We start from the raw sequence: 115,343 nt of genomic DNA, 5'->3' as shown, positions 1-115,343 counted from the left end.
AAAATACTGGCTTAAACCTTATTGCCTTAATAACAAAATTAAAAATGTCAGATGCAAAAGATTATCTTATAAATACTAACTTATCAATAGAAAAAATATCTGAATATGTAGGTTATAATTCTGTGGATCATTTTTCTAGAACCTTTAAAAAGCACTATCAATCATCCCCTCAACAATACAGAAAACTTTATTAACGTTATAACAAATTTTCATTCAATTAAAAAGACAATAGGTTATTGAATCACCTATTGTCTTTTTAATATTTTTAATTCAAACATATCATCACATCTAAACTCAGATCACTAAAAATACCACATTATTTAATAATTTCAGTAATCTCTACTGTAGATAAATCCTTAAACTTATAGTTAGCTGTTTCATTGTTTGAAGCATATCCAACAGCTAAAACTTTCATATTTCCAGCTAGGGCTGCTTCAACTCCTGCATCTGCATCTTCAACTACTAAACATTCTTCTGGTACTACTTTTACTTTTTTTGCTGCAAGCAAGAATACTTCTGGATCTGGCTTACTATTTTCTATTTCATTTCCATCTGCTACTCCATCAAAGTAATTGCTTAAACCTATTTTTTCAAGGATAAATGGAGTGTTTTTACTTGATGAACCTATTGCTATTTTTATATTATTTGCTTTTAACTCCTCCAATGCCTTCATTACTCCTGGTAATATATCATCTGGAGTAAGTTCATTTAATAATTCTCTATATAAATTATTCTTTTTTTCTGCCATACTATTTTTTTCTTCATTAGTGTACTCTTTGTTAGCTTTTTCTAAGATTATTTCTAAACTTTCCATTCTGCTAACTCCACGAAGTCTTTCATTTATAGTTCTGTCAAAATATATACCTTTCTCATCAGCCATTGCTTTCCAAGCTCTGTAGTGGTAGTCATCAGTTGAAACTATAACTCCATCCAAATCAAAAATCACTGCTTTTATACTCATTGTAACTTCACCTCTAAATTAAACTAAAACAAATTTTTCTTGGGTCCGTTCTTATATAAATAATTCCTATGTGCTATCTACAATATTGTTTATAAATTAAAATCTTGCTCCCCAAACATTGCAGAATGGATCTACAGGGCTAATTCCTTTAAACTCTGATTTACCAGTAATCTTATCAATTACTGCATCTACTACATATTCATTTGATGAATACGCATTTATAAATGTTTTTATCATCGGTACATCTAATAAATGATATGGATTTGCTACTGATATAAACATTGTTGGTATATCTTTTACAAACCATGGTGCATTTGCCGCCATTAGATGTATCCAATCTACTCTTACAGTTGTTTGATTACTTGCAGTTTCTATATTTGCAACATATATAATCAAATCATATTTAGACTTTAACTCTTCAATTCCACCTTCAAAGACTTCCCTAAAATCCAACTTTTTGTTATCAAAAACATCTACTTCAAACCCCTCTGCTTCTAACTTTTGTTTTACCTTATCACTTGCTTGTTCTCCTTCTTTAAATCCACCATCTTCACTATCTCCCAATACATAAAGTCTAACTCTCTTGTATTTTTCAGAAGTTATAGGTAAAAGATTTTGAGTATCTTTCACTAAAGTAACAGACTTATCTGCACATTCTCTCGCCCAAGTTTCATGTTCTTCACATTTTAAAACTTTTAATGCTTCTTCATCTAAAACTAAAGTATCTTCTGCTTTTTGTTTATGTAATCCTAAGGATGCTTTAGTTGCCAAAATCCTTGTTACTGCTTCATCTACTCTTTCAATAGTTAAAATTCCATTTTTTATTCCCTTTAACATGAAGTTAAAGTCCTCTTCAATATTCTTATTAAATAAAAACATATCGCATCCACAAGCTATTGATTTTGGTACTGAAATTTCTCTTCTTTCAGCAACATTAAATCCAATCATTGCTGTTGCATCTGTAACAATAAGACCGTTAAAGCCTAATTTTTCTCTTAATAAACCATTTAATATCTCTTCTGATAAAGTTGCTGGCATTATTTCTTCATCTTTTAAATCAGGATTTAACTTTTTACTATAGTTTGGCAATAAAATATGTCCTGCCATTACTGTTTGAGCACCATCTTCTATGAGCCCTTTATAAATCATTCCATAAGTCTTGTCCCATTCTTCTACTGATAAAGAATTCACTGAGCTTAAAAGATGCTGATCTCTTTCATCCACACCATCTCCAGGAAAGTGCTTTATAGATACAGCCAACCCTGATTCAGTCATTCCCTTCATGCATTGCCTTGCCATTCTAAGTACTCTTTTAGGGTCACTTCCATAAGTTCTTACATTAGTGATTGGATTTCTGAAGTTCATATCAATATCTACGATTGGAGCAAAGGCCCAATTACAACCTGCAACTCTCCCTTCTCTTCCTGAAACTAACCCCAATTTATATGCCATATCTTCATCATCTGTAGCTGCAACTTGCATTTGCTTACCAAAATATGTTCCATCTATAGCAGTTCCATTTCCACCTGCTTCAAGGTTTGCTGCAAGTAGTAAAGGAATCTTTGAATTATCTTGAAGTAATTTATGAGTTCTTCTTATATCTTCACCTTTCCCAGGTCTGTACATCATTCCACCAGGTTTTATTTTTGATAAAAAGCCTTTCAATTGCTCTTCATCATCTGTAACTCCTACTGGACAAAATAGTTGTCCTACTTTTTCAATTAAATCCATTCCTTTAATTGTTTCTTCTACCCATTTAATATCCTCATCCTTTAAATAAAATGGTTTTGCTTTTAAATCTATCATAAATCTTACTTCCTCTCCCATTTAATTCAGTCCATTTTTGCATTCTCAACCAACTTGTGCGAGCTTAGAGATATTTCATTTAAAGTTTTAGAAACATCTTCAATACTTTCTGCTTGATTAGTCGCTACATCTCCTAATAGACCTATTGAATTATTTATTACTTCTATGCTATCTCTCATCTCTTGCAAGTATGAAAATATCTCCTTAGCAGATTCTTGACTTACTAAAGATAATTTTCTTATTTCACTAGCTACTATTGAAAAACCTTTACCTTGTTCACCTGCTCTAGCTGCCTCAATTGAGGCATTTAAACCTAACATATTTAATTGTTTTGAAATATTACTTATCAAATCAATTACTCCACTACTTTCATTTATTGATTTTGAAGTTTTTTCTATTCTATCGATAATTATATTCAAATTATCAGAAAGCTTGGTAGCATCGTCTTCAATGACATTTACCTTATTATTTGTTTCTTTAATTGAGTCCATCAACTTTTCTGAAATGTTAGCCACTGAATTTTCTCTTTGTGTATTTCTCATCAAACAAAAGGTTCCTATATAATTATTATTTAAATCTTTAATTGGAACATGGGTAAGCTTAAGATCTACTCCATGCTGCTCCTTTGTAAGAGTGGTGAATGTAGTTTTTTTATTTGCTTTTAATTTATCTTTTGCAATATTATCCTCTACTTTATCCCCTGCTTTATTTGGTGGTTTTATTGTTTCACCCTCTGATACAAGCAATATTTTTTCTTTATCCTCAATAACAATTGCAGTATCTTCTTTAAACAATTCTTTAATTACCAAAGCTGAGTCTATTAATGAATTAAAAATATCTTCCATGCGCTCCTCCTTAAAATCAAATAAATTGTTTATTTATATTACATGTCTTAAGTTTATCAAGAAACCCTTTACTTATAGACCTATATATAAATAAACTCAGTATCATATTCTTTTTTATTAACCAACCTGTTTAATCCACATTAAAATATAAGACTTTTATTCATTAATTAATATTTATATTGAGACTTATCTTCTTTCTTCTTGATTTCAAATCCATATTTTTATCAAGTTCAACTAAGATTCAGGTGGGGTGTATCCCCATCTGAATCTTAGTTGAACTTACACCCTCAAGGGGTACCTCGTCCAGGAGCGTGCAGCCGTTATCTCCAACTTAACCGATTCACACTAAATCTATGATTTAGTGTGAATCGGTTAAGCAGACATCTCAAATCTATGATTTGATGATGGTCGCTTACTCTGTGAGTACTCATCTGACTTTAGGAAGAGGAGTTTCATATAAGGTTGGAGTGTTACGGATGCTAGCTATCGGATAAATATCACTATATGTACAGGGACAAACCTACGTTAACATTGCAAGTTTGCCCCTAATTTTATTAAATATTTTTTAAATATTCCATTATCATTTCTTTATTTACTATTTTCTGATTGACCGATTTCAGGTATTGGTAAAACTACTAAAGCTGAAAGTATTGAGAAACCTGCAAGCATTAAGAAGAAGAAGGTATATCCATCATCTCCCATTAGCTTTGTGCCTAATGCTATAAGCATTGGAGCTATAAATTGAACTATTGCTGATGATAAGTTTACTGTTGTGTTCATTATTGCAATATCTTTACCTGCGTTCTCTTTAGATGGTAATATTCTGTTAACCAATGCATTATCTACGGCTGTGTACATACCAAATCCAAAGTTAAAGAAGAAGTTTCCTACTATTACAAAAGTAACACTACCTGAGAATGCAAATGCAATCATACAAACTCCTGTTATTAATGCTGCTAGCATTACAAAAGGTTTCTGTCTTCTTATCTTATCTGATACAAAGCCTCCGAATATTCCTGATAAAACCATTAACATTATTGCTGGTGATTGATATGCCATAACTCTCATGATATCGCCTTCACCAAGATGGAATCTCATTATATAGAAAAGAGTTAACATACTTAATCCTGCATTTGTAACATTTATAAATAACTTAGTAAGAAGTGCCCAAGTATACTCTGGATATTTCTTTATGCTTGGATAGAAATTCTTTAACCCTTCACCAAAGCTTTTCTTCTTTTCTACAGTTCCTGTAAATTGAGTATCTTTAATAAGAACTGCTGCTGATAATCCGCCTATAACCTGAATAATTATAATTGCTAAAAGCTTTTGTTGAACAGGTACATCTGCATATATTCCAAGTATGGCTTGCCCAATCATAACGCAGATTGGAGCTGCTGCACCAAACAATCCAGATACTCTACCAAATCTCTCTGGATCAACTTGTTCTGGTACTACTGCATAACAAGATAAAGTAACCATTCCATAGAAGAAGTTTGCTAAGCAATAACCTATTATAAGTACTGGTACTGAATTAGCATAAGTAAATGTCAACATTGACAATGCTCCACCTATACTCCCTGTAACCATCCAAAATCTTCTTCTTCCCATCTTAACTCTTGTTTTATCTGCTATAGCTCCACCTAATGGAGATGTTATAACTAAAAATATTCCTGTTATTCCTCCTACCATACCATATACAGCTGTTGCATTTTGAACCCCTACTATTCTTATAATATTAAAGGTTGCTAACCCAAATCCTAATAATACTAAAGGTGCTATTGATGTTCCTAGTCCAAGTACTGCACCTATTAAAAGTCTTGCAAAAGGTGTCTTCTGAAATTGTTGATTTCCCATAATGAATAATACCTCCTATGTTTTGAATTTATCATTTATCTACTCTATGTGTAAATGATATCAAGAAAACCTTTTCTTATAGGACTATAAATCAATGTAAATGGTATCAAATTTCTTTTTATTTTATGCTTTCATTTTTACAGTTTAAAATTAAGGACTATATTTTGCAGCATAAAATGATATAATAAGACTAATATAGACTATTTATTTATTTTATAGTTTATATGGCTATTTTATTTTAATTTTTAAGTTTTAAAGTACCATATATAAGTCCTTGGCATATTTTGCAGTACACATGGAGGAAAAAATGAATTTCAAATTGATAAACCATACAAATGATTTACCTTTTACTGTTTCCATTCTTCCCTTAAAAAGTGAAGAATATCATTATCACAAAGAGATGGAATTAATATTTGTATTAAAAGGAAGTGTATCTTACTTTATTGGTGGTGAAAAGCATAAGCTATCTGAACATGATTTATTTTGGGTGAATAGCTTAGATATGCATTCTGCCTTTTCTGAATCTGAAGAAACTATTCTTTTAGTTCTTCACTTAGATAAAATCTTTTTTGATAAATACTATGATAATTTCTCTGATTTTTATTACAAGTACACTGACTCAGTAAATGATAGAAACAATCCCCTTTATGATTTAATAAGTTCAAACTTAGCACAACTAATGCTCCATATGATTAAATTAGAATCTGACTATAAATTGAAATCTCTCAATAATATTATTGAGATTATCCTAATATTATTGAATAACTTTAAAGAAGAAAACCCTAAAAATATAAATACAGTTTTATATAAGCAAACTAGATTATATGATATATTAAAATTTATCGAAAAGAATTATAACAGCGAACTTACCCTTAACTCACTTTCTGAGGAAATGCATATTAGTCCACAGTATATTTCAAAATTCTTTAAAGATAATTTAGGGATTGGTTTCGTTGATTATATTAACAAGCTACGTATAACAAAATCATTACACGATTTGCTTGAAACCAATAAAACTATACTTGATATTTCAATTGAACATGGCTTTAATGATCACAAAGCTTATAATCGTGCCTTTAAAAAAGAGTTTAATATGACAGCTACAGAGTATAAAAAACAGCTTACTTTAACTCAACTAAATAGTGATACTTCTAATTTTGATTACCTTGATAATAATTCAAGAGGTTACTTTAAATATTTATTTGATTTCATTGATAAAGAAAAAAGCATTAATACCCCCGCACTAAGTTCATCAGTAAAAACTAATATTAATCTGGATTTAACTTCATACAATAATACGACTTTCACAAAATATTGGAACAAAGTTACCTCAATAGGAAGAGCTTCTTTGTGCTTAAGACACGAAATTAGGCGTCAAATTGAAATTGCACAAACAGATATTGGTTATGAATTTATAAGATTTCATGGAATTTTTTCTGATGATATGATGGTCTATAAAGAGGATAATGACGGTAATCCTATTTACAATTGGACATATATAGATGAAATCTTTGATTTCTTTTATAGAGTAAATTTAAAGCCCTTTATTGAAATAGGTTTTATGCCTGAAGCCTTAGCCTCAAAAAAACAGTTTATTTTTCTTTGGAAAGCTAACGTTAGCCAGCCTAAATCGCTAAAGAAATGGACTGATTTAGTATCAGCTTTTATTAATCATTGTGTTGATCGCTATGGAGAAGACGAAGTTAAAAAGTGGTACTTTCAAATTTGGAACGCTCCTGATTTACCCGAAGTATTTTGGTCTGAAAGCAAAGAAAAGTTCTTTCAATTTTTTAAAGCTACCTATAATTCTATAAAAACTATGTTTAAGGATATTAAAGTAGGTTCTCCAGGACTCTTACCTCTAAATGATTTTCAATGGTTGAACGATTTCTTAAACTTCTGTGAAAAAAATCATATAGAGCTGAGTTTTATTGCTTGCAATATTTATGCATATACTGATCCTAAAAATAATGCACTTCCTGCTCAGTTATATTCAAAACATGATGATATTCTATTTTTAAATGAAGAAAATTATCTAAAAGAATCAATAAGCAAGGTGAAAAGCATACTAAAAAAACATTCATTGCATACGCCTATTTTTATAACTGAATGGAATTTAAGTCCTTTTACAAATGATTATAATAGAGATACTTGTTTCTTAAGTTCATACATTACATATAATCTAATAAATAATATAGAAAATATCGATGTGCTTTCATTTTGGTCTTTAAGTGACATTATAGAAGAAGGACTAACTGAAAATAAACTTTACCATGGAGGTCTTGGACTTCTAACATACAACAGATTAAAAAAGCCTTCATATAATGCTTTTGCTCTTTTAGGTAAATTAGGTGATAAACTTATAAAAAGAGGTGATGATTATATAATTACTGCCCAAAACAATAGTTATCAAATACTTATCTTTAACTTTATATATTTTGATGAATTATTTATGAGTGGAGACAAATCTTTATTGGACTATCATAACAGATACAACATATTTAAAAACTCAAATCTTAATAAAGACATAAATTTAATTCTTTCTATGCCTAGAGGACAATACAGAATTAAACGTTGGTATTTGAATAGAAATTCAGGTTCCACCTATGATGCATGGCAGAGTATGGGGGCTCCTGAACAAATTCAAAACGATGTATATAATTATTTAAAAGCAAAAGAGATTCCTGAAATAAGTATTAATTCTCAAGAAGTACAAAACGAACTGTTAATTTCTGATTCTGTGCCTCCTCATGGAATATTGCTGATTGAAATAGATAAAATTAATTAATCTCAATATATATTTCTTATATTTCCCTCGATAATTGATAACCATTTTCATTTACATCCAAACATTATCATGATATATTATTTTTAAATATAGATTTCATAAAAATTTATCAAATTAAATTTTTTAAAAAGGACTGATTAAATGGTAGAAAATTTTGATATATATCATGATATTATTGAAAGCTTAGCTGCTGCGTTAGATGCTAAAGATATGTATACTTCTGGACACTCAACTAGAGTTGGTAATATGGCATATGATTTAGGAAAGTGTCTAAATCTTAATGAAAATGATTTAGAAATGATTCATATAGCTGGTCATTTACATGACATAGGAAAAATAGGAGTACCTGACATCATACTAAACAAGCCAGATAAATTGACCGAGGAAGAATGGACATATATGAAAAGCCACCCTCAAATTGGATGCAACATACTAAATAAAGCAAAAAGTTTAAAGGAAATTTCTCATATAGTTTTACACCATCATGAAAGATGGGATGGAAAAGGCTATCCAGCCGGACTATCTAAACATACAATTCCAATTGGATCTAGAATTATTGCTATATGTGATTCTATTGATGCTATGAGAAGCAATAGACCCTATAGAAAATTAATATCAAATGAAGAATGCTATAATGAAATTTCAAATAATAATGGTACAATGTATGATCCTATTATCGCTAATTGCATTTTAAAAAACTGGAACGAAATTGTATTGCATCACTACCCTAACTAGAAATTAACTTAGAAATTTTAAGAACTATTTTTAAAATTTCTAAGTTAATATTTTTTTATATATACTTAATATACTTTTTATTTAGAAATTACTCCAAAAAATTTATATATGAAAAGTTGTTGACAAAAATGGATAGTTATATTATCATCTAATTGAGAATGATTTTCATAATTAATTAGATGTAAAAATCAAAAAATATAAAGGAGTTGTTTTATTATGCAAATAGTCTATTGGTCAAGCACAGGCAATACTGAAAAGATAGCAGAATTAATCAAAAAAGGAGTTATAGAATCAGGTAAAGAGGCTAATACTATAACTGTTTCAGATGTAAATATAGATGAATTTCTAAAAGAAGATATTTTAGTTTTAGGATGTTCAGCTATGGGAGATGAAACATTAGAGGAATCAGAATTTGAACCATTCATAGAACAAATTTCAAATAAGATATCTGGTAAAAAAGTTGCTTTATTTGGCTCATATGGATGGGGCGACGGTCAATGGATGAGAGATTTTGAAGAAAGAATACTTGGATATGGGTGTACATTAATTGATACTCCGCTAATAGTTCAAAATACTCCTGACGATGACGATCAACAATGTATAGATTTAGGCAAAAAAATTGCATTAACATAAGATAAATTGGATGGTGATATATATGGAATATCTAGATTTTCACTCTAAATTAGACTCAATGCACAATAAAGATTATATCGAAAACTTTTTAGTATATAATTCATCTTTAGTGATTGCAGGAGTAAAACCAGGTGTTACTGTTACAATAAATAAATATAATGATAAATTATATGAATCATGGAATGACTATGGAGCAAAATTCATATCTAGCATAAATTTAAAATTTATAAGTTTGAGAAGCAATTCTACCTCACTAATAATTTTGATTTATGACGAACTTCTATTAAAAAATGAACTTTTTAGTAACGCTCATAGGAATTTCTTAATTAATTTAGGGTATCCTGATACTAGATACATTGATGACTATATTTATACTTTAAAATCTAGATATGAACTATATAATTGCCCTCATGAATTAGGATTATTTCTTGGAATACCTTTCGAAGATGTAAAAGACTTTATAGATTGTACTACTAAGAAATGTCTCTTATGTAGATATTGGAAGGTTTATAATGATACAGAAAAAGCAAAATTAATTTTTAATAAGTATGACACAGTAAAGGAATTTACAATAAAAAATATTCTTGCTGGAAATTCATCGCGTGATCTAGCATTAAGTATTAAAAATTCCTTTAACACAGAAATACATTACATTTGACTCCTCTTACACATATAAATTTAAAATAATTTTATTAATTTAAAAGAGCTCAATTGAAGAACTATTTCTATCAATTGAACTCTTTTAAATTTTCTCTCTTAATTATATTTAATATGCTTTATATGCATCAGAACTTCACTTTCCTCATAACAATTTCATTCTAAAATACATCTTTTCATGCTCCTTATAATTGCCTTTTCATCCGTATGAATTTTCAAGGATTCAGTAATTTTTTGTAATGATTTATTATAAGTAAAATCATCCAAAGAGTTATTCTTTAAATATTTCATAGTCTTTTCTGGAAACTGCACATAACACATAGATACGGCCCAAGCCACAGCCATCTTTGCATAATAACCAGGGTGCTTAATCTCATCTAACAAGTTAAACACCTTATCCAAGTATTCATTTTTTATATAAAAATTTAGCAACATAACAACACCAAATCTGACCTCATATTCCTGTGTTGAAAACAAATATGATTGTATAAAAAACCATACTCTATCCATATTATCCTTAGTAAACTTTAATCCAACACAAAAACTATCACATACAGACCAATTATTTATTTTAGGAACAAAATCAGTAACATACTGAATAATTTCCTCTATATCTGTTTTAACATACCCAAGTACCATGCCTTGAAGCATTACCTCTTCAAAATACTCACAACTGTATTCCTTCTCAAATTCTCGCCAATCTTCTCTGGCAATTTGTTTAGCTATCTTTCTAAGCTTAGGTAATCTAACCCCTAAAACATTATCTATATTAGGTATTAGTGCTGAGGAAAATTTCTTATAGTCCTCTTCTGCTAATTGAAAAAGTTGTTTTCTAATTACTCGATTCATATTTCTTATTTCCTTACTGTGCTTATTAATTTAATTGTTACTTTATAGCAACGTATTTACAGAACTACTCTCTATATAAGCTCCTTAATAACTTTATTTCTTCTCCATAACCAGCGAGTTCGTTTGGAGTCTCAAGAAAGAAAGGAATCCCTTTAAGCTTAGGATGATTAATTATTTTTGAAAAGGTCTCTACTCCCAGAGAACCTTCTCCTATTTTTTCATGACGATCTTTATGACTATTATAAGGATTTTTGCTATCATTTAAATGAATTGCATAAAGTTTATTAAGACCAATCACTCTATCAAATTCATCAAGAACTCCATCTAAATCATTTACGATATCATACCCTGCATCGTAAATATGACAAGTATCTATACAAACACCAAGTTTATCTGAAAGAGTAACTTTGTCTAATATCATTTTCAACTCTTCAAAATTACGTCCTACTTCAGTACCCTTTCCAGCCATTGTTTCTAGAAGAACAGTAGTAGTTTGATCTGGCTTTAAAATAGTATTTAACATATTTGAAATATAATTAATCCCCACATCTAATCCCTGATTTACATGAGAGCCTGGATGAAAATTATAAAGGTTATTAGGAATATACTCCATTCTTTCTAAATCATCTGCCATCATTTCCAACGCAAATTTCCTTATCTTCTCGTCTGCAGAACAAGCATTTAATGTGTATGGAGCATGAGCTAAAATTTTTGAAAAATTATTTTCCTTAGCTAATTTTAAAAATGCACATACATCCTCTTTATCTATTTCTTTCGCTTTTCCACCTCTAGGATTACGGCTAAAAAATTGAAAAGTATTTGCGTTTATACTAATTGCCTCCTTGCCCATGTTTTCAAATCCCTTTGATGTAGATAGATGACACCCTATATTAAACATATGTACTCCTCCTAAAATTAAATTCACACTATTTTCTCTTATAATTCTATTGTTGCTAATATACTAAAAAATATTTTTTTCTAAGTTAAGAAGTTTTTCTTTTATATCTAATCCACCAGCGTAACCTACTAACTTTCCGTTTGAGCCTATTACCCTGTGACATGGAATTATAATCATAATTGGATTTTTATTGTTTGCCATGCCAACTGCTCTTGCTGCTTTCTCATTCCCTATTTTTTTAGCTATTTCTCCATAACTTCTTGTTTCTCCAAAAGGAATTTCTTTAAGAGCATTCCAAACCTTTTTTTGAAATTCTGTTCCCTCGGGTTCTAAAGGCAAATCAAAGAAATTACGACTACCTGAAAAGTATTCATTTAATTGTTTGATTGCTTGCATTAAAAGTTCTGTTTCTTGTCTCTTCACTAATAAATCATCTATATCTTCATTCGCTAAATATATCTTTGTAATAGCTTTCCCATTTTCCTCTATAACAATAGTACCAATATCAGTACCATAACTAAATGCACTTTTCATTATTTTCTCCTTTTTAAGTACAGTTTCTATTATCTCTTATGTATCTATTATACTACAATAGTTCTACTGCATTGTGAACTACCAACCTTTAGAATTGCGAATTTCTCTTTGCAATGAATAATTTTTTTTAAAATCTAAGACAATAATATAGGGAGTGATTCATATGAAAATAAATATCAAACATTTTAACATATTTATTATTATACATTTAGTGTTAGTAATAATTTTAATATATCCATTAAACACTATTGCACAAGCACCTTCTAATCTTCCTAAAAGTAGATTAGACGCAATAAGAGAAAAAGGAGTACTAACAGTTGTATCATCAAATGATGTGCCTTTTGCTTATATAGACCCTTTGACAAAAGAATTTTCTGGCTTAGATGCTGACATCATCAGAGAAATTGCTAAACGATTAGGGATAAATAAAGTTGAAATGACTACCCCAACACCATTTAATGATTTAATAACAGCATTAAATTCAAATGAAAACATAGATTTGATTACAGATGGAATGTATGTTACAGATGAACGAAAAAAAGAAGTTCAATTTACAAATACATGGTATAACGAATCCGAAGCAATTGTTACCCCTCAAATATCAAAAATAGTTTTTAAAGATGACTTAAAAACTGCAGTAGTAGGTGCCTTAAGAGGAACAGCCTTTTTAGACTTGGCACAAAAGTGGAAAAAGGAAGGCTCAGTAAAAGATGTTATAATATTCGATAATGAAAATGACTTACTTAATGCAGTGAATACAAACAAAATAGATGCAGCAATAACAGATTCAATTGTAGCAACTTATTTAATTTCTCAAAATACTAACTACTATTTAAAAATATTAGATTCTAAAACGTACATACCAGAAGCACCCGGAAAAATTGCTGCTGCCGCAAAAAAAGGTGACACAACATTGGTGGAAGCAATTAATAAAGTACTAGATGATATGAAAGCTGATAGAACTCTTATGAAAATCCTTAAGAAATACGGTTTAAATGAAAATTACTTTGTTGCTATTAAAGAAGGACATTTATCAAATCTCTAGATTAGTTGTATAATTTCTTTTTTTATTCTTTTACCATACGAAACCTAATCAAATAACCTCTTTTAGTAAGTTATCTATAAATTAAATTTTATTATAATATCCTAAAGAATAAAAAATACTGCAACCTATAATCATTATAAGTTGCAGTTATATTTATGCTATGCTTATTACATTGCTCTACCAGGTAATATAGCATCTAAAACTCCAATAACTAAGGCAGCAAGAATTGCTCCTATTATTGATACACTCATACCTGGGACTAGAAATTGTGTTGCATATATTATTATAGCCGCTATTACAAAACCCTTTAACCCTTTTCCCATAGGTGATGCATCAACACCCATGAATGATTCAACTAAACTATCTATTATTGTTATTACTACAGCTGCAAGTACAGTTGACCATAATCCGTAAATTGTAAACCCTGGGGTTAAAAATGATGTGATAGCTAGGATGATTGTAATTAAAACTAATCTTCCTATCCATCTTCCAATACTATTACCATTACTATGTCTAACTTCGTGTTCTCTATGCGCCATTGTTTATTCCTCCTTTGTAAAAATAATTATTTATTTATACATTCGTAGTATGCTCATTTATTTAAAATATATGTTTATATTATTTTCCAAGTTCCTTTTCTATATATGAGTATACTTCCTGTAGTGCCGCATTTGCTTGATTTGTTATCTTATCCATGGTAATAAACCCATGAGTTACACCTTTAAATTGTTTTAAATTTACTTTTACTCCAGCTTCCCTTAGCTTACCACCATATTTTTCCGCTTCATCTCTCAACGGATCAATTTCTGCTGTTATTATAAGCGTATCTGGCAATCCCTTAAAATCTTTTGTCAAAAGCGGAGATGCATATGGATTTTTTCTTTCTTCTTTTTTAGGTACATAATAAGAAATATATTGTTCCATTTCTTCACTTGAAATATTAAGCCGATTTTGAAAATCCCCCCACGACTTAGTATTCAGTTCTGCTATATTTGTAGATGGATATATTAAGACTTGACATTTAATATCAGGACCCTTCTTATTTCTTGCCATTGTAGATACTGCAGCACTTATATTGGCTCCAGCACTATCTCCAGCAAGAGAAATTCTTTTATTATCACCATTAATTTGCTCGGCATTTTTGTATGACCATTGCAACACACTATAAACATCCTCAATTGCTGCTGGAAATGGCTTTTCTGGTGCGAGACTATATTCTGATGAAATTACTATTGCTCCTGTATTCTTAGAAATCTTTCTACAAATATTATCCGCAGTCTCTATGCTACCTTCAAACCAACTACCACCATGAGAATAAATAATTATTGGTAAGTTTTTATCTTTTCTAGGAGTGTATATTCTTATTGGCACCTTTCGCGAATTTATTTCTGCTACTTCATTTTTTATATCAGAAAACTCTATAGGTTTTTCTGTCCACTTTGAGATGAGCCCATTAGAATATTTTCTAACTTCTTTTAAATCATTTTTATTAAAATTTTTAGGATTCAAAATTTTATTCAATTGTAAATTTGCTGCTAAATATGTATTAATTGTTCCACCACTTGTGTGAGTTATATTATTAATAATTAAAAATCCTACAGTAAATATTGCTATTATAATTAACACTATAGTTGTAATAATTTTCTTCATCTTTATAATTCCTCTCTTTTAACATAGGTTATGTCTGTTCTCTGAAAATTTTAAAGGAAGGGTATCTTTAGAATCAGATACCCTTTAAATTAGTGAATTATGACAATACCACTTCTTTCTCTCTTCTTGGTGACTCAAATGATGGAGGTGTTGGATTTGGTGCCTGATGATCAGGACCAGGGGTTGATAAATCAAAATAAATCTTGGAATCTTTAGTTACCCCAAAATCTTTATTAGATCCACTGTTCTGTACTTTGTTTAATGCCTCTCTAAATAATGCATTATGTGCTTCTTCTCTATTAAGCAAGAAGTCAATTGTAGCTCTAACTTCCTTGTCTTCTATTTGCCTATATAAATATTCGTATACAACCTTGGCTCTTTGCTCAGATGCTATATTTGATAATAAATCAGCCACTAAATCACCAGTGACAGTTACATAGTTAGCTGTCCAAGGTTCTCCTGATGAATTAATTAATACAGGCGAAAGTCCACATTGTACATGAGTTTGAATTTCGCCACTAGTAACCTTCGCATTATCTACTGTATGCCCATTCAATAAGTTAATTGTTTGTGCAACCATCTCCATATGACTAAGTTCTTCTGCACCAATATCCAAAAATAAATCCTTTATTTCTGGATCCTTTATTCTAAAACTTTGAGATATATATTGCATAGCTGCTTTCAGTTCTCCATTACCACCACCTAGTTGCTCTTGCATCAAAACTGCATATTGTGGATTTGGCCTTTCTACTTTCACCATATTTAACAACTGTTTTTTATGCTCAAACATAATTAACACCTCCACTTATTTTATACTTTTTATTATTTGTTCAATTATTTTAAATATTCTTAGTTAATGCATAACTTGTATTCCACCTTTATCCATTTATTTATAATAAAAAAGATGTATTAAAAAAAATACATCTTTTTCATACCATTCATTATTTATTTTAGTAATAAAATGATCTATTAGCTTTGCTTTTTGCTAACAATTGAGATGTTCCATTAGCTTCCCACTCTTCCACTAAATCAATAGCTTCTTGAGGGGTTCTTCCCATTCCCACAAGTACACCAGCCAAAATAAATTCCTGATACAAGTGTCTTGGATTAATTCCTTGATCAGCTTCTGCTAAAGCACGATTAACTAAAGGAACAATATAATATACCCAATCATCTGGATTAAAGTTAGTTGTACTAGGAGTTGAACCTGTAGTACCAGTAGTAACTCCTCCTGTTGTTGAAGTTGTTCCTTGGCCCATCATTCCACCACCCATGTTCATTCCTCCAGTGGTGCTTCCTCCAAACATCCCTCCTGTTGTTGAGGTTGTTCCTTGGCCCATCATTCCACCACCCATGTTCATTCCTCCAGTGGTGCTTCCTCCAAACATCCCTCCTGTTGTTGAGGTTGTTCCTTGGTCCATCATTCCACCACCCATGTTCATTCCTCCAGTGGTGCTTCCTCCAAACATCCCTCCTGTTGTTGAGGTTGTTCCTTGGCCCATCATTCCACCACCCATGTTCATTCCTCCAGTGGTGCTTTCTCCAAACATCCCTCCTGTTGTTGAGGTTGTTCCTTGGTCCATCATTCCACCACCAGCATTCATTCCTCCAGTGGTGCTTCCTCCAAACATCCCTCCTGTTGTTGAGGTTGTTCCTTGGCCCATCATTCCACCACCCATGTTCATTCCTCCAGTGGTGCTTTCTCCAAACATCCCTCCTGTTGTTGAGGTTGTTCCTTGGCCCATCATTCCACCACCAGCATTCATTCCTCCAGTGGTGCTTCCTCCAAACATCCCTCCTGTTGTTGAGGTTGTTCCTTGGCCCATCATTCCACCACCCATGTTCATTCCTCCAGTGGTGCTTCCTCCAAACATCCCTCCGGTAGTCATTCCTCCTGCTTGTGTAGTTCCCATTCCAGTACTTCCACTAAGTACTCCCACCTTTGGCAGACTGTTAAGAATTTGAATCAACCCATGGCAAGAATTAAATTCCTCTGTTAAATCCTTACCTGGTAAAAGTCCAAAATGCTTACCAACTTTCCAAGGTTCTGAATTACTAACATCATAAACAACTCCACTAATAGCAACATATGATGGATTTCCGTTAGTTCCATCATACTTTGCTAATTCTTCTATTGTAAATTCCTTATCTGCTCTAAAAAAATTATCTCCTATAAGATCACTAATTGCTCTTGCGTCAAAATATATAGACATAAATTCCTCTCAAAATATTTCTATCCCTAAAGTATATGAATAAAGTATTTTAAGTGTTAATATTTTTATATCTTATATTTTTCTAAGTCATTTTTAAATGCCTCAGTAATTCCCTTAAAATCATGTATATTATCTATAAGCTTCTTAATCTCATTTGTATAATTTATTACATTGGCACTTACTTCTTCTGAAGATGCTGAATTTTCTTGAGCTATAGCAGCTAAAGATTCTATACTATCATAAACACTAGAAATAGAATCCGCCTCTGTATTAAGTTTATCTATAGTATCTATCATAGAAGATGCTACACTTTTCACTGATTGATTAGCTTCAAAACTTATGTTTCTAACCATTCCTAAACTATCTGTTTCTTTTTCCAACACAACATATTGACTTTCTATATTAACTACTAGAGATTTAATTTCTTCAACAAATTGTTCTAAATTTGTGTTAATCTCTTCAACAGCCTCCTTAGATTGTTCTGCTAACTTTCTTATTGATTCGGCAACAACAGAAAATCCTCTTCCCTGTTCTCCTGCTCTAGCAGCCTCTATGGATGCATTTAAAGCTAATAGATTAGTTTGTTCTGATATCCCTGAAACTATAGAAACAATATTAGTTATATCTTTTGCCTTAACTTCAAGCTTTGAACCCTGTGTCTTTACTTCATTGAATTTTTCTAAAGAACTTAAAATATTCCTACTTGCACTATCTACATTTTCGTAGCTATTATTTATTTTATTCACAGCTGCTTCAAGTTCAGTTTTATTTGAGTTTTCATTTTTAACTATATTTCTTAATGCTGTAATATTTCCATTAAGTGCTTGCACTGCTATATCCGTATTTTCTGCTTGCATAACTGCTCCATTAGCAACTTGTTCAACAACTCCTCCAATTTCATCTGAAGTATGTTTCATTGTATCTGATATATTATTAATTGTATCTACAAATGTATTCATTTCATCTGTAACACCCTTAAACCCAACAAAATCTGCTTGAATAACTTTCTTATGATTTTTTAATGCTTCAAATATTTCTTCAAAAAAATCATTAGTAATAATTTTACCATCAATATTATATTGATTATTAATTACTCTTTGTATCTCTTCATTTATTATATTTTTAGGTCCCATCATTAGTGAAACCACAGCAAAAGCTGCTATACCAGATATACCACTTCCAATTAGTGCTTTGACTATATTATTTAAACCTAACATTGGTACCATAACAATAGCTGATATTATAAAAGTAAATAAACCTGCTTTTACTCCAAAGCTCTTAATAAATCCTAAAGAAAATAATCTATTAAAAAAATATTTTTTACTATAATAAATATCTTTATCAAATATAAGCTTTAACTTTAACTCACTATCTGTTTTTGATATTTCTTCTATCTGTACCTTCTCATTAAAATATTCACAAGATCCTTCTAGCATACCCTTGAAATAATCAAACATTCCTCTTGATGAATTGTAACTAAATACTGCTTCTCTCCTCGATATAGGTTCTATTAGTACTAAAGGAGGTTTAGCCCCTGTAAATTTTTTTGTCATTACCACATGCACATCATACATAGATTTTAGAAATGAATATACATTATCATGTTTGAAAAACGCAGGATAATCTTGACTGAAAGATTTTATATTATCTTGTCCAATTTTTCTCCACAATACTCCTACTTCCATATTCTCTTTTTGAGCTATATGAGCTATTAATTTTTTAACTTCATCATCTTTGATATTTTCAATTGGAGAAAATATCTTATCACTTCCCCAACCAATAAAATTCAAAGACTCATTTACTACTGAGTCTCCAAACAACTTCCTATTCGTTTTTATCCAAGTTGATACAACTGTACCCTTCAAAATTCATTCCCCCTATTTATATCCTCATTTTGTCGAAACAAAATATTATGTAATATTTATTATTATTTATTACTATTAATTTGATTATATAGTTATTTTTTTATTTTTGCAATGCACCTGAAAGAATTTTCGACTTATATTTAGTTATTTTAATACTCCTACCTGGCTGAGAAAAATGCTCTTAACTTTCATTAATCAAAAAAAGCAGAACAAAAAGTTTTATATCTTCGTTCTGCTTATATAAATTAAAGCTTATAATTATTTACTTTTTCAATAGATTATCACTTTCACAGAAGTACAACTAAATATCCTCAAAAATACAATAACCATCTTTACCATTTTTCTTAGAATAATATACAGCCTTATCTGCACTAATAAAAAGTTTCTCATATGAATTTCCATGCAAAGGATAAAAAGCTATTCCTATACTACCTGATACCTTAATCCCCCAGCCTTCTTCAATATTTATTTTTCTAAACCCTTCAACTAATTCATCTGCTTTATTTTGGATAAATTCCTTAGAAGATACATCTTTTAAAAACACTATGAATTCATCTCCACCAATTCTTCCAATGATAGAATTTTCTTTAAAGGTTTGTGACAGCATTGCAGAAATTCTATTTAGTACATAATCCCCAGCTAAATGGCCTAAAGTATCATTAACTAGCTTAAAATTATCTACATCTATTACAAATAAAGCCCCTTTAGAACTTTGTTCTGCATTCCTCATGTATTTCTCAACTAGCCTTTGAGAAGTTCCTTTATTATATAAACCCGTAGCACTGTCTCTTTCTGCCATAAACAAAAGATTTTCTGTTTCCTTTTTCTGTTTATCAATATCTATTATTGCTCCTATGGCTCTTACTATATCACCATTTTCATCAAATATTGAGGTTATCCTCATTTTACACCAAGTATAACTATCACTATCTTTCTTAATTCTAACTTCAGTTTCTCCATATCTTTCTCCACAAACAATATTGTTAATTAAATTACTAAATTTACGAATATCATCTTTATAAATAAAATCATTATTCACTAATTTCTTACTAATTTCAGTTATATTCAGTTCAACGTTAAACCTATCTTTTAAATTTTTAGAGTACTGAATACTATCCCTTTTGACATCCCACTCAAAAATTATATCTTCTGTTTGAGACATTATTATACGATAACGTTCCTCACTTACTCTGAGCTTTTCTTCTGCAATTTTTGCATCAGTTATATTCAACACTACGCTATAACTATACATTTTTCCATCTCTATCTTTAACTATTCTTCCATTATCAATTAGCCATATTATACTTCCATCTTTACGTTTAATTCTAAATTCTACTGTATATTTATCGAACATTCTTATTTGGTCGATAATTTCTTGTTGTACTCTTTGGCGATCCTTTTCATATACCAAATCAAATATACTTTTGCCATAGAACTGATGAAATTCCTCAGGTTTATATCCTAAAATATTTAAACATCCGTAACTTAAATAATCTATCAAATATTCACCATTTTCTATTCTATTACGATGAACACCTCCAGGTATATTAGAGGTTAAAGATTCTAAATCTCTATTTTTATCTTCTATTTGTTTCCTCTTTTTTTCTATTCTTTCAATTAGGTCATTAAATGCTCTAGATATTTCTCCAAATTCATTATCTTCTTTATAAACAAATCTTCCTTTGTAATTTCCTTCTCTCACCTTTCTAATAACTTCCAATAAATCATAGATCGGTTTTGAAAAATAATTAACAACAAAGGTATAAGATATAATTATAAGTAAAAAAATGAATAAAATAATGATGATAATAGTATTTATTGTTTTATTAAGTGGCATTTTGAATTCATTCCATTCAACTCCACTTAGCACTACCCATCCAGTATCGCTAATTTTGGAATAGTACCCAATTTTATCCACACCATTCAATTTATATTCTATTATCCCTTTCGGATACTTATTGGAATCTATTTTTCTCCATTGCTCATATAAATTGTTAGGTGCATTGATTGAATTAATATTACTTATAATATTTTTGCTACTACTAGCTGCGATAACTCCTTTCCCATCGAATATGGCGACTTTCCCTGTTTTAAAAAAGTGTGTATTACGCACCATATTTTGAAAATAGCTCATATCAATTATGTATAACATAGCACCTTGGTATTGCTCTTTAACAAACACAGGAGCTGCAATTATGGCAGTTTTCACACGATTGTTTATATCAATATCTGTTACTACTGCTTGCCTATTTATTAACTTGTCCATATCTTTTTTAGAGAATATCACTGTACTATTTATAGTATTATTGTCAGTAGCTGCAATTACTTCTCCTCTTTTGTTCACAAGACTAGCTTTATATATATAAGACTGCTGCTTCTTTCTGATGCATAAAATTTGGCTTACTATACTAGTGTATTCGTTAATATTTATAGAACCCATATTATTATTAGAATCCTCTAATAATTCTTGAGTTATTTGGATATTAGAAACAAAGTTTAAATCTCTAGAATTCTGCTCAAAAAAAGTTGATAGAATTATTGATTGATCATTTGCAACAGTTGTTACATTTTGTTTGATTATATCAATATCCTTTGCTCTAAAATATACAACAGTAATTGCCGTAGAAATAACTACAGGCAATATTCCAAACAAAATAGAAAAAGTTATAAACTTTTTTCTTATATTCATTTTTTCACCTCTTTTGTACTTCAATATGCTTTTATTCTTCATATGTTTATAATATAATATCATTTTTTGTCGTTGATTTCCATAATTATATATATTTTTTTATACTTTTATTATAACATTAATCATGCTATAATAAAATATTTTTGTATTTCATTATATTTTGCTGAAAACTAAATATTTTTATATCCATTTAAAATATTCACATGCATATTCAATACCATCTCTATGTGATTTATGAGTTATAAATGAAGCAACTCTTTTTAACTCATTGCAGCTATTTCCCATAGCTATTGAGTTTTTAGCATACTTAAATAGACTAATATCATTTCTACCATCTCCAAAGACTACAATATCATCCAAGGATAAATTATATTTTTCCCGAATATATTCCACACCTTTTTCCTTGAACTCAAATTCAACAGACCTACAATACTTATTGTTTCTAACAGTATATCCCTGTAGACATTTTAATTTATCAATCAATTTAGAGTTATAAAATAATAATTTTTGCGTAGGTTCCTGAATTAAACGTTCTTTTTCTACAACTTCCACATTCATATATGTGTTAATAGCTTTCCCATTCACTGATCCAACTTTAAAAAAATTTGTCTTTGATAGTACACTCATGAATCCTATATATGAAGTAAGTTTATTGCCTTTATAAGTTGTATAACATTTGCCATCACCTACAGTTACCAAAATAACATTATAAATACTACATTCATCTAATATATCACTTAACTCATGCTTTCCAAAAAACATTTGATACTCTATTTTATTATTTATGACAACAGTGGCACCACCAGCGCAAACTGCATTACTAATTTTAAGTTCATCCATTAATGGTTTTACCTCATTATATACTCGACCGGTAGCTAAAAATATAGCATTACCTGCTTCTTGTAATTTTTTTATTGTATTTCTAGTTGACATTGGCATCTTATGAATATACGGTTGTAAAGTTCCATCTACATCAAAGAAAAAATACTTCATAATCACTTCTCCTCAAAATACGCTTATAATCTTATCAAATAATATATAGATAAAATTATAAGCGCATTTAGCTCTTGACACTATTACTTTTTGAGATACTATTTTTTATTCTCTCCTTAATGATTCTACTGGATCTAATTTCGCAGCCTTACTTGCTGGCATCATACCTGATATCATACTAATTACTATGCTTACAACTATTCCAAAAACTGCATACCAGCTATTCATAATTACTATATCTATATTAAACTTCCTATTAGAAACTAGATTGGTTGCGAACATCAATAGTAAAGAAAGTCCCAAAGCAATTACCCCACTAAACAAACCAATTAAAAAAGCTTCTGACACAAATATTCTTCTTACATCTTTTCTTCTAGCACCTATTGCCTTTAGAACACCTATTTCTTTTGTTCTTTCTACAACACTAATATATAGAACAACTAATATCATTATGGCAGATACCACTAAGGAAATCCCTGATATTCCTGCCAGTACATATGTAATTATGTCTATCATTTCTGTAAACATTGATGCCATCATCTCTTGGGTAGATCCCATATAACCTAGTTCTTCTATTTTAGATTTTATCCCCTTAGTGTATTTATCACTATTAGTAAGCAAGTATACTGTAGTTGGTTTAAAATCAAAGTTGTTCCTTTTACACAAACTTTCTAAATCCGCGTAATTTAACATAACTATCTCCATGTTTGACATTGAATCATTGTTTCCTGAAGTATAAATTCCACTTACAACGAAATCTTCATGCATATAATGCTGATTTATTAAAATGTTAAGGGTAACCTTCTTACCAACAACATCCTTATCAAGTTTTCTAGCAACCATCTCATTAATAATAATTTCATTATTTTTAGGTAACCTTCCTTCTTTTATGTTGGAATTAGTTATATTAGACGATATGGATCCAACCAACAACAAGTGGCAATTACTCTTTCCATAAGTTAAAGAATTGGAGCCTATTGATATAATATTAAAACCTTTCTCAACTGCAGTTACATGGTTTATTGCTGATAATTTATCTATATCTGATTGCTGAAATGGCCTTTTTTCTCCAACCATAGGCATCATTGGAGGTCTAAAATTATTTTCTGACGCTTGATTATTCTCAGCATTCTTAGGCATATTAACTTCAATAACTAACTGATTTACATGCCTGCTCATAGTATCATTAAAATATTGTTTTACTCCATTCCCTAGTGCAAGTAAAAATATTACACTCATTATACCTATACTTGCACCCAATGAAACAAGAATATTACGTATTTTCTTCTCTTTCATATTTAAAAATGCCAATTTTATTGCTGAAATAAAACTTAAATTTTGCTTATTTTTTTTAATTCCATCATTGGAAATATAATTTAATTTAGTATTTTCTTCTAATATAACACCTGGCTTATCATCAATAATCTGCCCATCTGAAATCTCTATTACTCTGCTTGAAATAGCGGCTACTCTTTCAGAATGAGTAACCATTATAACTAATTTTCCTTTTTCAGCGATATCTCTTATTATATCTAAAACTTGAACTGTAGTTTCAGAATCAAGAGCTCCAGTTGGTTCATCTGCCAATATTATTTCAGGATTATTTATTAATGCTCTTGCTATTGCAACTCTTTGCTTTTGTCCTCCAGATAATTGATTAGGTTTTTTATATATATGTTTTTCTAAACCTACATCATTTAAAATCTCTTTTGCACGCTTTATTCTTTCTTCCTTAGAAACATTGGCCAAGGTCATTGCTATGGTCACATTATCTAAAACGGATAAATGAGATATAAGGTTAAAACTTTGAAATACAAATCCAATCTTATTCTTTCTATAAATATCTAATTCTCTTTCTGTAAAATTACCTATATTTCTTCCTGCAACTAAAAGCTCACCACTAAAATCAGAATCAAGTCCTCCAATCAAATTCATTAAAGTTGATTTTCCACTACCTGATTCTCCTATTATGGATACAAGTTCTCCACTCCCAAAAGAAACATTTATTCCTTTCAATGCTTGAAATTTTTGATTATCACTCAATCTATATGTCTTTTCAACATTCCTTAATTCCAATACTCTCAAATGAAACATCCTCTCTCTATATATTAAACACCAATATTTCTATGATTATATATCCTCATTGCTTTAATTTAACATCACAAGTAATAATCTATACAAAACTCGCATTAATATACAAAAAAAATGTACTAAATTATTATATAACAATCTAGTACATGCAATTTGAAGTTTTTAATAAGAATACTCAGTAACATTTTGATATAGTTTAACCTTAAGAGTTTTATCTTCCATTAACTTTTTATAAGAACATAAAAATTCATTTATTTCCACATCATTAAGATCCACTTTTCCTTCACTTGAAATGACAACATTCTCTTCTTGTAAATCTATCACTATATTATTTACTTCATTTACTATTTTATATTGGGAATGTATCTTATCTTCTATAGAATTTTTATATTTTTCTTTAAAGCTTTGAGTTTTTCTTATTGCTTCATAATTTTTATCCAAATCAAAATTAGTAGCATCAAGTCCCAAAGTTTTTAATTGAGTTTCCATATATTCAGAATCCAAACCATAACGTTTAAGCATTTCTTGTTGAATCTTCAAAAACTTTTCTTGAGAAATATTATTATCTTCCATGTATTTCATTATATTTTTTGATAGTTCAGCCATAGATATTTCTCCTCTTGAAAGAGAATCATACAAGCTAAAAATATAATTTTCAAACTTTTCTATATCTTTATCTCTTACTTTATTTTTCAATTCATTAAAATCAATAACACCATCGCCCATAGAACATTTCATCTCCTATTCACTTAATTTATTAATTTTCGTATTCCTTTAATCTTAGCACGTTCTTCAATAAATGCAAGTATCTTTTTTACCTCATTCATTACTTCCTCTTTTAAGTATATGGCTATACTTTACTAGTTATATATATTTTTTATCTAATTTTTCTATAACCTCATTACCAAGCTTTCTATATATGCATGTAAATTTCTTAATTTAAAAATAAAGTGGAAAGAAACAATAAGTATTATCTCTCTCCACTACATTATAATATATTTTACTCAATAGTTTACAAATTAAATTCCTTTGCTACTAAATTTAAAGCTTTTAGCTTATCTTCTTGCTTTATAGCACAGGTTATTCTTATTTCAGAAGTAGTTATCATCTTAACATCAATATTTCCATCAGAAAATATTCTAAACAATTTAGCAGCTACTCCTGAAGTACATTTCATTCCTATTCCCACCAAAGAAAACTTTGTAATTTCTTCATCCACTACTATTTGGCTTTTATCTACTAAACTTATTAATATATCCATAGCTTCTATGATTTCAGTTTTAGGAACAGTAAAAGACACATTTACATATCCATTAATAGGTGCAGTTTGAGAAATCATATCTATATTAATTTTTTTACTTCCTATCTTCTCAAAAAGTTCACAAATAATATTTATATCTGATTTTAAATCTTCTATAGTTATTGCTACATCATCGTCACTTGTGGCTATTCCTGTTACTGGTTTACTTTCTAAATTCATTGTTTTTCCCCCTCTTATTTCAGTTCCAACAATATTGCTGCAACTAAGTCCAACATAAACTGGTATATCATACTTTTGAGCAAGCTCTATACTCCTTGAGTGCATAACTTGAGCTCCTAAACTTGCTAATTCAAGCATCTCCTCGTACTCTATATATTCTAATTTTTTGGCTTCTTTATATTTTCTTGGATCACAGCTATAAATTCCATCAACATCTGTATAAATTTCACATCTTCCTCCCAGTTTAACAGCAAGAGCTACTGCAGAGGTATCTGAGCCTCCTCTTCCAAGTGTAGTAATATCTCCAACCTCATTTATTCCTTGAAAACCTGCAACAATTACTATTTTCCCTTCATTTAAGCTTTCTTCAACCCTAGTTACATCAATGTCTTCTATTAATGATTTGCCATAACCTCCATTAGTTTTTATACTAATTTGATAAGCAGTATAGCTAATTGCATCATAGCCCTTATTTATTAATGCCATAGCTAATAAAGATGCCGAAATCATTTCTCCAGTGGAAAGAAGTACATCCATCTCTCTTTTACTTGGATTATGGCTAACTCCTTTAGCTAAAGAAATTAAATCATCTGTGGTATCCCCCATAGCAGACACTACAACTACTATGTCTTCCCCTGCATCTTTTCTTTTTATAACCGTATCTGCCACTTTTAGTATTTTTTCAGTGGTAGCTACAGAGCTTCCACCATATTTTTGAACAACTAATTTCAAAGATTTCTCCCCCTTTTGTTATATACCTTAAGCTTTAATTTCTCAAAAATAAAAAAGCAACCAAGGTACACCTCAGTTGCTTGAAAATATCAAACATTTTATTGTGTCCTTGTAGCTCTCCACTTGAAAATTCAAGTGACAACCGTGCATATATTTTATGCAAAGCCAGAAAGAAATTTTGCAAATTACTTTCTTCGGCCATGACTCCTTTCTTTATATATCAACGCTTGCGGCTCCATATAAATACTTTTAGTTCACAGCACCTCTACCCTAGGTATATTATTTACTTTTCTATATATTAACACAATATTTTTGTAAATTCAATATTATTCCCCTAAATATGCTTTCTTTATATCTTCATTATTCATTAAGTCCTTAGCAGCACCACTGGTAACTATATTCCCAGTTTCTAATACATATGCCCTATGTGCTATGGATAAAGCCATATTAGCATTTTGTTCTACTAGAAGAATTGTTGTGCCTCCTTGATTAATTTCCTTAATTATTTCAAAGATTCCTTTAACAATTATAGGTGCTAACCCCATAGAAGGCTCATCTAATAGCAATAGTTCAGGCTTACTCATTAATGCTCTTCCAATTGCAAGCATCTGCTGTTCCCCACCAGATAAAGTTCCGGCTAACTGAAGTTTTCTTTCTTCTAATCTAGGAAACTTCTCAAAAATACTAGCATACTCTTCTTTAACCTTATGTTTGTCTTTTCTTGAATAAGCTCCAAGTTCAAGATTTTCCATAACAGTTAGATTTGCAAATATCTTTCTTCCCTCCGGAACATGCCCCATACCTTCATAAACTAATTTATAAGCAGGCACTCCTTTAAGCGCTTTTCCTTTAAATTGAATAATTCCACTTTTGTAAGGTATAAGGCCAGAAATTGCTCTTAAAGTAGAGGTTTTTCCGGCACCATTAGCACCAATCAATGTGACAATTTCACCTTGGTTTATCTCTAAATTTACATTCTTAAGAGCATGAATTCCACCATAATACACATTCAAATTCTTAACTTTAAGCATCTGCCTCATTCCCTTCATATGGCTCTCCAAGATAAGCTTCTATTACTTTTGGATTATCCTTAATTTCTTGCGGAGTTCCTTCCGCTATTTTTTTCCCATAATCTAAAACAGCTATCCTATCACAGATTCCCATTATTAATTTAATATCATGTTCTATCAATAAAATTGAAACCTTAAATTCCTTACGTATCCATCTAATAAGTTCTGTAAGTTCTATAGTTTCCTGTGGATTCATTCCTGCTGCTGGTTCATCTAGAAGTAATAATTCTGGACTAGCAGCTAATGCTCTGGCAATTTCTAATCTTCTTTGTTCTCCATAAGATAAGTTTTTTGCTTTATCATAAGCTTTGTCATCTAAAGAGAAAGTTTTTAATAACTCCAATGATTTTTTTTCTATCTCATTTTCTTCTCTCATATATCGTCCACTCTTAAATATAGAATCCAAAATGTTATATTTCACTCTATAACCATAAGAAACTTTAACATTATCTATTACTGAGAGGTTGGAAAATAATCTAATATTCTGAAATGTTCTTGCTATTTTATTTTTTGTTATTTCATATGGTTTCATTCCAATAATATTATTGCCATTGTATTCAAGACTTCCACTAGTAGGCTTGTATACACCTGTAAGCATATTAAAAACAGTAGTTTTCCCTGCACCGTTAGGTCCAATTAATCCTATAACTTGTGTTTCCCCAATATCCAAACTAAAGTTATCTACTGCCTTAAGTCCACCAAACTCCATAGTTAAATTCTTAACACTAAGCACTTATATTCCCCTCCCTTCTTTTTTACTCTTATTTCTAAAATAATCTACAATTCCTTTAAGTGAAAATTCTTTGCGCCCCATAATACCTTCTGGTCTAAAAATCATAAGCAGTATTAACATTATAGGATAAATTATCAATCTGAAATCTTGTAATTTTCTTAACATCTCTGGTAGAAAAGTTAATATAACTGCAGCAAATATTCCACCAGAAATTGAACCCATTCCACCCAAAACTACAAATATAAGTATATCTATTGATCTCATGAAATTGAATGTAGTAGGCTCAATGAAATTTACATATTGAGAATATACTCCACCAGCAATTCCTGCTATAGCTCCTGCTATAACAAAAGCCATTATCTTATACTTTTTTGTGTTAACTCCCATAGCTTCAGCAGCAATTTCATTTTCACGAATTGCAATCATGTTTCTACCTTGAGCAGAAGTTGCAATATTATACATTACTATAATCACAGCTATCATTATAAAAAATGCCCAAGCAAAGTTTGTTTTAACTGGGATTCCAGGAATTCCTCTAGGCCCTCCCAAAGCATCTATATTGGTTATTACTATTCTTATAATTTCACAAAACCCTAAAGTGGTTATAGCAAAATAATCTCCTGATAGCTTTAATGTAGGTATACCTATAACAAGTGCCACTATTCCTGCCACTACTCCGGCAATAACTAAATTTGCTAGGAAAGGAAGTTGCATTTTAATTGAAAGCATTGCTGCCATATATGCACCTATCGCCATAAAACCCGAATGGCCCAAACTTAACTGACCAGTAATTCCTGTAATTAAATTTAGTGATACTGCTAACATAACATTTATGCAGGCTAAAATTATAATTCTCTTATAGTAATTATTTATAATTCTTTCATTCATAAGCTCATTCAATATAAAGAATAATGCCACTGCTATGATTATATAAATTATTAGCTTAAGATATTTTTTCATAAATTACACCTTCTCTCTTACTGTTTTACCTAACAAACCTGATGGCTTAAGTAGTAAAACTAGAATTAAGATTCCAAAAGCTATAGCATCTGATAAACTTGTAGATATATAAGCTTTCGTAAAGGTTTCTGCTACACCCATAAACAGTCCACCGATAAGAGCTCCTGGTATAACACCAATTCCTCCTAACACAGCAGCTACAAAGGCTTTGATTCCTGGCATCATTCCCATATAAGGATCTATACTAACCCAAGAAATAGCCACCAAAACTCCTGCTGCTCCTGCCAATGCAGATCCTAAAGCAAATGTCATAGATATTGTATTATTAACATTTATCCCCATTAGAGAGGCTGCTTCCATATCATAGGCTGCAGCTCTCATTGCCTTTCCTGCTTTAGTCTTATATACTATGAACTGTAATAACAATACTAAAATTATTACTGTTACAAATGTTACAATTTGAATATTTGACATTTTTATTGGACCATATGATATCTTTCTCGCAGAAATAAGTTGCGGAAAGGATTTTGTGTCTGGTCCTACTAAAAATCTAGTTCCATGCTCTAGAAGTAATGAAACTCCTATTGCTGTTATAAGCAAAGTTATCTTAGGTAACTTTCTTAATGGCTTGTAAGCTATTTTCTCAACAAGAATTCCTATTAATGCAGATCCAATCATTGCTATTAATAGAGTAGGTATAAATGGTAACTTTAATTTTACAGCTGCGAAGAATCCTATGAAGGCACCTAGCATATATATATCTCCATGTGCAAAGTTAATTAACTGTATTATACCGTACACCATGGTGTATCCTAATGCTATAAGAGCATATATGCTTCCAAGTGAAAGTCCATTAACTAATTGGTCTAATATTTCCATTTTGCTCCCCCTTCCTCCTAATTTAAAATCTATGGATTAATCTTTTTAGCTAGAGTTTTCTTTCCTCCATCAACTTTGATGATTACAGAGCCTTTTACTGCATTTCTATCTGCATTAAATGTAATCTTTCCTGTTACACCATCTAACTCTGTAGATTTTAATGCTTCTTTTATTTTTTCTCCGTCTGTGCTGTTAGCTTTTTCAATAGCTTTTATCATTATTTTAGCTCCATCATAGCCTAAGGCTGCTAAAGCATCTGGGGTCTTATTATATTCCTTCTTATAACTATCAACAAATGTCTTAACTTTTGCATCTTGATCTTCTGAGAAGAAGTGATTAATATAATAAGAATTATTCACAGCATCTCCACCTAATTTAATTAAATCTTCTGATTCCCAACCATCTACTCCAAGTAATGTTGCGTTTATTCCAAGATCTCTAGCATTTTTTGCTATAAGTGCTGATACATTGTAGTAATCTGGTAACAATATAGTATCAGGATTTGAGTTTTTAATTTTAGTTAGCTGTGCATTAAAGTCCTTATCCTTATCGTTATAAGTTAAAAATTCTGTTACTTTTCCTCCATCACTTTCAAATTGCTTTTTGAAAGATTCTGCTATCCCTTTTGAATAATCTGAACCTACGTTATATAAAACAGCAGCATTTTTCTTATTAATTTCCTTAGCATATTTAGCTAAAGTTTCTCCTTGATAAGAATCAAGGTAACACGCTCTAAATGTATATTCTCCACCAACTTTTGTAACATTAGGTTCTGTAGCTGTAGGAGTTAATAATGGCATTTTATTTTGTGTTGCATTTGGCACTACTGCTAAAGTAGCTCCAGAAGTAACTGGTCCAAGCATAGCAACTACTTTTTCATTGTCAACTAGAGTATTATACGCATTTACAGATTTAGTTTGATCTGCTTCATCATCTTCAACTACTAGCTTGATTTTCTTACCATTAATACCACCCTTATCATTAATTTCTTTTACTGCTAATTGTGCTCCTTCCTTAGCTGATACCCCAAAAGTTGCCACTGGACCTGTCAGTGGTGTAATCATCCCTATTTTAATTTCATTACTGTTAGCTTCACCTGCCCCCTTTGAACATCCTGCAAAAAGTGCGCATGCCATTGCTAATGATACTGCTCCAAATAAAATTCTTTTTTTCATAAATATTGCCCCCTTCGTTTAACATTGTAATAATAATATCACGATATTGTAGTAATATCAATAATATTTTTTGCATTTCTTTAATAATATTTTATATTTACTTATATTATATTATTAAATTGTAATTTAATAACTTGTAATATATAAGTCTAATTTAATATCCTTGGAAACACATAAAATATATTGCAAAAATAATATCTATCCCTATTATGTGTAAATTGATTGTTTTTATTATCACTTAAATATAAAATATAATTTCAAAAATAAATAAGGACAACGAAATTTCTTTAAAATTCCGTTGTCCTTATTAAAATAATCCTTATTACTTATTATCTACTGCTTATCAACTATTGCTTATTATTCATCTTACCAAATATAATTGTCATAAGTTGATCTGTTGGTTCTATCTTCCACTCACTCTTGACCTTAGTCAATTGTATTGTTACTTCTTCAGTCTTTTTAGGAACATCTTTACTTTCCATTATCTTTGTTATTGCCTGTTGCATTTGTTTTGCAGATTGTTCCTTGCTTACATTAGCTTTTGTCACTGCACCCTTACCTTTAGTAGCTGCCTGCTGCATCTTCATTTGTTGCATAAGAATCTTGTTAACAGCATCCATATCCACAGAAGTAACTTTAGCTTTAATTTTAGCTGAATTGCCATCCTTCTCTTGTGAGATTATTTCATAATCTAGGTTCTTAAGCAAAGCTTTAAGATAATTATTAGTCGTTTCATCTTGAAAATTTATCTTTGTTAAATCTCCATTACTAGACTTAGAATTATCATTTTTCTCAGCAGTATCCATAAGACCAAGTGGTTTTGCAATATTATATTGCTTCAAAGAATCCATAAATGTACTTGCAACTTGCTTTGGATCTTGGTTTGGAAGACATCCCATAAATGCTAATGGTATAGTCACTGTCATAATGCTTGCTAATATTATTTTCTTTAACTTATTCATAAATACTCTCCTCACTATATCTTAAATTAATCTTTTGCAATTTGTACTTTTAATGGCTTACCCTTGATTGTAGTTTTTCTTAAACCATTCAATACTATTTTGCCCTTGCCATTTAATATATCTACATAAGATACATTATCTTGTATGTCAATTATGCCTATGTCTTCAGCAGTAAGTCCTTGTATATTACAAACTGCTCCAACTATATCTCCAGCTCTAATCTTCTTCTTTTTGCCTCCATTAAGATATATTTTCATTATATCTTTCTTTAAAGCATCTGATTTAATCTGCTTAGCTTTTGGCTTCTCTCTTAGCCTCTCTTCAAAAGCTTCTAAAGCTAAAGTAACATCCTTTTCCTTTGGCTCCTCGTCTTTTTCAATTTTAAGACTAATATACTCTTCAATCTCAGTAAAAAATCTATCCTCAAATGGTGTAACAAATGTCGTCGCAAGTCCTTCTTTACCTGCACGTCCTGTCCTGCCTATTCTATGAACATAACTTTCTTTTTCTAAAGGAATATCTACATTAATAACCTCAGTTATATTTTCTACATCTATACCTCTAGCGGCTACATCTGTAGCCACAAGGAAAGGAAATTCACCTCTTTTGAAGCTTTGCATAACTTCCAATCTATCTTTTTGCAACATTCCGCCATGAAGTCTTTCACAAGGATACTTTCTGTTCTTTAAGAAGTTGCATACCTTCTCTACATTATCTTTTGTTCTGCAAAACATAATACAAGTTTCTGGATTATCTATAATTAATATCTTTTCTAATAAGTCTAACTTACCATTTTCTTGTACTTCAAAATATCTATGCTTAATTTTCTCAGTAACTAGAGCTTGTGATTTAATTTCTATGTTACTTGGATTTTTCATATACTTCGTGCAAAGCGATAATATTTCTTCAGGCATAGTTGCTGAAAATAATAAAGTAACTCTCTTTTTGGGTAATAAGTCTATTATTTCACCTACTTGCTCGATAAATCCCATATTAAGCATTTCATCAGCTTCATCAATTACTAGATATTCTATTTTTTCTAAACTCAAAGTTTCTCTTTTAATATGATCCAAAGTTCTTCCTGGTGTTCCCACAACAACATGAGTTCTTTGCTTTAATTCCCTAGCTTGAATACTAAAAGGCTGCTTTCCAAATACAGCAGTACATTTAACTCTTTTGAATTTGCCTATGTTAGAAATGTCTTCCTTAACTTGAACACATAGTTCTCTTGTAGGTGTTAAAACTAATGCTTGAGGTTTATTTTCTTCCCATTGAATTCTTTCACATAAAGGTATTCCAAAAGCAGCCGTTTTACCACTACCTGTTTGTGATTTTGCTATTATGTCTTTATTATTCAAAATTAAAGGAATAACTTCACTCTGCACTTTTGAAGGCTTTTTATAGCCAAGTAAATCAATTGCTTTTAGTACTTCTTTACTCAAATTGTATTGTTTAAAATTTATCTCTTTCTCCATTCGCTTACCTCATTATTCTTTAGTAAAATATGTTACCCCAGTAGTTCCTGGCCCCACATGCAATCCTATAACTGGTCCTATAGAACACACTGTCGCATCAATATTTAACAATTCTTTTATCCTTAATGCTATTTGTCTTCCTTCTTCTTCTGCATTAATATGATGAACTACTACTTCACCTATACCCTTACTTTCATTGATTTCTACTAAATGATTTAAAAATCTATCTATAGCTTTTTTCTTTGTTCTTACCTTATCAAAGACAGTAGTTTTACCGTCTTCCACTGTCAATATAGGTTTAATTTGAAAAATAGTGCCTAAAAATGCAGCTGCACCACCAATTCTTCCACCTTTTTTTAAGTATGTTAGAGTTTCAGGCGCAAATATAAACTTACTATTATCTCTTACCCATTCAGCTCTTTTTAATACTTCATCCATGCTACCATTATTCTTTGCAACTTTTGCTGCTTCTATTGCTTGAAATCCCATCTGCATACAGTTGGTGCGCGAATCTTGTATCTCTATGTTGGCTTGAGGATATTTTTCCAGTATTAAATTTTTTGCTAAATGAGCGCTTGAGTATGTGCCACTCATATCTGAAGATATAAAAATAGCTAAAATATCATCTCCATTAGCAACTATTTCTTCAAAAACTTTATATAATTCATCTATACTCGGTTGAGATGAGGTAGGAATTTCTCCTTTTTCCTCCATCTCTTTATAAAAGGTGCTGTTATCTATATCTACTTCTCTTACACTTTCCTTCCCAAAAACGAAGTTAAGAGAAGTTATCCTAATATCATATTCCTCTTTTATATCTTGTGGTATATAACTTGTACTGTCTGTAACAATTTTTATTCCCATGTTGTTCCCTCTTTCTAAAAAAGTTCCCTTTTGAAATTTATCATTATTAATTATACACTTTTAATGCAAGCCATACAAACAAAAGATTTTATTTAAAGTATATACACATAATTATTTTTTAAGATCCATTCTTTTAATCTATGCTTTTAGTAGCAATCACATTAGCTCCTGATTCCAATACATTCTTAATAATTATTTGACCTATAGTGACTGGTGCCTTTATTTCTACCTTATTAATTTCCTCAATACATTTAAAGGTTAAATTTTTAGAAATAGGCTTATCAGTCTTTACAGGAACAACCTTTTGAATTCCATTTACTACTTTGACAGTACTTGTAACTACTCTAACCGGATTTGTAACCTCATCAATACCGTACTTCTGTCCCCTCGGACATCCATTGCCACTTACCTTCTTATTTTCTAAATCTACTTTAAGATGACATCCCTTTGGGCAACAAATACAAATTAGTTCTTTTTCCATATTACTCACCATCCACTACAGAAATTTCTATAACTGATTTTGCTTTCTCTACTTGTTCCTTAGTAAGTAAAATTTTCTCCATTTCAGAAGGTGCAAGATGAGATTTCTTAAATTCAGCAATAATATCTTCTCCACTTTTTACTACTAATTTTTTATTTGTATATACATTATTTACTCTAAGAAAAATTGTAACCTTATCTTCTATGTTACTAACATTTATTTTTTGTGGCACTGTATAATTTACCTTGTCACCATTTACAACTTCAATACAATCTCCACTTTTTAATTGATTCTTAATATACTTTGCTGCATTTTTACCAGCTCTTCTTGATTCCTCTGTAACAAAATCCACCAAATCATGAACATGAACAACATTACCACATGCAAAGATTCCTTCTTTTGAAGTTTCCATACTTTCATTTACCACTGCACCATTAGTTCTTCTATCTAGCACAATTCCTGCATTCTTAGTAAGTTCATTTTCGGGAATTAATCCTACTGATAATAATAAAGTGTCACAAGAAATTTCTTTTTCAGTTCCCTTAATAGGTTTTCTTCTATCATCAACCTTCGCAATAACTACCTTATTTAATCTGGTTTTTCCTTCTACATCAATAATTGTATGAGAAAGATATAAAGGAATATCATAGTCTTCTAAGCATTGAACAATGTTTCTGTTCAAGCCATTAGAATACGGCATAAGCTCTACCACGGCCTTCACTTTGGCACCTTCAAGTGTCATTCTTCTTGCCATAATAAGTCCAATATCTCCTGAACCAAGAATCACAACTTCCTTGCCAACCATGTATCCTTCCACATTAATATATCTTTGCGCAGCTCCTGCAGTAAATATACCTGAAGCTCTATCCCCTGGTATGTTTATTGCTCCTCTTGTACGCTCTCTACATCCCATAGCAAGCACTATGCTGCTGGCTTCTATGCTAATATAGCCGTCCTCTGAATTTATAGCATGAATTGTTTTATCCTCTATATTAAGTACCATGGTATCCAACTTAACTTCAATATTGGTATTTTTAATTAAATCAATAAATCTTGCTGCATATTCAGGACCTGTCAATTCCTCATTAAATGTGTGCAGACCAAAACCATTATGAATACATTGGTTTAATATTCCTCCAAGCTCCTTATCTCTTTCTATAATTAATATACTTTTTATACCTTGTTCATAAGCCTCATAAGCTGCGGCAAGACCAGCTGGCCCACCACCAACAACTACTAAATCATATTTCATCATCTCTACACCTCCTTATTTAGTTTTACCAAGCAAAATATAAGATTGTTCTCTATCTAACATTATATCTTCTATATTCTTATTTAGTTCTCTTGCTAATATTTCTTGAACCCTTGGTCCACAAAAACCTCCTTGACATCTACCCATACCAGGACGGCATCTTCTCTTCACCCCATCCAAGGTTGTAGCTCCCAAGGTTCTATTTATGCTTTGTACAATTTCTCCCTCTGTAATTCCTTCACATCTACACACTATCCTACCATATTGAGGATTTTGTTTTATGATACTGGCCTTTTCTTCATTAGAAAGGTCCATAAAACAAATATGCTCTCTTTTAGGATTGAATTTTTCATTTTCTTTAAGCTCTAATCCAGCTCTATTAATCATTTGAACCACTTCATCTGCAATTGCTGGTGCTGAAGAAAGTCCTGGAGATTTTATACCAGCTACATCAAAAAAGTTCTTTACATCCTTAGCCTCTTCAATTATAAAATCATCTCTATCTGACAAGGCTCTGAGTCCTGCAAAATTTCTAATTTCTTCTCTAAAATTAATTTTATCTGTAGTTTTACTTGAAGTTTCCTTTATTTCTTCTAGAGTTTCTAACGTTGTTTTTATGTCTTCTATATCATTAATATCCTCTGAACTTGGTCCTATCAAAAGATTTCCATGAACTGTTGGAGTCACCAATACTCCTTTGCCTTTAGTAGAAGGGCATTGAAATACTGTATGATTAACTAAAGTACCCTGACTTTTATCCATTACATAGTATTGTCCTTTTCTTGGTTTAATTTCAAAAGACCTTTCTGCTATCATATTATGGACCTTATCCGCATGAACACCTGCTGCATTTACAACGTACCTTGCATCAATTTCTTCTCCAGTTGATAGTGTTAATCTGAAATTATCTTGCTTTCCTATCTCCATCACTTCTGAAGATAGTCTAATTTTTCCTCCATTATCAATAGCATTCTCCACCAAAGCAATAGTAAGTTCATATGGTCCAACAATTCCTCCTGTAGGTGCACTTAAGGCTCCCTTAACTGAACTATTTAAATTGGGTTCTAACTTTAAAACAGTTTCTCTATCTAGAAGTTCAAGCCCTTTAACTCCATTTCTCTTCCCATTTTCCAAAAGTTCTTTTAAACTCCTCATATCTTCATCAGAAAATCCCAAAATAAGAGAACCATTTCTTTTAAAAGGCACTGACAACTCTTTACATAGTTCGTCAAACATCTCATTTCCTTTGACATTATATTTTGCCATAAGTGTTCCATTCTTAGGATCATAGCCTGCATGGACTATGGCAGAATTAGCCTTGGAAGTCCCCATAGACACATCATTTTCTTTTTCTATTATTATAACTTTTAAATTAAACTTAGTAAGTTCTCTAAAAATCGAAGCACCAATAATTCCTGCACCTATTATAGCTACATCATACATAATATTCCCTCCCTAAAATCACTATTTATTCTTCTTCCCATTCCATAGATCTAGTAACTGCCTTTTTCCATCCTTTATAGTATTTTTCCATCAGTGCAATATCTTCTTTTGGCATAAAGGAATCTTGCTTATACCATAAGTCAGAGATTTCCTTTTTATCCTTCCACAACCCTACAGCAAGTCCTGCTAAATAAGCTGCTCCTAAAGCTGTAGTTTCTGTGATTATAGGCCTTACCACCTCTGCTCTTATCAAATCTGCTTGGAATTGAGCCAGAAAATTATTTCTGCTTGCTCCACCATCAATCTTCAATCCCTTTAACTTAACCCCAGATTCTTCTGTCATTGCATTGATTACATCTAGAGTTTGATATGCTATAGATTCTAAAGCTGCTCTTATAATATGATTTCTATTTGATCCTCTTGTTATTCCTAAAATAGCTCCTCTAGCATACATGTCCCAATATGGTGCTCCAAGACCAACAAAGGCTGGCACCACATAAACACCACCATTATCTTTTACTTTTGAAGCAAAATAATCAGTGTCACCTGCATCATTAATAATTCTTAATTCATCTCTTAACCATTGAATTACTGCTCCTCCAATAAATACAGATCCCTCTAAGGCATACTGAACTTTTCCATCAATTCCAATGGCTATTGTAGTTAACAGCCCATTCTTACTTTGTACAAGTTCTTCTCCTGTGTTCATTAACAAAAAACATCCTGTCCCATAGGTATTTTTTGCACTTCCCTTTTCAAAACATACCTGACCAAAAAGTGCAGCTTGCTGATCTCCTGCTATGCCTGAAATAGGCACTTTTGCTTCTGACTCTCCTCCCAAATCCACTTCTCCATATATTTCTGAAGAATTTCTAACCTCTGGTAATATTTCTTCTGGAATATTAAAATATTCAATAAGCTTCTTATCCCACTTTAATTCTTTTATATTAAAAAGCATTGTTCGTGATGCATTTGTATAATCAGTAACATGAACCCTGCCATTTGTAAGCTTCCATAACAGCCAAGTATCTACAGTTCCAAACAATAATTCTCCTCGTTTCGCCTTTTCTCTAGCACCTTCAACATTATCTAATATCCATTTAATCTTTGTTGCTGAGAAATACGCATCCACTATAAGGCCTGTAGCTTCTTTTATATAATCTGCAATACCATCTTCTTTAATCTTTTCACAAAGACTCGCAGTTCTTCTACATTGCCATCCTATGGCATTATAGATAGGCTTACCAGTATTCTTATCCCATATTATAGTAGTTTCTCTTTGATTCGTTATTCCTATAGCAGCAATTTCATTTTTATCTATATTAGATTTTGCTATAACTTCTTGCATTACTCCATATTGGCTTGCCCAAATACTCATAGGATCCTGCTCTACCCATCCTTCCTTCGGATAGAAAATTGGAAATTCTTTTTGAGCTATGCCCATAATATTCTGCTCTTTATCAAAAATAATTGCTCTTGAACTTGTTGTCCCTTGATCTAACGCTATTACATATCTTTTCATTCTTATCCACCCCATTTTAGGTATAGAAAAATAACTACGCATATTGGTACACCAAATACGTAGCCTGTTTTTTCTTGTTAAATATCACAAATAGTTCTGTAATTGTTTTCACAAAAATTATATCATTGCAGGTTATTTCTGTCAATAACGCTTAAAATAACATAAAAATGCTAATAATAAATAATATATTCTTTAAAAAATTTCGCTTTTTTTAAATATTTATGTTAGAATGATTTCAGATTGAACTAGGAAGGTGAATTTATTGATAAAAATCGGTGAAATTAATAAGCTTGAAATAATAAAGATAACTGCATTCGGATATTATTTAAGAGAAGAAGGTGGTGTAGAAGAAATTCTATTACCAAATAGCAGTGTAAAAGGCGATATAGCAGTTGGAGATACTTTAGACTTTTTCGTATATAAGGATTCTGAAGATAGACCTATAGCTACTATGAAAACGCCTCTTGCAAAGGTTGGAGACATCGCTTCACTTAAAGTAGTTTCCAAAACTAGAATTGGTGCTTTTGTAGATATTGGTTTAGAAAAAGATATCCTTGTACCACTAAAAGAAACTGAGTTTCCATTAGAGGAGAATGAGTATTACTTCTTCTATGTTTATCTTGATAAAACAGAAAGAATTGCTGCTACTCCTCGTATTGACAAGAAACTTGAATATGTATCTCCTTATAATCCTGGAGATGACGTAACAGCTCTTGTATATGATTTTTCTGAAGCAGAAAGTGCTTTAGTGGCAGTTGATAATAAATACAGAGGACTTATACTAAAAAATGAATATTTTGTAAACCTAAAAAAAGGTGATGAAGTAAAAGGAAAAGTAAAAAAGATATATGAGGATGGTACTCTATCAATCACTTTAAGAACAGCAACTCACAGAGACGAAAGACTTTCTTTAGAAGATACTATACTTGAATACTTAAAGTCTCATAATGGTGTAATGCCTTATTGTGATAAATCTTCTCCTGATGATATAAGAAAGCAGTTTAATACTTCCAAGAACTACTTTAAAAATGCTCTTGGCGGCTTAATGAAAAAGAAATTAATTAAACAAGATGAAAATGGCACTACTTTACTTTAATGCATAATAAAGAAGCATTTTTACTAATCAATTAACTAGTAAAAATGCTTCTTATTTTTTTAGACTAATGCTATTTTTATTATAATACTTATAATTGCTAATATCACAAAATTATATATAGTAAAACTCTTTAAATATCTGCCTGCTTCATGCTTATATTCATTTACATATATTTTATATGAAATAACGCTTGCAAGGGAAGCAATTAAAGTTCCAAGTCCACCTATATTAACTGATAGCAGCAACTCGTTATAATGATGAGTAAAGCTTGAAAGTAACATTGCTGCAGGAACATTACTAATAATTTGACTTGCTAATATCCCTAGGACATATGTATTATTTGCTCCGTTCAACATTCCGCTCATAAATTCTTTTACAACAGTCATGTTAGAAATATTCCCTACAAAAATAAAAAAGCCTACAAATGTTAGCAACAGTGAATAATCAACCTTAGTAATTAACCTCTTATCTAAAATTATTACCGTAATTAATGTTACAATAAATGCTATTTTATAATCTAACATATGAAAAACTGAAAGCAAAATAATTATTAGCAACACTATAAAACATGTTAGCTTAAACCTATCCTTAACTTTTATGTCTTCTAAATTAAATTTAATGCTTGTACATTCACTTCGTAAAGTTATAAATAATAGTATTACTCCTCCAAGAATCACTACAGGTAATGTAATCATAAAAAAGTGCATAGGATTAATATTATAATATGTATATATAAATATATTTTGAGGATTTCCCATAGGTGTTAAGCTACTTCCTACATTGGCTGCTATAGTTTCAAGTACTATTGTTTTTAAGACATCCATATTGATGCTTTTTCCTATAATTATTGTAAGAGGAACAAATGTAATAAGTGCTACATCGTTTGTAACAAACATTGCAGCCACAAAAGTTATAAAAACTAAAGTTACACTTACAGACCTATAGCTTTTACATTTTTTTAAGATGGATATTGCTATAAAATCTAAAACCTTCAATTCCTTAAATGCGGCTACAATTATCATTAAATTAAAAAGCAACATTAATACTCTAAAATCTATATACTTCAGCTTTGGAATTGAAATGAATGAACTCATAATCGCTAAAATTAGAGCTATTACTAATACGCATTCTTTCTTTAGAAATTCAACTATATCTTTGGTTTTTAATAAATTCATTTTTTTCACACTTTCTAAAAAATATTTTCAAACATAGAAAAAAGAAATTCAAATAGAATTTCTTTTTAAATTCATATTATATTATATAACATTTCTTTTGCTATAAATAGTATTTCTGTTAATAAAAGCAGGTTCTACTCCAATGCAATAAGATCTACCTTCTCTACACCCTCTATACTATTTAAATAATCCAAAACTTTTAAAGTATCGCCTTCAATACCTGAAATGTCCATAGTTACGGTTACGTTGGCACGACCATTAATAGGTATACTTTGGTCTATAGTTATAATGTTGCCACCCTTTTCAGCTACTAAATTTAATATTCTTGATAAAGTTCCTGTTTTATGTCCCAATACCATAGAAAAAGTGCATTTCCTTCCTATAGCACTTTCTGAAAAGTCAAACACAAAATCTTTATATTTATAATATGCACTTCGACTTATACCAACTTTTTGTGTAGCTTCAGTTATTTCTGTAACTACACCTTCTTTTAAAAGTTCTTTTACTTCGATTACTTTTTCATAAACTTCTGGTAAAGCCCTTTTATCTATAATTAAATAATTACCCTTCATAAATAAACACCTATTTTATTATAGCACCTTGATTATTAATTTTTAACTCAATTATATCCCAATTCATCTTATTTTGCACTAACCAAGTTCTCATTTTTTCCTTAAAAAATTCTTTTTCTTCACTTATCGCCATTATAGTTGGACCTGCACCACTTAAATACACGCTTAATGCCTTGTTTTTATTGCATTCATTCATCACATCATCATAATTTTCTATTAATTTACCTCTGTATGGTTGATGAAATTTATCACTACAAGCTATTTTTAATAATTCATATTTACCTTGTGCAAATGCAGCTACTAGTAATGCTGCTCTAGAAACATTATAAACTCCATCCTTTAAACTTATTTCTTTTGGCAATACTTTTCTTGCTTCCTCTGTAGATAACATAAAATCAGGAATTAATGCATAAAAATTAACAACTTTATTTACTTCAATTTTAGAATAGTATGGTTTATTATCATCTAAAGCCGCAACAATTAACCCGCCTAGAAGAGCTGGTGCTACATTATCCGGATGTCCTTCTATTTCCACCGCAATATCTAAAATTTCGTCCTTTGATAATTGATAACCAGATATGGCATTAGCACCTATTACCCCTGCTACAATACACGAAGATGAACTTCCAAGCCCTCTGGCTATTGGAATATTCTGCTCAACCAATTTAATTTTAACACCCTTAGGTTTGAATTTAATTTTATTAAATAGAGCTTTCATTGAAACATATATTAGATTATTTTCATTACAAAATTCTTCTTTAAAACCTTCAAAGCATAGCCCCTCATCTATCTCATCAAATTCAAAAACATTAAACAAATCAAAACATAGTCCAATAGAATCAAATCCTGGTCCTAAATTTGCTGATGTAGCTGGTACACTAACCCTTACCATATTATTGCCCCCATTTTACTATAAATTTAATAACTTCTTTATTGCATCTCTCATCTCATCTTTCCTACATTCAGTTGAGTGCAAAACAGGAAGTTTATCAAGTTCCGCTAAAGAATGTGGAATATCTAGCTTACACTTTTCACTTAATAAATCTAAAAGAGCAAAATCCTTTTCTTCTTGCAATATTCCTAATGCCTTACAGATGCTCTCCGGAAATTTAAATGGTGAAGCTGTAGACGCAATAAGTGGTACTGTAGTATCTCCTGTATTGTGTTTATATTTCTCATATACAACATTAGCTACTGCCGTATGAGTATCAATCACGTAATTCTTTTCTTCGTAAACTTTTTTTATACTAGCATATACTTCTTCTTCTGTGGCATACCCTCCCCAAAAATGGGTGAACTTAGATTTAAGTTCTGCAGGGATAGAATAGATGCTCCTTTCTTGTAAATCGTTCATAAGGTTATTTACAAGTTCAGAATTTCTTCCACTAACTTCATATATAAGTCTTTCTAAATTTGATGAAACCAAGATATCCATTGATGGTGATTGTGTTAATACCAATTCCCTACGTTTATCATAAACTCCTGTTGCAAAGAAATCTGTTAGTACATTGTTCTCATTAGATGCACATATTAACTTATTAATTGGAAGCCCCATAATTTTACCATAATAAGCAGCTAATATGTTACCAAAGTTTCCTGTAGGAACTACAATATTTATTTTTTCATCTAAACTGATATCTCCTTTATTAACCATTTGAAAATATCCATAAAAATAATATACTATTTGAGGTATCAATCTTCCAACATTAATAGAATTTGCTGAAGAAAGTGAATATCCACTCTTTTCAATAAATTCATTAAATTTTTTATCATTAAAGATTTCTTTTACACCTTTTTGAGCATCATCAAAATTGCCATCTATGCTTACTACATCAACATTATTTCCTCTTTGAGTCCTCATCTGCATTTCTTGGATTTTTGAAACCCCATTCTTAGGATAAAATACTATAACTTTAAGTCCATCAATATCCTTAAATCCTTCTAATGCTGCTTTTCCTGTATCTCCTGAAGTTGCAGTTAATATAACAATTTCATTTTGAAAATTTAATTTTCTTCTTGCTTCAGTCATTAGTTGAGGAAGAAATAATAGAGCCCCATCTTTGAATGCACAGGTTGGGCCATGATAAAGTTCAAGAAAATTGTTTTTAACCTTAACTTCAAACTTATCTGTATATGCTCTTCCAATACATGCCTTTAATTCTTCTTCTTCTAAATCTGTAAAAAAAGTTTTCATAATTTCAAATGCAACTTGCTCATAAGTAGCTTCTACTTTATCTGTTACATTGTTTAAGAAAATTTTTTTTAAATCATTGTATTTTTCTTTTTCTATATAATATGGAACAAATAGCCCACCATCAGTGCTTATTCCTTTAAGCACTGCTTCTAGTGAAGAAAGCCCCTTTTCTCCACCTCTGGTACTTTGATATTTATTTTGTTCTTTTTCATTGCTTATTGCCATGTAAAACACCCCAAATGCATCTAATATATTTTGAAATCGCCCTTAAATAAATATTATCATGTACTTGTATGAAACACAAGTGTTTTTATCAAAAATCATATGTATTTATTTCGTAAACAAATTTTTATATCTACTTTACAATATACTTTGTATATGGTAGCCTAATTGCCACACCAGTTTCATCAAATTTATACTTAGTCCCATCTATAGCACTTTTACCGTTAACTAAATTCATGCCTGCTAAATATAATGCTTCTGCCATAGCTTGTGGATCTTGAACCACTGATCCTGACATATATCCTTTTTTTATTAATTCTTGAGCAGAGGGAATTGCGTCAACGCCAACTACAGGTAAGGTTTTTAACGGATTACCATTGTTGAAACCTTGAGCTTGCAAAGCTTCAATTGCTCCTTCTGCCATAGCATCATTATTTGAAATTATTACTTCTATTTTATCACCATATCTTAATAGTAATGCAGTCATAACATCCTTAGCTATATCCTTATTCCAATCACAATCTTGTAAAGCTATTTCTTCTGTAGGAATTCCGGCGTTATTAATAGTTAATACAGAATACTTAGTTCTATCTATAGCTTCTAAATTATTCTTTTCACCTTGCAACATTACATATTGCATGATATTATCCTTATTTCTATCAATAATATTCTTGTTCCTGTTCCAAATATCAATCAACATTTGGCCTTGTAAAATTCCAGCTTGCTTTGCATCAGTTCCAACAAAACATGCTTTACTATAGGAACGAATTGCCTCTATCGATACTGGTTCTCTGTTAAAGAAAACCACAGGCACATTGCTTTCCTTAGTCTTATTTACAACATCTCTCGTAAATTTCGTATCAACCAAATTGACCAGCAATAAATCTGTTCCTTTCATCAACAAATCATCAATTTGTCTATTCTGTACAGTCTGGTCATTATTAGCATCAAAAAAAGTAAACTCAACTTTCCCAGGATTCTGTTTTTGTATGTTTTCTAAGCTTTCTTTTACTAAAGATATAAATGGATCTAATCTATATAAAAATACGCCTACCTTTACTGGCCGTCCTTCAACAACTGCATTTACATTATATGAAAGTAACGTAGCTATTAAAAAAATTGGTATAATAATTTTTATTACTATATTTTTTAGTACTTTCATTTCTGCCTCCAAATTATTAATAATTATTTGAAAACTTATACTTTTACATATAAACTAATCTTTTATTATTTATGCTAGATTTTGAATTATACTTAATACTATGAAATTATCTTAATGATGAACTCTTACCAACCAATATTTTATGTTGGTATTACTCCAACCTAAATCCCAAGGAACCTCTCTTCTATCTGTATTATGGCAAGTTACTAAAGTGTATCCTTTTGAATCTGCTCCCGTAACCATTGATATATGGGTGATATCACCTTTTTTTTCATAAGCAACAAAATCCCCAGGTAAAAGTTTATATGATGCCTTATATACTTTTTCATAATTTCCATAAGATATCACTGAAGCTCTTCCACTATAAATCATATAGTCTTTGAAGCCATCAGCATTGACCCAAGATCTTGTGGCAGCTCCTTTTGAATCTACATTCCAACTAGAATTCATCTTAAACCCAGCACCTTCATGTAACATTTGAGATGCAAAATTGGCACAGTCTCCACCTTCAGAATTATAGTTTCTATATTTTTTATTATAATTAAATCCAGTTCCTTCATCATTTCCTGCTCCACAATAATCAAGTCCGTATTGTGCACATTTTTTTCGTCTTTCTTTTAAGTCTGAAAAATCTCTTGGTTTTTGTGCTAAAATATATTCTTTTATAGAATCCGTCTTCAATTTCTGTAAATTTAAAGAATCACCAAAAGGATCTTTGTACCATTCCTTCGTTATTATCCAATTCCCCTCCTTCTTAATTAATTGAATTATATGATAAGTTCCTATTCTACAACAATTTATATCTTCTTCCCCTTCATATACATATTTATATGCTGTGGAACAACTTAAACTTATGGAGGCAGAAGTTTCTCCTACTTTTACACGTCTTATCAATATATCTGGTGTTATATCTATAAATTTTACACCTTGTTTTTCTCCCCAGTTTTGTATGTATTTCATTTTCTGCTCTTCATATTCATACGCCCATTGGCCATATTTTGTTTTTTTATTGTATATATGCTGAACAATACTAAGATCTTGGTTTAAGATAGCCTTATTTCTATCTATAAACAATTTTTCTATAAACGAAACCACCTCTTCTTCTGAGGAGTTTGCAGAATTTTGTTCTTTTACAGGACTTCCATAGCAAAGGATTGGAAAAGTAAATATTAACGTCATCATTATTATTAGTAGCTTCCGAGCCTTATTCATTCCTTCATCCTCCTTAGTTATTGTAATTTATCGTCTATTAACTTTATTAAATTCATTATTTTATCATCTTTTTCATCTATACCCTTATACCAAGTATCATCTCCATTAAAGCTTTTGCCAAAATATTTTCCTTTTAATATTATCTCTGGTCTATATTCAAAATGCATTATATCAAAATAGCCCCATTTTCCTCCCCAAATAAAATTATTTCTTTCAAATATATCTATAAGTTCTTGTGGATACTTTGATATTCTCTTTGTCGCAGTTTCAGGTTTTGACCATTTCCAATAATCCGCACTATTGGTTTTTAAATCTATAGCAATACCAAATGCATGAGCACTCAATCTTCCAGCACCTCTTACATATCTATAGTTATAAGCACCACAAGTAGGGTATACATATGCTGCTATATTAGTGGTCTTTGAAACTTCATTTATTTCTTTAAACACATTTTTCAAAGCAAGACTTGCACCATTATTTTTGCTAAACCCATTGTTACCTACATACTCTATTTGTTTTTCTATTTGCGTTTGGCTATTACCGTAAACTTCAGAAAATAAAGGATAAACCCTTATTCTTCCTGGATTAAAACTTTTAGGTTGAACTGAATCTATTCTATCCATTGGATAAATCTGCTCCATCATATCTTGAAGATCACCATTGTTTAGTTTTTCTTCTTCATTTCTTACAATTTTATCATCATAGATTAATTTCTTTCCTGATTTTAATATTAAATAAACTTTATCTGCATTTACTTTTTCTATATCAACAATATATTCAGGATAAGCAAGCATAAGACAAAGTAAATCCCTCTTCATATTGATAAAATATCCATTCATTGACTCTCTAGGTTTTTCTAAGGCAGTAACAGTTTGTATATTGGCTAATAGCAAGCAAACCAATATTTTAAAGAATTTTTTTATCTTCATGAAATGATCTCCTTTCTGATGTAGAATAATCATTAATTATGTTTACCTATATAAATCATTTCTATGTAATATTAAGGTTTTTATATTTCTATAGTGTCCTTGGCAAATCAATGTGTTTATTTCCGCATTTACAAAAATTTTGAATTTGATTTTATTATAATATTTTAAAAAATAAAAAATGGACTAGCAAAATTGCTAATCCTATTGAACTAGATCTAACATTGTTAGAATTCCTTTTTCTTGACTTTGTTTAAGTATATTATTATATATTTCTGCCCATTCTTCTGGAGATGTTACTCCTATCCTATCTTCCTCAGATTCATTTTCCTTGTAGTATCTTTTAGAAAATATAAGTTCACTTCTAATTGCTTCTAGGATCTTTATTATTTCCATCTCATTAAATTTAATATCCACTTTAATCCCACCCTTCGAATCTTTTCTTTTCATATACATATAATAATTCTACTCTTTTTATTTTTTCCCTTTTTTTTCTAAATACTTTTTTACGATCCTTTTTTTCATATTATCATTATCTTTATATCACCAATGCTTTACATGCATATTGTGGGCTTCATGCTATAAATTCTTCTTCAAATAATATCGATTATGTCCCTTAGGACAATCTTCTAAAACTCCAAAAATTTCGTATCCATGCTTTAAATAGAAATCTTTTGCTTGAAAATCAAATGTATCTAAATGTATAAGATAAGCTCCTTTTTCTTTAGCAACTCTCTCAACTTCATTAAGCAGAATATTGCCATAACCACATTTCCTATTCTCTTCTTTTACCCACAACATATCTACGTAACAGCAATTCCAACAATACAATCTGCTATCTACTCCAGCAACGATTTGCCCTTCACTATCTCTTACTACTAAATTTACTGGTATAAAAGCTTTTTCTTGAATTAATGGTACTTTTGATAAGTTATATTCTACCAAGCCTCTTTCAACTACATTCAAATCCTCACTTGTAGCCTCTTCTATTCTATAATCTTTCATATAAAGTTCTCCCCATATCTAACTATTTTGTCTATATCCTCATTCATTTGCTGGAATATAAAGTTTTCTAAATTCAGTTCCCTTAACAAATCCAAGTTGGTGATAAACTGATTCTGCATCATTACCAAGGGTTACAAATAACCTTAATACAGGATACTTGCCTTGCAATACAGTTAACGCTCTTTTTAGCATTATTGAAGCTAAATGTCTGCCTCTATAATTAGGATTTACACCTATTGCATGAACCAATGGCCATTCCTCACAATAAGACACAAGACAAGCTCCAAGTAATTTATTTTCTTTTTTGCTATATATTAAAGTAGATGCTTCAAAAAATATATTTTCTTTACACCAATCAAAATACTCATCAACCTCTTCTAAATAATCTTTTACCGTAGGTTCTTGTCCAAGTTCATTAATTAAATGCTGATAATCTATGCTACCTTTAAAACTTAAATATAATAATTTAGCTATTTCCTGTTTATTATCTTCACTTGGAGTTTTTGTTATTATATCATCATCCCAAACTATATCAAAAACTTCAGTAGGTCTCATCATCCATCTTCTCTTTTTATCACACAAGAAGCCTAACATCTCAAAATATTCAAATTGTTCAGGTGAAATTTGATATGCATATATCTTTTTACTTGAATCTGACCATTTAATAAGTAATCTTTTTAGTAGTTTTAATATATCATAAACTTTAGTAAATGGAGGCACAAAAAATAATCTAGAAATAACATTAGGTTCTATTAAAACTCCTCCGATAATAATCTCATCTTGCTTTATCCAGTAATAACTTTCATTTTTTGCAAAAGGGTTATCTAAGCTTATTGCTGTACGCAAATCCCAATGCTTGACTGCAAATCTATTAATATTTTTATCTCCGTAAACTGATTCATATATTGAAAACTGTTCTGGATTAGCTCTCTGAATATAATATTGCTCAGATAGTTCATATCTCTCCATATTTTTTGACCAATTTCTCATATTTCTATTTTCTCCTCTTTATAATATAGCTAGCATCCATAACACTAAAGCTTCATATGAACAATAAGCTATTACATCTTCTAGTGTTATTTCTTCAATGCTTCCTTACTTACCTATTGTTTTAAATAACCTGCCAGATAGTTTCATTTTATTCATTGGATGAAAATTTATATTTATATTAATTGTAGGAATAAAAACTATATTAATGCTATTCTTTTTTCGTTTTTTATTTGTTTTCATAAATCATATCTCCCTTTATATCTATACTTATTTAAATAACTTCTAAAATTGAAATCTATTTTCTTATGAAATATTATACTATAAATTTTACAGTTACGCTTTTTTTTCCCTAAATATCCATCTTGCTTATATAACAAAAATCATCTTAATAGTAATAAGTATGTAATATACTTTTTTCAAGTATGGATATAATTTACTTAGAGGTGAAAATAATGAGAATGAAAAGATTAATATTTCCAATGCTCGTTTTAATTATGTTATTTACCTATGGATGTAACATTAATAGCTCAAATATAACTCCACCTTCTTCAAAGAATTCTAGTACCAAATCAAATAAATCAAACATTAATTCATCTATCTCATCTGATCCTATACAGCAAAAAATTAATACTATGACCTTAGATGAAAAGATAGGACAACTGGTTATCGCTGGTGTTGATGATTTTTCAAACAATGAACATTCAAAAACTTTAATTAACACTTACCATGTAGGCGGTTTTATTTTATTTAAACAAAACATTGATAACACAAACCAAACTATAAATCTACTTAATTCTTTAAAACAAACAAACTCCAATAGCAGAGTTCCACTTTTTCTTGGAGTAGATGAAGAAGGTGGCAGAGTTTCAAGGTTACCTTCAGAATTGAAAAAGCTTCCTCCCAATAAATCTATTGGAAAAATTAATAATACTAGTTTTTCAAATAAAATTGGGCAAGTACTTGGAGAAGAACTTAATTCTTTTGGATTTAATGTTGATTTTGCTCCAGTTTTAGACATAAACAGTAATCCTTTAAATCCTATTATTGGAGATAGATCTTTTGGAAGAAATTCTTTTATGGTTTCAAAATTAGGGATTGCCACAATGAATGGGATACAATCTAAAAATGTAATACCTGTAATAAAACATTTTCCTGGACATGGAGATACTTCAGTAGATTCACATATAGGACTTCCTATAGTAAATAATGATCTAAAAAGATTGAATGCTCTAGAACTAGTGCCATTTTCTAATGCAATAAAAAGCGGAGCAGATATGGTAATGGTAGCTCATATATTGCTGCCTAAAATAGATTCACAAAATCCAGCTTCATTTTCAAAAGTTATCATTACAGATATACTTAGAAAAAGCTTAAAATTCAACGGAGTAGTAATTACTGATGATATGACTATGGGAGCCATAGTAAAAAACTATAACATTGATGATGCAGCTGTAAAATCTCTAAACGCAGGCACTGATATAATATTAGTTTGCCATGATTTTGAGAAACAAACCTCTGTCTTAAATGCAATAAAAAATGCTGCTTCAAAAGGAACAATTTCTCAAACAGCTATAAATGGAAAAGTATATAGAATTTTAAAATTAAAGCAAAAATATAATTTAAAGGACTCCCCAAATCCATCTTTTAGCGTAGAAAATATTAACCACAAAATTTCTAAATTATTAAATGCCTATATGTAAATATTATAATAAAGAATCGCCATCAGACTCCTGACAGCGATTCTTTATTTAAAATATATATTTTTTACGTACATCCTCTAAATTAACACTTTTTAGCGAGTCTGAAACCTCAATTGCAAGTACTGCTGAATTATTATTGACAATATAATATGTTCCTAATTTATCTATATTGAAATCAAATTCCACAGTTCCTTTTTCCCCTTTGAAAGTATTTAATACATTCCCATTATCTTCATTAACTAAGCTAAAATTTGAATTAGCATTGTCAAATTCACTAAGATCTAAAATGAGTTTAGTTTTTATTCCTTTCTCTGCTACTATTACAAGTGGTTCAAATTCATAACCTGTTCCTTTTACTTTTATACTTTGAATACCATCAAGAATAGTTGCTTTTTTAATTAATCTATCTGTTGAAACCTTACTTATATCACTACCATATATGCTTGGAGCCTTTGAAGTAGTTGCAGGTCCTCCACCACAGCAACTCATTCCACTGCTTTGTTGAGGTACTGGCGCTACTTTTGATGTATCCACAGAATCAATATTATCCATAACCTTAATTACTCCTGAAATCATCCCCATCCAACAGCTAAAGTTAATATCACTATCCTTTGGCGTAAATTCAATTACATTTTCACCTGAAGTTAAAGTTTTTTGTATATTAAGTGATTGAACAACTATTGCATTATTACAAGAAGTTATTTGTTTCCCAGATATTATCCACTTAACAGGCATATTTTTTTGAACATAAAATACATTAGGTGTATACCCATTCCCATCTGCAGTCATATTTATTACTTGAACCCCATTTTCTATAGTTGGCTTAGCCACATTTGATTGGTTCGAGTTATCTTGGCTCCCTGACAAAACATTAGTTACTGTATTCATATTAGGTGTATTAACTCCAGCAAGAGCTAATCCTCTATTTCCCATTATTACTCCTAGAATAACTACTAATATTCCACTAAATCTTAATAATTTCTTTGTATATCCTTTACTTAAAAATCCTGATATAGCACCAAATAGCAACATTAACGGAACTGTTCCTAAAGAAAATAGAAACATTGAAATTGCACCATTTAGGGCACTACCAGTTCCTAAAGCATAAAGTTGCATTGTTTGCAATGGTCCACATGGCATCAGTCCATTTAGCATTCCCACTAAAAAAGGAGTTTTAGGCTTCTTTTTTACTGAACATGAAGACCAAGGTAATCTAATGTTGAACTTTCTAAAGGCTGAAAAACCTGCCATATTAAGTCCCATTATTATCATGAAAATCCCAGCAAATATCTGAAGTCCTGCCTTTACATGAATTGATAATGATAATACAGATCCTAATGCTCCAACAATACCACCAATTATAGTATAAGAAGTTATTCTTCCAGTATTATACAATATTGAAGGCATTAATGTTTTAAGCTTACTATTTTTTTCATTTGATATGCTTTGTGTAAGCATGATTCCACCACACATACCAACGCAGTGCACTGATGTAAGCATCCCTACTAAAAATAGTACAAAATATGAAGCTCCATTTAATTTAGCATTCATATCAAACCCTGCCGTAGAACTACCTAACAATAAAATAGCTGCAACAATAACAAAAAATCCGATGAATTTAATATTATTTGAATTCTCAGTACTATATCCTGATTTCTTAATTGCTTCTTTAAGTTGTTCCTTCGTGCATACTATATCATCATATTCAACATCTACCTGCTGATTACTATAACTAGCACTTACATTTTTAACTCCATTAACTTCCCTTAAGACTTTCTCTACTTTTTTCTCGCAGGAAGTACATGTCATATCATAAACTTTAATTACTTCTCTTTTCATGCTCATATTTTCCTCCATTAACTTTTTAGAATTGCTTATAAGCAACATTTTTTTATCTTTGTATAACGAAGTATAATAAAAAGTTATGAAGATATTATGAGGATTATTTTTCTTCATCTTTATTTAAATGCACTAAAAATGTAGTTCCTTTATTCTCTTTGCTTTCAACGTCAATTGTGCCTGAATGTAAAGTTAAAATCTTTTTTGCAATGGTAAGCCCTATACCACTACCCTCTATCGCCTGCCTGCTCTTATCTCCACGATACATCCTCTCAAATATGAATGGCAGATCTTCTTTTTTTATACCAATTCCATTATCTTGTATTGAAATTGAAACATAATTATTACTACTACTTATTTTCACACGTACAATTCCATTGAATTTTGTAAATTTAATTGCATTAGAAATAAGATTAATAAATACCTGCTTTAATTTATCATAATCTCCAATCACATTAAAATCGGAATTTTCTTCTTTCTCAAATAGCAATTCTATATTCTTTTCAGTGGCTGCAATTGAAAAATCACTTATTACAGAAAAAATCAATTCTTCAATATTAACCAATCCCATATTTAATATCATTTCTTCTGATTCAACCTGTTTTAATGTATTTAAATTGTTTAAAAGTTTACCAAATCTTATTACTTCTTCATTCAAACTATTTAACTTTTCAGGTGTCACAGGCACAATTCCATCTATCATTGCTTCTAAATTATTTTGCAAAATATTAAGAGGAGTTCGTATTTCATGAGATATATCTGAAATAAGCCTTTTTCTCAATAGATCCTGACTGTTTAATTTTTCGCCAAGAGAATTAATGCTTACAATTAAATTTTTGATTTCTTGAATATTACTATTAATTTTTAACCTTGACTCATAATCCCCTTTTGATAAATTGACAGAAGTTTTTGAAACTGCCTTTATGGGTTCAGAAAATTGCTTTGATAAAATTATGCTTATGGCTGCTACTATTACTATGGTTAATAATCCACTTAATGCAATACTCTTGTTAATTTCCACTTTAAAATTCACATCTTCTTTAGAAAGCAATACAGGAGAATATTGGCCTACTAATATGTATCCTACTATCCTGCCATCTACGTTAAGAGCAAATTTACTTGTTGTATATACCCCTTCATTATTATTTGAGTTCATCATCATCATATGACTTTTGTATCGTATATCATTAGGGTTCATCTGCCATACTACTTTTCCTTTCTGATCTAAAAGTGACAAACAATAATTACTCATAAGTGCCTCATGCATCATCTCTTCTCCTGAATTAGAATTCCATGTGCCATCTCGCTTATAAATTTGCTGAAAATATTCCACCAATCGAATATTTCTCTTACTTTGTATATCCTGCATATACTTATTAAATGTATTGTTAATAGTAATGTTAACCACCAAAACTGATAATGTTACACCAACTACTGAACAAAATATTATAATTATGCTCAAACGCTTTCTTATACTCTGCTTCATTTTTCATCACCAAACTTATATCCTACCTTTGTAACAGTTAAGATATACTTAGGAGTTTTACTATCCTCTTCGATCTTTTTTCTTAAATTTTTAATGTGAACATCTACAATTCTATCTGAGCCTTCAAAATCAATACCAAAAACTCTTTCTATTATAGCTTCTCTTGTAAAGACTTTTCCTCTATTTGAAGCCAAAGCATATAGTATATCAAATTCATTAGGGGTTAATGCAACCTCCTGGCCTTTTAGCTTGAATACTCTCTTATCATTATCAATAATTATATTATTATTATCAAAATAGATAATATTTTCTTCATTTCCATGAATTCTTCTGAATAACGCATTTACACGAGCAGTAAGCTCCCTTGGGCTTAAAGGTTTTGTCAAATACTCATCAGCACCAATATTTAATCCTTCAATCTTATCACTTAGAGACACTTTAGCAGTAAGCATAAAAATGTGGACATCAGAAATTCTTCTAAGTATCTTACACACCTCTTCTCCATCAATATCAGGAAGCATTAAATCTAAGATCACAAGCTTTATATTCTCTTTGCGGAATATTTCTATTCCATCCAACCCTCTTTCAGTAATAAAAACACTATACCCTTCTTTTTCAAGGTAAGCTTTTAAAATCTCTGCTACACTTTTCTCATCTTCAATAATTAGAATATTATTCACAATATCACCTCTAATTTTTATATAAAAAAGTAAACTTCATATTGTAACAAAGTACTTTCCCATTTTTCCAATATAAATTTAAGTATATATCTTTTAAATTAGCATAAAGTTATGAATTTTATGTGTAAAGAATTTTTTTATTTCATAAGGGTAATATATTATTGTACAAAATATTTAAAATAAGGAGCGAGAATTATGGATATTAAAAGAGCTAGAGAAATTATCAATTCAACTGGTATGACAAATGTTAAGTATAATGAAAAATCTGTATGGCTAGAAAATATTATTGAAGCAACAAATGAAGTTGAAGTTAAAGATCTAGAAACTGGTGAAAGACATTTAGTAGATGTGTCTAAATTAGTTTAATTGGCAAGTACTTTCCCTCCATATTAAATATACGTTTATGTAAAAATTAAGAGCATGGAACTATATCATAATTCAATGCTCTTGATTTCTGATTTATATGCAATATTACTCAAATTCCGCAAGTCTATTTCTTCTATTCCACCAATTTCTTCTTCAAATCCAATATATACGTATTTTGCATCTTCTTTAAATCCATAAGGAAATAAGACAAAACTCTAATTATAGGATTTTTAATCAGGATATTCTCTTTAAAAATTATTTTAGTTCCACCATTTTCTGTTTCAGAAAAATGCCCTGTCCAAGAACCAGTAAACATTTTATTTTCCATATTAAATTCATATTCACTATAAGACTTCTTTTTAGTTATAATAAATTTTGTTGAATTACCATTACCAGTATACTCAATAAATTCGCCTTCATTAAGAATTTCAATTTTTTCAATATCACTACGCCACTCACAGTCTTTATTATTAGTAACTACATCCCAAACAGCATTTATGTTTGAATTAAAATATGCTGTTACTTCTGAAGTCCTCGCTTTTCCCAAAATCTCCACCTCGCATTAATTATATATAGCTTTTTATATAGTTTTATTAGTTCCTATTAATGAGATTAACCCATTAGCTAATGCATTTCTCATCCATACTTATTTTTTACAAATGTACCATTATTATATCATAACTTTCAAAAAGATGTCTGCTAATTATCATGCTTAAGCAGATAGCTTAGCTCTAATTTTGAAAATCATTAATGAATTAATTTAAATAGTCTGCACAAACTAGAACTTATATTAGTGAAGTAACTAAAAAACTTATTGCTAGGCACTTATATAGACTTGCAAACAAAGGAGGATAACAATGGAAGAAAAACTCAAATTTGATAAGCAAAAATCCTTATTTAGACTTATAGCTATATCAGCTATAGCTGTTATATTCGTTCCGGTTTTATATTCTGGTATATATCTTTCAGCCTTTTGGGACCCTTATGGAAATTTCAATAATGTTCCTATAGCCTTTGTAAACTTAGATAAACCTGTTACAAAGGATGGCAAACAGTATAATATTGGTAAAGATATAGAAAATAATTTAAGAAATAATACAAAAATCGGTTGGAAATTTGTTAGCTACGATGAAGCCAAAAGAGGTGTTAGTGGTACATCTTATTATGCTTTGGTAGTAATTCCAGAAGACTTTTCTGCTAAAATAGCTGAATCAAAAGGTGGTAAGTTTATCAAACCTACTATAATTTATGAAGCCAATAAGGGTAAAAACTTTGTATTTGCTCAAGTATCTGAGAGGGCTGCTGAAAGTATTAAATCAGAGATTTCTTCAAATATTCAAGAAGAAGCAACAAAAGCTCTAGCCAGTGGCTTATATGATGTGAAAAATTCACTAAAGACTGCTAGTGATGGTGCTGCTAGTCTTCAAAGCGGTACTGATAAATTGCTCTCTGGTTCAAAACAATTATCCTCTGGCTTAACTACAGCTACTAATGGATCAAAACAACTTGAAAATGGATTAAAGGATGCTGCTTCAGGAGAAGCTCAACTTTCAAATGGCATAAACTCGTTAATTATTGGTCTTAATGAATTTAAAAATGGTTTATCACAAAACACAAGTAGCGTTAATCAATTAGTTACAGGTGCAAAATCAGTTTCAGATGGTTTATCTGCTGTTGCATCTCAAACTCAAAAGGCAGACTTACCAAAATCACTTACAAGTGCTGCAGATGGCATTCATCAGATTAACACAACACTTGGTCAAGTTTCTTCATTACTTGCCTCTAACAATCAACAGAACATAGAACAAGCTAAAGCTATAATAAGTCAATTAATAAGTAATATAAATAGCCAAGGTCTTGAAAGTAAATTAAGAACTGCAGCAACTAGCTCAGGCACTCTAAGTACAAGTTTAAATAAATTAAGTGCAGGAGCTCAACAGGTGTCTGCTGGAACAACTAAACTTGCCTCCACTTTAGCCGATGTGCAAACAAAATCACTTACAGGAGTAAACCAACTTATAGATGGTGCCAACAAGCTTAAAACTGGAAGCAATTCACTTCTTACTGGATTAAATACTGCTACTCAAAAAACAGGTGAATTATCTACAGGTTTGACAGCTTTAAATACAGGTGCAATAAATCTAAGTACTGGATTAAATTCAGCTAATGATGGTGCATTAAAATTAAAGGATGGATTAAATAATGGATACACTACTATGAATAATAGCTTAAAATTCAGTGTAGAGGATGTATCTAAATTTACAACAAATCCATTAACCTTATCTGATGTATCAATAAATGCTGTTAAGTATTACGGTGAAGGTCTTGCTCCATATTTTATATCTCTATCTTTATGGCTTGGTGCCTTACTAACTAACATAATAATATCATTAACTAAACTAACAAAGGTAGTAAAATATAAATTCTTAAAAACTTATACAGGAACCTTCTTAGCTGGATCTATTATTGTTATGTGCCAAGCAATAATTTTAAGCTTGCTCTTGGTAAATGGATTAGGGCTTCAAACCTCAAACATAGGATTATTCTACATTGCAAATATGTTTATTGCTGTTGTATTTTTCAGTATAATGTATGGCGTATCCTATGCTATAGGACTTGTTGGAACACCTATTTTATTTGTTATTTTTGTTTTGCAATTAGCTTCCTCAGGTGGAACCTTCCCAATAGAAACAGCCCCTAAGTTCTTTAGATTATTATCTCCATATTTCCCTATGACCTACTCTGTAGAAGGACTTAGAATGATAACAAGTGGTATAAATTCATCAAGATTTGCAACAATTTCGATGGCACTGCTTGTATTTATGGCTATATTCTATATTGGCGGTTTTGTAATCAACAGAACCTTTAAAGGATTAAAACGTCTTAAAGCTGAAGCAGACTAAATTAAATGTTAACATAATAAATAGAACCACAATAACATTATTGTGGTTCTATTTAATGCTATATTTATTTTTTTATTACACTTTTTGTAACTGAAGAAGTTTTCTTAGTTGAAGAAGTCCCTAATGTAACCATACTATTTAATGCTTTGTAAGCATCAACCTTACCATATCCGTAATATTTATCTTTGCCTTTAACTCCCAAATCTACAGAAGACTTCTCTAAAATTTTCTCAATTTGTGCAGCAGTTAATGTTGGATTTTGAGCTTTTACTATTGCAGCAATGCCTGTAACTACCGGAGTAGCCATGCTTGTACCACTCATAAAAGCATATCTTCCATTAGGATAAGTACTTAATATCATATCTCCTGGAGCTGAAAGTTCAACTGCATTCCCATAATTAGAATAACTTGATTTTCTATCACTCATAGACAATGCTGAAACCGTTAATACATTATCAAGTGATGCAGGTGTAAAAGTTGAGCAATCAGTATTATCATTTCCTGCCGCTGCCACTACAATTACGCCTTTTTGTACTGCATATTGAATAGCATTGTTTATTTCTGGAGATGTTCCCTCTCCACCAAAACTCATATTAATTATATCCGCTCCCTTATCCACAGCATAAGTGATTCCTTGAGCAATTATATCCGAATCTCCACTTCCATTAGAATCAAGGACTTTTACTGGCAGAATTTGAACATTAAGTTGCCCTGTAATCCCCATAAGTCCATAATTATCTTTTGTGTTCGTTGTGATAATTCCGCTAACATGAGTTCCATGACCTTGATCGTCCATAACATTTTTATTATTTGACACAAAATTATATGCATTTGCTAAATCAATTTTACCTTTTAATGCTGGATGATTATAATCAACGCCTGTATCTACAACTGCAACTTTTATTTGCTTTTGCTGCTTTACCATTGACCAGGCTTTATAAGCTTCTGTCCTTATTAAGTCGTACTCATATGATCTATAATTAATTATTGAACTTCTATTATAAGAATATCTACTATTTGTTTTAATTTCTACCTTATCTGTAGGTTTTACTACAGATATAGTATCTGGCTTTTTAACTTTTTTTACATTTTTGAGTTTGGACAATTTATTAAGCAATTGAGTTTCTGATATTTTATTGGAATAAACAACTGCTTGTCCTCCTTTAAGCATTTTTATATCGACTTCAGGAATTTTATTCTTTATATCTTTAATATCTGAAGCTGATGATATATTTATGACTGCTCTATTAGCTTTATTTGTAAGATTATTTTTAATAGGAGTAGCTCCCATTGTTACCATTGCATTTGCTGAAAGTGATACTGTCATCACAATGGCTATTATTGATTTTTTCATACTATCCCTCCGTTCCTCATTTGTATATTGATTGGTAATAATTTATTATCAATTTATCGAATTTGCTTTATAACCAATTATCGTAGAACAAATTTAAAAATTAAGACTTCTGCTTTATATAAATAAAAAGTTGGCATATATCATCCTACCAACTTTTTATACTATGGACTTTGTAATAAATTAAATTTAAAATTATACCTTGTTATTATTTCACATCACATTTAGGCTTAAAATATCCCTTTGGATAACCACAGCAAGGACAATCATTAGGTGGAGTTTTTCCTTCATGGATATATCCACAATTCATACATACCCAAGCAATTGGTTTTTCTGAATAAAATATTCCGCCATTTTCAAATCTATCACTTAAATCTGTATAAATATCTACATGAGATTCTTCAGCTTCACTTAATTCTTTAAAAAACATAGCTACTTTCTCAAAACCTTCTGCTTTAGCTATTTTTTCATATTCCTTATATTTATCAGCCACCTCATCCTCTCTATTTATACTAAACTTTAAGTTTTCTTTTGTTTCTTCCACCTTATCTAGGTATTTTTTATAAGCTGCTCTAGAATGTGCTAACTCGTTAGCTCCTACTGTTTCATAAACTTCAGCTACCCACTGGTAACCTTCCTTTCTAGCTACCTCTGCAAACATTTTGTAAAGGTTATTTGTTCTAGCTTCCACAGCAAAAGTTCTATAAAGATTTTTTTCAGTTTCTGATCCTCTTAAATCTTCCACTTTAATTACACCTATAAAATTAATCTAACCTATTCTATGCATAATATCTTGTACTAATGATAATCATTTTCTCTTTTGCAATTACATATTTGCACCTAACACCATCTTTCATTATTATTTTGAGTACTTAACTAACAATATATTTAATTTATTATTGAAATATACTTATATAAAATATTGTAATTTTGAAATACGACAATTGTGTGACAACTTTGTGAACAGTTCATATACTTACTATTCTTTTTTAGATTAGTTTATTTTCTTTTCAAAAACAACTTTTGAATTTTCATCAAGCCCTTGTATATCCTTTATGCTGTAGATGAAATTGTCATTTCCATCCCAAAATATCATAAATAAATTATCATAAAGTTTGCGTTGTTCTACTACTTTAGTTTTGTTTTTAACCTCTATTTCAAATTTAACTGACTTAATTCTTCTATCATTCACTCTTCCAAAAAGCACATGTTTATTACCATTATCACCAGCTCCAAATGCCTTAATATATTCCACAGGCTCCGAACTTACTAAATGTCCACTAGTTAGCATTTCTCCTGGATACCATAAGCCCCAAGTCCCTCGCTTAACTATATCTATAGAATACCATTTATCATATTTACATAAATAGCAGTACTCATTATTAAATTTTTCTGTCTTAATAATAACTGAAGGTCCATAATTCTTTGCTCTCTCATTTCTTTTTAATGCTGTAATTGGAGACACCGAAGCAGGATAAAAAATGACTATAATACAAAATACTATTAAAAGTATAACTATGTTTCTAAACAATTTCTTTTTCTTAATCATTTTTCATCACCTCCACTTAGCTTTATTTCGAATCTCATATGTCTATTATAATGATCATAATCTAGAATTATCTTTTGAGCCTTACTATTGAAATTTTCAATGAATATCAAGTTTCTTGAACCAAATATGTTGTTACTCCCTTGACCACTTTGAGTTGTATATTTATTGCCTAAATCATCATATATATTAAACCTTCCAGCCCCCCAACTTGTTACCCAATAATTTTTCTCAAATAAACTGTGATATTCATTAAGTATAATATATACACCATTATTTTTATCTAAAATAATCTGCTTCATTACAATAGTTACAGTATCAATTTTATCTTCTTGCTTAAGTTTAGCTGAATACTTTATATCATTATTATTTGGATATGCAGAATGGTCAAATGAGCCAATAACTCCAAATATAATTATATAACCAAGAAAAAAACATATCATTCCTATAATAATGTTAGTAATATTTAAAAGCCAACCTACATATGGTCTATGCTGCTTATTTAGATTCTTTCCTATTTCTTTTGGATTCCCCATTGCTGCTATAGACTCTATATAGGCTGCTTCTTCATCAACACCGTTATCCATCAAATCATATGCATGATCCTCTATATGATTTTTCAATTCTTCACTTATTTTATTGCGAGCTTTTTTATACTTTATCTCTTTGCATACATTGGTTATAAATTCTTCTACATTATGCTCCCACATAGGTAACACCACCAATTACTTTATTGACTTTTGAAGAAAAGAATTCCCATTCCTTCTTTTTATCTTCCAGTAGTTTCTTACCCTTCTTTGTTATCCTATAATATTTTCTCTTTCTCCCATTTTCAGCTACAGCCATAAATGACTCCACCATTCCATCATTCTCAAGGCCATGCAAAATAGGATACAGAGTCCCTTCATTAAGACTAAATGTATTGTCTGATTGTTCCTCAAGTTCCTTTATCATTTGATAACCATACTTATCTCCAGCATTTAGTAATGTAAGAACAAGCATAGTGGTGCTTCCGGTAATTAAACTCTTATCAATCTTCATATGAACACCTCCTAAAAATAATACCTAGATAATCTATGTATACATTATACATAGATTATCTAGGTATTACAATTACTATTTATTTTTCCATAAATTAATCTTTTCTATTGTTAACTAAACTAAGTCCATGATACAATAAGCATAAAAATCTAATATCTTCTGTATTCGTAATAATTATTGAATGAGGTGTTTTATGTCGAAAAAATTCTCTAAATTGCAAACCATATTATTGGTATTGCTTATTATGTTTATTGGCTTTATAGTAATTTTACTTGGACTTCCAAAGCTAATTTCATTCATTTCTTCTCAATTGGGTTATAAACTTTCTTCAAAAGATTTAATGACAAACTACACAGTTGGAACAATAGTCAGATTAATTGGTGTTGTTACTTGTTTTATATTTATGAAAATTATAGGTATTACCAAAGAATTTAAATGGAGTTTCAATAGAAAATATATTGCATTTAGCTGGTTATTCTTTATTTATATTATCCTAAACTTTGAACTTATTGATATATCATCTAATATGATTTTTCCTATTATTATGATGATAATAAGTTGTCTATTTGTTGGATTATATGAAGAAATTGTATTCAGAGGCTTAATTTTATCTTTAGTATTAAAACACTGGGGTGAAACAAAAAAAGGTGTATATTTTTCAGTTATATTCTCAAGTTCGGCCTTTGGATTGATGCATTTAATAAATCTTTTTGATGGGGCAAACGTTATCTCCGTAGTAGCACAAGTTTTTTATGCCACTATTATAGGAATATTCTTTTCAGCACTTTTGCTAAGAACCAATAATAATTTATTATGGTGCGCTTTATTGCACGCTATTTATGATATTGCTAGTGGCTTCGAAGATTTTATTCCTAAATCAGCACACGGAGCCTCTAATAATGTAGACATTTTGCCTGTTCTAATCAATTTAGCAGAGTTCACACCATTACTTATCTTAGGTTTATTTTTGCTTAGAAAAATTGCAAATGTATCCTCAGATGGAACTGTGATTCTTACTGAAAAAACTTCATAATATCATACAAGGCGGTATATCTATGTTCAACAATATAGATATACCGCCTTAATTATTTGATCCAACAAATAACTTATTTTACCACTATATCATCTGTCCAAATGAATTAAATCTATCCACGCATCCAATAAATATAAAAATAGAAATATAGTTAAATATAAAAAATGTTAACTATAAATCTATAAAAATATTTAAATATTTATAGATTTATAGCCAATTCTAGCTGTTAGATGCTGTTTATGGTAATACTAAAAATGCAGATGGAATTGCACGTTCTCCATTTGAATTATTTATATGAGTAATTACGCTACCATTATAATACATAGTTGACGAATTTCCTCCGTCTAGTAAAGCTGCATTTACCACTCCATACTTTAGTAATACATTAGCTACCTGCTTAACTGTAGCTCCTTTTGAAGTATCACTTCTACCATTTATAACAAGAAATACTACCTTCCCATCTTTCATTTGCCCTATGGCAGTTCTAGGGCCTACCCCTAAATTAGAATTATTTACTTCTGAAATTTTACCATTTCTTATAACTTCTGAGCCAAAACCTACTGCTTCTTTAACCTGCATATTTTTTAATTGTGAATAAGTATATCTACCTATTACAAGAAGCCCATTCTTATCAATTCCAACTGTATTATATCTATTTACTTCATCTTCCTGTTTGTACACAAGCTCCCCATCTTTAATAATAAAACCACAAGGTAAATTATCAGTATTGAATCCTCCTGCGTTTATTGCAGCTAGAGCATTTTCCTTCTTAGCAATTTCACTTGTAGTTTCATAGACTTTTGAATTATTTAATGCATATCCAACACTCACTTTCTTAGAATTGGATATAATCATCATCTTGCCATCAAAATTCTCATACTTTATATCTTTCACATCTATAGTGCTCTTAACATCTGATTGTACTATTTTGTTAGCATAAGCTATGCTGCTTTTTGCATTAGTTAGTAAAATACAACTTAAGGTTAATATAATTAAGCCTCCTACAACAGAAAATTTATTTTTCTTGTTATGCTTATCAGCATTAAACCTTGATATCATGATAATCCTCCTTTTTACTCCTGACTTACTTGACAAAATTCCTAACGTCCCTAGAGTTGTTTGCCTCTTTGAAATTATATTTACTAAATGTATAATTGTATATCCATACTCTAAAGTATCTTCTTTGTTTATGCATGACATTGCATTGGCATCACAGGCTATTTCACAATCCTCATGCATTTTATAAAACCCATACCAAATTATAGGATTAAACCAATGCAAAGCTTTTAAGAATATAACCATCCAACTTACGATATTATCCTTTCTCTTATAGTGAGAAAGCTCATGTAAAATTATATGATTCAATTCTTTTCTTTTTAATGTCTTTAGTATATCCTGTGGGAAAAGTATAATTGGCTTAGTAAAGCCTAAAAGAGATGGTGATGACACTGCTGTTGTTAATATTACTGATACATCTTTATTTATCTTAATAGCAGACTTACATTCATTAACTATTGAAGAAATCCCTTCTGTATTTTTCACACTACTATTTTTAACTCTGATAAATAGTCTAAAGTTTGCAATAATAGTGTAAACTAAAAACGTAACAACTCCCATTAACCAAATTATCATAAAGTAATTTTTCAAAATGACAATGAAATTTTTATTAGTTTTCTCTATTTTATTAATTGTGTTAAGATCTTTACGTATTACGTTATTTCCTTTTGTTTCATTACTTAGATTTACATTTTCAGGATTTTTTATCCGTGACTCTATTGATTCTACTAATATCTTATTGGTTAAAGGAGAAATCAAATTAAATATACTAACTGAGGTGTGTGGTACATATGGAATCATCAACCTAATCATTAATATAAACCAAATGCAATAATGCCATCTTGGACTTTGCCTATCTTTAACAATTAGCTTTACTAATAAAATTATTCCTATAAGTACACTTGCCGAAACAGATGATATTATTATCCAATCAAAAAAAATCATCAAATTACACATAATATCACCCCCTGTCCTCACTTCTATCAAGAATGTTTTTCAGTTCTTCAATCTCAGTATCAGATAGTTCATGATCCTCAACTGCATTAGATATCATAAGATTTAATGAACCATCATAAACCTTTTTAATAAATGATAAGTACTCTCTCTTTGAACATTCCTTTCTTGTTATTAAAGGTCTCAAAATATATGGAAATGAACCTTCTTCAATTTCAATAGCCTTCTTCTCTACAAGCCTACTAATCAACGTATAAATAGTTGATGGATTCCAATTTGTATTGGGTTTCAATATTTCAACTACTTTATTGGATGTTATTGGTGAGTGATCCCACACAACTTTCATTACCTCCCATTCAGAATCAGATATTTTAGAAACTTTTTTCATTTTCTCACCTCCTCTACAGATGTAGAATATATTTTGATTCTACATCTGTAGAATTCATTTGGCAATAATATTCATATGCTAAAATATATTCTATTTCTACATCTTTTTACACTTAAGCCCAGGCTTTATAACTTATTAGTATAATAATTCATGATATTTTATACTCAGAAAGAAAATCCATTGAATGTATGGAAAATTAGTGATAATATACATTTAAATAGTATTTTTTGTTAGATATTGTTTTGTTAAATTCTGTTTTTGAATTGATTGAAATTTATAATTATTCTATGGAGGTTACTATGAAAAGCCGCAAATTAAATTCTAGGTTTTTTATTTATATATTGATTATTATTTTTAATATATTTTTATTTCAAGTAGATGCATTTGCTGAGAACAGTCCCCCTAAGAAAATACTTGTCATAAATTCTTTAAGCAAAGGAAATACTCTTAGAGGATTTAACACTAATAATTGGAATGACCAAATAATATCCGGTCTTGAATCAAAACTTAAGAAAGATAACATTAATGTAGATTTAAATGTTGAATATATGGATTCAAGCGTTTATCACTCAGCTGAACATTATAATATACTTTACAATTTATATAAATACAAATATAAAACAGTTAAATTTGATGCTATCATTGCTATTAGCAATGATGCTGTGGATTTTTTAGACAAGTATGCAAACGACTTATTTCCTAATACTCCAGTACTATTTTGCGCCATCGATCAATCAAGAAGGACAACATTAAAAAATCATATCCTTTTTACAGGATTATATAAAAGTGAAGACTATAAAGATACAATTAATATAGCATTAAAACTACATCCTAATACAAAACATTTTTTTATAATAAGTCAACGTAATATATTTTACAGCTCAATATCAGATAAATTATCATCTTCAAGTAAAGTAGATTTTACATATTGCACGGATACTGACATTAATAGAGTAAAAGAAAAAATTGATAAATTATCTAGCAATACCGTGATTTTTATAGGCACTCAATTTATTAATAATCAACATGATCCTATTTCAATTTCAAATACTACTAATACACTTTTCAAGAACTGTCCATTGCCTGTATATGCTATAGGTTATTCATATATGAATAATGGTATTGTTGGTGGAATGCTCACACATGGCATAAAACTTGGTGAGAATATTGGTGATATGACCATACGAATTTTAAACGGAGAAAAGCCATCAGATATACCAGCCATAGTTGATAATTCACACAATTATGTATTTGATTATAATCAATTAAATCGTTTTAATATAAATACACAATCTTTGCCAAAAGGTTCTGAGATAATAAATATGCCATCAACCACTTATAAGATTTCCAAACAAGCAATTATATATTTTTCTATTGGATTTGCATCAATACTCATTTTAATAATAATCTTCCTATTAGTTATAATAGGCAAACTTAAAAATACTAAGAAATTATTAATAAATAGTGAGAGTTTATTAAAAACAATAATAAATTCCACCCCTGATATAATCTATTTTAACGATCCTAATGGTAAGATATTAGAAATTAATGAACCATTTTTGCACTTGTTAAATATTAAAGAAAAGGATTATAAACTTAAGACTATTGACGAATTAATTAGTCCATCCTCTATAACAAATAATGATAGTAAAGCTTGGGAGTCTGGTAATGTTTATAGAACTGAAGAAACTATACTTGATCAAAGAAAAAATATTAATAAAATCTACGATATTATAAGAGTTCCATTATTTAATGAAGATAAAACTCCAAGAGGTTTAGTGTTAATTGGGAGAGACATAACGGAACATAAGGCAAATGAAAAAAATAAAAAGATAATTGCGGAACTTAGATATTATGACAAATTAAAAATGGAATTTTTTACAAATCTATCGCATGAATTAAGAACTCCTGTAAATGTAATTTTCAGTGCTCTTCAAGTGGTTGAAAATGCAACAAAAAATAATAATAATGATAAAATTGACCTTCATAAGCTAAAAAAATATCCCTATATAATGAAACAAAATTGTTATAGGCTTACTCGAATTATAAATAATTTTATAGACATAAATAAAATTGATTATGGAAACTTTCCTTTAGATTTGCAAAATATAGACATCATAAACATACTAGAAAGTATAGTTTTATCTGTTGCTGACTACGTTGAAAATAAAGGACTTTCTATTATTTTTGATACTGAAGTAGAAGAATCTATTGTAGCTAGTGATCCAAATATTCTAGAGCGAATCATACTTAATTTATTATCTAATGCCATAAAATTTACACCTGCTGGCGGGAACATTACAGTTAATATCTATTGTCCAAATGATTATGTAGTGATTTCAGTGAAAGATACAGGTATAGGTATCCCTATAGAAAAGCAAGAAGCTATATTTGAAAAATTTGTACAAGTAGATAAATCACTATCAAGAAATAGAGAAGGAAGTGGAGTCGGTCTTTCATTAGTGAAATCCTTGGTAGAACTTTTAAATGGTACAATAAATGTAATCAGTAAACCTAATGAAGGAACTGAATTTATAATCAAACTTCCAAATGAGACTTTACCATATGATAAAACTTCAGTCAGTGATTATAATCTAAATAAAAGTAACTCTGAAGTTATACGAATTGAATTCTCTGATATCTATAACTAAAATTTATTTCAGTTTAGTTTTACAGTTATTTAGCATCATTAAATCAGGTCATTACTATATCAATATAAGAAAAAGAAGCTAATAAAACATTCTATATTTTACTAGCTTCTTTTTCAATATACAGTTCCACAATATTAATCTTTTTATCTATACAGACAAGGCATGCTTTTATTTTTCTATATTTATCACTCCGCAATATTTCTTATGCTATCTGCTTTTCAAAAGTTAAAGTCTTATTTACCATAAAAGAACATAAAAATACCACTATCAATCCATAAACTATATTGATAATAGATGTAAATGACATTTGCAAAACCAACATGCATAAATCTATTATGTTTAATGTAATAAAAACAGGAATTTTAAATTTTCTATTCAAAATAATAGCAATGATATCAACTCCACCAGTTGATGCATTAGCTTTTATTACAAGTCCAATACCAATTCCTATTATAAGACCTGCAAGTACACATGCTAATAAAACATTTCTACAATAGTGATGAAATATACTTTGACTTTGAAAAATCTCCAAAAGAAATGGGAATAAAAATGTAGAAACTAAAGTAGTTAATGCAAATTTCTTGCCCATAAAATATAATCCGCATAAAAACAATGTAACATTTGCAATATATACAACTAAAGTAATATTAATGCCTGTAAAGTAATTTAATACACGTCCAAATCCAGTTACGCCGCCAACAATAATATTATTTTCTAATAACAATGTACTTAGGGCAAATGCTATCAAAACATTTCCAAATACAATATAACTTAATGATTTAATTCTTCTCTCCAAATCAATCACCCCTAAGAGAAAATAGCATAATACTTGAACCAAAAATGTAACCTATGCTACAATTTGATAAAAGAAGGTGAAAAAATTTTGAAGAAGATAAAAATTCCTAAAGAGCTATATTGTTATTTTGAAGAAGTTGGTGTATCCATTAGATATCAAAAAAATGATATTATCTATATGCAAGATGAAGCTGCAACAAATCTATACTTAATAAAAAAAGGACGAGTTAGAGTTTATTATATTTCAAAGGATGGTAGCGAAATTACATTAGAAATAGTTGAAAAAGGACGTATCGTAGGAGAATCCTCATTTCTACAACAATCCAAAAGACCCACTACAGTAAGTGCAATTAATGATGTTGAACTGATTTCTTGCTCATTAGATGACATGTATCCATACTTAAGTCAATCAAAAGAGTTAACTCTTTTACTTTTTCAATTACTTTCTAATACCTGTAATCATCTTTCAAATCTACTTAATCAATATTATTTCTATGATAGATATGAAAAGGTGGCTAACTTTTTAGTGCAGCAAACAGCTACTGCTAATAAGGATAAAGATATTAGTGAAGATTGTATTCCTTACTCTCATGAGGAGATTGGCTCTTTTATAGGGCTGAATAGAGTTACAGTCACCAAAATATTAAATCATTTCAAAAGTTTAGGTTACATAGAATTAAAATATAAAAAAGTAATGATATTAAATAGACAAGCTTTAAGTGATTATATAAAATAGAACATTCGATACTTATCAAATATTATAATTGACATCCATCGTAACAGGTGTATACTTTAACTATATTGGTAGATTAATGAAATGTTTGCAAAGGTGGTATCTTATGAAAGAACTAAATGAAAATCTCTCTATAGAAAGTTCAATGGTATATGAACTTTTAGCCTCTATGTTTCGATTGGAATGTCATGAGCAACTTATTCCTAGTAATCCAGAAAAACTAAAGTATGTCTCTGAAGATATAACTAAATGGGTACAAAGAAGCAGGGCTAAGTTAACAGAAGAAATGAAAAAAGAATTAAATGTATTCTTCAACTGGGAAAGCTTTTTAGGATTATGCTTAATTCAATTAATTTGGGAAAATGATTGCTATAAAGAAATTGATGCATTCATTAACTTTCTAGAGCAATATCCAGCAAAGGATCTAATCAAATTCTTTTTTTATACTGGTTATGGGGAAGAAAATATGCTTATCCAAAATATTGAAGATCCTATAGAAGTTAAAAACTTCTTAAATAAAGCCTCCTTACCTGAGGTAGAAAAATGGAAACTAACTTACTTTGCCTCATCTTCTGAAGAAACGAAAATCAGGTTTATAAAATTAGTTAAAGACTTCTATAATTTAATTTTTAAGGATAACTTGAATATGTTACAAGAAGCTCATGCTAAAAGTATTGAGTATATGACTAATAAATTGAAAAAAGAACCTTATGAAATCCTTCAAAAAATATTAGGAATTCATTTAGAAAGTTTCAATTGTTCTACTATCCTTATTCCATCTTACTATTATGACATCGCGTCTAATGTTTCCTGCTATGAAGATAAGCAAAGAGTAATATGTCTTTATGGCACCTTACGTCCTGAACTTGAAATTTCAGAAGATATTTCACCTGAAAAAATTGTTACTGCTATAAAGATTTTAAGTGATGAAAATCGTATGAAAATTATTAAGATTTTAAATACCACTCCTTGTTACGGCTATGAACTTTCTCAAAAGCTAGGGATCTCAAGTTCAACCACATCTCATCATGTATCATTGCTTAATGATATAGGAGTTATAGTTGGCATTAGAGAGGAAAATAAAGTTTACTATCAAGTCAATAAAGATAAGATTAGACATATACTAAATCAATTTGAAAACATGCTAACTTAGTGTTAGCAATTTTTTCAAGCATATATTCGATTTCTATCAAACATTAATTTCGATATTAATAGGAGGTTTATGATGAAAATTCTAAAAAACAAAAACTTTATGCTTTTATGGTTAGCTCAAACTATTTCAAAATTAGGTACAAGATTATATGATATCGCATTAATGTGGTATATATATCAAAAAACAGGTTCATCTTTTGCATTAGGATTAAGTGTATTATGCTTTACAGTTCCCTCTGTTTTAGTAGCACCGCTTGCAGGTGTTTTTGCTGACAGACTTGATAAAAAGAAAATTATAATAAATACAGATCTGCTTAATGGAGTCATTATGATTGTATTCAGTTACTTAATCTTTGCAAACAATTATCCACTTTATATCCAATATATCTTCATAATCTTCTCTACAATAGTTTCATCTGTATTTGATCCAGCCATATCATCTGCTATTCCAGTTATAGTAGAAGAAAAAGATTTGAAGGATGCAAATACCCTAAATCAAACCACATCTCAAATAATAAACATACTAGGTCCTGTATTGTCAGGAATACTCATAGCTTTTATGAATATGTGGTTATTATTCTTTATAAATGGTTTATCATTTTTGATTTGTGCATTCACAGAAAGTTTTATCACTATTCCAAAAATATCTGCTGAAAATAGCTCTAAAAAGATAAGTTCTCAATTTAAAGAAGGGTTAACATATGTAATAAAAGATAAATTTCTTTTCTATCTTATATTAACTGGTGGAGTTATCATCAACTTTTTCCTAGCTCCACTATCAATTTATGAAACTATACTTGCAAACAAAGTATTTAATGTTGGCTCTACTGGATATGGAATGATGAACTCTGCTATATCTGTAGGTGCACTCATAGGTGGACTTCTTATAATGGCTAATGTATTTACTGATAAGTATAAAATGGCAGTTGTAGGTCTATGTTTAGAAGGTATTCCTGTTGCAATTTTAGGCTTCATTCCAAATTATTATGTTGCGTTGCTGTCTGAAGCATTTTTAGGTTTCGGTATAGCAATGGCTAGTGTAGGAATCAGCACTCTTTATCAAACACTTATACCTAAAGATAAAATGGGGAGGGTAATGGCATTAACAGGCTCATTAGCTACTGTTACAGTTCCAATTGGGACTCTAGCTGGTTCAGCTATAATTCAATGTATGCCGTTAAGTATAGTTCTAATTATTTCTGGAATATTTATATTTATATCAGCTATTTTATTAATTCCACTGTTTAGAGTTAAAAATGAAAGGACAAATCTAAGTTCTTCAATTTCATGATAATATAAGTAAATAGGGAGCTAATTCACTAGTGAATTGCTCCACTCTATTTAATAATTTAACAGAGAGTATTTATATAAGAGAAATTATATGTGCTATACCAAAAATCACAAATGCTATTACAGCTGGTAAACAATTAAGCCAAAAGGAAGCACATATAAAACAACATATTGGAAAAATGGCCATAGGGGAAGGAATCCCTAAAAAATTTTTACCTAGCAAAGCATAAGAACTTCCTCCAATAAAATACCTAATCCAAAGTATATAATATAAACCCATAAAAATGATTATTCCAATTACCCAAGCACTTTTTAAACTAGGATTTTGATTTTTTGCAACAAAAAGTAATAACGCAAATGCAATTATTCTGCTTATATTTTCAATAAACTCAACTATCTTTACCTTACTTCCTAAAGTTTTAGGAATATCATTTGGTGGCGCTATAAAATAAATAGCATTAGGTAGCATAGCCAACACAAATATAACAGCTGCTCTCCACGAGAAATTAATTTGCATATCTATCTTCTCCTTAAATATTAATTTTTTAATATCCATTTTTATAATATTTTTTCTTTTCTATTTCACTCCTCTCTTTTTTTCTAATATAGCACTTACTTCCTCACACCAATCATCATAAGCTTTCCATACTTTTTGTCCAAAAGAAAGTACCATTAATATATCCTCATGATTCTCATGTACATCCTTGTATTTTTCTAATTGATCTTGATATTTTTCAAAAAGCTTCATTTGCTGTTGATGAGCTAATTGAAATTCTTTTATATGCCCCAACATAACTTCCGGCGCAATTTCATTTGAAAAATACATTTTAAGTAAAATTTCATATCTGACTACTTCTTTTTCCACTGGTTCTTCTAACCATTGCTTTAACTGAAAGATTCCACTATCTGTTATTTTATACTTTTTACTTCCTTTACTGTTTTCTAATTCGTTTAAAGATTGCTCTTCAATTAATCCTTCTTCATTAAGTTTTTTTAATTGAGGATATATTTGCCCAAAACTTTCACTCCAAAAAAATGAAAATCGTGTATCCACTATCTTTTTTATTTCATAGCCTGATAAAGGCCTTTCACTTAATAATCCAAGAATAAGAAATTTAGTTTTATTACCTGAGTTTTTCATAATTGTGTTCTCCTTATGTAATATTAACATATCTTTTAGATATATCTAAAAGATATGTTAATATTATACCTTATGGATTATCTTGTCAAGTAATCAAAATTAATGCTCCAAAAACAAATAACCTATAAGATAGATTGTTTTTATAAATATCTATCTTATAGGTTACATAGTAATAACATCCGCTTATTTCAAATCATCCAAACCACTTAAACCTCGTTTCAAACTCTCCATAACATTAGCTACTTTCTTCCCAATACCACAAGCTCCGTTGCACTCATAAATCCAACCTCATATAAGCGTTGTCTAAGAGAATTTATTCTATTCTTTATAGATGTGTATTGCTTAGTACCTTTAATTCTTTCAAGCGACTTATCCATAGCATCAAAACAACTATCTAATATCTCCCTTTCCTCATCAGCATTTAATTCAGCTTGTTGCTCTTCAGCTGTACTGTATTCAAATATATCTTCTACTTTAATTCCAACTTGCTTTGCAATATATATTATCTCTTGCTTTTTAAAGGTGCTTCCATGATAATTACCTACTATAGTATCTATCTCTGCACAAAGATGATGAATATATACGTGAGAAAGTTGTTTCTTGGTTTGATTATCACAAAACATTTCATTAATAATAAATAGACCTCCAGGTTTTAAAACTCTGTACATCTCTTTTAATACTTCTTCATAATTAGGCAAATGATGTAAGGTATTAGAAATACAAACTGTATCCATACTTCCATCTTCAAAACTCATCTTAGCAGCATCCATACAAATAAATCTAATATTCTCTTGTCTAAATGATTCTTGAGACATTTTTATAGCTTTTTCATTACTATCAATTCCAATAATTTCAGTATACTCTTTAAATAAATCAGTAAACATAGGAATAAATGATCCCCCACCAGTTCCTACATCTAATATTCTTCCTCCTGATATTTTTGAAAACTTATCTTCTAATATTCCCATAACGACTCCCCTCTCCATAATTATTTAGATGTTTATGTATTTATGCATCTAAAAGTACGTATGTATATATGCTAGCTTATTTTCAAAACCTTTATTAAGATATTACTCCTAATTTATACATTTTACAATTATGGGTTTAAAAGTAATAATCTCTTTACTTATTATTATTTTTACTATAATTAAATTATACTAAGTATAAAAAAAGCGCTGTATTAAACAACGCTTTTTCTTTAAAATATTTTGTTTTAAACTCATATTCTAATTAAATTTCTACATATACTTATTTTACTTTTCCACCTTCAATAACTAGATTTTCTTCAAAATCTTTACCATATACAGGTGTTAATGTGCTCTCATAAGCTTTGTGCACAAAGTTTTCTTTTCCTAAGGTTTCAAATTCTTTGTTTATCCAATCTAAAAGTTCTTTATTCCCTTTAGTAACCGCTGGTGCTATAGTATCTGCACTTCCAAGTGTTGGTACTCCAACGGTAAATCCAGGATTGTCTTTAGCCCAAGCTATAACTTCTGTATTATCACTTACTATTGCATCACCACGTCCATCTTTTAAAGCTTGGAATATCTCTGAATATTGTTCATACTTAACTAACTGTATATCTGGATAATTCTTTGTAAGGAAGGTTTCTGCAGTAGTTCCTTTAGCTACAATAACCTTTTTACCTTTTAATTGATCTATAGAAGTTATCTTTGCATTGTTTGGTGATACAATTCCTAAAGATACCTTCATGTATGGATTAGCAAAATCCACCTTTTGCTTTCTTTCATCTGTAACTGTAAAGTTAGCCATTATTATGTCAACTTTTTTAGATTCTAGATAAGCTACTCTGCTTGCTGCATCTACTAGAACAAATTCTGCCTTTGATTCATCACCTAAAAGATCCTTTGCAAATCTTTTTGCTACATATACGTCAAATCCTTGATTTTTGCCATTTGAATCAACATATCCAAATGGAGCCTTATCGCTAAATACACCAATCTTTATTGTTCCACGTTTTTTAATGTCTGCTATGGTTGCTGCTGAGCTTCCCTTAGAAGAATCATTACTATTTGTTTTACTGCAACCTACCATTGTTCCTACTACCATTGTAGTTAGAGCTAACGCTGCTATAATTTTTTTAATCTTTTTCATACGTAATAACCCCCAATTAAATTAATATTGAAATATATTTAGAAAGTGCTTTGCACGTTCAGTCTTTGGATTTTTAAAGAATTCCTCTGGTTCAGACATCTCACATATCTTACCTTCATCCATAAATACTATTCTATCTGCAACAGCCTCTGCAAAGCCCATTTCATGAGTTACTATAACCATTGTCATACCTTGCTTTGCTAAAGATAACATAACATCTAGTACCTCTCTTACCATTTCAGGATCAAGTGAAGCTGTTACTTCATCAAAAAGTATTATCTCAGGATTCATACATAGAGCCCTCACTATTGCTATTCTTTGCTTTTGACCTCCTGATAATTGACGTGGATAATAATCCTTTCTATCTAGCAAACCAACTCTTTCTAAGAGTTGTTCTGCTTGTTTCAAAACTTCTGCCTTATCTCTTTTTTGAACTTTTAAAGGCCCAAGTAGTATGTTTTCTATCACTGTCATATGTGGAAACAACTCGTAATTTTGAAATACCATTCCGATTTTTTCACGAATTTCTTTCCAATCAGTATTCTTATCTGTAAGACTTTTATTATTAAACTTAATATCTCCACCTTGAATTTTTTCAAGTCCATTCAAACATCTAAGAAAAGTACTTTTACCACAACCAGATGGTCCTAGTATAACTAGTACTTCTCCTTTATGAAGACCTAAGCTTACACCCTTTAATATTTTTTTATTATCAAATTCCTTATGAATATCCTGCACCTCAAGTAAAACAGGATTATTAGTTTTATCCATAATCATCACTCCTAGTCGCTCCACTTAGATTCTAATCTCTTTGATATTTTTGATAGTGGATAGCATATTATAAAATACAACATAAATATAACTGCATATACTCCAAAAGATGCTGTAGGATACGCAAACCTTGAAGTTTCGATAATTTGTTGTCCAACCTTGACAACATCTATTACACCTATAAGCACCACTAAAGAAGTTGTTTTTATCATTCTAGTTACTAAATTTATAGTACCAGGCAACATCCTTCTAACTGCTTGAGGTATTAATACATATCTATATAACTCATATTTTCCTAATCCTAAAGCTTTTCCGGACTCTATTTGGTGTTTAGGAAGAGATTGTAATGCTCCTCTTACGATGTCACCCATTTCGGCTGCCCCCCAAAGGCTAAACACAATTATAGATACTGCTTCGCCACTAAGGTCAACTCCTAATGCAGTTGTAACACCAAAATAAAATATAAATAACCAAACTAAAGTTGGTATTATTCTAAATAATTCCAGATAAATTCTGTTAATAAAAAGCACTATCTTTGATCTGCTTGTCCTACTAAGCCCAATTAGAATTCCTAGTATAGAACCAATAATAATTGAAATAAATGCTATTTCTATTGTTGTTAATAATCCTTCAAATAAACGTTCAATATTTCTTCCTTGAAAGATTGCCTCAATTCCCAAACTCTGCATATCGCACCTTCCTTTCTAGAAAAGTCAATAAAATTGATAATGGTAAAATCAAGATTACATATACAGCTACTAACATTGCCAAAGATTCATAGGTTTTATAGTACATTCCAATTAAATCTTTAGTTAAATTCATCACATCTAATATGGATATAGCCCCTAGTATTGAAGTTTCCTTCAATAAGAATATACAGTTTGCTCCTAAAGATGGTATTGAAACCGAAAATGCCTGTGGAAGTATAACGTATCTTGCTAGCTGATATCTTGAAAGTCCAATACTCAGCCCAGATTCTATTTGAGATTTGCCTACAGATTCTATACCACTTCTAAACGCCTCAGCCATATAACTTCCGCCTAAAAATGATAAGCCTATAATTGCACAGGTAGCTTCACTCATCTTCAAGCCCAACTTTGGCAAGCCAAAATATAAGAAAAATATTTGTACTAATAGCGGAGTATTTCTTGAAAGCTCTATATAGGCTCGTACAATAATATCAAGTACCTTTACTTTAAAATACAATACCACACTACATAATAATCCAATAATTATGGAAAGAAATATTCCTCCTATAGCTAGTTTCAAAGTAAGCCATGCAGCCTTTTCATATAATGGAAAATTATCAACTATAAACTTCCAATCGAAATTCATTTTTATCACCTACTTTATGTATATCTCTTGCACATTGAATTAATTATATACGAGCATTCCGATATTGTCAATCAGATTACTCGGATTTAATTTTAATTATTCTATTAGCTCACTAATAAATTTAAAAGAGCCTTATCATTTCTGATAAGACTCTGGTTTATAATCTAATTGGTCTTAAATTTCATCAACTCTGATTTTAGCTTTTCAGCTAGCTCCTCAAGATTATCCGCATGCCTTGTAAATTCGTGCATAGTAGATGATATCTCTTCTGTTGAAGCTGTAACTTCCTCTGATGCAGCTGCTGTTTCTTCTGATATTGCAGAAATATTTTGAATTTCCGCCAATGTACTTTGCTTTGAACTATTCATATCACCTATAGACAATTTCACTTCATTAACCTTGTTAATCATTATTTGTATTGACTTAAGTATTTGTTTGAATATTTCTTCAGTTTCACCTACAGCTTTATATTGTTCTTCTACTACATTTTCAGTAGACACAATAGCATCTACTGCTATATTAGATTTTTTCTGTATAACTTCAACTATAGCTTTTATTTCCTCTGTAGAAACTCTAGATTGTTCTGCAAGTTTTCTTATTTCATCTGCTACTACTGCAAACCCCTTGCCTGCTTCACCTGCACGCGCTGCTTCTATACTTGCATTTAAAGCTAATAAGTTTGTCTGCTCCGTTATGTCAGATATAGTTTCAGAAATTATATTTATTTGTTTTGTACTATTATTCATATCCTTAACTATATCATTTACTTCTGCTGTAGCATTTTTGTTTTTACTTGATTTATCAATTAATATTTCTATCATAGATAGGCCCTTAGCACTTAAATCTTTAGTATTTAGTGATAACTTATCCATTTCATTTGAACTTACACTTATTTTATCTAATTTGTCAGACAACTCATTCATTTCCAAAGCACCTTTTTGGGCATTATCAGCTTGGCTTGTTGAGCCTTGTGAAACTTCTTGTATTGCTCTTGCTACATCTCCTATTGACGAAGTCACTTCTTCAGACATAATTGCTAGATTAGATGAGGTATCCAATAATACATTAGAGGAATCAGTAACATTATTCATAAGTCCACTGATATTCTTCATCATAAAATTGAAAGATTCTCCCAAATCTTTAAATTCATCTTTAGTGGTTGAAACTATTGATACTGTTAGATCTCCTTTTGAAGCTTTTGCAAATACATCTTTTAAATTATTAATGTTTTTTGAAATACCTTTACTTAAAAATAATGACATTACTGCTGCAATTGCTCCCATAACTAATATGATTAGCAATACTGTATATAATATTGAATTTGTATCATTAGTTAATTCTTGATAATTCATTGTAGTCATTAACTTCCAACCAGTAAGTTCATTAGTCTGATACACACCAAACTTTTTAGTTCCATTATATTCATATTCTATGAATCCACTATTATTTGTACTTATTTTATCCCAAGTTGATGCTTTTGTACCTATAAAATTAGTTTGTGGATGTGCTATAACATTTCCATCAGTCCCAACAATATATATATATCCAGTACTTCCTATTTTTTTAGAAGCTATATTTTGTACAAGTGTATCCAATGAAACATTTAAAGCCGTAACTCCAATTAATGCTCCATCCTTTTCTACTGTTTTTGCTATAGATACAACACTTTTCCCAGTTTTAGCATCTTTAAAAGGTGCTGTAATAACGACTTGCCCTTTATGCTCTAAAGCTAATTTATACCAAGGTCTCACTTTAGCATTAAATCCATCTGGCATTACTTGCTCTGGATATATTTGAAACTTTCCTGATTCAGTGCCATAATATGAGCTAAATATATCCTTATCGCTTTCCTTCGTACCTTTTAATAGTTGAGGAATATTATTAATGTTATCATTTTGATTTGGATTAATAAAATTATTATTAGCAGCCATAACTGAAACCATATTGGAATACCCTCTAAAATAATTTTCTAACCCATTATTTGCTTCTGAAATAGTTTGTTCACTTGTTAATGTTAACTTATTCATAAGTATATTTTTGGATTGAAACCATGAACCATACCCTGATATGCACAATGGTATTATACAAATTGCTAACAAACTAACAATTAATTTAATTCTAATAGTATTTATTTTTACTTTTCTCATTTTTATTTTAAGCCTCCTTAAAATTTTCGCAATATTTTTATTATTCATTCTTTTATTATCGCGATATTTTAAGAAAGCTTGAGCTTTTTTAACACTTTTCGACATTCTATTCTTGAGCATAATTATTTTCTTCTATAATATATAAGTTATATTATTCTATTATCACAAACTCCAATTATATTCAATACTCTAATATAGTCCAGTTTCACATAATGCTTCGATTATATGTTCTCTATTTTTGTATAAAAAATTTTTATACAAACTCGTTTTGTTCAAATAATATCTACTAATAAATCAGCAATATATAAATATCTATTTAAACATATAAAAAATCTCATCATTTTCTGATGAGACTCTATATTAACCTCTATTTATATGATATTCAATAGTTTCAGCAACTATCTTAGCTACTTTTACAGCTTGCACAACTGTTTTAGCCCCTGTTACAACATCCCCACAAGCAAATACCCCATCTTTAGTGGTTCTCCCACATTCATCTGTAACTATTAAGCCTTCTTTATTAACATCAATTCCTTTTGAAGTAGAAATTATATTATTTCTAGGCTTTTGCCCAACTGCTAAAATTACAGAATCAGCTTTAAAAAATTCTTCTGAACCTTCTATCAGTTCTACTATTTCTTTTCCTTTTTCATCTATACTAGCTTGTCTAGTATGAATAAATTCAACTCCATTTTCTTTTATTTCTACAGGTACTTGATAAAAATTAAATCTTACCCCTTCAAGCTTTGCAAACTCAATTTCATTTTTATCTGCCTGCATGCTAGTTTCACCTTTTCTATACATTATATAAACTTTCCTTGAACCATTCCTTAATGCAGTTCTTGCAACATCCATAGCAACATTACCTGCTCCTACTATACAGACCTTTTCTCCTAAATTATATACTTCTGGACTTTTTAGATAGTCAATAGCATAGTGAACATGACCAAAGGTTTCCCCCTTTATGCCTAATCCTTTTGGATTCCAAACTCCTGTGCCTATAAACACCGCTTTATATCCATCCCTAAATAAATCATCTATTGTAATAGCTGAACCAATTAGGGTATTAGGTCTTATGTTAACCCCCATACTAATAAGTTTTTCTCTTAACTTATCTAAAATAGCCTTAGGTAATCTGAATTCAGGAATTCCATATCTCATAACTCCACCGATTTTATCATGTGCTTCAAAAATTGTTATGTCATACCCCTTTGACGCTAAAATAATCGCAATAGTAATTCCAGCTGGACCAGAACCTATAATGCCAACCTTTTTATCCTTATTCTTTTTTACCTCCGCAGAAACAAAGTTTAAATAGTAATCTGATATATAATGTTCTACCATGCTTACTTTAATGGAATCTCCCTTTCTTCCTCGTATACAGTTACCCTCACATTGATTTGAATGAGGACATACCAAAGAACATACCACTGAAAGAGGATTATTATTAAAAAGTATTTCTCCAGCCTTAATAATGTTTCCTTCTAAAAACAACTTCACAACCTCATTAAAGGGTGTATTAACAGGACATGCTTTCTTGCAAAATGGATTTTTACATTGCAAGCATCTCTTAGCTTCCGAAATAATAATATCTGACATAAGTTTACTCCTAAATCTCTTATTATATTTTATAAGATGTACTCATTATTTATTCCAAAAAGCATTTAGCGGAGAAATCTACATTTATCAAAACTAATTTAAATTAATAAATAAAATCAATAAAAAAATCACTTAGAAATATGTGATAAACATACTTGTAAGCGAAGAATAAATATTAGACTAATCTATTTTTAATTCTTTTTTAGCCAATCTTTCGTACACTTCTTTTCTGAATAATACATAGGCAACGGAAAATAAAGGTATAAACATAATCATTCCTGCTATTCCAAACATTTTACCACCAATTGTGATTGCAACCAATACCCAAATAGATGGAAGTCCAATAGAATTTCCTACAACTTTAGGATAAATAAGGTTGTCCTCTATTTGTTTAAGTATTAGGAAAACAATTATAAATAAGCCAGCCTTCATTGGATTCACCATAACTATTAGAAATACAGCAATTACACATCCAATAAGAGAACCTAAAACTGGAATAATTGCTGCAAAAGCAATTAAAATACTAATAACCAAAGCATATGGAAAATTAAATATAAGCATTGTTATAAAAAACATAACTCCTAATATCATTGACTCGATACATTGTCCTGTAATAAAATTTGAAAATGTCTGACCTGTAAGTGAAATAACATTCAAAATTGAATCTGCTCTCTCAACTGAAAGAAATGCATATAATATTTTTTTAAACTGTGCCCCAAGTTTTTTCTTCTGTGACAATATATAAATTGAAAATATAAATCCTAATATGAACTCTACAACAGCACTCGCAAAGGAAGTTGCTATTCCTAATGTAGTAGTTATCATAGAACTTGCTCCACTAAAAATGGTTGACTTCAAATTATCAAAAATACTATCCCAATTCACCCAAATCTTATTAATCATATCAATTACCTTATTAGATAACCAAGTATTAGAGTCTATCCACTTCTTAAAAGCTACTGTAGAATCATCAAAAGTTTTAGGCAATATCATAAGAGTATCTATAATATTAGGAATGATAATATATGAAACTAACCCTAAAAGTCCTATTATAATAAAGCAAGAAAGCACTATGCTTATAGCTGTACTACCTTTGCGAATTATTGCACCTATTCTCTTTCCTTTAACCTTAGATAATTTATTTGATAAAATTGTAACTGGAATATTAAGAACAAATGCAATACATCCTCCTAAAATAAACGGAAATAGCATGTTATACACTGATTTTAATACTCCCATTACGCTGTTCCAATAATTAAACCCTATATAAAGAAAAATAGCCAAAATAATTAGCAGTGCTATTTTTGCCGTGAGTTTCTTTTCTAGTTCTTCCACTTCATCCATTCCTCCTTTAGATAATGTATCTTGATTATTATCGTATAATTCACACTCATATATAGTAATACTTCAAATATATTTCTATAAAAATATCTCCAAACAACTTCATCCTGAATATTTTTCTAAACCTTATAATTTTTGCCCCTACAAACACTATTTCTTTTTGATACACAAAATACTGTCATTATACTTAACTGTTTCTTGCTCTACTCCATTTATCTCAGCATAATTATCTGAATTGGTAATAACTATAGGAGTTGTCACTTCAAATCCTTCCCTTACAATATTATCAATATCAAATTCAACTAATACATCACCCTTATTTACTACTTGCCCTTGAGTAACCCTAGTATTAAAATACTTTCCATCTAAACTAACTGTATTAAATCCTATATGCATTAATATTTCAGCACCTTCCTTTGAAGTTACAACAACCGCGTGTCCTGTAGGAAACACAACTGAAACTACCCCGTCAATAGGACTAACTAACTTCCCATCATATGGAGTTATAGCTATTCCCTTTCCCAATACCCCCTCTGCAAAAACTTTATCTGAAACCTGAGATAATTGCTTAATTTCACCTTTCAACGGACTATATATAATTTCTATATTATTGTCTTTACTTAAATTAGAGTAATCTTTAATGGGTTTATATTTTTTGTCCAAATTCTCTATTCCAGTTACACTACTTTTTTCTACTGTATCTTTAAAAGTTATAAAAGTTAACACAACTGATAAAATATAAGACACAGCAACAGCAACCAATAAAACTTTAAACCCCTTGCCAAAATATACAGGTAAGGTCAAAAATCCTGGAATAACATATCCCATTGCTGCACTTCCAGAGTAACCTGCAATTGCACCACCTACAGCACTACCTATAGATCCACAAATAAATGGAGTTTTATGCTTTAAAGTCACTCCATATATAGTTGGTTCAGTTATACCTAATAATCCAGTTGGTATTGTAGACAATGCAGTTTTTCTTATATTCTTGTTTTTAGTTTTTAATATAACTCCTAATACTGCGCCAGCTTGTCCAACTCCTCCACATAGTGCAAGAGCCATAAAAGTATCTGTACCTTTTATGGATAGATTGTTTATAACTATCGGCATAGCCCCCCAATGAATACCTCTAACAACTAATGCTTGCCAAAACCCACCTACTATACCCCCAAAAACTATTGGGCTTAAGTTGTATATATACTCATAAATGTCTCCAATTGAATTAGTTATAAAAGTTGATACAGGTCCTACAATTATAAATGTTATCGGAGCCATTATCCCTAGACACGCAAATGGCAAAAAGAAAAACTTTAGATTATCATTTATTGCTTTATTTAAGAACTTTTCTAATCTTGATAAAATCAACACGGATATTATTATAGGAAGAAAAGTATATGCATAATTAATTGCTTTATTGTTTATTGATAAAAAAGTAAAATTGCCGCCTTTAACCAAATACTCAATAACATTAGGATACAGTAATATAGCTCCTAAGGTTACAGCTATAAATTCATTTGTTTTAAACTTCTTAGCTGATGAAAGAGCTATTAATATAGGCATAAAATAAAGTGCTCCATCCTCAATTGCATGAAACAAATAATAAATTTCACTTGAGGTTGAAATATAATTTAAATGAACTAATATTACTAGTAAAGCTTTAAGCAAACTTAAGCTAGCTAATATTGCTAAAACAGGTGAAAGTATAGATGATATTATATCAAGAATCTTACTTCCTATACTGCTCTTTTCTTTAATTTCTTCTTTTGTTTTTTTGTTATCATCTAAAGATTTGCACAACTTAACTATTTCCTTATAAACATCACCAACAGTATTCCCTATTACCACCTGAAACTGTCCACCGCTTTCAACTACACTTAATACACCCTCAAGGCTTTCTATATTGCTTCTATCTGCTTTATCATTATCTATCAATTTAAATCTTAGTCTAGTGACACAGTGGGTTAATGAATCAACATTATTTTCTGTTCCAACATACTTTAATATTTCTGTTGCTAATTCTCGGTTGTTCATTTCTCTCGCTCCTTTCTCCTGATTAAATATAGACATATAAAAAATAATAGACTATAAATTAGTCTATTATTTTTTCACCATAGTTTAAAATCCTTCTTTAACCAATTATGTGCCAACCCAGAATATATTTCAACCCTTTATACATCAAAATTTATTATAGTTAATAAATTTGCAAACATAAATTAGGATTTTCCCTAGCTAATGTATAAGCAGGTTGATATATTCTTATTTGCTCTAAATAATTATCTACTATCTCTCAATATGTATTATCCCCTTTTCTATAGCTACCGCAACTGCTCCTGATCTAGATTCAACGTTAAGCTTGCTATATATATTAGTTAAATGAGCTTTAACTGTTCTTTCAGATATTCCCATATCAAAGGCTATTTCTTTACTTGTGCAGCCTCTTGCAATAGCTTGCAAAACAAATAATTCTCTTTCTGTAATAGGAATATTCATTGAAGTATTATCTTGCTTTTGTTCTTTTTTTGAAATGAAAAGACTCTGACTAATTTCTGGTTGGAGAAGGATTTCTCCTCTTATGGCAGATTCAACTGTCCTAATAAGATTTTCACGATTAGTATCTTTTAGGAGATATCCCTTAGCGCCTAATGAAAGACCCTCCTTAATTAAATCATCATCATTAAAAGTCGTTAAGATAATTATTGGTGCCAAATTATTTCTTTTGTTCAATTCTTTTATTACTTCTATTCCACTCATTTTAGGCATACTTAAATCCATTAATATTAAGTCTGGTTTTAACTGGTCTGCTAATAGCAATGCTTTTTCTCCATTTTCCGCTTCGCCTACAACTTCATAATTTTCTTCTGTTTCAAAAATAAGCTTTAATCCTTCTCTAACTACCAAATGATCATCTACTATTAATATTCTTTTCCTATTCATCTTCCTAATTTATTTCCTCTCCAATTGGTATTCTAATTTTAATATTAGTACCTATTCTTTTTTTACTTTCAATTTCAATTTCACCATTTATTGCTTTTACTCGTTCAGTCATTCCAAGTATGCCGTAATGTCCAAATAATTTATCAAGAAGCTTAATTTCAAATCCAATACCATCATCACTAATATTAATATCTAACACATTTCTATTTTCTACTATTTTAACTGCCACATTCTTTGCCCTTGCATGCTTTGCAATATTATTTAAAGCTTCTCTCAAAATATATAAAACATGTTTAATAATCTTTGGGGAAATTTGTGATTCTACTGTAATATTCGTTATAATAAAAGTATGAGAAACAGCCTTAAAGGTAGCTATCTCTTTTTCTATTGCCTTTGAAAAATCTATATCTGTACTTTCTTGAAATCTCAAATCATGTATAACAAGCCTAGAATCCGATAAAGTATTTCTTGCATGCTGCATAGCTCTTTGAACAATTTCTTGAGCTCGTTTTACATTGTTATTATTTAAATTCGCATCTACTGCATCTAATTGCATAATTACACCTACAAGCCCTTGAGAAAGGGTATCATGCAAATCTCTTGCCATCCTCTGCCTTTCATTAATTAAAGTCAGTTCTTCAACCTTCTCATAAGCAAGTTCTAATTCCTTTAAAACCTTCTGACTTTTTACACGTAATTTTACTTGTTTAATGTAAATTACTGAAAAGGCACGCACAGCTATAGTAATTAAAACAAGTATTGGTATGTATCTAACTAATTCCCGTGTTCCATCATATATAATAATAGTAACACAAAAAATACTGTAATAAAAAATTGATGTAACTATAACTTTTATAGCATTATAATAAATTATAGTGCTTTGAAAAATTAAAACAGGAATTAATCCAAGAAATATAGTTTCATATCCACTAGGCATTATAACTGCACAATCAAAAACTATTATTCCTTGTATTATGAAATATAGTAAATACTTATTTTTAAATATAACATTTGAAAATAAGTATAACAATAAATGTATAATCATCACTAACGTAAAAACTATAATTGAATGCAAAGATAATTTACTCTTATATTGCATAAATATTGTAGCTGCATAAACTAGTAAAATTCCTACTACTATTGGAGATTTAGATAATTTAATCGACTCTAAATCCTCAATAAGTATTAATCTAAGCTTATTTATCAAAATCATCACCTGCCTCATTCTAAAATTATGTCATACTTAATTTTCAGTGTCAAAATATCATAGAAATCAAAATATTTACAAAGACTGTAGCATTAAGTAACTATAATACTACAGCCTTTTTGTTAAAAGATATTTTGCATAACACTCTAATTTACTTATGCAATCTTCTCTTCTTCTCTTATAGCCTCACCTTCAATATCAAATTTAGGAAGAATTTTATCTAACCATTTTGGCATATACCAAGCTGATTTTCCTAATAGTGTCATAACCGCTGGTACTAATGTCATTCTTACAATAAATGCATCAAATAATACACCAAATGCAAGTGGAATTCCCATAGATTTAATATTTATATCATTTTGCATAGCAAAACTTGCAAAAACAATAGTCATTATTAATCCTGCTGCCGCGACTACAACTCCACTATTTTTTACTCCATAAAGAACAGATTCCTGCGCCTTACCTGTTTTAGAAAAATGTTCTCTCATTCCACTTACTAAAAATACCTCATAATCCATTGCTAAACCAAATAATATTCCTATAGCTATTACAGGGATGAAACATAATATTGGACCTGCTTTAGCTATACCTAATAGGTCAGCAAAATTTCCTTGTTGTAAAGTTAAAACATCAAATCCTAGTGTTGCAACTAAAGTCATTACAAATCCAAGAACAGCCTTAATAGGTACAAGTATAGATCTGAATACTAAAATCATCAAAATCAAAGCAAGTACCACAATAACTCCAGCAAACTTTGGAATAGCTTGACTAAGTTTATCAGACGTATCTATATTAACTGCCGTTCTTCCAGTTACCATTAAATTAATATTATATTTGCTTTCAGTAACTTTACTCTTATCACGAATATTTTTAACTAATTCCTTAGTTGCCATATCATTTGGTCCAGTTTTAGGTGTTACTGATACCATAGCTATTGTTTTATTTTTAGTTGGAACTACTGGTGTAATGCTAGCTATGTTCGGTAAATCACTAATTTCTTTAGTTGCTTCTTGCATAGCCTTTAAGGTATTGCCTCCTGAATTAGAAGCCTGCATAACAACCACAAGAGAACCATTAATTCCTTCTCCAAACCCCTCTGACATAATATCATAGCCTTTTCGTTCTGTACTTGTTTTTTGCATCATTCCATTATCAGGAAGTCCCAGTTCCATGTCCTTAGCTGAGTACCCAACTGCACAAGTTAGTACTAAAACAAGAACAATTGTAATAATTGGGTACTTGGTTACTATTCTTCCCCATAAATTTGATTTTTGATTTTTTTCATTGCAAACAAACCTTGTAGAAGTCTTCTTCTTTTTCTTTGGACGTATATGATGTCCTGCAAGACTTATACCTGCTGGAACTGCTGTAAGCGAAACCATTACTACAACAAGTACCATCACTGCAGCAACCTTTCCCATAACCCCTAAAAATGGTACACCACATAATGATAGTCCACATAGTGCAATAATAACAGTTACACCTGCAAATAAAACTGCACTACCTGCTGTACCTAGTGCCAAAGCAGTAGATTCTTGTAAGTCTTTACCTTCACTAAGATTTTGGCGGTATCTAGAAATTATAAATAATGCATAATCAATTCCTACAGCCAAACCAACCATGGATGCCAAAGATATTGACATTGCAGACATATCTACAACACTTGTTGCAGCCATAATACCAAGTAATCCAGTAATTAATCCAATAATAGCAGTTACTATTGGTAATCCCGCTGCCATAAGCGATCCAAGCGTAAAGATAAGAACAAAAAATGCTGCTACAATACTTATTATCTCAGAACTTCCACCAACTTCAGTCTTTGATAAGGTAACACTTCCTCCTAATTCAATTTGAATCCCTGCATCTCTGGTTATTTTTATACTCTCTAATACTTTGTCCTTAGATTCTTGTGTAACTTTATCAGATTCGCTATTATATGTAATATCTGCATAAGCAATTTTGCCATCTTTGCTAATAGTTTTTCTTACATATGGACTTGCTACAGATTTAACATTATTATCTTCTTTCTGCACCTGTTCTATTGTTTTATTTATTGCATCTTTTACTGATGAATCTTGTACTGTTTTTCCATCATCGACTTTAAAAATAAGTCTTATACTGCCGTAATCTTTAGTTGAGCCAGTTGCATTTTTTAGTATTTCACCTGCCTGCCCAGATTCTGTGCCAGGAATACTCATACTCCCCCTAAACTCCATACCATTCATCGCTATCAAACCACCTGCAACCGCTATGATCATTAGCCAAAATAAAATGATTCTTTTAGGTTTCTTATAAGCCCATGCACCCAGTTTATACAATAACTTTGCCATAAATTTTCTCCTCCAATATATTTTTTATCAATCTTATGAATGATTACATGTTTATTTTATGGCAACTCAATAATTACAACAATTGTACCTTTGGGCAAAATGCTATGTACTTCCATGCAATACTACAACACTCCGATTACTAAATTCATTAAAATTTATATTAAACTCTTATAAAAAACTAGAGAAGTGTTCTATTATAGAATTCACTTCCCTATTTTTAAATATCCATTTATATAATTTAAATTATATGTGCTCTAAATAATATTCTACATCATAAATATGTTTTGCACTTTTTGGAACATATGGCAAATTCATTGCATTTACAAAAAAATATAATCCTTAAAATTCTCAATACTAAAAACCTTATAAAGTAAACTTATTAATAGACTTCTCCAGTTTTTCTGATAAATTAACCTGATTCTCCATAGAATTATTCACTTCATCCATAACAGAATTTATTTCTGTTATGCTTGCATTTATTTCAGCAGTAGAATCAGAAGATTTTTCTGACATCATTACAACCTCTTCCATAACTTCGCTTATTTTTACAACTGACATATTCACTAATTTAGCTGATGAAGTTACTTCATTACATATATCATTAATAAATTTTGCATCATCTTTATATTGATCTCCTGTCTGGAGTAACAATTCATAATCTGATTTAACATTAGTATTAATATATTCTAGAATATCTTGAGAGCTTATTGATAGATTATCAAAAACTTCTCTTACTTGTGAAACTAAATTTTCAACATTTGAAATAGCTTCTGAAGATTGCTCTGCTAGTATTTTTACTTCTTCAGCTACAACAGCAAATCCTTTACCCTGTTCACCAGCTCTAGCAGCTTCAATAGATGCATTTAATGCTAGTAAGTTTGTCTGATCAGATATACCTTTTATAGTATCTGACATTACTTTAATTTCCTCTACTATTTTCCCTGCTTCAATTGCTTTAAGTATTTTATCCTGCTTTTCGCTATAAGTTATATCTGCCTTTTCAAGGGAATAAGAAACCTTTTCCTTCATTTGCATAGCTCTTGTTTTCATTTCATCTGATGAATCTAGCGCATTTTTTACTTTAGATAACAGATAATCTGTAGTTTCTGATATTTCTTCAATTTCTGAATTGGCTTTTTCAGTAGTATGTATTAGACTTAATGCATCATCATTAAGTTTAGTTGAAGTTAAATTTATAGTATTTATACTTGAAGAAGAATTTTGAGTTGATGCTAATAACTCATTTCCAGTAGTATTAATTGTTTGAGAAATCTCCATTATATCTGATACTAGAATTTTAATATTTGAACTAGCTTTATCTAAGGATCTTCCTAATCTGCTGATTTCATCATTACCTTTGAAGTTAAGTTCTTCTGACAAGTCACCGTTTCCTAATCTTTCTGTGAACTTTAGTGCTTTCTTTAATCTTTTTAAAACAAGTCTATCATAAACAAAAACTATAATAATAACTGATGCTATTATACTTAAGCCTGAAGAGATACGTATGCCCAAAGAATTACTAAAGAAACCAGAATCTAATCCTCTATTTACTAAAGCTTGTCTACTTTGCTCTACTCCAAACTGAATAGCTTGTCCTATGTAAGAACTAAAATATTGAACTATTACTACCGCAATAATTAATTTAAATTTAATAGAATTCACAGTAAGATTTAAAAACTTTTCTTTTTTGTTCATCAAAATTCCTCCTAAAATACGATAATTTATCACATCATATCATAAACTGACAAACATGGCAATTACACTTTTGGGCAAAAAAATGGGATGAATTTTAAACATCCCATTTTGAACTAAAACAAACCCTGAAGATTACTTGTCCCTTATTAAATTTAAACATTCAGTTAATAAATTATTTTCCCATTACTATCAAATCTCCAAGTTCCTCAAAACCATTCTTCTTATAAAATTCAAAAGATGGATAACCCTTTTCTGTATTTAGCATCATTCCATTTAGCCCTTGACTATTAATATCTTTTTCAATTTCATTAATAAACTTACTTCCAATACCTTTGCCTTGACAACTATAATTTATACAAAATTCATCTATATAGTATTCTAAGCCATTTATCCAAGGTTTTTTAATGCCAACACTTAGCCCTTCTATTTTTCCATTAATACTAACCACATATCCTAAAAAATAATTATTGGCGAAATGATTAACAAAAAATTGCCTTACCTGATCTCTTGATTCATATACATCATTCCAAGGCTCTCTTGAAAAAGTTGAAATAAACAAATCAACACATTCATCTATCATGTTTTCTTCCATTCTCGTTACTATCATATTATCCATTTTTCTATTACTCCTAAAATCACTTTATAACTTATTTAAGTGAGCAACTCTTTAAGCCGAGTTCTGTATTCGGTGCTCAAATAAGACTTTTTAAATTATTAATTTTTCATTCTACTGTTTCAAGCCTATTAATTTAATTATTTAATCTATAGTTTTTGCCCATAATATGCATTTGCACCATGTTTTCTAAGATAATGCTTATCTAGTAAATGCTGTTTAACACGCATTACTTCTGGGTTTAGAGTCATAGTTTTATATGCCATTTCTGCAACTTTATCTAACACAACTGCATTATAAACTGCTGAATCAGCATCTTGTCCCCAAGCAAATGGTCCGTGATTCTTAACTACAATAGCAGGAACTTCTAATGGATTTTTATCTCCTATTGTTTCTACAATAACATTTCCTGTTTCTTTTTCATATTCTCCACTGATTTCATCATCTGTTAAATCTCTTGTGCATGGAATGTCTCCATAGAAATAATCTGCGTGAGTAGTTCCAAATGCAGGTATATCCATGCCAGCTTGTGCAAAGGTTGTTGCCCATTCTGAATGAGTGTGTACAACTCCTCCTATATTAGGATACCTATTATACATAACTAAATGTGTTGGTGTATCAGTAGACGGTTTATATCTCCCCTCTACTACATTTCCATCCAAATCAACTACTACCATATCTTCTGCTTTCATAGTATCATAATCAACACCACTTGGCTTAATAATTACTAATCCTGTTTCTCTATCAATTTCACTAACATTTCCCCAAGTATAAATTACAAGACCTTTTCTTTGAAGTTCCATATTTGCTTCATAAACCTTTACTTTTAATTCCTCTAACATTAATAAATCCTCCAAGTCTTCAGTATATTATTCTAACTCATTATTTAAGGTTATCTATTGCTGATCTTTCAATAGCAAGTCCATTTGTATAACGTTTGATAAATTCATTAAACCCTTCTACATCCTTAGGGTCTGGACCTATCTTTGTCCCAACCTTACCTGCAAATATTTTCTCATTAAGAAAATCTTCTAGAGTCTCATTCTCTGTTTTGTTAATCATATAGGATGCAAGTAACGCAATTCCCCAAGCTCCACCTTCTCCAGCAGTTTCCATAACAGAAACAGGAGCATCTATAGCTGCAGCCATAATCTTTTGTCCCACATCCTTAGTCTTAAATAAACCTCCATGACCTAAAATCTCATCCAGCTTAACGCCTTCTTGTTTAAGAAGAATGTCTAGTCCAGTTTTTAGTGCTCCTAAAGATGTGAATAAATGGACACGCATAAAGTTAGCCAAGTTAAATTTACTTTCTGGTGCACGCACAAATAAAGGACGTCCTTCTTCAAAATTTGTTATATGCTCCCCTGAGAAATAATTATAAGATAACAAACCACCACAGTCTGAATCCCCTTCAAGTGCCTTATTATATAAAGTTGCAAATAATCTGTTTATATCAACTTCTACACCCATTGCCTCTGAAAACTCTTTAAACAAGCCAACCCATGCATTAAGATCTGAAGTACAGTTATTGCAGTGAACCATTCCAACTAAATTTCCTGTAGGTGTTGTAACTAAGTCTATTTCCTCATAAACCTTTGATAATTCCTTTTCAAGTACAACCATTGCAAAAACAGAGGTTCCAGCAGAAACATTACCAGTTCGCTTTGCAACACTATTAGTTGCAACCATTCCTGTCCCTGCATCCCCCTCTGGAGGACAAAGTGGAATACCAGCTTTTAAATTTCCAGTAACATCTAAAAGCTTTGCTCCTTCTTCAGTAAGAACTCCTGCACTTTCACCTGCTAATAAAACCTTAGGTAAAATATCTTCAAGCTTCCATGATAATTTTTTAGAAGCAATCAATTCATTAAACTTCTCTACCATCTGTGCATTATAGTTCTTGGTATCTATATCAATAGGGAACATTCCAGATGCTTCACCAATACCTATAACCTTTTTGCCTGTTAGTTTCCAATGTATGTATCCTTCTAAAGTTGTTTGAAAATCAATATCAGCTACATGTGCCTCTCCATTTAAAATAGCCTGATAAAGATGCGCAATGCTCCATCTTTGAGGAATGTGATAATTAAATAGTTTTGTCAATTCTTCTGATGCCTTTTCAGTAATAGTGTTACGCCATGTACGGAATGGCACCAAAAGATCTCCTTCCTTGTTAAAAACCATATAGCCATGCATCATGGCACTAAAACCTATTGCTCCTATAGTTTCAAGAGTTACTCCATATTTATTTTTAACATCTTCAGCCATGTTCTTATAACTGTCCTGTACACCACTCCAAATATCATCTAAGCCATATGTCCAAATATTATTAACATATTTGTTTTCCCACTCATGACTACCTGACGCTATAGGTAAATTATCTTCTCCAATCAAAACTGCTTTGATTCTAGTTGAACCAAGCTCAATCCCAAGTACTGTTTTACCACTTACAATTGTATTTTTTATATTATTCATTTCTATACTCATAATAACTCCCCCATCTATATTATTTTTTATTATTATCATCTGATATGTACATCCAAGTACATATGACCCTTTATATTAATCAAGTTTTATATGTCCTTAATCAGACTTAAAATACTTATACATCATCTATAAACTCTAAATTCTACTACATGAATCTCTTACAATTAATTCAGCACTATAAATATACTGAGGTTTATCTATTCTGCCTTCAATCATATCAATAATACATCTTGCTGCCTTTATTCCCATTTCTTCTTTTGGATGCTTAATTGTTGTAAGCTTAACATCTGATGAAACTGCTAAACTAGAATCATCAAAGCTTACAATGGATATATCTTTGGGTACCTTTATATTTTCTTTTCTTAAACTATCTATTACCTTCAATGCCACTTTATCATTGTAGCAAACTACTGCAGTTGGCCTATTTTCAATACTTAATATTTTTCTTACAAATTGTTCTACATACATTTCTTCATTATCAGTTATAAATTCACCAATTATGTTATTATCTAAACTTAAACCATATTCTTTAAGGGCTCTTAAATAACCTTTTCTACGATTTTCCCCTTGCAAGTCATCTGCCTTAAATATTGCTGCTATGTTTCTATGTCCAAGCTCTAACAGATAATTTGTAAGCTTGTATCCACCTTGTTCATCATCAACCACAATATAAGCAGAATTTTCTTCATCACAACTAGAATTTATTGCAATGTATTTTATTTTTCTTTCTTCTAACTTTTTAATACTTTCATGATGCAAATTATTAATAGTACTTTGTGCTGGTTCAACTATTAAACCTGCTATATCCTGATTGATTATGTTATCAAAACAAATTCTTTCATTTTCAATATCATTATTGCTGTTAAACAGCAGCAAATTATATCCTCTTCTCCTTAGTTCTTCTTCTATCCCTGATATTATTTTAGGAAAGATATAATCTGAAATATAAGTTGTAAGTACGGCAACATTTTTTCTAGTTACGCTTTGCTTTTTATTTGAGTAGAAACTTCCTTTTCCTCTTTCTTTATATATCCATCCATCTTGCACCAAATAATTGAGTGCCTGCCTGACTGTATGCCTACTGACATTAAATTTACTAGCAATTTCATTTTCAGAAGGTAATTGTTCCCCTGTCAAAACTTTAGCCTTTTTAATAAGATTTATATAATAATTTTCAATCATCTCATGCTTTGTTTTAGATTCTTTCACTTTTCATCAACTCCTTTCATCAAATATGATAAACCACACAACTTTTAAAACCTTTACACAAATGTGTGCAAAAATTAAAAATTTGTACGTACCTAACAACTTACCTTTATATACTACAATATTACACTAATAAGCATATAAATTCAAAACATGTACGTACAATTTATTTATATACTAACTACTTTACAAATTCATCCCTTAACAGTAGACACAATATACCTAAGAAAATAGTCATTAAGTTTTTTATTATATCAATAGTTTTTTAATTAGAACTTGTATGCACAAGAATGTTTATAAAAAAACTGCCTTTAAATAGGCAGTTTTTTTAATTCCATATATTATAGTTTGTATTTCTGTAGAGATACTTCCAATGATTTTTTATTGCAGTGGATTTATTTTGAGTTGAATTCTTCGCATATTGCACAAAGCAGTTTACTCCATAGCTTTGTTTGGCATTTTTTAATTGATTTAATGTTCTTTTTGAATTAGAATCGTTGCTAGCGTAATCATAATCCTCATAAAGTATTCCTTTTACATATTTCTGCGAACCTAAAGAAAGAATATTAAATCCTCTATTTTGTATTATATTAAGATTAGGGTATTTAACTTTTGCATTTGCTACAAACTGTACTGCTGCACGTTCTAGTGAAGCTACATTAGAATTTGTTTTTACAAGATCTAAACTTTCATAATCATCTAATGTATCAAAAAACACCCCATCAAATCCTCTATTCATCAAGTTTTTAATCTGCGAAAGTAATATATTTTGATAACTCGTATTTCTTATATCCCCAACAATATTACCATAGTTTTTCACTATCTTTCCGTAAACTTTCAGATAATCATTTTGAGGAATATTAACACTCTTATCCCAACTAGGTATTTCTGCTATTGAAATATATGCATATAATTTGGTATTATTCTTTTTCAACTCCATTATGTTTGATTGAGAAATCCCTTTAGGTTCAACAACCATTAATTGATACTTTTTCATATTTTGCAGTACCGTCTTATTAACATATCCATAATAAATATTATATGAAGAAACTTTATCTAATGGATTTATTGTTGCTGCCGATACTGATAAAGAAAAATTTCCTATTAGAATACAAATTAATAATAATTTAAATGCTATTTTACTCATTTTTATCCTTAGTAAGACTGTATATTATAATTACAAAACTCTCACTAAATCTATCCACCTTCCATTTTCAACTTTCACTTTGCTACAAAATTTCTATCAATGAGTTGCTCCACTCAAATTCAATCCAATAACACCCAATACAATAAGAAGTATAGATACTACTTTTAAAAAACTTATATTTTCTTTAAAAAACAATACTCCAATTGTTGATATTATAACTATTCCAGCTGCAGACCATATAGCATATGCAACACTTATATCTATCTTTTTTAAAGCCATAGATAAACAAGTAAAACATATTATATATCCCAAGCCTGTCCCTATAGTCGGTAATATCTTAGAAAAACCATTAGATACTTTCATTAAAGTTGTTGCTGTAATTTCAAATCCAATCGCAAGAAACAAATAAATCCACTGCATATAAAAACTAATCACTCTCCCCCAAAAATATTATTACTTAACTTAGAATACTTCTTATGCTGCTAAGCATTTTTACTTTTCATATATTTCCACATAGTAAATCCAAATAGAGATCCACCCACTAATGTGAATACTAATAGATTAATTATTGTGTTAGTTATAAAACTTCTTATTGAATTTATATTGGAATTAAGTAGTACCATTAATATAGAATATATGATAGCTGTGGGAATTCCAAACCTAATGATTCCACATTTTAAAACAAACTCTCTCATTCCCATATCTTTAATTCTACTATAATTTGAAACTTTATTATCATTGTAAATCTCTTCATCATCTAATAAATAATCTAAATATACAAATTTATAAGGTAAAAACAAATATACTAAAGCAAAAACCTGCTTTATTCCAGTTGCTTCACTTCCACATTTTAGATTTATATCTTGTCCTTCAGTTAAATTCATATTCAATTTTTTGCTTTTACACCAATCTATTTTTATATAAATTTCATGATTACCTTCAGAAACTTCAATTATCTTTTTTTCGCCATCGTTAATTACATCTACTTTTTCATTATCAATATAAATATCATATTCTCTCATGCTATTAACATACTGAGAAGTTCTTGAAACTACTATTTTAGGCATACACGCAACCTCCACATAGATAAAATATTGCAATTTACTATAAGATATATACATTATACTCTGCTAGTTTTTTTCCTTCAACCATTAAAAGATTAAATCATGTTATTCCAATTTTACAATCAATAAATACAAAAAATCTAATTTATTAGCATTTGATTCAAATCATATTTTAATTAATTAAATGATTATAAAATAAAACCATAGCAAAACAACAACTTAGTAAATTAATTAAACTATTAAATAAAATAATTTAATATATGGAGGTTTTATATTATGGAAAAAAATATTATGCTAGGTAGAAATATATTTTGGGTTGGTAAGGTAGATGATAGAGATGTGCCTTTTCATAGATTGACTTTAACTAAAGGAACTACTTATAACAGTTATTTATTAATGAGTGAAAAACCTACAGTAATTGATACTGTTGACATAAGCTTTGGAAGAGAATTTGTACAAAACTTAAGTAATATAATCGAACTTGATAAAATTAAATACATTGTAATTAATCATACAGAACCTGATCATTCTGGTGCACTTGGAAGTTTGGCAGCCAAAGCAAAAAATGCTGTAATTGTATGCACCAAACCAGCTGTAAATGAACTTAAGGAAATGTATAGACTTCACAATAGAGAATTTTTAGTTGTAAGTGATGGTGACACTCTAGATATAGGAGGTAAAATTCTTAAGTTTATACAAACACCATATCTTCATACAGAGGAAACTATGATAACTTACTGTGAAGATAATAAAATTTTATTTCCTTGCGATATTTTCAGTACCCATGTTGCAAATTATGAGTACTTCAATGACTTAGCTCAAGTAGATATAAAGGAGGACTTTATTACTTATTATAAATTAATAATGCATCCTCATAGAAGATATGTTCAAGAAATGATTGAAAAAATCAAAGATTTAGATATAAAAATGATAGCTCCTTCTCATGGATTTATTATTAGAGATGATGTTAAAAGCTTTATAGATATTTATGATAATATGAGTAAGAGTACAGATCTAAGTAAGAAATCATTAATTTTATATTCCTCTATGACAGGTAATACAAAAAAAATTGCAACTATTCTTAAGGAAAAATTTGAAGAACAAAACATAGTTTCAGAAGTCATGGATGTAAATAGAGTTCCAATGGAAGAAATAATAACTGCTATTAATGAATCTGATGCAATCTTCTTTGGAAGTTCAACTAAATATGGTGACATGATTGGACATATGGAAGAAGTACTAAAAAATCTTAAAACTCTAAACTTAGAAGGCAAGCTAGGTGTAGCATTTGGGTCTTATGGCTGGAGTGGTGAAGCTATAGAAATTATACAAGACTACTTAAATGAAAGTAATCTAAAAGTACTAAATACTTCTGACATAATTAAATCTACCGGCATGACTGATATAGAATTACCACTAAGAATCAGATTTTCATCAAAAGAAGATAACCTAAAGAGTATTGATAGATTAGTTACTTACACTTGTGATTTATTACTTAGTTAAATTTAAGCAATACAAATTAAACTAAAGCAAAAGCAGCTCGATTTCTAGCTGCTTTTCTTGTTACCAATAACTTTAATAAATTCATCTATTGAATATTTAGCTGACTTGTTAAAATCAACATCTATTTTACTTTCTATAAGACCTTTAATCACCATAAATTTCTTATTATCACCTAATACTATAGTTCCTACTATACGGTTATTCTGCATAAAAATCTTATAATATCTCTGTTCATCATCTGATACTTCAACTAATGAATCTATATCTTCACCACCTTCAATATCTCCCATAGAAAACACAGATATTCCAAAGGCACTTAGCGAAGTTACTGGTATTGAAGGTTCAAAAATCAAATCTTGATTGCATATATTAGCTCCTGCAATTTTGCCTTGCTGCATTGCCGTGCCCCATAGCCCATAAACTCTGCCATTAAACTCTGAAACATCTCCTGCAGCAAATATATCTTTTATATTTGTCTCCATCCTATTATTTACTACTATCCCATTATTCACTTCTAAATCAGTATTTTGAACAACCGAAACATTAGGTGTAATTCCAGTAGAATAAATCACCATATCACAAGCCCCTTGTACTCCAGATTGTGTTGTAAATCTTTTCACCTTTTCTTCACCAAATATTTCTTGTACTTGAGTATCTAACATTACTTCAATACCTTTATCTTCAATTGCCTGCTTTAACTTATCTGATGCAAATTCATCTAACTGACGAGGCATTAAACGAGAAGCAAATTCTGCAATAATAACCTTTTTTCCACATCCAGATATTACATTAGCAATCTCCAAATTCTGAACTCCGCCACCAATAAGCAAAACTGTTTTAACATCTTCTAAATACTCTAAAATTCTTAAAGCTCCATCCAATGTTCTTAAATCGAATACTCCCAGCTTATCTATCCCTTCAATTAGAGGCATACGATTGCTTGCTCCATTTACTAAAAGTAGTTTAGTATAAGATATACGAGTTCCATCTGCAAGAACTACTTCTTTACTTTTCGGATCTACATCAGTCACCTTTTTATCGCAGTGCACCTGAATATTATTATCCTTATACCATTGCTTTTTTTGAATTAAAAGCTTATCTTCCTCCAAGTTACCTAAAAGTCCCTTGGAAATCTTAATCCTGTAGTATGGATAATATTTTTCCTCCCCAAATATAATAATCTCGTTGTGTGGACTTATTTCACGTATTGCTTTAGCTGCTGAAATAGCTGCAATGCTACCTCCAATAATGACTACTTTTTCTTCCAATAAAAACACCTCTTTTTTTCTGATAAAAATATATTCCCCTCCTAATTAGGCTCCATTATCTAACTTATATTTAATATTTCCTATTTTAATAATACAATTCCTCATATTATTTAATGACTTTATAATTAATAAAACAAAAGAATGATCTACTAGGGGATAGTAGGTCATTCTATATTGTTATTTAATCAAGCAATTTATTATTATAGATCAATATATGTTTAAAGAAGTAATAACACTCTGTCGTAGACTATTAAAAATCAGCGTATAACTAAAAAAACACCCACAATAAAGTGAGTGTTTCAATCAAGTTAGCGAGATAAGTCTATAAGCCGAGTTCTGTATTTCATTTTACTTATTGACACTTATGTTTATTTTTGTGTAAGTATAGCATTTTCAACTTTTTTAAATTATTTTTATGTATTTTTATGTATTACTTTTTATTACTTTTTATTCTTTTTTGGTGGCAAATTGGTGGCAAAATTAAACTTGCCACCAATTTTATATTAGGTCATTTTTTATTGCCGCTCTTTATAGGCTCATCTGGTTCATTTGGTTCATTTGCTATCTGTTGAAGTATTTGTTTAACAATTTCTAATCGTCTTTCATTTTCTTCCTGTGTGATATCCGGTTCTATTATAGTCACCTTAACCATATTTCTTCACCCCTTTTATTTTATAGAGTTCTCCGTATCTTTATTATAGAAGATATCGTATAATTCTTGAAGTGCTTTTCTTCTGTTTTCTTCAAGTGTTTTCTCGTCAACTTCCTTCTCTATTTCAATAACTTTGAATCCATTTATCATTTTCACCTTTTTCATAATTTTCCACCTCCTTGAGTACATTTCTATATTCTATTTAAAAATCCTTCCTTATTATGTAAAAAAAGACTTAGGAAACATACCACTGTAATTCCTAAGTCAATCTAGTTATTTAAAAATAATTGAATCTACGACTTTAAAGTCCCTAACCTTAATGTCAGCCGCCTTTAACATCGCATAGATTTTGTGAGCATCATTCTCGAATTTCCTTTGTGTTTGGTACTTCTTGACATGTTTCTCTAAGTATAATTTAACAGCAAGTATTTTACCCCTATCTAATTCACCAGATTTTAAAGCCTGATTGAATAGATTACGAGTTTGAGCGTAGGCACATTCTACATCGCAGCTACGTAATGTTTTAGAATTAACATAATCAATGTACTGCTCTGCGCTGATCTCTGCAAATGCTGGGGTACTAGCAAAAAGTTTATTTATACACCAAGTGTATATTATTTTTATTACTGTACATAATATTATTAGTATGGATATTGTCTCCATAGTTAATCACGCTCCTGTTTTGTATAATTTTAATCTTGTGTTTTGTGTGAGTTTTTTCTATAGTGGTATGTAGAAATAACTGTAGATTAATGTGTAGAAAAGGGTGTAGAAAACTATGGAGATATTTTTTTATATTATCTACAAAGTGCACCCTTCAAACTTAGTAAATAAGTCATTTTTGTTTCTTGATAATAATAAGGGAATATAGGATTTAAGGAATATAATAATAAGTAATTAGGTAATAAACAAGAACTCGTCCAAATTTTTATAATTAAGCGTGGTATAGATCACCTCAAAGTTTTTACTACTGTATCTAGTAGTATTTAGATTTGGTCTTACTATTAAAAGTTTGGGGAATGTTCCGAATTTTTTTATTGTTCCTAGAGAGTCCTCTTTGAACATCTTTTCATAAAGAATGAATTTGCTTGTATCAGTGAAATGAGTGTAATCCACTTCTAATAGTATTAAAAATACTCTATTGTTCCATTTAAAAGCTAAAAAGCTATCGGGGCGAATGAGGTCATTTAGGTATCTTGGCTGATACTTTATTTGCAGTAATTCTCCACCTCTTTTATAAATTTCTCCCAAAAAGTAATGAATAAATAAATCATGACTGCTGATTTTCTTATCTTGGTAATAAACTTTTTTACCATCGTATTTATTCTTATAACTCTTTAAAATCTCCATTTGTTCTAATTGGTCTAGCCTTCTCCAACATACCTTATAATTGCCCTCAAAAAACATGTATCTAGCTTCTTCTATAGTAATAACCTTATTATCTTCTATCCATTTTAAAACCTTTGTGTCACGTTCTGTAAGCATTAGAAATCACTCCATTCGTCAATATCTATTTCGCCTTTGCGTTTCTTTTTATCTTTTGGGGGTTCTTCTTTAAATGGTACATCTACAATGGTAATATCTTTACTGTCCTTTTTCTTTGTAGCCGGACTAGATAATAATAAAACTGGTTTGGTAGGCTCTTTTTTATCATGGTTGGGAATGTGAATTTCTTTAATGAAATTATGCAGGATCCTATAATCTTCGTCTATCCATGGTGAGCTCGTCCTTATAAATCCCTTAGTTGTTAAAATTAGAATTTCTCTTTCTTTAAGGTCTTTGGCATCACCTACGCCTAATATATTAACTGAATCTAAAGAAGACATTTGTAAGCAAACTTTAGTTAGTTGTTGCTTAAATGTTGGATTAATTTCGGTTGCCACCGCTCTCTGACTAGCGCAAATAAGATGTATACCCAATGCTCTCCCAGCTTTGGCAATTAATAATAAGTTATTCCATATATACTGAAATCCTTCCTCCATAAAGAAACTAATTTCTTCTATGACGAAATATATTCGTTTTAATTTCCGCTTAGGATAATGCTTATTGTATTGAGTTATATTTCTAATTCCGTATACATCGAATAACTCACTTCTATTCTCCAATATTAGGCGTATCTTATCTAATATTAAATCTACTTCTAAAAATGTAGTTGCTGTGAATTTAACGCCCTTGCAATCCCTAAAACAAGCTAGTTCGCTCTTTACAACTTGATTTAAATAAATGTCTACCATATCAGCAGAATTGTATAAAAGGTTGCTTAAAATACTTGCTAGTAAGAAACTTTTGCCACTTCCAGTAGTCCCGAATATACCTAAATGTGGGTTTTTATTTACATCTAAAAGGAAATCTCGTCCTTTATAGTCCTTGCCTAATGACAGTTCACTTTCTTTAGCTTTAACTGGCGTAAATTGATACTTGGCTATATCTTTAGTTATTAAATCTAGTTGTATATAATTTTTAAATCTATCTTTTTCTAACTCTACAATTCCATTAAAATTATCTTGTAAAATATTCAGCTTATTATTCAAATGTTCTATAGATAAGCCATCTGGTACATTTAAAAATACCTCTAATCCATAATTTTTAGAATGAATATCTACTATTTTAAATGTTTCATGGTTTTTGTTTTCTATTCCTGTAGCTATCATAATGTTATTAAAATCTTCCTTAAACCTTCTAATATATGCTGTACTTTTATATAAGTAACTAGCATAACTCCCTAACCCAACTGCAACTGGCACTAATGCAATAGCTGGTATCATCTTCTAACCTTCTTAAAATTGCTATTATCTTTCTTCACAACACAGTAAACATCCACTCCAAACATTAAGCCTACTAATGCTTTAAAATAGTTTGGGATCATAAAGCCATCTGCAACTCTTGTCCCTCCAGTAATCCAAGTTACACCATTTCCTATAGCTGCATTTATACCTAAAAGTGGCATGAACTTTATAGTAACTAATGATACTACTGTAATTGCAACTCCTTTAATTATTGTTTTATTAATGTCTATTTCATCTTTTTCATATCTGCTATTCATAACTTTTCTCCTTCCAAAATGTTTGTAGTTAAAATTTCTTCAAGATGACTATTAATCTCGTCAACAAATGTACTATCACCAAAAGCTATAAGAAAGCTATTATATTCATCAACATAGTCAAAATGTAACTGTCCTATGGAAAGAATACGATAATCTCTTTCAAAAAAACAATCAATACAACGATATAATTTTTCTTTACCTTCAGCTATGATTGCTTTAAAAAACCTTAAAAGATCCGTAGGTGTATAAACTGAAAATTGATTCTTTATGCCGTTTTCTCTAGTAAGTACAACTTTTATGCAAAATGGTACACTTTCTTCACCTTCAACTATAATTTCTGTAGAAAATTGTGTGTATTCTTCTTTACTATTTTCCATGTAAATACCTCCTAAAATTTATATTTCTTTCTCTTTACTTTTCATATCTTTTTTTATTAGCTGCTTAACATAATAACTAAAATCTTTATCTTTTACGTATTCTAGTAAATACTTCTCTTTGTTTTTGAAAGATACCGGAATAACTACCGCCATACGCTCAACCTCTCTTGCTTTGCTTTATGGTTTAATATATGCTTAATTTTCTTTAAAGTTTCTCATTTTTTTATAAATTTATTATTTTTTATGTAAAAAAGAAAAGAACGAAGTTTTTACCCTTCATCCTCTAAATAAAATATACTTTCAAAAGTCATATCTAATTTTCCAGCAACTTTTAACCCAAATTCTATACCTGGTTGGCTACTATTATTTTCCCACTTATTATAATTAGCTTGCGCAACTCCTAAAAAATCCGCAAAGTCTTTTTGTTTCTTATACCCTAAACTTAATCTTATTTGTAATAATCTATTTTTAACCATATATACACCCTCCTATGATTAATTTTAACATTAATTGTCAAAAATATCTATGAGGTGGTAAAAATAAAAAGAAGTTTTATAAAAATTGATTTATCTATAATTATTGGAATATTAACTTTATGTATGGTTGGACTACTTACTATAATTTAGTTGACTTTGAATATAAATACATTTAATATGTAACTAGCAGGGTAAATGTTTGGTACCAATTATCCTGTTATGTCCATTTTTCTCAAAATTAGAAGGTTTAATATTTAAATATTGAATCTTCTAATTTATTTTTATATATAAAAAAAGAGGTAGTATACAGAAATTAATCTGCATACTACCCTGCTTTTATAATCCTGCTCTATACTTTACAAAGCCAACCTTTTTACCGCTGTTTGTATTATATAAGACAATTATCTTACCATTTACATCACCTATAGCGTTTGCTAATTCCCAAGGATCAAGGGAACCTATTTGATTATTACAAGCTTCTGTTTGATAAACTGGCTCTGGTGTACTTCCATTCTTATATACTTTATCCATTTCTTTAAAACCTCCATCATTATTTATTGGTTTGCTTGCTACTTGCTTATTTATAACTGTTCCATTAACTGCATCTAGCATCCTATCAAGTGGAAAATTCTTTCCTGGACACGCAGTATTAAAGTACTTTTTATGTCCTCCAACCTCACTGATATTATCCTTTTCTTTTAAATACTTAATAAGTTCAACCCCACTATTAAATTGAACCTCTGGCATCGTGTCAACTTCAAAGTTACCCTCAAAACACACACCTAAAGAACAATTATTTTGACCATAGCAGTTAGCACCTGTCACGTTATCTGGTCTACCCTTCCACACCGTACCGTCCATTCTCACATAATAGTTATAACCTATCATATAGTAATCCATACCACGCATAAGGTCGTTTAACCCTTGAATATCTCCATGCCACTCTGGATGGTGGATTATTATTTTGTTAGGATTATTATACCCGTAGGCTTCTTCCTGCCCTTGTAAATATACTTCTTTTATTTCCATACTACACCTCTATAAAATTAATAAAGGTGACTAAAAAGCCACCTATCTACTTTGTACAACTACATTTTGTACTTGATTTAATTTACTGTTAAGATTAGTAATTTCTATTTGTAATTTTTCATTTTCTGCTTGTAACTGTTTGGCTGCATCATCACTTGATAAAACAGCCGCTTTTCCTTTGTTAAATTCTCCAGCTATAGCAAACCTTAAGCCCTCTATATCTTGCTTGTTTAACCATGGACATTTTTGCATCAATAAATTTTCAAACATATCAGCCTTTGAATTTACAAATTTATCAACATTATCTGATATTCTAAATTTTTCTTCGACCATGTTCCATACTTCCCAAGCTGCCTTAATATCTTGCTCATGTCCACTTGACTTGATCTCTTGATTTACTTTTTCTTTCTTTGTTCTAATAAATAATACTGCTTCATTTCCTGCATAAGCTATTAAAGCTAGTAAAGCAGCCTTAATACTTTGTACTAAAATAGGTAACATTGTTGTTAATAAAAATTCTTTCATATTTATATACCACCTTTTTATAATTTTTTTAATATAAAAAGAGTAGACTATTTAAATCTACTCTTAATTTCTTTTACATCTTCTTTTATATCTTCTACTATGCTAAGTTTATCTACTGTTTTATCCAACAATAATTGGTACTTTTCTTCCCGCTCTCTTGTTGTCTTTAACACATATAATAGTAAAAAGACGAACAAACCATAACCAAGCCCTTGACTCAAAGCTACTTTAATTAATTCATCCATGCTACACCTCTTTATATATAAGTTTTTATTCTTACATTTCTAACATAAAAATCCCCTACATCTGCGGTAAAGACTCCGAAGTCAGCTACTCCGTACCCTTCGTAAGTGCATATAACCGTAACTTTTATATGCTCAAACTGACCGTCTGTATATGTGCTATTTAAAACAAACACATTATTCATCCCCGCTGTATAAGTTGTATCCGGAAATATATCTAAAGCTATTTTAGCCTTAGTTCCACTTACATTTTTAAATTCTGCTTCTAGTTCTACTCTATCCCCAACTCGCAAATAGCCTATAGGTATTTGTATACATGCGCTGCTACTACTCGTTGCATCATTTGTTCGGAATGCTTTGTAATTTGTGTTCCACGCTAGAGAGTTAGCTGAAATTGTAGTTTGGTCGTTTGCATAACTCTTTGCATACGCCCAATTTTTATTTACATATTTTAAAAAGTCGTCTGCTGTGTAAACGGACATTTCCATTATTCCATCCCCCCTACCGAATTACTTGTTATAAAATCTATACCCCAGTTAACCAATTGCAGACAAGCATTAAAATCGTCAACCGTCCAAGCCCCGACTTCGACTCCCAAATTATGCGAGTCTACTATATTTTGTTGTGTTACGCTTGTATAACTAGAATCTATACCAGCGTTACCGAGTGCCACTGCTGAATTTATAGTATCTGCTGTTATACTGTTTACAATGTATTGGATTTTTACATTGCTATATTTTCTAACTTCTTGTAAAAAATTAAGACCAAAAGAAATGATAATTACATGTTGTTCCATATCATATTTTTTTAATATTGCTATCAAATTTGATATTTTTGTAATGTCCGCGGTTATTTTGATCTCTATGATAGGAACTAAACCGTTTTTCTTACAAGTTAAAAGATACTCCTCAAAAGTCGGTATTTTTAAGTTAGGATAAGCATTGTAGAAACTTCCTGCATCTATATTTAAGGCTTTTATTTGCGCCAAAGTTAAAGAACTTACATTGCCGGTTCCTGTTGCCATCCTATCTACTGTATCGTCGTGCATAACCACCCAAACACCGTCCGCAGTGGTCGTTACATCTGTTTCCGCTCCCCAAAATCCGAAATGTCCTGCCGCGGTATAAGCTGGCAAGGTGTTTTCTGGTGCTACCACATTTAATCCTCGGTGTGCTATAAACCGGCACTTGCCTTTAGTTGTTAAAATTAAATTATCTACATAAGTTTTATCTGCTTTGTTAGGTAAAGCAGATTTAATTGAGTCAATTTGTAATTGTGTATCCTCTGGCGCTGGAAGGCAATCTATAGGAGATTTATTACCTTCTACTAGGTTTATTCGACTAAACCAAACATTCGAAGCAACACCAGTTGTTTTTGTACCATTATTGTCTAATCTTATATATCCATCTTGCACATCTGCTGCGGTTGTAAACTGCCAAACCACATAATCAAAATTATTTACCGAAGGCATTAAATTCGTCTTTGAATAAATATAATCAAATGTTTGCGTAGAATTTATTTTTCTACATAAAACAAACATGTCTGTACTTACTAAATTGCTATCCGCTGTTACATAAAAGCTTATTGTATAGGTAGTATTTGGTTTTAAAGCTATTCTATAAGAACTATAATTTAATTCTTGTGTTGTTAAAGTATTTGAAATTCTAAAACTTTGAAAACTATATTTTGTTTCTGATATAATTCCATTTTGCCAATAATTAGTGCCTAAGTTGCCAGTACTATTCAATAATAGATTTCTCACGCCTATTTTCATATTGTTAAATCTATTATTTAAGTCTATAACACTGCCATTATTAGCCTGCCAATTAATCAAAGCATTTAAAAGATTTGTAACTGTTACATTAGAATTATTAATTTCTTCTATCAGAGTAGCCACATTTTTGCTTACTTCTTGTCCTTGGAATACGCTTGGTAGTACATTTATAGCAATATCAAACGTTGTTATTTGTTTAGAATTTTGAACTATTGTTAATTCACAATATGCAGTACTAGGCACTCTAGTACAATCCGTAGGGCATATAATAGTTACTGTGTTTCCACTGGCGCTTATGTTACTGCCTACTATGGATACTATTGTATTGTCCGGTTTCCTAAAGTTAAAAGAAAAAGTAGCATTGCTTAAATCACTTGCTACTCCATTTTCCAAAATATTAAGATTTAAGACTATATCATCGTTTTGCTTGCACTCTAAAGAGTAGCAACCTTTATTATATAAGTCTGCATTTATATTAAATGGTCTCATTCTTAGCATCTCCTACATCTATTTTTTGTAACCGTGTATTTTCATATCCTTTTTGCTTAAGTACAATATTCCAACTGAATTTTAAATTAGGCTCACCGCATACCTTGAAATTTGTATCATTTGTTTCTTCCACCCAAATATCACCTTTTCCGTATTTAGTTAAAAACACCTCATAGCCTTCACTTGCTGTTACTGTTTCTAAAAATAAAGTATCTATATTAATAGTACATTCTCCATTACTGTCTAATGTATCATGTCCATAATCTGCGAATAATGCGTTTGGAGTTTCATATGCATTAAGTCCTCTTTTACCTTGACTTGTGTCTACTACTCTTGTTTTACTACCACCAGCACTTAATGTTCCGCTTACATACATATCTCCTCCTAAATACGCTCCGCCTGTAGAAGACGATGTTAAATAACAATTATCTACATCTCCTATATATAAACAAGCTCCATTGTGCAACATTGCATTTTTCCAAAAATTTATACTACGCTTATTTGTAGACTCAACTTGGCTTTCATCAAAGTCCATATATGAGTGGATGTTACCATCGCCCCCTATATATCCAATTGTTACATAAGAACCTTTATCGTTGTATATATTTATTGCTTGTTTAGTGTTATCTCCAATTATTGTTGTAGTACCAATACTGCCACTATATTTTCCGCTATCATCGAATCTATAAAAATTTATATGACTTCCCTCTATAGACAAGGAATTTTGACCATTTCTTTTACAAGTTAAACCACCAGTACCGCCTAAATCCATTATGAAAGAACCATCTTGATTTTGTATCTTTATAGCACTTAATATTCCGGCTTTTATTAGATTAGCATTTATAGTTCCTGCTGTAATACAATCTGCTACAAAGCCTTTCCCAGTACCGAAAGTGGTCCAGTTCCAATCAGTGTCATCCGAGTTTCTTTTATTCGATATTTCAAACCCAGCCGTGCCACAACACATTGCGCCAAAAGTCGGACTAGAACTGTCTAAATCCTCGAACAACATGGCTCTTATATGCTGTGTCTGTGCCACGTCCTTTAATGCTCTAAATTTAGATTTAGTTGCATCTATAATTCCTTGGACATATTCTGCAATAACATTACCATTATCATTTAGAACTTTGCTAACTTTATTGCTTATATCCGTCTGCTTGTCAAAATAATTAAGTTGAGTATCACCGATTTCAATCTCTACAAACTTTTCTGTTAGAACATCCCACTTATAAGAAATAACTCTTGCCTTAGTTTCTATCCCAAGTTTGTAATGTCTACATGTAACTGTATCTCCTAATCCTATCTTTTCTACTCCAGAATAGCCTAGTTGTTGGTATTCTATAGAATCTCTAATATCTGTCATGTTAGTTTTAATATTTACACTTGGGGTATCTACATGTTGCTCACTAAACATAAGATTACTAAGTCTTATCAGTTCCGCTCTTGCCAAATCTATTGTTGCAAATCCTTCTTCATCTTCTGGTTTTTCCTTAACTTTTACATTAGAAAACTCTACTACTTTTTCTTTTATATTAGAATATTTATTTATGTTAGGACTATCTATCCACGGTGTTTGACCTGTTAGCCTTAGTCCATTAGCGCCAACTGGAATTATACGAGTAACTACTTCATCAATCTTAATTTCTTCTTCTATACTTTCTAGGTTTTTACCATAGGAAATTAATGTATTATTATCACTGCCAAGTTGGTTATACATATAAACATCAAATTTGTTTATATATAATTCACCACCCCAGCGTTTTAAGAATGAATTATCATCATTTCCAAGTAATGCTGTAGTTATATATTTTCTTTCCCAAACTACACTATCAGTTTTCAATATATCACTATGTCCAGTAAAATCTGTGTTATTAAATAGCTTTGCTATTGCTTGTTGCCCTGTTGCGTTTCCTGTTTTTACGATACATATATCATCATTACTCATATCTTTCGCTACTGTATCTATTAGATCACTGAAAATATGTTTTGCATAAACTGTATAGGTATCATCATTTTTAACAGTATTGTAAACTCGAAATAAATCTTCTCCATAAGGAGTATTGCATTTAATTACACAATCTTCTTTTACATATTCCCAAACACCATATTCATCGTAACTTAATTCCATTTCTAAGGAAGGAATAATATTAATTTGATTACTTAAAATAACGCTTATAGGTTGGATCACCATATCTCCATTTACATTAAAATTTGTATTGCCTGCATTATATACTTGTATCATCCAATCCCTCCTATAATGTTTTCCAGTTAGGAATTAGTTGAATACTTGCTAGCGTTCCACTAGTTCCTACCGAATACTCAATAGTATTTATACCTTCATTTAAATATAAATCTTCAAATTTCCCTGTCTTTAAAGCCAGATTTATTAACTCTTTATTCTTAAAGCATAGTTGCAATTCTGTATTAATTGTTACCTGTTGTCCCACATTTATAGTAACTTCTTTACCATTTACCTTTAGAGTTATTAAACCTTCTGCATTAATAATATAAATTGGTTTAGTTGCTTCAAAATCATTAATTATATTATTGCCATTCAAAGTTATACTTTGTTGCCCTTCTACTAACCAAGCATACGGATCGCAAGTAAATTTTACAGTAAACTTACCCAAGACTTTATAAACTCTTTCTATCTCGTCACACTCAATTTTTTTTACCTTATAAAAAACGCCTAAATCATCACTAAATTTAAGCTGATAATCTTTTATTTTATTTAACCATTTATCAATCTGCCTACACTTAGCGTGAAAATTAGTTCTATCTATAAAATTAAAATCAACGGGAATTGTTATATCCTCGTATTCTCCATTTGTAGTGTAATAATCTCCATCTTTCCCACTTACTGTTGTTGTTTTATATCGCTTTTTAGGAATTGGAATAGAAGGACGTTTAATTGTCTTTATCCCTAAGTCTAAATCTCTCTTGCCATTGAAATATACAAAAAACACCCTTCTACACCCTCTTTCTATCCTTGTTTTTATCTATTGCTTTAATTACTTTTGTTGTAACTAAATTGCTTAACTTTTTACTATCTAAATTATTATCTACAGTAATATTTACATAGATAGGAACACTAGAATTAGAATTTAATCTTTGCTCCAATCTATTAAAATTAGAATTAAGTTGTTGCCATAGTAAAGATAACGGTAAAACTGCTTCGTGTCCTGCTTCTCCGCCGACCATTGCGTTATTACCATCCATGCCGAATAGCGTTGGTTGTGTCATAATACCACCTTTTGCATACCATTTAACCCCTAAGGTTGGTATACTTGGAGGTGTCAAGCTAAACTTACCATCGATGTTAAAGTGTGGTAACGGAATATGTGGCAAATCAAAATGGAACATATCTTTAAGTTTTTGTTTTAGCCAAGTTCCTAAATTCCCGAAAAATTCTTTTATCTGCCCCCAATGTTTCATAATAGTAAGTGGAATACCGATAAAAGGAGCAATCGGAATTAATATTTCTGCTCCCCAATTTTTAATAAATCCTACGACCTCATTTAAAGCCCACTTTATTGCTCCACCTATAGCCTTAAAAGCACCATTAACCATGTTTCTAAACCATTCGCACTTATTGTAAGCCAATATAAATCCTGCTACTAAAGCGGTTATAGCCAGTACCACTAAGCCTATTGGATTGGCATTCATAACAATATTTAATGCTCCTTGTGCTAATGTCATCATTTTTGTTGCTCCATTTGCAATTAATGTACTACTTTTTAATATATTAATGCCATCTGTAATAGCTATAATACCTTTGCTTAATTTGCTAATACCTATTAATGTTGCACCTGCTCCTAAAGTAAAAGTACCTAAACCTAACACTACTTTTCTTTGTCCATTATCTAAGCTATTTAACCATTTAGTCAAACTACTTAAATTACTAGAAAAAACATCGATAATAGGAGATGCAGTATCACCGAATTGTATCATTGCATTTTTTCCTTCGTTTAAGCTTTTTCTAAACTTTTGTCCATCTGTATTATTAACTTTATCAAATGCTTGTTCTGTTGCTCCTGCTACATTACCCATATCTTTTAATGTTTTTGAGTAATCTTGTCCTGCATTTTGGCTTAATACTAGTGCTGCTTTTCCTGCTTCTGCATTTCCAAACATATCACTTAAAGATTTTCCACTTTTCTTGGCATTATTATTTAGTATATTTAATACATCGCTTATGTTTTTCCCACCAGCTGTTAATTGCTTGAAAGATTGCCCTGTAATTTGTCTTAATGACTTATCACTTACAGTTCCAGATTTGCCAAGCTCATTTAACATACTGTTTAAATAAGTTGTTGCTTCTGCAGATTTAATACCATTAGAAGTCATTAACGCATAACTTGCACCTAACTGCTTTAAATTTACTCCTAATGCAGATGCAGTAGGTATTACTTTACCAATATCATTACTTAATTCTCCAACAGTCACTTTACCAACATTCTGAGTCTGAATTAGAATATCACTTACATTATTAACTTCGCTTGCTTTAAGTTTATAAGCATTTAATATTGTTGTTAAAGCATCTAATGACTGCCCTGCTTCTGCAAATCCTGCTTTTGCTAGTTTAGTACTATTGGACACAAAGTTTACGGCATCTCCAGTTTTTTGACCAGCACTTATTGCATCATATACGTTATTAGCTATTTCATCTGCGCTTATGCCAGTATCGCTACTAAGTTTTAAAATTTGTTTTCTTAATGTATCAAGTGGCACTTGCGTGCTATCGCTTATAGTATTTACTTTTGCCATGCTATCTTCAAAATCCATAGCCATTTTCCCACTTGCAACACCTGCTCCAACTAAAGGCACAGCTAATTTTTTAAATTTGCCAACCACATTATCTATTTTGGTGCTAAACTTATTTAATCCTTCACTTATTCCTAGCTTCTTTTCATCTGCTTCGGCTTTTTTAAGTTCTGCATCTACAGATTTTAACTCGTTTTGCATTTTAGCAAGTTGAGCGACCGCATTATTTACTTTAGTTCCAGCGCTCATAGTAGAATTAGCGAACTCTCCACACTCTGTTTTAGACTTTTGGTAACTTTCTTGAAGTGCTTTTACTTTTTGCTTTTGCAGTTCTATGGCTTTGTTTAAATTTTCACTTTTAACACTTAATTGCTGTGAAGCCGTTCCGAATGTTTTCAAATGTTCGCT

Annotated in this window: 108 protein-coding genes and 1 riboswitch (2 of these 109 running past the window's edge); of the genes, 16 read left to right on the top strand and 92 right to left on the bottom strand. The window is 30.2% G+C overall.

Translation table 11 applies throughout. The features are described from left to right. Window positions 1-194 carry the end of an AraC family transcriptional regulator gene (locus OCU47_RS05250; RefSeq protein ID WP_261827542.1) on the top strand. The gene continues 901 nt to the left of window position 1, outside the view, so 194 of the gene's 1,095 nt are visible here — the last part of the coding sequence; its start codon lies off the left edge, out of view; the stop codon is at window positions 192-194. Between the two features lie 122 nt (window positions 195-316). On the opposite strand, the gene pgmB is transcribed toward OCU47_RS05250, so the two are convergent. From pgmB to OCU47_RS05230, 4 genes are all read right to left on the bottom strand, one after another. Continuing rightward, complete coding sequence (pgmB, locus tag OCU47_RS05245; RefSeq protein ID WP_261827541.1) at window positions 317-961, bottom strand: beta-phosphoglucomutase; 645 nt, start codon at window positions 959-961, stop codon at window positions 317-319. A gap of 96 nt (window positions 962-1,057) precedes the next feature. After that, complete coding sequence (locus OCU47_RS05240; RefSeq protein WP_261827540.1) at window positions 1,058-2,767, bottom strand: glycoside hydrolase family 3 protein; 1,710 nt, start codon at window positions 2,765-2,767, stop codon at window positions 1,058-1,060. 26 nt (window positions 2,768-2,793) lie between these two features. Next, the gene (locus tag OCU47_RS05235) at window positions 2,794-3,612 is read right to left on the bottom strand and encodes a methyl-accepting chemotaxis protein (RefSeq protein ID WP_261827539.1); all 819 of its coding nucleotides are present in this window, start codon (window positions 3,610-3,612) and stop codon (window positions 2,794-2,796) included. Between the two features lie 588 nt (window positions 3,613-4,200). Beyond that, window positions 4,201-5,469: an MFS transporter gene (locus OCU47_RS05230; RefSeq protein WP_261827538.1), complete on the bottom strand. Its 1,269-nt coding sequence runs from the start codon at window positions 5,467-5,469 to the stop codon at window positions 4,201-4,203. Window positions 5,470-5,776: 307 nt separating this feature from the next. Between OCU47_RS05230 and OCU47_RS05225 the strand changes: the two genes are divergently transcribed. The 4 genes from OCU47_RS05225 (at window position 5,777) to OCU47_RS05210 (ending at window position 10,283) form a co-directional block, all read left to right on the top strand. After that, entirely contained in the window at window positions 5,777-8,257 is a 2,481-nt protein-coding gene (locus tag OCU47_RS05225) for a GH39 family glycosyl hydrolase (protein WP_261827537.1), read from the top strand. 141 nt (window positions 8,258-8,398) lie between these two features. Continuing rightward, window positions 8,399-8,992, top strand: coding sequence for an HD-GYP domain-containing protein (locus OCU47_RS05220; RefSeq protein ID WP_261827536.1), 594 nt, complete (start codon window positions 8,399-8,401; stop codon window positions 8,990-8,992). A gap of 216 nt (window positions 8,993-9,208) precedes the next feature. After that, a complete protein-coding gene (locus tag OCU47_RS05215; protein WP_261827535.1) occupies window positions 9,209-9,625 on the top strand; it encodes a flavodoxin in 417 nt (138 codons plus the stop codon). 22 nt (window positions 9,626-9,647) lie between these two features. Further along, on the top strand, window positions 9,648-10,283 hold the full coding sequence (locus tag OCU47_RS05210; RefSeq protein ID WP_261827534.1) for a DUF3793 family protein: 636 nt from the start codon (window positions 9,648-9,650) through the stop codon (window positions 10,281-10,283). Window positions 10,284-10,438: 155 nt separating this feature from the next. Here the strand turns inward: OCU47_RS05210 and OCU47_RS05205 are convergent, their stop codons facing one another. The 3 genes from OCU47_RS05205 to OCU47_RS05195 all read right to left on the bottom strand — a co-directional run bounded on the left by OCU47_RS05205 (window position 10,439) and on the right by OCU47_RS05195 (window position 12,563). Then, window positions 10,439-11,131, bottom strand: coding sequence for a DNA alkylation repair protein (locus OCU47_RS05205; RefSeq protein ID WP_261827533.1), 693 nt, complete (start codon window positions 11,129-11,131; stop codon window positions 10,439-10,441). A gap of 64 nt (window positions 11,132-11,195) precedes the next feature. Next, entirely contained in the window at window positions 11,196-12,029 is an 834-nt protein-coding gene (locus OCU47_RS05200) for a deoxyribonuclease IV (RefSeq protein WP_261827532.1), read from the bottom strand. Window positions 12,030-12,092: 63 nt separating this feature from the next. Continuing rightward, on the bottom strand, window positions 12,093-12,563 hold the full coding sequence (locus OCU47_RS05195) for a methylated-DNA--[protein]-cysteine S-methyltransferase (protein WP_261827531.1): 471 nt from the start codon (window positions 12,561-12,563) through the stop codon (window positions 12,093-12,095). 163 nt (window positions 12,564-12,726) lie between these two features. Between OCU47_RS05195 and OCU47_RS05190 the strand changes: the two genes are divergently transcribed. Continuing rightward, window positions 12,727-13,608 (top strand): ABC transporter substrate-binding protein, encoded by an 882-nt coding sequence (locus tag OCU47_RS05190; protein ID WP_261827530.1) that lies wholly within the window; start codon window positions 12,727-12,729, stop codon window positions 13,606-13,608. Between the two features lie 167 nt (window positions 13,609-13,775). Here the strand turns inward: OCU47_RS05190 and OCU47_RS05185 are convergent, their stop codons facing one another. The 22 genes from OCU47_RS05185 to glpK form a co-directional block, all read right to left on the bottom strand. Further along, a complete protein-coding gene (locus OCU47_RS05185) occupies window positions 13,776-14,147 on the bottom strand; it encodes a phage holin family protein (RefSeq protein ID WP_261827529.1) in 372 nt (123 codons plus the stop codon). 79 nt (window positions 14,148-14,226) lie between these two features. Further along, a complete protein-coding gene (locus OCU47_RS05180; RefSeq protein WP_261827528.1) occupies window positions 14,227-15,258 on the bottom strand; it encodes an alpha/beta hydrolase in 1,032 nt (343 codons plus the stop codon). A gap of 97 nt (window positions 15,259-15,355) precedes the next feature. Beyond that, window positions 15,356-16,048 carry a manganese catalase family protein gene (locus OCU47_RS05175; protein ID WP_261827527.1) on the bottom strand — a complete coding sequence of 231 codons (693 nt, stop codon included), beginning with the start codon at window positions 16,046-16,048 and terminating at the stop codon, window positions 15,356-15,358. Between the two features lie 160 nt (window positions 16,049-16,208). Then, window positions 16,209-17,471, bottom strand: a complete 1,263-nt coding sequence (locus OCU47_RS05170; RefSeq protein WP_261827526.1) for a cytochrome b5 domain-containing protein — start codon at window positions 17,469-17,471, stop codon at window positions 16,209-16,211. A 65-nt stretch (window positions 17,472-17,536) separates the two neighbouring features. Further along, a complete protein-coding gene (locus OCU47_RS05165; protein WP_261827525.1) occupies window positions 17,537-19,336 on the bottom strand; it encodes a heme NO-binding domain-containing protein in 1,800 nt (599 codons plus the stop codon). A 301-nt stretch (window positions 19,337-19,637) separates the two neighbouring features. Then, a complete protein-coding gene (locus tag OCU47_RS05160) occupies window positions 19,638-22,025 on the bottom strand; it encodes a sensor domain-containing diguanylate cyclase (protein ID WP_261827524.1) in 2,388 nt (795 codons plus the stop codon). A 180-nt stretch (window positions 22,026-22,205) separates the two neighbouring features. After that, entirely contained in the window at window positions 22,206-23,018 is an 813-nt protein-coding gene (locus OCU47_RS05155) for a Cof-type HAD-IIB family hydrolase (RefSeq protein WP_261827523.1), read from the bottom strand. Between the two features lie 105 nt (window positions 23,019-23,123). Continuing rightward, a complete protein-coding gene (locus OCU47_RS05150) occupies window positions 23,124-25,103 on the bottom strand; it encodes an ABC transporter ATP-binding protein/permease (RefSeq protein WP_261827522.1) in 1,980 nt (659 codons plus the stop codon). Window positions 25,104-25,271: 168 nt separating this feature from the next. Continuing rightward, window positions 25,272-25,835, bottom strand: a complete 564-nt coding sequence (locus OCU47_RS05145) for a DUF3867 domain-containing protein (protein ID WP_261827521.1) — start codon at window positions 25,833-25,835, stop codon at window positions 25,272-25,274. Window positions 25,836-26,121: 286 nt separating this feature from the next. After that, window positions 26,122-27,321: an aspartate kinase gene (locus OCU47_RS05140; RefSeq protein ID WP_261827520.1), complete on the bottom strand. Its 1,200-nt coding sequence runs from the start codon at window positions 27,319-27,321 to the stop codon at window positions 26,122-26,124. Window positions 27,322-27,425: 104 nt separating this feature from the next. After that, a riboswitch (Lysine riboswitch) is annotated at window positions 27,426-27,597 on the bottom strand. 50 nt (window positions 27,598-27,647) lie between these two features. Next, window positions 27,648-28,352: an ABC transporter ATP-binding protein gene (locus OCU47_RS05135; protein WP_261830587.1), complete on the bottom strand. Its 705-nt coding sequence runs from the start codon at window positions 28,350-28,352 to the stop codon at window positions 27,648-27,650. After that, entirely contained in the window at window positions 28,345-29,124 is a 780-nt protein-coding gene (locus OCU47_RS05130; protein ID WP_261827519.1) for an ABC transporter ATP-binding protein, read from the bottom strand. The genes OCU47_RS05135 and OCU47_RS05130 overlap by 8 nt, the downstream gene beginning before the upstream one ends. Then, complete coding sequence (locus OCU47_RS05125) at window positions 29,125-30,084, bottom strand: branched-chain amino acid ABC transporter permease (protein WP_261827518.1); 960 nt, start codon at window positions 30,082-30,084, stop codon at window positions 29,125-29,127. Between the two features lie 3 nt (window positions 30,085-30,087). Then, on the bottom strand, window positions 30,088-30,963 hold the full coding sequence (locus tag OCU47_RS05120; protein WP_261827517.1) for a branched-chain amino acid ABC transporter permease: 876 nt from the start codon (window positions 30,961-30,963) through the stop codon (window positions 30,088-30,090). A gap of 29 nt (window positions 30,964-30,992) precedes the next feature. Beyond that, window positions 30,993-32,138, bottom strand: a complete 1,146-nt coding sequence (locus OCU47_RS05115) for an ABC transporter substrate-binding protein (RefSeq protein WP_261827516.1) — start codon at window positions 32,136-32,138, stop codon at window positions 30,993-30,995. Between the two features lie 347 nt (window positions 32,139-32,485). Next, the gene (locus tag OCU47_RS05110) at window positions 32,486-33,100 is read right to left on the bottom strand and encodes a hypothetical protein (protein ID WP_261827515.1); all 615 of its coding nucleotides are present in this window, start codon (window positions 33,098-33,100) and stop codon (window positions 32,486-32,488) included. Between the two features lie 26 nt (window positions 33,101-33,126). After that, window positions 33,127-34,575 (bottom strand): DEAD/DEAH box helicase, encoded by a 1,449-nt coding sequence (locus tag OCU47_RS05105; RefSeq protein WP_261827514.1) that lies wholly within the window; start codon window positions 34,573-34,575, stop codon window positions 33,127-33,129. Window positions 34,576-34,587: 12 nt separating this feature from the next. Further along, window positions 34,588-35,439: a DegV family protein gene (locus tag OCU47_RS05100; protein WP_261827513.1), complete on the bottom strand. Its 852-nt coding sequence runs from the start codon at window positions 35,437-35,439 to the stop codon at window positions 34,588-34,590. A gap of 133 nt (window positions 35,440-35,572) precedes the next feature. Then, a complete protein-coding gene (locus OCU47_RS05095; protein WP_261827512.1) occupies window positions 35,573-35,920 on the bottom strand; it encodes a DUF1667 domain-containing protein in 348 nt (115 codons plus the stop codon). Window position 35,921: 1 nt separating this feature from the next. Next, window positions 35,922-37,172, bottom strand: a complete 1,251-nt coding sequence (locus OCU47_RS05090) for an NAD(P)/FAD-dependent oxidoreductase (RefSeq protein ID WP_261830586.1) — start codon at window positions 37,170-37,172, stop codon at window positions 35,922-35,924. Between the two features lie 15 nt (window positions 37,173-37,187). Beyond that, window positions 37,188-38,615: an NAD(P)/FAD-dependent oxidoreductase gene (locus OCU47_RS05085; protein ID WP_261827511.1), complete on the bottom strand. Its 1,428-nt coding sequence runs from the start codon at window positions 38,613-38,615 to the stop codon at window positions 37,188-37,190. Between the two features lie 25 nt (window positions 38,616-38,640). Further along, a complete protein-coding gene (gene glpK, locus OCU47_RS05080; RefSeq protein WP_261827510.1) occupies window positions 38,641-40,137 on the bottom strand; it encodes a glycerol kinase GlpK in 1,497 nt (498 codons plus the stop codon). Window positions 40,138-40,399: 262 nt separating this feature from the next. Here glpK and OCU47_RS05075 point away from each other — a divergent pair, with 262 nt between their 5' ends. After that, entirely contained in the window at window positions 40,400-41,233 is an 834-nt protein-coding gene (locus OCU47_RS05075; RefSeq protein WP_261827509.1) for a CvfB family protein, read from the top strand. 59 nt (window positions 41,234-41,292) lie between these two features. Here OCU47_RS05075 and OCU47_RS05070 read toward each other — a convergent pair whose 3' ends face one another. The 11 genes from OCU47_RS05070 to OCU47_RS05020 all read right to left on the bottom strand — a co-directional run bounded on the left by OCU47_RS05070 (window position 41,293) and on the right by OCU47_RS05020 (window position 50,931). Continuing rightward, window positions 41,293-42,408 (bottom strand): SLC13 family permease, encoded by a 1,116-nt coding sequence (locus OCU47_RS05070; RefSeq protein ID WP_261827508.1) that lies wholly within the window; start codon window positions 42,406-42,408, stop codon window positions 41,293-41,295. A 134-nt stretch (window positions 42,409-42,542) separates the two neighbouring features. Continuing rightward, on the bottom strand, window positions 42,543-42,980 hold the full coding sequence (locus OCU47_RS05065; RefSeq protein WP_261827507.1) for an ACT domain-containing protein: 438 nt from the start codon (window positions 42,978-42,980) through the stop codon (window positions 42,543-42,545). Between the two features lie 10 nt (window positions 42,981-42,990). After that, entirely contained in the window at window positions 42,991-43,872 is an 882-nt protein-coding gene (gene thrB, locus OCU47_RS05060) for a homoserine kinase (protein ID WP_261827506.1), read from the bottom strand. An 18-nt stretch (window positions 43,873-43,890) separates the two neighbouring features. Beyond that, on the bottom strand, window positions 43,891-45,399 hold the full coding sequence (gene thrC / locus OCU47_RS05055) for a threonine synthase (protein WP_261827505.1): 1,509 nt from the start codon (window positions 45,397-45,399) through the stop codon (window positions 43,891-43,893). Window positions 45,400-45,529: 130 nt separating this feature from the next. Beyond that, window positions 45,530-46,558 carry a galactose ABC transporter substrate-binding protein gene (locus OCU47_RS05050; protein WP_261827504.1) on the bottom strand — a complete coding sequence of 343 codons (1,029 nt, stop codon included), beginning with the start codon at window positions 46,556-46,558 and terminating at the stop codon, window positions 45,530-45,532. A 111-nt stretch (window positions 46,559-46,669) separates the two neighbouring features. Continuing rightward, window positions 46,670-47,770, bottom strand: coding sequence for an amidase domain-containing protein (locus tag OCU47_RS05045; protein WP_261827503.1), 1,101 nt, complete (start codon window positions 47,768-47,770; stop codon window positions 46,670-46,672). Between the two features lie 17 nt (window positions 47,771-47,787). After that, the gene (locus tag OCU47_RS05040) at window positions 47,788-48,699 is read right to left on the bottom strand and encodes a M15 family metallopeptidase (protein WP_261827502.1); all 912 of its coding nucleotides are present in this window, start codon (window positions 48,697-48,699) and stop codon (window positions 47,788-47,790) included. Between the two features lie 201 nt (window positions 48,700-48,900). After that, window positions 48,901-49,113, bottom strand: a complete 213-nt coding sequence (locus OCU47_RS05035) for a hypothetical protein (RefSeq protein ID WP_261827501.1) — start codon at window positions 49,111-49,113, stop codon at window positions 48,901-48,903. Between the two features lie 162 nt (window positions 49,114-49,275). After that, window positions 49,276-49,701, bottom strand: coding sequence for a GNAT family N-acetyltransferase (locus OCU47_RS05030; RefSeq protein WP_261827500.1), 426 nt, complete (start codon window positions 49,699-49,701; stop codon window positions 49,276-49,278). A 39-nt stretch (window positions 49,702-49,740) separates the two neighbouring features. Continuing rightward, window positions 49,741-50,691 carry a GNAT family N-acetyltransferase gene (locus tag OCU47_RS05025; protein ID WP_261827499.1) on the bottom strand — a complete coding sequence of 317 codons (951 nt, stop codon included), beginning with the start codon at window positions 50,689-50,691 and terminating at the stop codon, window positions 49,741-49,743. Window positions 50,692-50,796: 105 nt separating this feature from the next. Beyond that, the gene (locus OCU47_RS05020; protein WP_261827498.1) at window positions 50,797-50,931 is read right to left on the bottom strand and encodes a hypothetical protein; all 135 of its coding nucleotides are present in this window, start codon (window positions 50,929-50,931) and stop codon (window positions 50,797-50,799) included. A gap of 218 nt (window positions 50,932-51,149) precedes the next feature. Between OCU47_RS05020 and nagZ the strand changes: the two genes are divergently transcribed. Beyond that, complete coding sequence (gene nagZ / locus OCU47_RS05015) at window positions 51,150-52,391, top strand: beta-N-acetylhexosaminidase (RefSeq protein ID WP_261827497.1); 1,242 nt, start codon at window positions 51,150-51,152, stop codon at window positions 52,389-52,391. Between the two features lie 48 nt (window positions 52,392-52,439). On the opposite strand, the gene OCU47_RS05010 is transcribed toward nagZ, so the two are convergent. The 3 genes from OCU47_RS05010 to OCU47_RS05000 form a co-directional block, all read right to left on the bottom strand. Then, the gene (locus tag OCU47_RS05010) at window positions 52,440-54,236 is read right to left on the bottom strand and encodes an urease accessory protein UreH domain-containing protein (protein ID WP_261827496.1); all 1,797 of its coding nucleotides are present in this window, start codon (window positions 54,234-54,236) and stop codon (window positions 52,440-52,442) included. 97 nt (window positions 54,237-54,333) lie between these two features. Then, window positions 54,334-55,716 (bottom strand): sensor histidine kinase, encoded by a 1,383-nt coding sequence (locus OCU47_RS05005; RefSeq protein ID WP_261827495.1) that lies wholly within the window; start codon window positions 55,714-55,716, stop codon window positions 54,334-54,336. Next, entirely contained in the window at window positions 55,713-56,396 is a 684-nt protein-coding gene (locus OCU47_RS05000; RefSeq protein ID WP_261827494.1) for a response regulator transcription factor, read from the bottom strand. The genes OCU47_RS05005 and OCU47_RS05000 overlap by 4 nt, the downstream gene beginning before the upstream one ends. Window positions 56,397-56,591: 195 nt before the next feature. On the opposite strand from OCU47_RS05000, the gene OCU47_RS04995 reads away from it, so the two are divergent. Next, window positions 56,592-56,762: an H-type small acid-soluble spore protein gene (locus OCU47_RS04995; protein WP_261827493.1), complete on the top strand. Its 171-nt coding sequence runs from the start codon at window positions 56,592-56,594 to the stop codon at window positions 56,760-56,762. Window positions 56,763-56,895: 133 nt separating this feature from the next. Here the strand turns inward: OCU47_RS04995 and OCU47_RS04990 are convergent, their stop codons facing one another. After that, window positions 56,896-57,309 (bottom strand): hypothetical protein, encoded by a 414-nt coding sequence (locus tag OCU47_RS04990; protein WP_261827492.1) that lies wholly within the window; start codon window positions 57,307-57,309, stop codon window positions 56,896-56,898. Window positions 57,310-57,619: 310 nt separating this feature from the next. Between OCU47_RS04990 and OCU47_RS04985 the strand changes: the two genes are divergently transcribed. Continuing rightward, the gene (locus OCU47_RS04985; protein ID WP_261827491.1) at window positions 57,620-59,665 is read left to right on the top strand and encodes a YhgE/Pip domain-containing protein; all 2,046 of its coding nucleotides are present in this window, start codon (window positions 57,620-57,622) and stop codon (window positions 59,663-59,665) included. 64 nt (window positions 59,666-59,729) lie between these two features. Here OCU47_RS04985 and OCU47_RS04980 read toward each other — a convergent pair whose 3' ends face one another. The 5 genes from OCU47_RS04980 to OCU47_RS04960 form a co-directional block, all read right to left on the bottom strand. Further along, on the bottom strand, window positions 59,730-61,019 hold the full coding sequence (locus OCU47_RS04980) for a S8 family peptidase (RefSeq protein ID WP_261827490.1): 1,290 nt from the start codon (window positions 61,017-61,019) through the stop codon (window positions 59,730-59,732). A gap of 205 nt (window positions 61,020-61,224) precedes the next feature. Further along, entirely contained in the window at window positions 61,225-61,761 is a 537-nt protein-coding gene (locus tag OCU47_RS04975; protein ID WP_261827489.1) for a rubrerythrin family protein, read from the bottom strand. Between the two features lie 249 nt (window positions 61,762-62,010). Further along, a complete protein-coding gene (locus OCU47_RS04970; protein ID WP_261827488.1) occupies window positions 62,011-62,565 on the bottom strand; it encodes a hypothetical protein in 555 nt (184 codons plus the stop codon). Then, window positions 62,562-63,272 carry a permease prefix domain 1-containing protein gene (locus OCU47_RS04965; RefSeq protein WP_261827487.1) on the bottom strand — a complete coding sequence of 237 codons (711 nt, stop codon included), beginning with the start codon at window positions 63,270-63,272 and terminating at the stop codon, window positions 62,562-62,564. The genes OCU47_RS04970 and OCU47_RS04965 overlap by 4 nt, the downstream gene beginning before the upstream one ends. Next, window positions 63,259-63,603, bottom strand: coding sequence for a PadR family transcriptional regulator (locus OCU47_RS04960; protein ID WP_261827486.1), 345 nt, complete (start codon window positions 63,601-63,603; stop codon window positions 63,259-63,261). Before OCU47_RS04960 ends, OCU47_RS04965 begins: the two co-directional genes overlap by 14 nt. Before the next feature lie 193 nt (window positions 63,604-63,796). On the opposite strand from OCU47_RS04960, the gene OCU47_RS04955 reads away from it, so the two are divergent. After that, window positions 63,797-64,636, top strand: coding sequence for a CPBP family intramembrane glutamic endopeptidase (locus OCU47_RS04955; RefSeq protein ID WP_261827485.1), 840 nt, complete (start codon window positions 63,797-63,799; stop codon window positions 64,634-64,636). A gap of 237 nt (window positions 64,637-64,873) precedes the next feature. Here the strand turns inward: OCU47_RS04955 and OCU47_RS04950 are convergent, their stop codons facing one another. Continuing rightward, window positions 64,874-66,649: a M56 family metallopeptidase gene (locus OCU47_RS04950; protein ID WP_261827484.1), complete on the bottom strand. Its 1,776-nt coding sequence runs from the start codon at window positions 66,647-66,649 to the stop codon at window positions 64,874-64,876. A 4-nt stretch (window positions 66,650-66,653) separates the two neighbouring features. Then, window positions 66,654-67,034, bottom strand: coding sequence for a BlaI/MecI/CopY family transcriptional regulator (locus OCU47_RS04945; RefSeq protein ID WP_261827483.1), 381 nt, complete (start codon window positions 67,032-67,034; stop codon window positions 66,654-66,656). A 299-nt stretch (window positions 67,035-67,333) separates the two neighbouring features. Here OCU47_RS04945 and OCU47_RS04940 point away from each other — a divergent pair, with 299 nt between their 5' ends. Next, window positions 67,334-69,685, top strand: a complete 2,352-nt coding sequence (locus OCU47_RS04940) for an ATP-binding protein (RefSeq protein ID WP_261827482.1) — start codon at window positions 67,334-67,336, stop codon at window positions 69,683-69,685. Window positions 69,686-69,887: 202 nt separating this feature from the next. Here OCU47_RS04940 and OCU47_RS04935 read toward each other — a convergent pair whose 3' ends face one another. Then, window positions 69,888-70,481: a YitT family protein gene (locus OCU47_RS04935; RefSeq protein ID WP_261827481.1), complete on the bottom strand. Its 594-nt coding sequence runs from the start codon at window positions 70,479-70,481 to the stop codon at window positions 69,888-69,890. An 87-nt stretch (window positions 70,482-70,568) separates the two neighbouring features. On the opposite strand from OCU47_RS04935, the gene OCU47_RS04930 reads away from it, so the two are divergent. The 3 genes from OCU47_RS04930 to OCU47_RS04920 all read left to right on the top strand — a co-directional run bounded on the left by OCU47_RS04930 (window position 70,569) and on the right by OCU47_RS04920 (window position 73,656). Further along, entirely contained in the window at window positions 70,569-71,216 is a 648-nt protein-coding gene (locus OCU47_RS04930) for a Crp/Fnr family transcriptional regulator (RefSeq protein ID WP_261827480.1), read from the top strand. A 103-nt stretch (window positions 71,217-71,319) separates the two neighbouring features. Beyond that, complete coding sequence (locus tag OCU47_RS04925) at window positions 71,320-72,366, top strand: winged helix-turn-helix domain-containing protein (protein ID WP_261827479.1); 1,047 nt, start codon at window positions 71,320-71,322, stop codon at window positions 72,364-72,366. A gap of 72 nt (window positions 72,367-72,438) precedes the next feature. Beyond that, window positions 72,439-73,656 (top strand): MFS transporter, encoded by a 1,218-nt coding sequence (locus tag OCU47_RS04920; RefSeq protein ID WP_261827478.1) that lies wholly within the window; start codon window positions 72,439-72,441, stop codon window positions 73,654-73,656. Window positions 73,657-73,728: 72 nt separating this feature from the next. On the opposite strand, the gene OCU47_RS04915 is transcribed toward OCU47_RS04920, so the two are convergent. From OCU47_RS04915 to OCU47_RS04810, 22 genes are all read right to left on the bottom strand, one after another. Further along, the gene (locus OCU47_RS04915) at window positions 73,729-74,172 is read right to left on the bottom strand and encodes a hypothetical protein (RefSeq protein ID WP_261827477.1); all 444 of its coding nucleotides are present in this window, start codon (window positions 74,170-74,172) and stop codon (window positions 73,729-73,731) included. 60 nt (window positions 74,173-74,232) lie between these two features. Next, window positions 74,233-74,796, bottom strand: coding sequence for a PadR family transcriptional regulator (locus OCU47_RS04910; RefSeq protein WP_261827476.1), 564 nt, complete (start codon window positions 74,794-74,796; stop codon window positions 74,233-74,235). Between the two features lie 239 nt (window positions 74,797-75,035). Beyond that, entirely contained in the window at window positions 75,036-75,764 is a 729-nt protein-coding gene (locus OCU47_RS04905; protein WP_261827475.1) for a class I SAM-dependent methyltransferase, read from the bottom strand. Between the two features lie 280 nt (window positions 75,765-76,044). Further along, window positions 76,045-76,911 (bottom strand): cysteine ABC transporter substrate-binding protein, encoded by an 867-nt coding sequence (locus OCU47_RS04900; RefSeq protein WP_261827474.1) that lies wholly within the window; start codon window positions 76,909-76,911, stop codon window positions 76,045-76,047. Window positions 76,912-76,932: 21 nt separating this feature from the next. Continuing rightward, entirely contained in the window at window positions 76,933-77,682 is a 750-nt protein-coding gene (locus OCU47_RS04895) for an amino acid ABC transporter ATP-binding protein (RefSeq protein WP_261827473.1), read from the bottom strand. 11 nt (window positions 77,683-77,693) lie between these two features. After that, complete coding sequence (locus OCU47_RS04890) at window positions 77,694-78,371, bottom strand: amino acid ABC transporter permease (RefSeq protein ID WP_261827472.1); 678 nt, start codon at window positions 78,369-78,371, stop codon at window positions 77,694-77,696. Further along, window positions 78,352-79,017, bottom strand: coding sequence for an amino acid ABC transporter permease (locus OCU47_RS04885; protein ID WP_261827471.1), 666 nt, complete (start codon window positions 79,015-79,017; stop codon window positions 78,352-78,354). Before OCU47_RS04885 ends, OCU47_RS04890 begins: the two co-directional genes overlap by 20 nt. Before the next feature lie 164 nt (window positions 79,018-79,181). Continuing rightward, window positions 79,182-81,170, bottom strand: coding sequence for a methyl-accepting chemotaxis protein (locus OCU47_RS04880; RefSeq protein ID WP_376778051.1), 1,989 nt, complete (start codon window positions 81,168-81,170; stop codon window positions 79,182-79,184). 354 nt (window positions 81,171-81,524) lie between these two features. After that, window positions 81,525-82,763: an NAD(P)-dependent oxidoreductase gene (locus tag OCU47_RS04875; protein ID WP_261827469.1), complete on the bottom strand. Its 1,239-nt coding sequence runs from the start codon at window positions 82,761-82,763 to the stop codon at window positions 81,525-81,527. Window positions 82,764-82,943: 180 nt separating this feature from the next. Further along, window positions 82,944-84,107 (bottom strand): AI-2E family transporter, encoded by a 1,164-nt coding sequence (locus OCU47_RS04870; RefSeq protein ID WP_261827468.1) that lies wholly within the window; start codon window positions 84,105-84,107, stop codon window positions 82,944-82,946. Window positions 84,108-84,254: 147 nt separating this feature from the next. Next, on the bottom strand, window positions 84,255-86,138 hold the full coding sequence (locus OCU47_RS04865; protein WP_261827467.1) for a beta-glucoside-specific PTS transporter subunit IIABC: 1,884 nt from the start codon (window positions 86,136-86,138) through the stop codon (window positions 84,255-84,257). A 249-nt stretch (window positions 86,139-86,387) separates the two neighbouring features. Then, entirely contained in the window at window positions 86,388-87,041 is a 654-nt protein-coding gene (locus OCU47_RS04860) for a response regulator (protein ID WP_261827466.1), read from the bottom strand. A 4-nt stretch (window positions 87,042-87,045) separates the two neighbouring features. Then, window positions 87,046-88,254 (bottom strand): sensor histidine kinase, encoded by a 1,209-nt coding sequence (locus OCU47_RS04855; protein ID WP_261827465.1) that lies wholly within the window; start codon window positions 88,252-88,254, stop codon window positions 87,046-87,048. A gap of 149 nt (window positions 88,255-88,403) precedes the next feature. Next, window positions 88,404-90,578, bottom strand: a complete 2,175-nt coding sequence (locus tag OCU47_RS04850) for an MMPL family transporter (protein WP_261827464.1) — start codon at window positions 90,576-90,578, stop codon at window positions 88,404-88,406. Window positions 90,579-90,941: 363 nt separating this feature from the next. Then, window positions 90,942-92,273, bottom strand: coding sequence for a methyl-accepting chemotaxis protein (locus OCU47_RS04845; protein ID WP_261827463.1), 1,332 nt, complete (start codon window positions 92,271-92,273; stop codon window positions 90,942-90,944). Between the two features lie 172 nt (window positions 92,274-92,445). Continuing rightward, window positions 92,446-92,889 (bottom strand): GNAT family N-acetyltransferase, encoded by a 444-nt coding sequence (locus tag OCU47_RS04840; RefSeq protein ID WP_261827462.1) that lies wholly within the window; start codon window positions 92,887-92,889, stop codon window positions 92,446-92,448. A gap of 146 nt (window positions 92,890-93,035) precedes the next feature. Continuing rightward, a complete protein-coding gene (locus tag OCU47_RS04835) occupies window positions 93,036-93,728 on the bottom strand; it encodes an L-ribulose-5-phosphate 4-epimerase (RefSeq protein ID WP_261827461.1) in 693 nt (230 codons plus the stop codon). A 40-nt stretch (window positions 93,729-93,768) separates the two neighbouring features. Further along, window positions 93,769-95,376: a xylulokinase gene (locus OCU47_RS04830; protein ID WP_261827460.1), complete on the bottom strand. Its 1,608-nt coding sequence runs from the start codon at window positions 95,374-95,376 to the stop codon at window positions 93,769-93,771. Between the two features lie 135 nt (window positions 95,377-95,511). After that, the gene (locus tag OCU47_RS04825) at window positions 95,512-96,585 is read right to left on the bottom strand and encodes a GntR family transcriptional regulator (RefSeq protein ID WP_261827459.1); all 1,074 of its coding nucleotides are present in this window, start codon (window positions 96,583-96,585) and stop codon (window positions 95,512-95,514) included. 325 nt (window positions 96,586-96,910) lie between these two features. Next, entirely contained in the window at window positions 96,911-97,729 is an 819-nt protein-coding gene (locus OCU47_RS04820; RefSeq protein ID WP_261827458.1) for an endo alpha-1,4 polygalactosaminidase, read from the bottom strand. A 96-nt stretch (window positions 97,730-97,825) separates the two neighbouring features. Next, the gene (locus OCU47_RS04815) at window positions 97,826-98,149 is read right to left on the bottom strand and encodes a DMT family transporter (protein ID WP_261830585.1); all 324 of its coding nucleotides are present in this window, start codon (window positions 98,147-98,149) and stop codon (window positions 97,826-97,828) included. A 62-nt stretch (window positions 98,150-98,211) separates the two neighbouring features. Continuing rightward, complete coding sequence (locus OCU47_RS04810; RefSeq protein ID WP_261827457.1) at window positions 98,212-98,796, bottom strand: hypothetical protein; 585 nt, start codon at window positions 98,794-98,796, stop codon at window positions 98,212-98,214. A gap of 273 nt (window positions 98,797-99,069) precedes the next feature. Here OCU47_RS04810 and OCU47_RS04805 point away from each other — a divergent pair, with 273 nt between their 5' ends. Continuing rightward, a complete protein-coding gene (locus OCU47_RS04805) occupies window positions 99,070-100,296 on the top strand; it encodes an FprA family A-type flavoprotein (protein ID WP_261827456.1) in 1,227 nt (408 codons plus the stop codon). A 44-nt stretch (window positions 100,297-100,340) separates the two neighbouring features. On the opposite strand, the gene OCU47_RS04800 is transcribed toward OCU47_RS04805, so the two are convergent. The 18 genes from OCU47_RS04800 to OCU47_RS04715 form a co-directional block, all read right to left on the bottom strand. Then, on the bottom strand, window positions 100,341-101,573 hold the full coding sequence (locus OCU47_RS04800) for an NAD(P)/FAD-dependent oxidoreductase (RefSeq protein WP_261827455.1): 1,233 nt from the start codon (window positions 101,571-101,573) through the stop codon (window positions 100,341-100,343). 499 nt (window positions 101,574-102,072) lie between these two features. Next, window positions 102,073-102,216: a hypothetical protein gene (locus OCU47_RS04795; RefSeq protein WP_261827454.1), complete on the bottom strand. Its 144-nt coding sequence runs from the start codon at window positions 102,214-102,216 to the stop codon at window positions 102,073-102,075. Window positions 102,217-102,231: 15 nt separating this feature from the next. After that, complete coding sequence (locus OCU47_RS04790; RefSeq protein ID WP_261827453.1) at window positions 102,232-102,381, bottom strand: hypothetical protein; 150 nt, start codon at window positions 102,379-102,381, stop codon at window positions 102,232-102,234. Between the two features lie 108 nt (window positions 102,382-102,489). Further along, on the bottom strand, window positions 102,490-102,879 hold the full coding sequence (locus OCU47_RS04785; RefSeq protein ID WP_261827452.1) for a hypothetical protein: 390 nt from the start codon (window positions 102,877-102,879) through the stop codon (window positions 102,490-102,492). A 234-nt stretch (window positions 102,880-103,113) separates the two neighbouring features. After that, window positions 103,114-103,701: a hypothetical protein gene (locus OCU47_RS04780; protein ID WP_261827451.1), complete on the bottom strand. Its 588-nt coding sequence runs from the start codon at window positions 103,699-103,701 to the stop codon at window positions 103,114-103,116. Then, window positions 103,701-104,981, bottom strand: coding sequence for an FtsK/SpoIIIE domain-containing protein (locus OCU47_RS04775; protein ID WP_261827450.1), 1,281 nt, complete (start codon window positions 104,979-104,981; stop codon window positions 103,701-103,703). The genes OCU47_RS04780 and OCU47_RS04775 overlap by 1 nt, the downstream gene beginning before the upstream one ends. After that, window positions 104,978-105,259: a hypothetical protein gene (locus tag OCU47_RS04770; protein WP_261827449.1), complete on the bottom strand. Its 282-nt coding sequence runs from the start codon at window positions 105,257-105,259 to the stop codon at window positions 104,978-104,980. The genes OCU47_RS04775 and OCU47_RS04770 overlap by 4 nt, the downstream gene beginning before the upstream one ends. After that, window positions 105,256-105,636, bottom strand: a complete 381-nt coding sequence (locus OCU47_RS04765; RefSeq protein ID WP_261827448.1) for a hypothetical protein — start codon at window positions 105,634-105,636, stop codon at window positions 105,256-105,258. Before OCU47_RS04765 ends, OCU47_RS04770 begins: the two co-directional genes overlap by 4 nt. An 18-nt stretch (window positions 105,637-105,654) precedes the next feature. Then, entirely contained in the window at window positions 105,655-105,789 is a 135-nt protein-coding gene (locus OCU47_RS04760) for a hypothetical protein (protein WP_261827447.1), read from the bottom strand. 116 nt (window positions 105,790-105,905) lie between these two features. Continuing rightward, a complete protein-coding gene (locus OCU47_RS04755) occupies window positions 105,906-106,112 on the bottom strand; it encodes a helix-turn-helix transcriptional regulator (RefSeq protein ID WP_261827446.1) in 207 nt (68 codons plus the stop codon). A 336-nt stretch (window positions 106,113-106,448) separates the two neighbouring features. Continuing rightward, the gene (locus OCU47_RS04750) at window positions 106,449-107,141 is read right to left on the bottom strand and encodes a peptidoglycan recognition protein family protein (protein ID WP_261827445.1); all 693 of its coding nucleotides are present in this window, start codon (window positions 107,139-107,141) and stop codon (window positions 106,449-106,451) included. A gap of 42 nt (window positions 107,142-107,183) precedes the next feature. After that, window positions 107,184-107,666 carry a cobalt ABC transporter permease gene (locus OCU47_RS04745; RefSeq protein WP_261827444.1) on the bottom strand — a complete coding sequence of 161 codons (483 nt, stop codon included), beginning with the start codon at window positions 107,664-107,666 and terminating at the stop codon, window positions 107,184-107,186. A gap of 47 nt (window positions 107,667-107,713) precedes the next feature. Continuing rightward, window positions 107,714-107,911 (bottom strand): BhlA/UviB family holin-like peptide, encoded by a 198-nt coding sequence (locus OCU47_RS04740; RefSeq protein ID WP_261827443.1) that lies wholly within the window; start codon window positions 107,909-107,911, stop codon window positions 107,714-107,716. Window positions 107,912-107,922: 11 nt separating this feature from the next. Then, on the bottom strand, window positions 107,923-108,396 hold the full coding sequence (locus OCU47_RS04735; RefSeq protein WP_261827442.1) for a hypothetical protein: 474 nt from the start codon (window positions 108,394-108,396) through the stop codon (window positions 107,923-107,925). Continuing rightward, window positions 108,396-110,171: a glycerophosphodiester phosphodiesterase family protein gene (locus OCU47_RS04730; protein WP_261827441.1), complete on the bottom strand. Its 1,776-nt coding sequence runs from the start codon at window positions 110,169-110,171 to the stop codon at window positions 108,396-108,398. The genes OCU47_RS04735 and OCU47_RS04730 overlap by 1 nt, the downstream gene beginning before the upstream one ends. Continuing rightward, entirely contained in the window at window positions 110,158-112,413 is a 2,256-nt protein-coding gene (locus OCU47_RS04725) for a phage tail spike protein (RefSeq protein ID WP_261827440.1), read from the bottom strand. The genes OCU47_RS04730 and OCU47_RS04725 overlap by 14 nt, the downstream gene beginning before the upstream one ends. Window positions 112,414-112,423: 10 nt before the next feature. Continuing rightward, on the bottom strand, window positions 112,424-113,137 hold the full coding sequence (locus OCU47_RS04720; RefSeq protein ID WP_261827439.1) for a distal tail protein Dit: 714 nt from the start codon (window positions 113,135-113,137) through the stop codon (window positions 112,424-112,426). Window positions 113,138-113,141: 4 nt separating this feature from the next. Further along, on the bottom strand, window positions 113,142-115,343 hold the 3' portion of the coding sequence (locus OCU47_RS04715) for a phage tail tape measure protein (protein ID WP_261827438.1). 120 nt of this gene lie beyond the right edge of the window; the window shows 2,202 of its 2,322 coding nt (coding positions 121-2,322); its start codon lies off the right edge, out of view; its stop codon occupies window positions 113,142-113,144.

Origin of the sequence: Clostridium sp. TW13 (assembly GCF_024345225.1) — a bacterium.
Taxonomy (GTDB): Bacteria; Bacillota; Clostridia; order Clostridiales; family Clostridiaceae; genus Inconstantimicrobium; species Inconstantimicrobium mannanitabidum.
The sequence above is the reverse complement of the archived record's forward strand: the minus strand, read 5'-3'. Positions and strand labels throughout refer to the sequence as shown.

Coding starts and splice junctions, on each gene's coding strand:
- OCU47_RS04965 (WP_261827487.1), bottom strand. CDS start 63,272: ATGTGGGAGCATAATGTAGAAGAATTTATAACCAATGTATGCAAAGAG.
- OCU47_RS05025 (WP_261827499.1), bottom strand. CDS start 50,691: ATGAGAAATTGGTCAAAAAATATGGAGAGATATGAACTATCTGAGCAA.
- pgmB (WP_261827541.1), bottom strand. CDS start 961: ATGAGTATAAAAGCAGTGATTTTTGATTTGGATGGAGTTATAGTTTCA.
- OCU47_RS04855 (WP_261827465.1), bottom strand. CDS start 88,254: ATGATTTTGATAAATAAGCTTAGATTAATACTTATTGAGGATTTAGAG.
- OCU47_RS04865 (WP_261827467.1), bottom strand. CDS start 86,138: ATGAACAACCGAGAATTAGCAACAGAAATATTAAAGTATGTTGGAACA.
- OCU47_RS04845 (WP_261827463.1), bottom strand. CDS start 92,273: ATGAACAAAAAAGAAAAGTTTTTAAATCTTACTGTGAATTCTATTAAA.
- OCU47_RS04820 (WP_261827458.1), bottom strand. CDS start 97,729: ATGAGTAAAATAGCATTTAAATTATTATTAATTTGTATTCTAATAGGA.
- OCU47_RS04760 (WP_261827447.1), bottom strand. CDS start 105,789: ATGGCGGTAGTTATTCCGGTATCTTTCAAAAACAAAGAGAAGTATTTA.
- OCU47_RS05050 (WP_261827504.1), bottom strand. CDS start 46,558: ATGAAAGTACTAAAAAATATAGTAATAAAAATTATTATACCAATTTTT.
- OCU47_RS04750 (WP_261827445.1), bottom strand. CDS start 107,141: ATGGAAATAAAAGAAGTATATTTACAAGGGCAGGAAGAAGCCTACGGG.
- OCU47_RS04960 (WP_261827486.1), bottom strand. CDS start 63,603: ATGAAGATTGATAAGAGTTTAATTACCGGAAGCACCACTATGCTTGTT.
- OCU47_RS05095 (WP_261827512.1), bottom strand. CDS start 35,920: ATGGAAAAAGAACTAATTTGTATTTGTTGCCCAAAGGGATGTCATCTT.
- OCU47_RS05110 (WP_261827515.1), bottom strand. CDS start 33,100: ATGAATAAGTTAAAGAAAATAATATTAGCAAGCATTATGACAGTGACT.
- OCU47_RS04895 (WP_261827473.1), bottom strand. CDS start 77,682: ATGGATAAAACTAATAATCCTGTTTTACTTGAGGTGCAGGATATTCAT.
- OCU47_RS05115 (WP_261827516.1), bottom strand. CDS start 32,138: ATGAAAAAAAGAATTTTATTTGGAGCAGTATCATTAGCAATGGCATGC.
- OCU47_RS04775 (WP_261827450.1), bottom strand. CDS start 104,981: ATGATACCAGCTATTGCATTAGTGCCAGTTGCAGTTGGGTTAGGGAGT.
- OCU47_RS04875 (WP_261827469.1), bottom strand. CDS start 82,763: ATGTCAGATATTATTATTTCGGAAGCTAAGAGATGCTTGCAATGTAAA.
- OCU47_RS04725 (WP_261827440.1), bottom strand. CDS start 112,413: ATGATACAAGTATATAATGCAGGCAATACAAATTTTAATGTAAATGGA.
- OCU47_RS04900 (WP_261827474.1), bottom strand. CDS start 76,911: ATGAAAAAGATTAAAAAAATTATAGCAGCGTTAGCTCTAACTACAATG.
- OCU47_RS04755 (WP_261827446.1), bottom strand. CDS start 106,112: ATGGTTAAAAATAGATTATTACAAATAAGATTAAGTTTAGGGTATAAG.
- OCU47_RS04795 (WP_261827454.1), bottom strand. CDS start 102,216: ATGGTTAAGGTGACTATAATAGAACCGGATATCACACAGGAAGAAAAT.
- OCU47_RS04835 (WP_261827461.1), bottom strand. CDS start 93,728: ATGTTAGAGGAATTAAAAGTAAAGGTTTATGAAGCAAATATGGAACTT.
- OCU47_RS04840 (WP_261827462.1), bottom strand. CDS start 92,889: ATGGATAATATGATAGTAACGAGAATGGAAGAAAACATGATAGATGAA.
- OCU47_RS05100 (WP_261827513.1), bottom strand. CDS start 35,439: ATGGGAATAAAAATTGTTACAGACAGTACAAGTTATATACCACAAGAT.
- OCU47_RS04985 (WP_261827491.1), top strand. CDS start 57,620: ATGGAAGAAAAACTCAAATTTGATAAGCAAAAATCCTTATTTAGACTT.
- OCU47_RS04950 (WP_261827484.1), bottom strand. CDS start 66,649: ATGTGTAATTTGATGATTTTTTTTGATTGGATAATAATATCATCTGTT.
- OCU47_RS05220 (WP_261827536.1), top strand. CDS start 8,399: ATGGTAGAAAATTTTGATATATATCATGATATTATTGAAAGCTTAGCT.
- OCU47_RS04790 (WP_261827453.1), bottom strand. CDS start 102,381: ATGAAAAAGGTGAAAATGATAAATGGATTCAAAGTTATTGAAATAGAG.
- OCU47_RS05235 (WP_261827539.1), bottom strand. CDS start 3,612: ATGGAAGATATTTTTAATTCATTAATAGACTCAGCTTTGGTAATTAAA.
- nagZ (WP_261827497.1), top strand. CDS start 51,150: ATGAAAAGATTAATATTTCCAATGCTCGTTTTAATTATGTTATTTACC.
- OCU47_RS04765 (WP_261827448.1), bottom strand. CDS start 105,636: ATGGAAAATAGTAAAGAAGAATACACACAATTTTCTACAGAAATTATA.
- OCU47_RS05160 (WP_261827524.1), bottom strand. CDS start 22,025: ATGAATATAAGAAAAAAGTTTATAACTTTTTCTATTTTGTTTGGAATA.
- OCU47_RS05135 (WP_261830587.1), bottom strand. CDS start 28,352: ATGCTTAAAGTTAAGAATTTGAATGTGTATTATGGTGGAATTCATGCT.
- OCU47_RS04910 (WP_261827476.1), bottom strand. CDS start 74,796: ATGAAAAACTCAGGTAATAAAACTAAATTTCTTATTCTTGGATTATTA.
- OCU47_RS04850 (WP_261827464.1), bottom strand. CDS start 90,578: ATGGCAAAGTTATTGTATAAACTGGGTGCATGGGCTTATAAGAAACCT.
- OCU47_RS05195 (WP_261827531.1), bottom strand. CDS start 12,563: ATGAAAAGTGCATTTAGTTATGGTACTGATATTGGTACTATTGTTATA.
- OCU47_RS05070 (WP_261827508.1), bottom strand. CDS start 42,408: ATGAATTTATTAAAAACCAAAGATATAGTTGAATTTCTAAAGAAAGAA.
- OCU47_RS04995 (WP_261827493.1), top strand. CDS start 56,592: ATGGATATTAAAAGAGCTAGAGAAATTATCAATTCAACTGGTATGACA.
- OCU47_RS05180 (WP_261827528.1), bottom strand. CDS start 15,258: ATGAAGAAAATTATTACAACTATAGTGTTAATTATAATAGCAATATTT.
- glpK (WP_261827510.1), bottom strand. CDS start 40,137: ATGAAAAGATATGTAATAGCGTTAGATCAAGGGACAACAAGTTCAAGA.
- OCU47_RS04735 (WP_261827442.1), bottom strand. CDS start 108,396: ATGGAAATGTCCGTTTACACAGCAGACGACTTTTTAAAATATGTAAAT.
- OCU47_RS05020 (WP_261827498.1), bottom strand. CDS start 50,931: ATGAAAACAAATAAAAAACGAAAAAAGAATAGCATTAATATAGTTTTT.
- OCU47_RS04885 (WP_261827471.1), bottom strand. CDS start 79,017: ATGAATTTCGATTGGAAGTTTATAGTTGATAATTTTCCATTATATGAA.
- OCU47_RS05120 (WP_261827517.1), bottom strand. CDS start 30,963: ATGGAAATATTAGACCAATTAGTTAATGGACTTTCACTTGGAAGCATA.
- OCU47_RS05205 (WP_261827533.1), bottom strand. CDS start 11,131: ATGAATCGAGTAATTAGAAAACAACTTTTTCAATTAGCAGAAGAGGAC.
- OCU47_RS04955 (WP_261827485.1), top strand. CDS start 63,797: ATGTCGAAAAAATTCTCTAAATTGCAAACCATATTATTGGTATTGCTT.
- OCU47_RS05230 (WP_261827538.1), bottom strand. CDS start 5,469: ATGGGAAATCAACAATTTCAGAAGACACCTTTTGCAAGACTTTTAATA.
- OCU47_RS05105 (WP_261827514.1), bottom strand. CDS start 34,575: ATGGAGAAAGAGATAAATTTTAAACAATACAATTTGAGTAAAGAAGTA.
- thrB (WP_261827506.1), bottom strand. CDS start 43,872: ATGGTAAGGGTTAGTGTACCAGCTACATCAGCAAATTTAGGACCAGGA.
- OCU47_RS05065 (WP_261827507.1), bottom strand. CDS start 42,980: ATGAAGGGTAATTATTTAATTATAGATAAAAGGGCTTTACCAGAAGTT.
- thrC (WP_261827505.1), bottom strand. CDS start 45,399: ATGGCAATAAGCAATGAAAAAGAACAAAATAAATATCAAAGTACCAGA.
- OCU47_RS04730 (WP_261827441.1), bottom strand. CDS start 110,171: ATGAGACCATTTAATATAAATGCAGACTTATATAATAAAGGTTGCTAC.
- OCU47_RS05010 (WP_261827496.1), bottom strand. CDS start 54,236: ATGAGCATGAAAAGAGAAGTAATTAAAGTTTATGATATGACATGTACT.
- OCU47_RS04870 (WP_261827468.1), bottom strand. CDS start 84,107: ATGGATGAAGTGGAAGAACTAGAAAAGAAACTCACGGCAAAAATAGCA.
- OCU47_RS05085 (WP_261827511.1), bottom strand. CDS start 38,615: ATGTATGATGTAGCTATAATAGGTGCAGGAATTATTGGTGCTTCGATT.
- OCU47_RS05190 (WP_261827530.1), top strand. CDS start 12,727: ATGAAAATAAATATCAAACATTTTAACATATTTATTATTATACATTTA.
- OCU47_RS05030 (WP_261827500.1), bottom strand. CDS start 49,701: ATGAAAGATTATAGAATAGAAGAGGCTACAAGTGAGGATTTGAATGTA.
- OCU47_RS04940 (WP_261827482.1), top strand. CDS start 67,334: ATGAAAAGCCGCAAATTAAATTCTAGGTTTTTTATTTATATATTGATT.
- OCU47_RS05145 (WP_261827521.1), bottom strand. CDS start 25,835: ATGGGCGATGGTGTTATTGATTTTAATGAATTGAAAAATAAAGTAAGA.
- OCU47_RS04805 (WP_261827456.1), top strand. CDS start 99,070: ATGGAAAAAAATATTATGCTAGGTAGAAATATATTTTGGGTTGGTAAG.
- OCU47_RS05175 (WP_261827527.1), bottom strand. CDS start 16,048: ATGTTTGAGCATAAAAAACAGTTGTTAAATATGGTGAAAGTAGAAAGG.
- OCU47_RS04740 (WP_261827443.1), bottom strand. CDS start 107,911: ATGGATGAATTAATTAAAGTAGCTTTGAGTCAAGGGCTTGGTTATGGT.
- OCU47_RS04980 (WP_261827490.1), bottom strand. CDS start 61,019: ATGAAAAAATCAATAATAGCCATTGTGATGACAGTATCACTTTCAGCA.
- OCU47_RS05005 (WP_261827495.1), bottom strand. CDS start 55,716: ATGAAGCAGAGTATAAGAAAGCGTTTGAGCATAATTATAATATTTTGT.
- OCU47_RS05200 (WP_261827532.1), bottom strand. CDS start 12,029: ATGTTTAATATAGGGTGTCATCTATCTACATCAAAGGGATTTGAAAAC.
- OCU47_RS04860 (WP_261827466.1), bottom strand. CDS start 87,041: ATGAATAGGAAAAGAATATTAATAGTAGATGATCATTTGGTAGTTAGA.
- OCU47_RS05090 (WP_261830586.1), bottom strand. CDS start 37,172: ATGAAATATGATTTAGTAGTTGTTGGTGGTGGGCCAGCTGGTCTTGCC.
- OCU47_RS04915 (WP_261827477.1), bottom strand. CDS start 74,172: ATGCAAATTAATTTCTCGTGGAGAGCAGCTGTTATATTTGTGTTGGCT.
- OCU47_RS04890 (WP_261827472.1), bottom strand. CDS start 78,371: ATGCAGAGTTTGGGAATTGAGGCAATCTTTCAAGGAAGAAATATTGAA.
- OCU47_RS05045 (WP_261827503.1), bottom strand. CDS start 47,770: ATGAATAAGGCTCGGAAGCTACTAATAATAATGATGACGTTAATATTT.
- OCU47_RS05185 (WP_261827529.1), bottom strand. CDS start 14,147: ATGGCGCATAGAGAACACGAAGTTAGACATAGTAATGGTAATAGTATT.
- OCU47_RS04815 (WP_261830585.1), bottom strand. CDS start 98,149: ATGCAGTGGATTTATTTGTTTCTTGCGATTGGATTTGAAATTACAGCA.
- OCU47_RS04810 (WP_261827457.1), bottom strand. CDS start 98,796: ATGCCTAAAATAGTAGTTTCAAGAACTTCTCAGTATGTTAATAGCATG.
- OCU47_RS05040 (WP_261827502.1), bottom strand. CDS start 48,699: ATGAAGATAAAAAAATTCTTTAAAATATTGGTTTGCTTGCTATTAGCC.
- OCU47_RS05240 (WP_261827540.1), bottom strand. CDS start 2,767: ATGATAGATTTAAAAGCAAAACCATTTTATTTAAAGGATGAGGATATT.
- OCU47_RS04970 (WP_261827488.1), bottom strand. CDS start 62,565: ATGATTAAGAAAAAGAAATTGTTTAGAAACATAGTTATACTTTTAATA.
- OCU47_RS05225 (WP_261827537.1), top strand. CDS start 5,777: ATGAATTTCAAATTGATAAACCATACAAATGATTTACCTTTTACTGTT.
- OCU47_RS04925 (WP_261827479.1), top strand. CDS start 71,320: ATGAAAGAACTAAATGAAAATCTCTCTATAGAAAGTTCAATGGTATAT.
- OCU47_RS05215 (WP_261827535.1), top strand. CDS start 9,209: ATGCAAATAGTCTATTGGTCAAGCACAGGCAATACTGAAAAGATAGCA.
- OCU47_RS04905 (WP_261827475.1), bottom strand. CDS start 75,764: ATGGGAATATTAGAAGATAAGTTTTCAAAAATATCAGGAGGAAGAATA.
- OCU47_RS05170 (WP_261827526.1), bottom strand. CDS start 17,471: ATGTCTATATATTTTGACGCAAGAGCAATTAGTGATCTTATAGGAGAT.
- OCU47_RS04780 (WP_261827451.1), bottom strand. CDS start 103,701: ATGCTTACAGAACGTGACACAAAGGTTTTAAAATGGATAGAAGATAAT.
- OCU47_RS04745 (WP_261827444.1), bottom strand. CDS start 107,666: ATGAAAGAATTTTTATTAACAACAATGTTACCTATTTTAGTACAAAGT.
- OCU47_RS05210 (WP_261827534.1), top strand. CDS start 9,648: ATGGAATATCTAGATTTTCACTCTAAATTAGACTCAATGCACAATAAA.
- OCU47_RS05125 (WP_261827518.1), bottom strand. CDS start 30,084: ATGAAAAAATATCTTAAGCTAATAATTTATATAATCATAGCAGTGGCA.
- OCU47_RS04830 (WP_261827460.1), bottom strand. CDS start 95,376: ATGAGTATAGAAATGAATAATATAAAAAATACAATTGTAAGTGGTAAA.
- OCU47_RS04785 (WP_261827452.1), bottom strand. CDS start 102,879: ATGGAGACAATATCCATACTAATAATATTATGTACAGTAATAAAAATA.
- OCU47_RS05155 (WP_261827523.1), bottom strand. CDS start 23,018: ATGAAGTATTTTTTCTTTGATGTAGATGGAACTTTACAACCGTATATT.
- OCU47_RS04920 (WP_261827478.1), top strand. CDS start 72,439: ATGAAAATTCTAAAAAACAAAAACTTTATGCTTTTATGGTTAGCTCAA.
- OCU47_RS04945 (WP_261827483.1), bottom strand. CDS start 67,034: ATGAAAAAAGTTTCTAAAATATCTGATTCTGAATGGGAGGTAATGAAA.
- OCU47_RS04770 (WP_261827449.1), bottom strand. CDS start 105,259: ATGAATAGCAGATATGAAAAAGATGAAATAGACATTAATAAAACAATA.